This is a genomic window from Embleya sp. NPDC025285, assembly GCF_055558835.1.
In genome coordinates this window covers 111,827-216,622 of the sequence record NZ_JBVHLU010000003.1, presented here as the reverse complement: position 1 = coordinate 216,622, position 104,796 = coordinate 111,827, and the positions used below count along the sequence as shown (strand labels likewise).

General features: G+C 72.1%; 95 protein-coding genes and 4 pseudogenes (1 of these 99 running past the window's edge). 53 read left to right on the top strand and 46 right to left on the bottom strand.

From position 1 onward, the window contains the following. The 4 genes from ACZ4FV_RS03775 to ACZ4FV_RS03760 all read left to right on the top strand — a co-directional run. The coding region (locus ACZ4FV_RS03775) for an ATP-binding cassette domain-containing protein (protein WP_465321744.1) at positions 1–315 on the top strand (315 nt) is incomplete at its 5' end. Beyond that, entirely contained in the window at positions 312–1,547 is a 1,236-nt protein-coding gene (locus ACZ4FV_RS03770; RefSeq protein ID WP_465321743.1) for an ABC transporter permease, read from the top strand. The genes ACZ4FV_RS03775 and ACZ4FV_RS03770, both read left to right, overlap by 4 nt. Before the next feature lie 787 nt (positions 1,548–2,334). Next, a complete protein-coding gene (locus ACZ4FV_RS03765) occupies positions 2,335–3,384 on the top strand; it encodes a hypothetical protein (protein WP_402232367.1) in 1,050 nt (349 codons plus the stop codon). Positions 3,385–3,639: 255 nt separating this feature from the next. After that, entirely contained in the window at positions 3,640–4,689 is a 1,050-nt protein-coding gene (locus tag ACZ4FV_RS03760) for an SIS domain-containing protein (protein WP_402232365.1), read from the top strand. Between the two features lie 85 nt (positions 4,690–4,774). Here ACZ4FV_RS03760 and ACZ4FV_RS03755 read toward each other — a convergent pair whose 3' ends face one another. Next, positions 4,775–5,164 (bottom strand): winged helix-turn-helix transcriptional regulator, encoded by a 390-nt coding sequence (locus ACZ4FV_RS03755; RefSeq protein WP_395865893.1) that lies wholly within the window; start codon positions 5,162–5,164, stop codon positions 4,775–4,777. A 102-nt stretch (positions 5,165–5,266) separates the two neighbouring features. On the opposite strand from ACZ4FV_RS03755, the gene ACZ4FV_RS03750 reads away from it, so the two are divergent. Both ACZ4FV_RS03750 and ACZ4FV_RS03745 read left to right on the top strand, forming a co-directional pair. Continuing rightward, on the top strand, positions 5,267–5,905 hold the full coding sequence (locus ACZ4FV_RS03750) for an NAD(P)-dependent oxidoreductase (RefSeq protein WP_395865891.1): 639 nt from the start codon (positions 5,267–5,269) through the stop codon (positions 5,903–5,905). Then, positions 5,902–6,342: a nitroreductase family deazaflavin-dependent oxidoreductase gene (locus tag ACZ4FV_RS03745; protein ID WP_395865889.1), complete on the top strand. Its 441-nt coding sequence runs from the start codon at positions 5,902–5,904 to the stop codon at positions 6,340–6,342. The genes ACZ4FV_RS03750 and ACZ4FV_RS03745 overlap by 4 nt, the downstream gene beginning before the upstream one ends. A 46-nt stretch (positions 6,343–6,388) precedes the next feature. Here the strand turns inward: ACZ4FV_RS03745 and ACZ4FV_RS03740 are convergent, their stop codons facing one another. From ACZ4FV_RS03740 to ACZ4FV_RS03730, 3 genes are all read right to left on the bottom strand, one after another. Further along, positions 6,389–7,552, bottom strand: a complete 1,164-nt coding sequence (locus ACZ4FV_RS03740) for an ROK family transcriptional regulator (protein WP_395865887.1) — start codon at positions 7,550–7,552, stop codon at positions 6,389–6,391. A 108-nt stretch (positions 7,553–7,660) separates the two neighbouring features. Continuing rightward, on the bottom strand, positions 7,661–8,404 hold the full coding sequence (locus tag ACZ4FV_RS03735; protein ID WP_395865933.1) for a GntR family transcriptional regulator: 744 nt from the start codon (positions 8,402–8,404) through the stop codon (positions 7,661–7,663). Between the two features lie 526 nt (positions 8,405–8,930). Then, positions 8,931–9,425 carry a hypothetical protein gene (locus ACZ4FV_RS03730; protein WP_402232362.1) on the bottom strand — a complete coding sequence of 165 codons (495 nt, stop codon included), beginning with the start codon at positions 9,423–9,425 and terminating at the stop codon, positions 8,931–8,933. A 240-nt stretch (positions 9,426–9,665) separates the two neighbouring features. Between ACZ4FV_RS03730 and ACZ4FV_RS03725 the strand changes: the two are divergent. Next, positions 9,666–9,788 (top strand): annotated as a pseudogene (locus tag ACZ4FV_RS03725) (carbohydrate-binding protein); the annotation flags it as partial. Between the two features lie 215 nt (positions 9,789–10,003). Here the strand turns inward: ACZ4FV_RS03725 and ACZ4FV_RS03720 are convergent. Next, on the bottom strand, positions 10,004–10,903 hold the full coding sequence (locus tag ACZ4FV_RS03720) for a GNAT family N-acetyltransferase (RefSeq protein ID WP_465321741.1): 900 nt from the start codon (positions 10,901–10,903) through the stop codon (positions 10,004–10,006). A gap of 350 nt (positions 10,904–11,253) precedes the next feature. Here ACZ4FV_RS03720 and ACZ4FV_RS03715 point away from each other — a divergent pair, with 350 nt between their 5' ends. Then, a complete protein-coding gene (locus tag ACZ4FV_RS03715) occupies positions 11,254–15,978 on the top strand; it encodes a HEAT repeat domain-containing protein (RefSeq protein WP_465321739.1) in 4,725 nt (1,574 codons plus the stop codon). Here ACZ4FV_RS03715 and ACZ4FV_RS03710 read toward each other — a convergent pair. The 3 genes from ACZ4FV_RS03710 to ACZ4FV_RS03700 all read right to left on the bottom strand — a co-directional run bounded on the left by ACZ4FV_RS03710 (position 15,936) and on the right by ACZ4FV_RS03700 (position 18,713). Further along, the gene (locus tag ACZ4FV_RS03710) at positions 15,936–16,472 is read right to left on the bottom strand and encodes a hypothetical protein (protein ID WP_402232356.1); all 537 of its coding nucleotides are present in this window, start codon (positions 16,470–16,472) and stop codon (positions 15,936–15,938) included. The genes ACZ4FV_RS03715 and ACZ4FV_RS03710 overlap by 43 nt on opposite strands. Positions 16,473–16,537: 65 nt before the next feature. Further along, the gene (locus ACZ4FV_RS03705; RefSeq protein WP_402232354.1) at positions 16,538–17,110 is read right to left on the bottom strand and encodes a GNAT family N-acetyltransferase; all 573 of its coding nucleotides are present in this window, start codon (positions 17,108–17,110) and stop codon (positions 16,538–16,540) included. A gap of 136 nt (positions 17,111–17,246) precedes the next feature. Further along, complete coding sequence (locus tag ACZ4FV_RS03700) at positions 17,247–18,713, bottom strand: APC family permease (RefSeq protein ID WP_402232352.1); 1,467 nt, start codon at positions 18,711–18,713, stop codon at positions 17,247–17,249. Positions 18,714–18,994: 281 nt separating this feature from the next. On the opposite strand from ACZ4FV_RS03700, the gene ACZ4FV_RS03695 reads away from it, so the two are divergent. The 3 genes from ACZ4FV_RS03695 (at position 18,995) to ACZ4FV_RS03685 (ending at position 22,691) form a co-directional block, all read left to right on the top strand. Further along, positions 18,995–20,443 carry an aldehyde dehydrogenase family protein gene (locus ACZ4FV_RS03695; RefSeq protein WP_395865872.1) on the top strand — a complete coding sequence of 483 codons (1,449 nt, stop codon included), beginning with the start codon at positions 18,995–18,997 and terminating at the stop codon, positions 20,441–20,443. 194 nt (positions 20,444–20,637) lie between these two features. Beyond that, positions 20,638–22,035 (top strand): NAD(P)/FAD-dependent oxidoreductase, encoded by a 1,398-nt coding sequence (locus tag ACZ4FV_RS03690; RefSeq protein ID WP_465321738.1) that lies wholly within the window; start codon positions 20,638–20,640, stop codon positions 22,033–22,035. Between the two features lie 122 nt (positions 22,036–22,157). Continuing rightward, entirely contained in the window at positions 22,158–22,691 is a 534-nt protein-coding gene (locus ACZ4FV_RS03685) for an Lrp/AsnC family transcriptional regulator (protein WP_395865868.1), read from the top strand. A 134-nt stretch (positions 22,692–22,825) separates the two neighbouring features. On the opposite strand, the gene ACZ4FV_RS03680 is transcribed toward ACZ4FV_RS03685, so the two are convergent. The 8 genes from ACZ4FV_RS03680 to ACZ4FV_RS03645 all read right to left on the bottom strand — a co-directional run bounded on the left by ACZ4FV_RS03680 (position 22,826) and on the right by ACZ4FV_RS03645 (position 30,544). Then, on the bottom strand, positions 22,826–23,320 hold the full coding sequence (locus ACZ4FV_RS03680) for a P-loop NTPase family protein (RefSeq protein WP_402232349.1): 495 nt from the start codon (positions 23,318–23,320) through the stop codon (positions 22,826–22,828). Positions 23,321–23,507: 187 nt separating this feature from the next. After that, positions 23,508–23,639 (bottom strand): hypothetical protein, encoded by a 132-nt coding sequence (locus tag ACZ4FV_RS03675; RefSeq protein WP_402232347.1) that lies wholly within the window; start codon positions 23,637–23,639, stop codon positions 23,508–23,510. A 264-nt stretch (positions 23,640–23,903) separates the two neighbouring features. Then, positions 23,904–24,314 (bottom strand): PPOX class F420-dependent oxidoreductase, encoded by a 411-nt coding sequence (locus ACZ4FV_RS03670; RefSeq protein ID WP_395865862.1) that lies wholly within the window; start codon positions 24,312–24,314, stop codon positions 23,904–23,906. 64 nt (positions 24,315–24,378) lie between these two features. Further along, on the bottom strand, positions 24,379–25,284 hold the full coding sequence (locus ACZ4FV_RS03665; RefSeq protein WP_395865860.1) for an alcohol dehydrogenase catalytic domain-containing protein: 906 nt from the start codon (positions 25,282–25,284) through the stop codon (positions 24,379–24,381). A 71-nt stretch (positions 25,285–25,355) separates the two neighbouring features. After that, positions 25,356–26,744 carry an aspartate aminotransferase family protein gene (locus ACZ4FV_RS03660; protein WP_402232345.1) on the bottom strand — a complete coding sequence of 463 codons (1,389 nt, stop codon included), beginning with the start codon at positions 26,742–26,744 and terminating at the stop codon, positions 25,356–25,358. Beyond that, the gene (locus ACZ4FV_RS03655) at positions 26,737–28,173 is read right to left on the bottom strand and encodes a trehalose-6-phosphate synthase (RefSeq protein WP_465321737.1); all 1,437 of its coding nucleotides are present in this window, start codon (positions 28,171–28,173) and stop codon (positions 26,737–26,739) included. The genes ACZ4FV_RS03660 and ACZ4FV_RS03655 overlap by 8 nt, the downstream gene beginning before the upstream one ends. Then, positions 28,173–29,180, bottom strand: a complete 1,008-nt coding sequence (locus ACZ4FV_RS03650; RefSeq protein ID WP_402232341.1) for an SDR family oxidoreductase — start codon at positions 29,178–29,180, stop codon at positions 28,173–28,175. The genes ACZ4FV_RS03655 and ACZ4FV_RS03650 overlap by 1 nt, the downstream gene beginning before the upstream one ends. Next, positions 29,177–30,544, bottom strand: a complete 1,368-nt coding sequence (locus tag ACZ4FV_RS03645; RefSeq protein ID WP_465321736.1) for an MFS transporter — start codon at positions 30,542–30,544, stop codon at positions 29,177–29,179. Before ACZ4FV_RS03645 ends, ACZ4FV_RS03650 begins: the two co-directional genes overlap by 4 nt. Positions 30,545–30,677: 133 nt before the next feature. Here ACZ4FV_RS03645 and ACZ4FV_RS03640 point away from each other — a divergent pair, with 133 nt between their 5' ends. From ACZ4FV_RS03640 to ACZ4FV_RS03630, 3 genes are read left to right on the top strand one after another with little or no spacing between them, the layout of a single operon-like run. Continuing rightward, positions 30,678–31,601, top strand: a complete 924-nt coding sequence (locus ACZ4FV_RS03640; RefSeq protein WP_395865851.1) for a BadF/BadG/BcrA/BcrD ATPase family protein — start codon at positions 30,678–30,680, stop codon at positions 31,599–31,601. A 35-nt stretch (positions 31,602–31,636) separates the two neighbouring features. Next, a complete protein-coding gene (locus tag ACZ4FV_RS03635) occupies positions 31,637–32,812 on the top strand; it encodes a sugar phosphate isomerase/epimerase family protein (RefSeq protein WP_395865849.1) in 1,176 nt (391 codons plus the stop codon). Then, positions 32,809–33,984 (top strand): sugar phosphate nucleotidyltransferase, encoded by a 1,176-nt coding sequence (locus ACZ4FV_RS03630; RefSeq protein WP_402232336.1) that lies wholly within the window; start codon positions 32,809–32,811, stop codon positions 33,982–33,984. Before ACZ4FV_RS03635 ends, ACZ4FV_RS03630 begins: the two co-directional genes overlap by 4 nt. Here ACZ4FV_RS03630 and ACZ4FV_RS03625 read toward each other — a convergent pair. The 3 genes from ACZ4FV_RS03625 to ACZ4FV_RS03615 form a co-directional block, all read right to left on the bottom strand. Beyond that, positions 33,950–34,843 carry a carbohydrate kinase family protein gene (locus ACZ4FV_RS03625; protein ID WP_395865845.1) on the bottom strand — a complete coding sequence of 298 codons (894 nt, stop codon included), beginning with the start codon at positions 34,841–34,843 and terminating at the stop codon, positions 33,950–33,952. The genes ACZ4FV_RS03630 and ACZ4FV_RS03625 overlap by 35 nt on opposite strands. After that, a complete protein-coding gene (aroB, locus tag ACZ4FV_RS03620; protein ID WP_395865843.1) occupies positions 34,836–36,026 on the bottom strand; it encodes a 3-dehydroquinate synthase in 1,191 nt (396 codons plus the stop codon). Before aroB ends, ACZ4FV_RS03625 begins: the two co-directional genes overlap by 8 nt. Positions 36,027–36,213: 187 nt before the next feature. After that, positions 36,214–36,582, bottom strand: a complete 369-nt coding sequence (locus ACZ4FV_RS03615) for a winged helix-turn-helix transcriptional regulator (protein ID WP_395865841.1) — start codon at positions 36,580–36,582, stop codon at positions 36,214–36,216. Positions 36,583–36,735: 153 nt separating this feature from the next. Between ACZ4FV_RS03615 and ACZ4FV_RS03610 the strand changes: the two genes are divergently transcribed. Together ACZ4FV_RS03610 and ACZ4FV_RS03605 are read left to right on the top strand one after the other, a co-directional pair. Then, positions 36,736–37,158: a YjbQ family protein gene (locus ACZ4FV_RS03610; RefSeq protein WP_395865839.1), complete on the top strand. Its 423-nt coding sequence runs from the start codon at positions 36,736–36,738 to the stop codon at positions 37,156–37,158. Positions 37,159–37,533: 375 nt separating this feature from the next. Next, positions 37,534–38,919: a VWA domain-containing protein gene (locus tag ACZ4FV_RS03605; RefSeq protein ID WP_402232331.1), complete on the top strand. Its 1,386-nt coding sequence runs from the start codon at positions 37,534–37,536 to the stop codon at positions 38,917–38,919. Positions 38,920–38,998: 79 nt separating this feature from the next. Here the strand turns inward: ACZ4FV_RS03605 and ACZ4FV_RS03600 are convergent, their stop codons facing one another. From ACZ4FV_RS03600 to ACZ4FV_RS03585, 4 genes are all read right to left on the bottom strand, one after another. Next, on the bottom strand, positions 38,999–40,750 hold the full coding sequence (locus tag ACZ4FV_RS03600; RefSeq protein ID WP_402232329.1) for a caspase, EACC1-associated type: 1,752 nt from the start codon (positions 40,748–40,750) through the stop codon (positions 38,999–39,001). Then, a complete protein-coding gene (locus ACZ4FV_RS03595; protein WP_395865833.1) occupies positions 40,747–41,109 on the bottom strand; it encodes an effector-associated constant component EACC1 in 363 nt (120 codons plus the stop codon). The genes ACZ4FV_RS03600 and ACZ4FV_RS03595 overlap by 4 nt, the downstream gene beginning before the upstream one ends. Positions 41,110–41,454: 345 nt before the next feature. Then, entirely contained in the window at positions 41,455–42,357 is a 903-nt protein-coding gene (locus tag ACZ4FV_RS03590) for an NAD(P)-dependent oxidoreductase (protein ID WP_465321734.1), read from the bottom strand. Further along, complete coding sequence (locus tag ACZ4FV_RS03585) at positions 42,354–42,779, bottom strand: RidA family protein (protein ID WP_402232324.1); 426 nt, start codon at positions 42,777–42,779, stop codon at positions 42,354–42,356. Before ACZ4FV_RS03585 ends, ACZ4FV_RS03590 begins: the two co-directional genes overlap by 4 nt. A 108-nt stretch (positions 42,780–42,887) precedes the next feature. On the opposite strand from ACZ4FV_RS03585, the gene ACZ4FV_RS03580 reads away from it, so the two are divergent. Both ACZ4FV_RS03580 and ACZ4FV_RS03575 read left to right on the top strand, forming a co-directional pair. Continuing rightward, positions 42,888–43,787, top strand: coding sequence for a LysR family transcriptional regulator (locus tag ACZ4FV_RS03580; RefSeq protein ID WP_395865826.1), 900 nt, complete (start codon positions 42,888–42,890; stop codon positions 43,785–43,787). A gap of 104 nt (positions 43,788–43,891) precedes the next feature. Then, positions 43,892–46,210, top strand: a complete 2,319-nt coding sequence (locus tag ACZ4FV_RS03575) for a terpene synthase family protein (protein WP_465321732.1) — start codon at positions 43,892–43,894, stop codon at positions 46,208–46,210. 221 nt (positions 46,211–46,431) lie between these two features. On the opposite strand, the gene ACZ4FV_RS03570 is transcribed toward ACZ4FV_RS03575, so the two are convergent. Genes ACZ4FV_RS03570 through ACZ4FV_RS03555 form a run of 4 tightly spaced genes read right to left on the bottom strand, consistent with a single transcriptional unit; the run spans position 46,432 to position 50,468 of the window. After that, entirely contained in the window at positions 46,432–47,028 is a 597-nt protein-coding gene (locus ACZ4FV_RS03570; RefSeq protein ID WP_395865821.1) for a GTP-binding protein, read from the bottom strand. Beyond that, complete coding sequence (locus tag ACZ4FV_RS03565) at positions 47,009–47,443, bottom strand: DUF742 domain-containing protein (RefSeq protein WP_395865819.1); 435 nt, start codon at positions 47,441–47,443, stop codon at positions 47,009–47,011. The genes ACZ4FV_RS03570 and ACZ4FV_RS03565 overlap by 20 nt, the downstream gene beginning before the upstream one ends. Next, positions 47,440–47,895: a roadblock/LC7 domain-containing protein gene (locus ACZ4FV_RS03560; RefSeq protein ID WP_395865817.1), complete on the bottom strand. Its 456-nt coding sequence runs from the start codon at positions 47,893–47,895 to the stop codon at positions 47,440–47,442. Before ACZ4FV_RS03560 ends, ACZ4FV_RS03565 begins: the two co-directional genes overlap by 4 nt. Next, positions 47,892–50,468 (bottom strand): sensor histidine kinase, encoded by a 2,577-nt coding sequence (locus ACZ4FV_RS03555; protein ID WP_465321729.1) that lies wholly within the window; start codon positions 50,466–50,468, stop codon positions 47,892–47,894. Before ACZ4FV_RS03555 ends, ACZ4FV_RS03560 begins: the two co-directional genes overlap by 4 nt. Positions 50,469–50,677: 209 nt before the next feature. Between ACZ4FV_RS03555 and ACZ4FV_RS03550 the strand changes: the two genes are divergently transcribed. The 5 genes from ACZ4FV_RS03550 (at position 50,678) to ACZ4FV_RS03530 (ending at position 54,740) form a co-directional block, all read left to right on the top strand. After that, complete coding sequence (locus tag ACZ4FV_RS03550; protein WP_395865813.1) at positions 50,678–51,880, top strand: helix-turn-helix transcriptional regulator; 1,203 nt, start codon at positions 50,678–50,680, stop codon at positions 51,878–51,880. 80 nt (positions 51,881–51,960) lie between these two features. After that, the gene (locus ACZ4FV_RS03545) at positions 51,961–52,152 is read left to right on the top strand and encodes a hypothetical protein (protein ID WP_395865811.1); all 192 of its coding nucleotides are present in this window, start codon (positions 51,961–51,963) and stop codon (positions 52,150–52,152) included. Between the two features lie 135 nt (positions 52,153–52,287). Continuing rightward, on the top strand, positions 52,288–52,650 hold the full coding sequence (locus tag ACZ4FV_RS03540) for a DUF2203 domain-containing protein (RefSeq protein WP_395865809.1): 363 nt from the start codon (positions 52,288–52,290) through the stop codon (positions 52,648–52,650). Between the two features lie 144 nt (positions 52,651–52,794). Beyond that, on the top strand, positions 52,795–53,880 hold the full coding sequence (locus ACZ4FV_RS03535; RefSeq protein WP_395865808.1) for a WD40/YVTN/BNR-like repeat-containing protein: 1,086 nt from the start codon (positions 52,795–52,797) through the stop codon (positions 53,878–53,880). Between the two features lie 194 nt (positions 53,881–54,074). Continuing rightward, positions 54,075–54,740, top strand: coding sequence for an HAD family hydrolase (locus tag ACZ4FV_RS03530; protein ID WP_395865805.1), 666 nt, complete (start codon positions 54,075–54,077; stop codon positions 54,738–54,740). A gap of 76 nt (positions 54,741–54,816) precedes the next feature. Here ACZ4FV_RS03530 and ACZ4FV_RS03525 read toward each other — a convergent pair whose 3' ends face one another. From ACZ4FV_RS03525 to ACZ4FV_RS03515, 3 genes are all read right to left on the bottom strand, one after another. Beyond that, positions 54,817–55,809: an aldo/keto reductase gene (locus tag ACZ4FV_RS03525; protein ID WP_402232314.1), complete on the bottom strand. Its 993-nt coding sequence runs from the start codon at positions 55,807–55,809 to the stop codon at positions 54,817–54,819. 89 nt (positions 55,810–55,898) lie between these two features. Continuing rightward, the gene (locus ACZ4FV_RS03520) at positions 55,899–56,141 is read right to left on the bottom strand and encodes a hypothetical protein (protein WP_395865804.1); all 243 of its coding nucleotides are present in this window, start codon (positions 56,139–56,141) and stop codon (positions 55,899–55,901) included. Then, positions 56,138–56,413 (bottom strand): hypothetical protein, encoded by a 276-nt coding sequence (locus ACZ4FV_RS03515; RefSeq protein WP_395865802.1) that lies wholly within the window; start codon positions 56,411–56,413, stop codon positions 56,138–56,140. Before ACZ4FV_RS03515 ends, ACZ4FV_RS03520 begins: the two co-directional genes overlap by 4 nt. A gap of 319 nt (positions 56,414–56,732) precedes the next feature. Here ACZ4FV_RS03515 and ACZ4FV_RS03510 point away from each other — a divergent pair, with 319 nt between their 5' ends. The 7 genes from ACZ4FV_RS03510 (at position 56,733) to ACZ4FV_RS03480 (ending at position 65,501) form a co-directional block, all read left to right on the top strand. Further along, on the top strand, positions 56,733–58,214 hold the full coding sequence (locus ACZ4FV_RS03510; RefSeq protein WP_402232311.1) for an MFS transporter: 1,482 nt from the start codon (positions 56,733–56,735) through the stop codon (positions 58,212–58,214). Positions 58,215–58,282: 68 nt separating this feature from the next. Beyond that, on the top strand, positions 58,283–59,815 hold the full coding sequence (locus ACZ4FV_RS03505; RefSeq protein WP_465321725.1) for an FGGY family carbohydrate kinase: 1,533 nt from the start codon (positions 58,283–58,285) through the stop codon (positions 59,813–59,815). 246 nt (positions 59,816–60,061) lie between these two features. Beyond that, a complete protein-coding gene (locus tag ACZ4FV_RS03500; protein ID WP_402232309.1) occupies positions 60,062–61,801 on the top strand; it encodes a glycerol-3-phosphate dehydrogenase/oxidase in 1,740 nt (579 codons plus the stop codon). Further along, positions 61,798–63,339: an FAD-binding oxidoreductase gene (locus ACZ4FV_RS03495; RefSeq protein WP_395865793.1), complete on the top strand. Its 1,542-nt coding sequence runs from the start codon at positions 61,798–61,800 to the stop codon at positions 63,337–63,339. Before ACZ4FV_RS03500 ends, ACZ4FV_RS03495 begins: the two co-directional genes overlap by 4 nt. Positions 63,340–63,367: 28 nt before the next feature. Continuing rightward, on the top strand, positions 63,368–64,057 hold the full coding sequence (locus ACZ4FV_RS03490) for a glycerol-3-phosphate responsive antiterminator (RefSeq protein WP_395865791.1): 690 nt from the start codon (positions 63,368–63,370) through the stop codon (positions 64,055–64,057). After that, entirely contained in the window at positions 64,054–64,374 is a 321-nt protein-coding gene (locus tag ACZ4FV_RS03485; protein ID WP_395865789.1) for a putative quinol monooxygenase, read from the top strand. Before ACZ4FV_RS03490 ends, ACZ4FV_RS03485 begins: the two co-directional genes overlap by 4 nt. Continuing rightward, positions 64,371–65,501 carry a zinc-binding dehydrogenase gene (locus ACZ4FV_RS03480; RefSeq protein WP_465321723.1) on the top strand — a complete coding sequence of 377 codons (1,131 nt, stop codon included), beginning with the start codon at positions 64,371–64,373 and terminating at the stop codon, positions 65,499–65,501. The genes ACZ4FV_RS03485 and ACZ4FV_RS03480 overlap by 4 nt, the downstream gene beginning before the upstream one ends. A gap of 529 nt (positions 65,502–66,030) precedes the next feature. On the opposite strand, the pseudogene ACZ4FV_RS03475 reads toward ACZ4FV_RS03480, so the two are convergent. Further along, positions 66,031–66,162, bottom strand: a pseudogene (locus ACZ4FV_RS03475) (DivIVA domain-containing protein); the annotation flags it as partial. 209 nt (positions 66,163–66,371) lie between these two features. Continuing rightward, positions 66,372–66,563: a hypothetical protein gene (locus ACZ4FV_RS03470; protein WP_402232303.1), complete on the bottom strand. Its 192-nt coding sequence runs from the start codon at positions 66,561–66,563 to the stop codon at positions 66,372–66,374. 50 nt (positions 66,564–66,613) lie between these two features. Between ACZ4FV_RS03470 and ACZ4FV_RS03465 the strand changes: the two genes are divergently transcribed. Both ACZ4FV_RS03465 and ACZ4FV_RS03460 read left to right on the top strand, forming a co-directional pair. Then, positions 66,614–67,780 carry a Dyp-type peroxidase gene (locus ACZ4FV_RS03465; protein WP_465321722.1) on the top strand — a complete coding sequence of 389 codons (1,167 nt, stop codon included), beginning with the start codon at positions 66,614–66,616 and terminating at the stop codon, positions 67,778–67,780. Positions 67,781–67,883: 103 nt separating this feature from the next. After that, positions 67,884–68,684 carry a family 1 encapsulin nanocompartment shell protein gene (locus tag ACZ4FV_RS03460; protein ID WP_395865782.1) on the top strand — a complete coding sequence of 267 codons (801 nt, stop codon included), beginning with the start codon at positions 67,884–67,886 and terminating at the stop codon, positions 68,682–68,684. Between the two features lie 119 nt (positions 68,685–68,803). Here ACZ4FV_RS03460 and ACZ4FV_RS03455 read toward each other — a convergent pair whose 3' ends face one another. After that, complete coding sequence (locus ACZ4FV_RS03455) at positions 68,804–69,595, bottom strand: GNAT family N-acetyltransferase (protein WP_465321719.1); 792 nt, start codon at positions 69,593–69,595, stop codon at positions 68,804–68,806. 234 nt (positions 69,596–69,829) lie between these two features. Between ACZ4FV_RS03455 and ACZ4FV_RS03450 the strand changes: the two genes are divergently transcribed. The 4 genes from ACZ4FV_RS03450 (at position 69,830) to ACZ4FV_RS03435 (ending at position 73,112) form a co-directional block, all read left to right on the top strand. After that, the gene (locus ACZ4FV_RS03450) at positions 69,830–70,624 is read left to right on the top strand and encodes a tetratricopeptide repeat protein (RefSeq protein ID WP_395865778.1); all 795 of its coding nucleotides are present in this window, start codon (positions 69,830–69,832) and stop codon (positions 70,622–70,624) included. Further along, a complete protein-coding gene (locus ACZ4FV_RS03445) occupies positions 70,621–71,262 on the top strand; it encodes a hypothetical protein (protein ID WP_402232298.1) in 642 nt (213 codons plus the stop codon). Before ACZ4FV_RS03450 ends, ACZ4FV_RS03445 begins: the two co-directional genes overlap by 4 nt. A 511-nt stretch (positions 71,263–71,773) precedes the next feature. Next, positions 71,774–72,127: an ATP-binding protein gene (locus tag ACZ4FV_RS03440; protein WP_395865774.1), complete on the top strand. Its 354-nt coding sequence runs from the start codon at positions 71,774–71,776 to the stop codon at positions 72,125–72,127. A 235-nt stretch (positions 72,128–72,362) separates the two neighbouring features. Next, positions 72,363–73,112, top strand: coding sequence for a hypothetical protein (locus ACZ4FV_RS03435; RefSeq protein ID WP_465321718.1), 750 nt, complete (start codon positions 72,363–72,365; stop codon positions 73,110–73,112). A 262-nt stretch (positions 73,113–73,374) separates the two neighbouring features. On the opposite strand, the gene ACZ4FV_RS03430 is transcribed toward ACZ4FV_RS03435, so the two are convergent. Beyond that, entirely contained in the window at positions 73,375–74,211 is an 837-nt protein-coding gene (locus tag ACZ4FV_RS03430; protein WP_402232389.1) for an undecaprenyl-diphosphate phosphatase, read from the bottom strand. A gap of 290 nt (positions 74,212–74,501) precedes the next feature. Between ACZ4FV_RS03430 and ACZ4FV_RS03425 the strand changes: the two genes are divergently transcribed. The 4 genes from ACZ4FV_RS03425 to ACZ4FV_RS03410 all read left to right on the top strand — a co-directional run bounded on the left by ACZ4FV_RS03425 (position 74,502) and on the right by ACZ4FV_RS03410 (position 77,850). After that, a complete protein-coding gene (locus tag ACZ4FV_RS03425; RefSeq protein ID WP_465321717.1) occupies positions 74,502–75,260 on the top strand; it encodes an alpha/beta fold hydrolase in 759 nt (252 codons plus the stop codon). A 155-nt stretch (positions 75,261–75,415) separates the two neighbouring features. After that, complete coding sequence (locus tag ACZ4FV_RS03420) at positions 75,416–76,531, top strand: phosphotransferase (protein WP_465321716.1); 1,116 nt, start codon at positions 75,416–75,418, stop codon at positions 76,529–76,531. A 60-nt stretch (positions 76,532–76,591) separates the two neighbouring features. Then, positions 76,592–76,933 carry an STAS domain-containing protein gene (locus ACZ4FV_RS03415; RefSeq protein ID WP_395865766.1) on the top strand — a complete coding sequence of 114 codons (342 nt, stop codon included), beginning with the start codon at positions 76,592–76,594 and terminating at the stop codon, positions 76,931–76,933. Next, positions 76,930–77,850, top strand: a complete 921-nt coding sequence (locus ACZ4FV_RS03410; protein ID WP_395865765.1) for an anti-sigma factor RsbA family regulatory protein — start codon at positions 76,930–76,932, stop codon at positions 77,848–77,850. Before ACZ4FV_RS03415 ends, ACZ4FV_RS03410 begins: the two co-directional genes overlap by 4 nt. An 877-nt stretch (positions 77,851–78,727) precedes the next feature. Here ACZ4FV_RS03410 and ACZ4FV_RS03405 read toward each other — a convergent pair. After that, on the bottom strand, positions 78,728–79,093 hold the full coding sequence (locus ACZ4FV_RS03405; RefSeq protein WP_465321715.1) for a YrdB family protein: 366 nt from the start codon (positions 79,091–79,093) through the stop codon (positions 78,728–78,730). Between the two features lie 1,016 nt (positions 79,094–80,109). Between ACZ4FV_RS03405 and ACZ4FV_RS03400 the strand changes: the two genes are divergently transcribed. Further along, entirely contained in the window at positions 80,110–80,877 is a 768-nt protein-coding gene (locus tag ACZ4FV_RS03400) for an alpha/beta hydrolase (protein WP_465321714.1), read from the top strand. Between the two features lie 264 nt (positions 80,878–81,141). Here ACZ4FV_RS03400 and ACZ4FV_RS03395 read toward each other — a convergent pair whose 3' ends face one another. From ACZ4FV_RS03395 to ACZ4FV_RS03385, 3 genes are all read right to left on the bottom strand, one after another. Further along, complete coding sequence (locus tag ACZ4FV_RS03395) at positions 81,142–81,306, bottom strand: hypothetical protein (RefSeq protein WP_395865759.1); 165 nt, start codon at positions 81,304–81,306, stop codon at positions 81,142–81,144. Between the two features lie 54 nt (positions 81,307–81,360). Next, positions 81,361–81,816, bottom strand: a complete 456-nt coding sequence (locus ACZ4FV_RS03390) for a hypothetical protein (protein ID WP_465321712.1) — start codon at positions 81,814–81,816, stop codon at positions 81,361–81,363. A 784-nt stretch (positions 81,817–82,600) separates the two neighbouring features. Next, complete coding sequence (locus tag ACZ4FV_RS03385) at positions 82,601–83,128, bottom strand: hypothetical protein (protein ID WP_465321711.1); 528 nt, start codon at positions 83,126–83,128, stop codon at positions 82,601–82,603. Between the two features lie 257 nt (positions 83,129–83,385). Between ACZ4FV_RS03385 and ACZ4FV_RS03380 the strand changes: the two genes are divergently transcribed. The 4 genes from ACZ4FV_RS03380 to ACZ4FV_RS03365 all read left to right on the top strand — a co-directional run bounded on the left by ACZ4FV_RS03380 (position 83,386) and on the right by ACZ4FV_RS03365 (position 86,948). Beyond that, entirely contained in the window at positions 83,386–84,402 is a 1,017-nt protein-coding gene (locus ACZ4FV_RS03380; RefSeq protein ID WP_402232288.1) for a pyridoxal-phosphate dependent enzyme, read from the top strand. An 818-nt stretch (positions 84,403–85,220) separates the two neighbouring features. Further along, entirely contained in the window at positions 85,221–85,652 is a 432-nt protein-coding gene (locus ACZ4FV_RS03375; RefSeq protein WP_402232286.1) for a DUF3995 domain-containing protein, read from the top strand. Next, the gene (locus ACZ4FV_RS03370; protein ID WP_395865750.1) at positions 85,649–86,053 is read left to right on the top strand and encodes a VOC family protein; all 405 of its coding nucleotides are present in this window, start codon (positions 85,649–85,651) and stop codon (positions 86,051–86,053) included. The genes ACZ4FV_RS03375 and ACZ4FV_RS03370 overlap by 4 nt, the downstream gene beginning before the upstream one ends. A 622-nt stretch (positions 86,054–86,675) precedes the next feature. Beyond that, entirely contained in the window at positions 86,676–86,948 is a 273-nt protein-coding gene (locus tag ACZ4FV_RS03365; protein WP_465321710.1) for a hypothetical protein, read from the top strand. 163 nt (positions 86,949–87,111) lie between these two features. Here ACZ4FV_RS03365 and ACZ4FV_RS03360 read toward each other — a convergent pair whose 3' ends face one another. Further along, positions 87,112–87,879 (bottom strand): ZIP family metal transporter, encoded by a 768-nt coding sequence (locus ACZ4FV_RS03360; protein WP_395865927.1) that lies wholly within the window; start codon positions 87,877–87,879, stop codon positions 87,112–87,114. 652 nt (positions 87,880–88,531) lie between these two features. Between ACZ4FV_RS03360 and ACZ4FV_RS03355 the strand changes: the two genes are divergently transcribed. From ACZ4FV_RS03355 to ACZ4FV_RS03340, 4 genes are all read left to right on the top strand, one after another. Further along, on the top strand, positions 88,532–88,735 hold the full coding sequence (locus ACZ4FV_RS03355) for a hypothetical protein (RefSeq protein WP_395865746.1): 204 nt from the start codon (positions 88,532–88,534) through the stop codon (positions 88,733–88,735). A gap of 339 nt (positions 88,736–89,074) precedes the next feature. Beyond that, positions 89,075–91,018: a hypothetical protein gene (locus tag ACZ4FV_RS03350; protein WP_465321750.1), complete on the top strand. Its 1,944-nt coding sequence runs from the start codon at positions 89,075–89,077 to the stop codon at positions 91,016–91,018. A gap of 72 nt (positions 91,019–91,090) precedes the next feature. Then, positions 91,091–91,765: a cupin domain-containing protein gene (locus ACZ4FV_RS03345; protein WP_465321709.1), complete on the top strand. Its 675-nt coding sequence runs from the start codon at positions 91,091–91,093 to the stop codon at positions 91,763–91,765. Positions 91,766–91,876: 111 nt separating this feature from the next. Then, positions 91,877–92,383 carry a MarR family winged helix-turn-helix transcriptional regulator gene (locus ACZ4FV_RS03340; protein ID WP_395865742.1) on the top strand — a complete coding sequence of 169 codons (507 nt, stop codon included), beginning with the start codon at positions 91,877–91,879 and terminating at the stop codon, positions 92,381–92,383. A gap of 199 nt (positions 92,384–92,582) precedes the next feature. Here ACZ4FV_RS03340 and ACZ4FV_RS03335 read toward each other — a convergent pair. The 5 genes and pseudogenes from ACZ4FV_RS03335 to ACZ4FV_RS03315 all read right to left on the bottom strand — a co-directional run. Then, positions 92,583–92,645, bottom strand: a pseudogene (locus ACZ4FV_RS03335) (hypothetical protein); the annotation flags it as partial. Between the two features lie 277 nt (positions 92,646–92,922). Then, a complete protein-coding gene (locus ACZ4FV_RS03330) occupies positions 92,923–93,702 on the bottom strand; it encodes an alpha/beta fold hydrolase (RefSeq protein WP_402232281.1) in 780 nt (259 codons plus the stop codon). Between the two features lie 177 nt (positions 93,703–93,879). After that, on the bottom strand, positions 93,880–94,848 hold the full coding sequence (pip, locus tag ACZ4FV_RS03325; protein WP_465321708.1) for a prolyl aminopeptidase: 969 nt from the start codon (positions 94,846–94,848) through the stop codon (positions 93,880–93,882). Between the two features lie 148 nt (positions 94,849–94,996). Further along, positions 94,997–96,400 carry a wax ester/triacylglycerol synthase family O-acyltransferase gene (locus tag ACZ4FV_RS03320; protein WP_395865738.1) on the bottom strand — a complete coding sequence of 468 codons (1,404 nt, stop codon included), beginning with the start codon at positions 96,398–96,400 and terminating at the stop codon, positions 94,997–94,999. A 104-nt stretch (positions 96,401–96,504) separates the two neighbouring features. Then, complete coding sequence (locus tag ACZ4FV_RS03315) at positions 96,505–97,008, bottom strand: hypothetical protein (RefSeq protein ID WP_465321751.1); 504 nt, start codon at positions 97,006–97,008, stop codon at positions 96,505–96,507. A 34-nt stretch (positions 97,009–97,042) separates the two neighbouring features. Between ACZ4FV_RS03315 and ACZ4FV_RS03310 the strand changes: the two are divergent. The 3 genes and pseudogenes from ACZ4FV_RS03310 to ACZ4FV_RS03300 all read left to right on the top strand — a co-directional run. Next, positions 97,043–97,141 (top strand): annotated as a pseudogene (locus tag ACZ4FV_RS03310) (excalibur calcium-binding domain-containing protein); the annotation flags it as partial. A 192-nt stretch (positions 97,142–97,333) separates the two neighbouring features. Continuing rightward, positions 97,334–99,412, top strand: coding sequence for a restriction endonuclease (locus ACZ4FV_RS03305; protein WP_395865736.1), 2,079 nt, complete (start codon positions 97,334–97,336; stop codon positions 99,410–99,412). A 156-nt stretch (positions 99,413–99,568) separates the two neighbouring features. Beyond that, entirely contained in the window at positions 99,569–101,797 is a 2,229-nt protein-coding gene (locus ACZ4FV_RS03300) for a primosomal protein N' (RefSeq protein WP_395865734.1), read from the top strand. Between the two features lie 499 nt (positions 101,798–102,296). Here the strand turns inward: ACZ4FV_RS03300 and ACZ4FV_RS03295 are convergent, their stop codons facing one another. Together ACZ4FV_RS03295 and ACZ4FV_RS03290 are read right to left on the bottom strand one after the other, a co-directional pair. Continuing rightward, a complete protein-coding gene (locus tag ACZ4FV_RS03295; RefSeq protein ID WP_402232275.1) occupies positions 102,297–103,469 on the bottom strand; it encodes a hypothetical protein in 1,173 nt (390 codons plus the stop codon). Continuing rightward, on the bottom strand, positions 103,466–104,074 hold the full coding sequence (locus ACZ4FV_RS03290) for an RNA polymerase sigma factor (RefSeq protein ID WP_395865730.1): 609 nt from the start codon (positions 104,072–104,074) through the stop codon (positions 103,466–103,468). The genes ACZ4FV_RS03295 and ACZ4FV_RS03290 overlap by 4 nt, the downstream gene beginning before the upstream one ends. A 341-nt stretch (positions 104,075–104,415) precedes the next feature. Between ACZ4FV_RS03290 and def the strand changes: the two genes are divergently transcribed. Continuing rightward, on the top strand, positions 104,416–104,796 hold the 5' portion of the coding sequence (def, locus tag ACZ4FV_RS03285; protein ID WP_395865728.1) for a peptide deformylase. It continues 165 nt past the right edge of the window; 381 of the gene's 546 nt are visible here — the first part of the coding sequence; its start codon is at positions 104,416–104,418; its stop codon lies beyond the right edge, outside the window.

Genomic DNA, 104,796 nt, shown 5'->3' with positions numbered 1-104,796 from the left:
CTGGGCAGCCGACTCGACCACGTCCCCCGCGAATTGTCCGGCGGCGAACGCCAACGCGTCGCCATCGCCCGCGCACTGGTCGCCCGCCCCGCACTCGTCCTCGCCGACGAACCCACCGGCGCACTCGACTCACGCTCCGGGACGACGGTGATGCGGCTGCTGCACGAACTCCACGCGGACGGCACCACCATCGTGGTGATCACCCACGACCCCGGGATCGCCCGGTCGTTGCCGCGCCGGGTGGAGATCCTGGACGGCCGCATCCACGCCGACAGCGGTGTCCCCGGCGAACTGCCGGCGGGGGTGCCCGGATGACGCTGTCGGCTCACGACACCGCCCCCCGGCCGACGCCGGTGCCGTTGCCGGGGACGGCCCGGCTCGGGCCCGTCGACGTGGTGCGCGTCGGCCTGCTCGGCGTACGCGGCCGGCCGATGCGCGCGATCCTGTCCGGCCTGGGCATCGCCATCGGGATCGCCGCGATGGTCGCCGTCCTGGGCATCGGCACCGCCAGCCAGGCCCGACTCATGGACCAGATCCGAAGCCTGGGCACGAACATGCTCTCGGTCGGACCCGGCGACTCCATGTTCGGCGGCAAGGTGAAACTGCCCGAGGACGCGGTCGACATGGTGCGCCGGATCGGCCCGGTGACCTCCGCGAGCGCCACGGCCCAGTTGGACGCTCGCAGCGTCCGACGCACCGACCGGATCGACCCGCGCGAGACCAAGGGCATCACCGTCGCCGCGACCCGCGAGGACCTCCTCGGCACGATCGGCGGACGGGTCGGCAAGGGGCAGTGGTTCAACGCCGCCACCTCCCGCTACCCCACCGTCGTGCTGGGCTCGCGGGCGGCCGAGTTGCTCGGCGTCGACGGGCCCGACCGGCAGGTGTGGATCGGCCACCGATGGTTCACCGTCATCGGCATCCTGGACCCCATACCCCTGGCACCGGAGGTGGACCGCACCGCGCTGGTCGGCTGGCAGGCCGCCCGCGACCTCCTCGACTTCGACGGACACCCCACCCGCATCTACGAACGCTCCACCGAGGACGCCGTCAACGACGTACGCAACGTCCTCGCCGCAACCGTCAACCCGGCCGACCCCGCCGGAGTCAAGGTCAGCCGCCCCTCCGACGCGTTGGAGGCGCAGCTCGCCGCCAAGAACACCTTCACCGGGTTGTTCGTCGGCCTGGGAGCGGTCGCGCTCCTGGTGGGCGGGGTCGGGGTGGCCAACACGATGGTCATCTCCGTCCTCGAACGCCGCCAGGAGATCGGACTGCGCCGAGCCCTGGGTGCCGGACGCGGCCAGATCCGGCTGCAGTTCCTGACCGAGGCGGTGACGCTGTCCGGCCTGGGCGGCGTGGCGGGCGTACTGCTCGGGTTGATCGTCACGAGCGGGTACGCCCACGCACAGGGATGGCCGCTGGTACTGCCGTGGCCGGCCATCCTGGGCGGCGTCGCCGCATCGGTGGCGATCGGCGCACTCGCCGGCCTGTACCCGGCCGGCCGCGCGGCACGACTGCCACCCACCGAGGCACTGAGCTCGGGCTGAGGACGGGCTGAGGGCGGGACGCGAGCGTGGGGGCGCGGGGCGCGGGCTCCGAGCGTCACGTGCCGAAGGTGCGTTGCGGATGGGCCGGTTCGGGCCCGAGCCGGGTTGCACCGGATCGGGTCGGGACCGGCCCGATCCGATCCGGGCCGGTCCGGACCGCCCGGCGTCGGCTCGACTCTCGCCATTACGGAACCTGGGCAAAACCTGGGCACCAGCTGGGCAAGACTTGACCGCGTTCGCCGCTCGACGACCCGGAGTACGCGTCCAGCGCCCGACCACTCCACGCGATGTTCGAAGCCGCCCGACCCACGGATCTCACCATCCGCAATCAGGCGGATTCGTTACGTTACGGGCGTGGATCTCCTACGCCGCACGCCCGTTCCGCCGACCGACCGTCGAACCAACCGTGGAGCGAGCGGTTGTCGGCGCACCGGATCGCATCCGGCGCGCCACGCATCGGTGCAGGTCGGCAGGGGGTGGGGAGAGATTTCATACGACCAGATGATGACCTCGGCATGGTGAAGTCATCGATTCGGTTGACGATGGCCGGCGCCGGCAGTCGGTAATCTTTGGTGTGGAAAGCGGTTCACCACCTACCGCATCGCCCGGCCGACCGGAATCTGTCGCAACCGCGGAGCGTCCGCCCAGCGTCAACCCTCCGACCGGTGTGTGTCGTGTCCTCGTCCTGCGATGGCGCTGCTGAGGGCAGGGCGTGGTGAATGCCACAACGCCACCGGCCCGGGTCTGTGGCTGTCGGACTCGACGAGTCGTTGGGGGTTGGTCAGCAGTGTTGCGCGTTCTCGACGATCGCCGGGACGACGGCGACGACTGCGCCGGCGGGTCCACCTCGGCGGGGACGCTCACCCGAGCGCGGGTGCCCGACAGCGCCGAGTCGATGGTCCAGGACACCGTACGGAAGCCGGTCGGCGAAGGTTCGTCCGCCGCCCCGCGCGGGCGGCGCGACCGGTTGTGGTCCGCGCCCTTGCAACTGCTTCTCTTCCTGTGGCGGACCCTGTGCGGTGAGTGGCGGGGGATCGTCGCCGATCCGGTCCGGCAACTGTGGCGCACCCGCGGCAAGGGGCTCACGCTCGCGGTGGTGGCCAGCTCCGCGGTGATCTTCTTCCACGCGATCGGGCAGACCCCCACCGGCAAGACCGCGGTGCGCCTCCTCGGTGGTGTGAGTGCCGACCTGCCGCTGTGGCTGGCCCTGTTGCGGACGCCGGTCTCGCTGTTCGTGCCCGCGTTGAACCTGCCGGTCTGGGCGGGCATCACGCAGTTGTTCCTCGCCTTCGCGATCGCCCAGCTCTCGCTCGGGGCGGGCCGCACGCTGATGGTCGCCTACGTGACCACGCTCGCGGGCACGATGGGTGCCCGGATCATGATCGCGATCGGCCCGGACCACGCGATCGGGCTGCCCTCGTCGGCCGCGCACGTGCTGGACACCGGTCCGTCGGCGGCCGTGGTGGGCCTGTTCACGTACCTCTCGATCATCCACCGCGCGCCCATACTCTTCACCATCACCGGCGGGTCGATGGTCCTGGAGTCGATCATCCTGCCCAACCTGGCCGGCCGGGAACATCTGATCGCGGTGGGCGCGGCGATCGTCCTGGGTCTGCTCGCGGGGCGTACGCGCCCGCGTTGGTTGGCCTGGACGGACGGCCCTCGGGCGCGGATGGCCGCACTGAGCTCGGGCCCTCGGGCGCGGGCGCGGGTGTTGTGGGCGATGCCGGGCACGTGGGTTCGCGGGATGTTGCCTTCGGGGCGGTCGGGGCGGTCGGGGCGAAGGGCCGAGTCCGGCGCGGAAGTCGTTCCCGAGCGGACACGCGAGAACGCCTGATTCGGCCGGCTGGTCACCCCGCCCGTTCGACCCGTCGTGGTCGGTGCGGAGATCGGGGTTTCAAGGCATGGGCATGGCCTGCTCCGGCCCTCGGCGTTTTGTGGTTCGGGAGGAGAGTGGTCCAGACCAATATTGCGTCTCGTTCGGCGTGGTGGATACCTTCGGTCCACCGCGCCGTGCCCTGTTTCGGCGTGGGTCGAGGCACGTCGGGATCACCTCGTGCTCCGCTTCGTCGCAGCCGGAGGTACCGCCGTCATGACCGTTTCCCTCGTGCCCGGGTCGGTGATGGCCGGTGAGATCGCGGCCCAGCCCGAAGGGTTGGCTCGGATCCTGACCGAGGGGCTCGGGGCGATCCGCGCCGTCGCCGAGGAGATCCGGGCGCGCGATCCGAGGTTCGTGCTGTTCACCGGGCGAGGGACCTCCGACAACGCGGGGCTGTACGCGCGTTACCTCACCGAGGTGCTGCTCGGCCTGCCGGCGGGCCTGACCTCGATGTCCACCACGACCGCCTACCGTGCACGGCAACGTCTGGCCGGCTGCCTGGTGGTGACGGTGAGTCAGTCCGGCGGCTCCCCGGACCTGATCGCCTCCGCCCGGCAGGCCCGCGCGGACGGCGCGCTCACGCTCGCGGTGACCAACAACGCCGATTCGGTGCTCGCCCGCGAGTCCGACCTGCATCTGGACGTGCTCGCCGGCCCGGAACTCGCGCTGCCCGCGACCAAGACCTACACCGCCGAGCTGCTCACCCTGTTTCTGCTGGTGGACCACCTTCGCGGTGGCACCGGCGAGGCGGCGCGGACGCTGCCCGAGGCGGCCCGCGTGATCCTGGAGCGGCAGGGCGAGATCGAGGGACCTGCCGAGCGGTACCGGTTCGCGGACCGGCTCGTGGTCACCGCGCGCGGCTACGGGTACCCGACCGCGCGTGAGGCGGCGCTCAAGATCATGGAGACCAGCTACATCGGTGCGCAGGCGTTCTCCGGCGCGGACCTGATGCACGGCCCGCTCGCGATCGTCGACCGGGCCTGGCCGGTGCTCGCGGTGGCACCGGACGGCGCGGGCGGGACCGCGCTGCGGCCGGTGCTGGACCGGCTGCGCGAACGCGGCGCGGATCTGTACGTGATCGGGTCCGCCGAAGCGGTGGCCGAGTACGGTCGGGGCTTCGTGTTGCCGACCGGGGTCGCCGAGGAGGTGTCGCCGATCCTGGAGATCCTGCCGCTGCAACTGCTCGCGCGCGAGGTCGCGTTGGGACGCGGCTGCGACCCGGACGCGCCTCGGGCACTGGCGAAGGTCACCGAGACGCGGTAGTCGACCGGGGCGCGGGAGTTGACCGAGGCGCGGTAGTCGACCGAGGCACCTGCGGCGGCAACCGCCGAGCCCGCCGGTGGCGCCGTCAGGCCGTGCGGTCCAGGTCGGTGGCGGCCTCGCGGGCGTCCAGGAGTTCGTCCCAGTTCGCCGCCGCCCACTCGCACGCGGCGGCCATCGGGACCAGCATGCTGCGGCCCAGCGGAGTGAGGGCGTAGGTGACCCGGCGGACCGGGGCGTCGTGGGCGGTGCGGCTGATCAGCCCGTCGCGTTCGAGCGTGCGCAACGATTGGGTGAGCACCTTCGCGGTGACGCCGCGCATGGGCACGCGCAGTTCGGAGAAGCGTCGCGGACCGCCCTCCAGACAGCGGATGATCATCGCCGCCCATTTGTCGCCGAACCGGATCGGGGACAGGTTCGACGGGCAGACGGGGTCGAACATGTCCGCGGACAGGGGTTCCGTGGTCGCCTCGCTCATGGGCCCAGCGTAGTTGGTATCCGGGAGGTAACCAGGGTCCTGGGTAGCGTTCGCGGCGGTGGTCGAGACAAGGCATCGACCCGGACGAGCGGGGTGGCATCCATGAGCGACATCATCGTTTTCGGCGCGGGCGGTCGGACCGGACGGACGGCCGTCGCGGAGGCGTTGCGCCGGGGGCACCGGGTCACCGCCGTGGTGCGCGATCCGGCGAAGTACCCGGATTTGGCCGACTCGGACGTACGTGTGGTCGCGGGCGACGTGACCGACGCGGACGCGGTGGCCGAACTCGCGGCGGGCCACGACGCGGCGGTCGCGGCGGTGTACGACCCGGCGGCGCCGGTGGGTGACTTCTTCGGGCGGGCGGTGCGGGCGCTGCTGGACGGGCTGACCCGGGCGGGTGTGGGGCGATTGGTGTGGGTGGGCCTGGCCTCGGTGTTGCCGACCGAGTCCGGCGAGTTGCTGATGGATACGCCGGGATATCCGCAGGAGTACCGGGCGTTCTTCCTCGCGCACGCCGAGGGCAACGCGGCGCTGAGCGCGTCGCAGGCCGGGCCGGAGTGGGTCGTGCTGAGCCCGGCGGGCGACTTCGACCACCAGGGCGTGCGTACCGGTCACCATCGTGTCGCGCCCGCCGACGCGGAAAGCCGGGTGTCCTACCCGGACTTCGCGATCGCGCTGCTGGACGAGATCGACACGCCGAAGCTGCGCGGGGTGCACGTCGGGATCGAGGACGGGCGATGACCGGGTCGGTCGTGGACAGCCCCGATCCGTGGGTGGCGGAGCACATCCGGCGCTTCGTGGAGAGCGACGGGCAGGCCCGGGAAGGGATCGACGACCTCCTGTTGACCACGCGCGGGCGCCGGTCGGGGCTGCTGCGGCGGACCGCGTTGGTGTACGCGCGCGACGGTGATCGATGGATCGTGGCGGGTTCGAACCGGGGCGGCGAGCGGCATCCGGCGTGGTACCTGAACCTGGTCGCCGATCCGGCCGTGACGATCAGGATCGGGGCGACGGACGTGCCGGCCCACGCGCGCACCGCGACGGCAGCGGAGAAGCCGAGGTTGTGGGGGCTGATGGTGGCGGCGATGCCGTCGTACCAGGCGTATCAGAAGGGCACGACCAGGGACATCCCGGTGGTGATCATCGAGCGGGCGGCGACGATCGCAGGCATCGGATGAGAGTGAGGGTGAGGGTGCGGGTCTGCCGGGTTCCCTCGGGCCGGCCCTACGCTCTCGCGGAGCCGGTGTGTTCGACCGCGAACAGGCGGTGCTCCACTCGGTCGAGGGCCACCCGTACGGCGCCGAGCGCGACGCCGTCGGCGCCCAGGGCGGACAGTTCGACGCGTGGCATGCGCAGGCACAGCCGGCGCAGTTCGCTGGTCAGCGGCGGAACGGCGTCGGCGAGGCCCGCCGCCCAGCCGCCGATCACGACGATCTCCGGATCGAGCGCCAGCACGAGCGCGGTGACGTCGTGGATCAGGCGCTGGACGAACCGGTCCACCGCCTCGGTCGCGGTCGGGTCGCCTGCGGCCGCGTGCCGGAACACCTCGCCGACGGCCGCCTCGTCCAGCGGCGGCAGCGGTGTGCCGGTAGTGGACAGCAGGTTCTCCGGGGTGACCTGCCGGCCGAGCAGGTGCAGCGCGCCGATCTCGCCGGCGGCGCCGCCGAAGCCGCGGTGCAGGCGGCCGTTGATGAACGAGCCGGCGCCCGGGCTGAGGCCGGCCATCACGTAGACGATGTCGTCGGAGCCGACCGCGACGCCCTTCCAACGCTCGCCGATCGCGGCCAGGTTGGCGTCGTTCTCGACCTGGACCGGACAACTGAACGAGCGGCCGAGTCGGCCGGCGAGGTCCAGGCCGGTCCAGCCCGGCATCGCCGAGGACAGCGTGACCACACCCTCGGTGTCCACGATCCCGGGCGTGCCGATGCCCACGCCCCACAACGAACCGCGCGAGATCTGGGCCCGACGCAGGGTCTCGGTGATCAGGCCGCGGACTCGCTCCAGGCGATCCTCGGCCTCGCAGTCCTCCTCGACGGTGCGCGCGGCACGGCCGACGATCGTGCCCCCGAGGTCGGCGAGCACGACCCGGATGTGGTGCACGCCGACGTCGACGCCGAGCAGGTGGCCGGCCTCGGCGTGGAAGCGGAAGCGTCGGGCCGGCCGGCCGCGGGGGCGGCTGCCGTCCTCGCTCTCGGCGGTGGTGGTCTCCACGACCAGGCCCTCGGCGAGCAGTCCGTCCACGACACCCTCGACGGTGGGGCGGGACAGCCCGGTGGCCTCCATCAGCGCGGTCACCGTCAGCACCTCGCCACCGCGCAGCGCGCGCAGGGTCGCGGCGGAGTTGATCCGTCGGACCACGGAGGAGTCCCCGCCGGTCACCTGTGCCACAGCTCTTGTCCTCTCATCGCGCCGTCGCGCGGTGCGTTCGTCCGGGCGTCCGCGCCCGTCGTGCACGTCGTCGCTCAGGCGCGGATGGTACCCAGATTTCCCGTCGGATCAGGACGCGGGCCGCAACGCGGTCGGCCCGGCCTCGGCGAACGCGAGCCGGCAGGTGTCCGCACGATACGTGGCCACGGTGACCGCGGCGGTCCGGCCGAGCGCGGTGTACGTCGTCGTCACGACCAGCACGGCCGTACCCGGCGGACGCTCCAGGTAACGGGCTTCCTCGGCCTCGGCCACGCCCAGTTCGACCGCGCGGTGCCGGCCCTCCAGGCGGTGGCCGCGCAGTTGACGAAGCATCAGCGAGGCGCGCTCGAAGCCCGGGACGCGGGTGGACAGCGACGGGACGACGGCGCGCGAGACGTACAGGCACTCCAGGCCGACCACTTGGCGCATGGAGAACTGGCGACGGCGCAGTCGGTGCACCAGGGCCGAGGGACGGCCTTTGAGGGTGTCCGCGAACTCGTCGGTCACCGGCACGGTGGCGCAGTCGATCACCTCGCGGTCGCGCAGGTCCACGCCCGGCCAGCCCTCGCCGTCGGCGCTGAGCGAGACGTCCACGCGCGGGCCGGCGACGGTGGTGCCGGCGCCGCGCTTGCGGACCAGGCGGCCTTCGAGTTCGAGCTGCTCCAGCGCGTGCCGAAGGGTGGCGCGGGCGACGCCGAAACGGGCCGCGAGTTCGCGCTCGTTGGGCAGGATGTCGCCGGAGTTGAAGTCCTCGTCGATCGCCTTGAGCAAGGACGTGCGCAGTTGCCAATACTTGGGTTCACCGAAGACCGCTTCGTCCGGCAATGTCGCCATGCTGCTCACGGACGCCCCCTCGGCTGGCCGACGCCTGCGCGGCGCGGACTTATTGCATGCTCGGTTTAGTAAAGACGGTTGAATATAACCGCGTCGGACCACGAAAGGTCCAGACCAAGTCGGTCGAACTTCCCGGTGACCTGGCTCACACCGATCCGCTCGGTGCGGTGTCTCCTACGCTGACCTGCGCGAACGGTTCACCACCCGATCCGGGGCACACGTCGCGAGAAGAATCCGGTGCGACTCCGGAACTGTGCGGGGGAGTTCCGATGACGCGCTCGTTCCACGCCACCCGCGCATCCCGGGCCGCGTGGGACGTGCGGGCCGCGTGGTGGGCGGTCGGCGACCCGGTTCGGCAAGGCCGGGGAGGGAGCGGACTTTCGACGAGGGGCTCACGCTCGGAGCCTGCCCGACCGCGAAGACGACCCGACGAAAAGACGTCCCCATCCGCGAAACGCCCGGACGAACATCGAACGTCGGATCGGAGGGACAACCGATGTCGGCGCGGGCCGGGGAGCGTCGTCCGTCACGGCGTGTCGGTGCGGGGTGGGCCCGGTGGGGTCGCGAGGGGGTGGGGACAGGAGGGCGGGGTGGGGGTGGAGGCGATGCGCATGCGGCGCATCAGGTCGGCGATGAGGCGGGCGGGGTCGGTGTTGTGCCAGGTGGTGCCCGGGTGGGTGGCCTGGAGATGGGACAGGGCCCGGGTGCCCAGGCCGGTGTCACGGAAGGGCTCGCGCACGCGCACCTCGGTGATCACGCCCAGCGCGCACAGCGGGCAGACCCGGTAGGTGACGCAGCCGACGATCCGCCGCAGGTGCACCAGGAGCAGGCACGCGCCGCCGTCGTGCGCGGGATCGGCGGAGTGCACCAGATCCACCTCGCGGTAGGCGAGCAGTCGTCGGCGCAGGCGGCCCTTGCGGCGCCGGGTTCGGCGGTGGCGCCCGGTCGGTCGGGTGGTCGCGGACGCCTTCGCCGGCGTGGGCGGGCGGGGGCTCGGAGCGGGGATGTCGATTCCCGACATGGCGTCGATTGTTGACATGCCGGGACGCCTGCCCGCATTGCCCGGAGTGATACCCAACCGTCCGGGTGACGCGTCTGGTCCCGAGTGATGCCGCCGGGCGCCCGGAGTGATGCCGCCGGGTGCCGTCGGCGCGTCGCGGTCGACCGCGAGTGCACCTCGGAGTTCGGCGAAATTGGTCCAGTCCAATGTATTGACGGCCCGGAATTGACGGCCCGGAACCGGAGGGCACCCTCGGCGATCTACGTCGCGAACAACACCGTTTCGCACAAGGGACTTTCGTGGAAGACGAAGTGGTGGACGCAGGGCGAGGAGCCGGGTGCGACCGGCCAGTGGGGTGTGTGGCAGGACCTGGGCACGGGTTGACCGGAGCACCGGTGTCCGGAGTACCCGATCGTCGGCGCGGGTCGACCCGGCCGCCGAGATGCCGGCGCCGCCGGGCGTGACGACGCCGTGGTGGGCGCGAGACGGACCGGAGTCGCCGATGCGGCGAACTCCGGTCCGTCGGCGTATGCCGAGGTCGGTCCCCGCGGGGTGGCAGCGACGTGGCCATCGCGACGGTGGGTCGTGCCGACGCGGTCTCAGCCGGTCGGCAGGTCGAGCAGGTCGAGTCGGTACTCGGTGGACCGGTGGGTGGGGCGGTAGCCGAGGGCGTCGTTGATCCCGAGCATCGCGCGGTTCTCGGCGGCGGTGTCGGTGCACAGACCGGCCAGATCCGGGTGCCGGTCCCGGGCTCGGAGGATCGCCTCGGCCTTCATCCGGCGACCGAGACCGTGCCCGCGGTGCTCGGGCAACACGCCGGTGCTGTAGTGCTGCCCGTCGCCCTTGCCGTCGCCGGGGACGACCAACTCGGTGAAGCCGACGATCGACCCGTCGGCGGTGTCGATCGCGGCGATCGTGTGCAGCAGTTCGCCGCGGTCCGCGATGGCCCGCGCCGCCGCCCGAACCCGGTCCACGTCCCAGATCACCGTCCCGTAGTCGGTGTCGCCCATCGGCATGTCGTCCATCGCTCGGCGGGAGACGGCGAAGGTGTCGGCCCACGCGTCCGGGACGATGCCGTCCCAGGCGAGGAAGCGATAGCCGGGATGTGCTCGCTCGGCGACCTCGGTCACCGCCGCGAGGTCGACCTCGGCGAGCGGGAGCCGGGCGTAGATCAGCGTCAGTACCGCGCGGAAGCCGCGGGCCGCCAGGAAGCGATCGCCGGGGGAGTCGACCTCGGCCTGGGTCAGGAGCGATCGGCGCCCGTCCGCGCGAGCCGCCTCGACGGCCGCGGCCAGGAGCCGCCCGCCGGTGCCGCGGCGGCGCTCGGCCGGGTGGACGCGCAGGTCGAGTTCGGCCAGATGGTCCTGCCCGGGCCTGGTGAACAGCCGCAGGAAGGCCGAGCCGAGCGGGATCCCGTCGGCGTCGGAGGCCAGCCAGGCAAGTCGGCGACCGGCCGGGTTCTGCGCGGGGTCGGTCAGCGGGGTGAGGTGCGTGGACAACAAGACTCCAGCGAAGGGTGCGGGTCGGGGAGAGGACGCTCGAAACCGGTGGGGCCGATTCGGGGCATCCGGGCACTCGCGCGCATCCGCCGCACACCTCCTCGCTCGGCCGGGGCCCGACCGAATGGCGGGTGGTGAGGTGGCGAACGTAGCCGGCGCGGCGACCCGACGGCAAGGGCGACCCCGCGGACCTGCCGAGTCGGGGCGCCGATGGGCGGCGGGGCAGGGGCCGGCGGGCCGGCGGCGGGGTGGTGCGTCGTGCGCCCGGTACGGGCGGGCGTCCGTCGAACGCCGTCACCCCGGGCGAATACTCGTTCGTGCCGGATCGGCGGCCTGCCTAGGATCGACCGATGACGACTTCCGACCGGGCCGGCGTGAAGGACGCGGTGGGGGACGCCGCGAAGGACGCGGTGCCGGATGTCGTGACGGACGCCGTGCGTCGGGGCGACGTCGGCCGGCTCTCCGCCTACTTCGATGGGACGCCGTGCCCGGTCGCGGTGTTGCGGCGGTTGATCGGACACGCGGATCCGGTGCTGCGCCACCTCGGGGTGGTATTGCTCCGCGACCGCGCCGGGTGGCCCGATCCGGACTCCGTCGCGGAGGCGGCGCCCCTGCTGTCCGCGGCGTCGGCGGCCCTGTCGTCCGCGATGTCGGCCGGCTCGGCGTCGTTGGCGGGCTCGGCCGAGACGGCGGTGGTGCTGGCCGAGGCGTGCGCGCGACTGCGCGTCCCGGTGCCGCAACGGCGGTCGTCGGCGTGGCCGGCCAAGGTTCGGATCGCCTGGTTGCGCGCGGAGATCATCGCCCGACCCGAGGCGACCGTGCGGGCCGAACCGCCTGGTGAGGAGCTGTACCAGGCGGTGCGCGCGATCGACGCCGACGCGCCGGCCGACCTGGACGGCTACCTGCGCGGGTTGGTCGCGCGGCCCGATCCGGTGCTGCGCGCGGCCGCGCTGGGCGTGGTTCGGGAGGCGGTGTACGGCGCGCTGCTCGGGCCGGAGCAGGCACGCGGATGGCTGGTCGAACTGCTGGATCCGGCCGGCGGGGCGCGGGTGGTCGCGGGAGCGCTGGCCGAACTGGCCGAACCGTGGGCCGCCGGTAACGCACCCGCGAGCGTCGAGCCGGCATTGCGGCGGCTGGTGTCGGCCCACCCCGAGGCCGTCGAGACGGCGGCCCGGTTCGGCCTGTCCGGGTTGTTGCGCGAGATCGCGGCCGATCCGAGGTTGCCGGGGCACCGGCGGCGGCGCGCCCTGGAGTCGGTCGGGGAGTTTGCCGAACGCGGCGAGACGGCAGGGCTGTCGGCGCTCGCGGGCACGGACCCGTTGTTGTTCGCCGAGCCGTTCCTCGCGTGTCTGCGGGCGATGCATCGACGCGGGCACTTCGTTCGGGCCGACGACGTGCCGGCCGTGATCGAGATCGCGCTCGCCGACTACCGCGTGTCCACCGCGGACGTCGCGATCGTGCTGTTCACCGTGCGGCACGAGGCGTTGCGGGCTCTGACCGCGGTCGCGGACGACGACCCGCACGAGGCTCGGCGCGTCGAACTGCTGCACGCGTTGGCCGCCCAGGGCGCTCCCGACCTGCCGGTCGGCGAGGTGCTCACCGGGCGCCTCGCGGGCTCGGTCCGACCCGAGCCGATCCTGTCCGTCCTGCGCGAACTGCGTTACCAGGAGGCGGAGGACGCCGTCCTCGCCACCCTGCCGCGCGCGCCTCGGGCGGCGCTGCGCGCGTTGGAGGCGATCGGCGGCGCGCGTACGGTCGAGGCGCTGCGCGAGGCGCTGGGTGTCACCGATCCCGACGGTGTGGTCGCGCCGTACCTGCGCCCGGTGGCGGGCCTCGCACTGGAGGTGCTGTGGCACCTCACCGACGACCCGGCCGCGCGCCGGACGTTGCGCGCTCGGCTCAACCGTCGGGGGCTGCCCGAACGCGTCGCAGCGGATCTCGGCATTCCCGACCCGGACGAACTCGCGGTGCGGACCTCGGACCTGGACGTGCTCCGGCCCGGCGTGGCGTTGTGCCGACTCGCCGAGCACGGCGACGCGCGCACCATTCCCGTGCTCGCGGACCTGCTGCTGCGGGTGGTGAGCGACCTGGTCGCGAACCGCGGCGAGGAGGCCGCCGAACCGGTCGTGCCGGGCAAGGTGTACCAGGCGATCGGCGACCTGGGCGAACGCCTGTACCGGCGCCGCGTGTTGCGTCCGGTGTGCCTGCTCGACGCGTCCGCACCGGAGGCGGCGCGAAAGGCACTGGTCGTCGATCTCACGCTCGGCCTGCTGGAGCGCAGCGGCGTCACCGACGCCGAACTGGCCGTCCTGCTCGAACTCCTCGGCCGGGTACCGTCCGCACACGTCAAGGACCGTGTCCACCACCTGATCCGACACCGTGATCCGCACGTGCGCAAGCACGTCATCGCACTGCTCGCGCACGACGCCGACCTGGACGCCGCGCGGTCCCTGTCCGCGAGCCTGATCCCGCTCACCTCGGCCGCCGACCCGCAGACGGTGCGTCAGGCCCTGCTCGCCCTCGGCCACGCGCGGGCCCGATGGGCGGGTGAGGCGATCGCGGCATGCCTGGACCACCCCGTGATGAACATCAAGAAGACGGCGGCGCAGGCGCTGATCGACGCCGGTACGCCGGCCCAGGTCCCGGCGCTGCTGCGGTGGCTCGGCCGGCACGACAACCCGGGCCTGCGCGAGTCGCTGACGCGTGCGCTCCGGGTCATCCTGGGGCGGAAGGCGTACCCGGTGTGCGTGTTGTCGGCGGCGGAGCGGGCGACGGACGCGCGCGAACGCGGGCTGCTGCTCGACGCGTTGGCGTGGGAGCTGTCCGTGCCGGCCGTGGCGGCCCTGGTCCGGCGCGGATCCCCGGTCGCGGAGCCGCTGCTCACCCGCTTGGCGCGGGGCACGACATGGTTGAAGTGCGGCCGTCTGCGGTACCTGGCCGCGGAGTTCGCGGCGTACGACATCGCGCTGCCGGAGCCGACGGCCGGCGAGGACGCCGAGATGCGGGCCGACCTGATCACGCTCGCCCGCAAGGGTGGGCGGCCCGATCACGAGGACGCGCGCGCGGTGTTGCGGTTGGCGGCGCGCTCTGGGGACATCGGTGTCGGGCAACGGGCCGACCTGCGGGAGGCGTTGCCGCAGATGTTGGCGGTCGCGCGGGATCGGCCGGCGGATCGGGCCACCGTGTTGCGCCTCGCGCTGGATGTGTGCCCCGCGCCGTGGTCGGCCGCCGAACTCGGTGCGTTCGCGGACGCGTACGACGTGCTCGCCGCCGAACTCGGCGCTGTGGGCGGGGTGGAGGAGGTGCTCGAAGGCATCGCCGACACGTTGTCCGAGGTCGCGGCGTTCGCCCTGGCGGCCCGCGTTCGTGCGTTGCCTGCGCGATCCTTCGCGGGGCGGGCGCCGTTGGCGGTGTTGCGCTGTTGTGGGGCGGTACTCACCCGGCACGACGTGGATCGGGCATTGACTGGAGCGCGGCTGGGGCCGAATCCGTGGGAGGCGGAAGTCGAGGTGCTCAGGCTTGCGTTCATGCCGACGGCGGGGGCGGACGCGGCGGGGGCCGAGCCCGATCGGCGCGCCGGCGAGTCCGACTCGGCCGTGGGCTGTGCCGCTCCGCGCGATCGCCACGTGGCGGCCGTCGATACCGACGCGTCGGCCCACGTCGCGGCGTGGCGGACCGCCCTGGACGACGCGGTGCGCTCGCTCCCGGCCTTCACCGACTTCCGGGCGCGAGCCGGAGCCGATGCCGAGGGCGGCGGCGCCGCCGGCTGCGCGGACATCGACTCCCGAGCGCGCGTCGACGCGCTGATCGACGCCTTTCCGACCGCCGATCCCGCCTGCCGGGGGCCCCTGCTCGACTGGTTGACCGAGCTTCAGCCGATCGGCGCACCCGCGTGGGTCCTGGCCGAACGGGCCGCGCGGCCGGCCCGGGCCGCCGCGCCGCGGGTGCCGGATCCGACCGACCTGGACCAACCACGTTCGACCGCGCAGCGCGAACGCCTGCTGGCCCTGCTCACCGCCGCCGAACCCGCGCGCCGCACCGCCGCCGCGCGTACCCTGAGCGGCTGGGACGAGCCGGAGGTACGGCGGGCCACGCTCGACGCGTACCTGCGGGGCACGCCGGACCTGCCGCCGCAGCGCGGGCTCGCCCGGGCGCTGCTGGGCGTCACGGACTTCACCGACTACGACGAGGGTGGTCGGGAACGGGCCGCGAGGCTGTGTGCCCTGATGTCGGTGGAAGAGTCGGAGCGGATGACGCCGCACCTGGTCTCCTGGTGGGAGAACGGCGCACCGGCCACCAGGGCCCAGGTGTTCACCGCCACCCGGCGCATCCCCGCCGACACGCTCGCCGAGGTGTTGCGGACCCGACTCGAAGCCGGCCGCTGGGGCTGCCTGGACCTGCTTGCGAGTCGTTCGACGCGGCGCACCCCGGAACTCACCGAGACCGTGCGCCGGTTGCGGGTACAGGGACGCGCGGACCTCGCCGACCGCCTGAACCTGACGGACGGGTTCCTGCTCGGTGTCGATGCCGCGGCCCGAAGCGGCAGAGCCCTGGCCGAGTTGCGGACCCGCTCGGTACCCGCCGGCGCCGAGCGGCCCACCCGCGACGAACTGATCGGCACGGCCCGCGGCGACGGGCCCGAACAGGCCCGCCGGGCGCTGTCCCGACTCGCCGACGAGCACGGCGGGGACGACGAAGTACGGTCCCTCGTCGTCGAGTTGCTGAGCCATCCGGTCCCGAGGGTGCGGCTGCACGCGCATCGCGTCTCGCGCCGCCTGCTCGACCGCGCGGCATACCTGCGGCACACCGAGGGGTTGCTCGCCGATCCGCGTCGGGACATCGTGCGCATGGCGATCCGTACGCTGTCCCACGCCGGGTGGGAGCCCGCCGTTCCGGGCCTGGTCACCCTGTTCGGGGACGCCGACCCGGTGGTTCGCGAAGCCGCCGCCGAGGCACTGGCCCGGATCGGCGTGCCCGCGCTGCCCGCACTGCGCAAGGCCGCCGCACACGCCCGCCCGGACCGCCGCGCCCGCTACACCGAACTGCGCGACCGGATCGAGGCCGCCCCGAGGTGACCGTATCCGGCCCGATCCTCGGTACTGCCGTCGGGGAGCGAGTCGGCGAGGTAGGCGTCCAGGTCGGGGCCGTCGGGCGACTCCGGGATGAGCATGTGCCGCACCCACGCGTCGCGTTCGTGCAGGATCGGCGGCAACTCCCAGACACAGCCGATCAACGACCGCTCCACACGCACGAAGTTGGTGGGATCACGGTCCGGACAGCCGAGCACCGGCTGGCCCGCCGCGACACCGGCGAAGTGCAGGGTGTTGTCCCACACCCAGCTGTACACATTGAGATACGCGCCGTCGTCCGCGCCCCGATGCAGCACGACGAACGAGGCGGGCGGCGTGCCGTCCGGCGCGGGCAACAACTCGGGCAGGATCGCGTAGGCGGCGGCCTCGACGGCGGGATCGATCCCGTGCGGATCGCGCGTGACGTGGTAGCGCTTGATCCGCCGACCCGCCACCTCGATCGGCGAGTGCACGCGCAGGAGTTTCGCGGTGAAGGACATGGCCGGAGGGTAGACCCGGTCCCCTGACAACCCATGTCAGTGGAGGCCGGCGGGAATCCCGGTGATCACGGAACCGGGCGGTGCAGCCACAGGTCCAGGGTGAACGTACCGCCCCGGCGGCCGCGGACGATCGGCGGCGCGTCGCTGCGGACGAAGCCGGTGGCCCGGGCGACGCCGATACTGGCGACGTTGTCCGGCGCGATGCGCAGCCCCACGGCGGGCACGCCCACCACGTGGTAGGCGTAGTCGGTCATCAACCGGACCGCCTTCGCGGCCAACCCCCGCCCGCGATGGGCGGCCCCGATCGCGTAGGCCAACTCGGCCTGATCCGGGCGCTCGTCCAAGCCGAGGAACAACATGACGACGCCGCACGGTTCGTCGCCGTCGAGCGTCACCGCCAATTGCACGGCGCGGTGTTCGGCCCTGGCGACTCGGGCCTTGGTGAGGAACTCGCGGGCGGCGGCGGCGTCGAAGGGCGAGGCGAGCGGGGTCCAGCGGGCCGTCTCGACCTCGTCGAAGAGGTCGACCAGCAACGGGAGGTCGGCGTCGGTCCATTCGCGCAGCCGGATGCCGGGGCCGGTCAACGCGACGGCGGCGGGTAGTCGGTGGGCGGATCGAGGTCGCGGGTCGGTGGACATGGGTCGAGTGTGCCTCGTGGGCTCCGACGGGGGCCGGGAACCGGCCGGCGGCGGGGCGGGCTTCGATCCGGGCATCGACGACGAAACGGGGCCCCGCGCGCGGCGCGGGACCCCGGTCGTTCGTCGTGGGCTCGGGTCAGCGCCGGTGCGTCGATCCGGTGAGCGCCGCGTCGCGTGGGTCCTGGACCTTGGTGCGGTACAGCCACAACGCCACGCCGGTGACCAACACACCGCAGGCGATTCCCAGTTCCTTGAAGCCGCCGTAGCCGGTGATGGAGAAGCCGGTCGCGCCGACCACCAACACCACGGTCAGGAACGCGGCGAGCAGCCAGGCCAGCGGGACGAAGAAGCCCGGCAGTCGGATCGGCCGGGCCAGGTCCGGGCGGTCCTTGCGCAACATCGCGAAGCCGGAGATGGCCAGGATGTGGGTCAGGATGTAGCCCAGGTTGCCGGTCACGATGATCGCCAGCGGCGTCTTGAGCGCGATCAGGATGACCACGTTGACCGCGAGCGCGATCATCAGCGCCCGAGCCGGCACGCCGCGCTTGTCGAGCACGCCGACCTGCTTGATCGTGGTGCCCTCCTTGCCCATGTTGTAGAGCACGCGCGACCCGTCGGCCAGGCCGGTGATCATGATCAGCAGCAGCGACGCGATCAGGAAGACCACCATCAGGTCGGCCGCGCCGCCCACCAGGTCGTTGAACGCGCCGACGTAGAACGTGGTCGGGTCGAGTGCGATGGCGCCCTCGCCGACGTACCCGGCCAGCGCCAGCGGCAGCAGGATGAACACGCCGAGGGAGAACAGCACGCCCGCGCGCAGCGCCCGGGAGGTGTCCTTGACGGTGTCCTTGTACTCCGGCGCGAAGGTCGCGCAGACCTCGACGCCGAACGAGGTCCAGGCCATCACGTACAGCCACACCAGCGACTCGCGGATGCCCGCCGCGCCGTGCAGGTTCCAGTGCAGGTTGCTCGCGCTCCAGTCGCCACTGGCGAACGGCAGCACGATGAACACCGCGAGCGGCACCAGCAGCATGCCGCCGGTGACGTAGACGACCCACATCGCGACGTGCAGGCCGAACATGGCCGCGCCGAACAGCAGCACGATCACCGCGATACCGACCACGATCGGGAAGGTCAGCTCGGCGAAGCCCAGGTCCAGCGTCCAGTCCTGACCCTTGAACCACTGGGCCTGGACGAGGGAGCCGATGATGCCCGCGTACACGGACAGCGCGGTCGTCCAGGGGAACCAGTAGCCGATGCTGGCGAGCGGGCCGACGAACGGCGCGCGCTTCTTCCAACCCTCGGTGGCGTAGTGCGCGATGCCGCCGGACGACTCGGGGAACATCGCGGCGAGCTCGGTGTAGATCCAGTTGGCGATCGTGGCCAGGACCATCGACCCGGCCCACAGCGCGATCGCGCCCCACGCGCCGAGGCCGCCGATCGACGCGCCGAGCGAGGCGATCAGGGCGGCGGGCATGGTCAGTGACATCGCGAAGCCGTCGTACCAGCGCATCTTCTTGGCGAGCGCGGGCGGGTTCGCTGCGGAGTCGGCCGTACCGGGGCCGGTCGCGCCGGGGGCGGCCGGCTGAGTTGATGCGGACATCTGTATCCCCTTCGCGGGGTGGAGGCGGCCGGTGGGTGAGCCCGGGGGACGGCCGCTTGGGGGAGGGGGTCGCGGGCTCCGGTGGCGCCGCTGTCGGCGTCGTCGTCGGCCCTGCTGATGGCCCTGTTATAGATGCGAGTTTTCGACCACGTCAAGGGTTCGTCTTTGTTCATTCGACAAATGAGACCTGTGGAAGTTGCTCATTGGGATCTATTGACAGGTCAAAGTTGCTGATGAACTCTGAGTACACGTCGCCCGAGAGCAGAGAGGGATCCCCCCGCATGAGCAGCAACGGCTCCGCCCGCCATCAGTTCTTCATCAACGGCGCCTACGTGGACGGCTCCGGCGCCGAGGGCTACGACGTGATCAGCCCGGTCACCGGCGAGTACGTCGCCACCATCCCGGTCCCCACCGCCGCGGACCTGGACAAGGCCGTCGCCGCCGCCAACACCGCGCAGCGCGCGTGGGCCAAGGTCAACGTCTGGCAGCGCGCCGAGCTGTGTCACCGCATCGGCGACGAGATCACCAAGCGCGTCGACGAGCTGGCCCGCCTGCAGACCCTGGAGCAGGGCAAGCCGCTCGCCGAGTCGGTCGCCGACATCGAGGAGGCCGCGCAGCTCTTCCACCTGCACGCCGAGGACGCGGTCCGGCTGCACGGCGAGACGATGCCTTCCACCGACGGCACCAAGCGCATGTGGACCTTCTACGCGCCGGTCGGCACGTGGGGCATCATCACCCCCTGGAACTTCCCGCTGCTCATGCTCGCCGAGTTCGTCGCGCCGGGCCTGGCCACCGGCAACGCGCACGTGGTCAAGCCGCCGGCCAACACGCCACTGACCGTGCTCAAGGCGATGGAGGCGTTCGTCGCCGCCGGTGTCCCCGAGGGCCTGATCAACATCCTCCCGGGCGAGGGCGCCACCGGCGACGCGCTGGTGCGGCACGACGGCATCGACGCGATCGGCTTCATCGGCTCCTCCGCGACCGGCGCCAAGATCCAGGCCACCGCCGGCCTCAAGCGCTCGATCATGGAGTGCTCCGGCAACGGCCCGCTGGTCGTGCTGGCGGACGCCGACCTGGACGCCGCCGCCAAGGCCGCGGTGTACGGCGCGTACCTGTGCGCCGGGCAGGTCTGCTGCGCCACCGAGCGGGTGATCGTGGTGGACGAGGTGCACGACGCGTTCGTGGCCGCCGTACTGCGCGCCGCCGAGGACGTGGTGCTCGGTGACCCGTTCGACGCCGCGACCAACCTGGGCTCGCTCAACAACGAGGGCGTCGCCGCCAAGATGGACCGGCACATCGCCGACGCGCACGAGCGCGGCGCGAAGGTGCTGTTGGGCGGCAAGCGCCGTGAGGGCATGCCGACCGACCTGTACTACGAGTTCACCGTGGTGGACCAGGTGCCGGTGGACAGCCTGCTCTCGCGCGAGGAGTCGTTCGGCCCGGTCGTGCCGATCATCACCGCCGCCGACGAGGACGACGCGCTGCGGCTGGCCAACGACGACAAGCTCGGCCTCCAGGGCGCGGTGTTCACGAGCAGCATGCGCGCGGCGTACCGATTCGTCGAGGAGATGGCGGTCGGCCAGGTCGTGGTCAACGACAGCACGTGCTTCTGGGACGTGAACATGCCGTTCGGCGGAGCCGGCAACCGGGGTACGGGTTGGGGCCGGATCGGCGGCAAGCACACGCTGCTGGACATGTCCGACCTCCGCACGGGCGTCATCAACCTCTAGCCCTCGACCGCGCCGGCCGGGCTGGTTCGGCCTCGAACGCCGCCCGGGCTGTTGATGGCTCGGTTCGCGAAATCCAGCCCGGCCGGCGATTGAGGCCAAGTAGCCGGGCCGGCGTTCGAGGCCACATCAGCCCGGCCGGCGTTCGAGGCCAAGCAAGAACACGCATATCGGCCACAACCCGCAAGGGAAACCGCATGACCCCGACCCACCGCACCGCGCTGAGCCGCACCGCCCAGGAACCGTTCTGGCTGGATCGGCCCGAGCGGCCCGAGCCGCTGCCCCGCCAGGTCGGCGACACCCGGACCGACCTGGCCGTGGTCGGCGGCGGGTACACCGGTCTGTGGACCGCGCTGATCGCCAAGCAGCGCGACCCCGGCCGCGACGTACTCGTGCTCGAACAGGGCACGTGCGGCCACGCGGCCAGCGGGCGCAACGGTGGTTTCTGCTCGCCCAGCCTCACCCACGGCCTGGCCAACGGGCTCCAGCGCTGGCCGGACGAGATCGACACGCTGCAACGCCTGGGCGCGCAGAACCTGGACGCGTTCGAACGCGACCTGGACGCGCACGGCGTCGACTGCGGCTTCGCCCGCACCGGCAAGGTCGCGGTGGCCGCCACCCCATGGCAGGCGAAGGCGCTGCGCGAGTCCGTACCGATCGCCAACCGCCACGGCGAGAAGGCCGAATACCTCGAACACGACGCGCTGCGGGCGTACGTCGACTCACCGCTGTGGTCGGCGGGCGTCTGGCAACCCGACTACGCGCTCCTGGACCCCGCCCGCCTGGTGTGGGGACTGCGCCGGGCCTGCCTGGACGCCGGGGTGCGGATCGTCGAGCGCACCGAGGTCACCGCGATCGACACCAAGCCCACCGACCTGATCCGACTGACCACCCCGTACGGGATCGTCGGCGCACGCCGGGTCGCGCTGGCCACCAACATCTTCCCGCCGCTGCTGCGCCGGCTCGGCCTGAGCATGGTGCCGGTGTACGACTACGCGCTCACCACCGAGCCGCTGACGGACGAGCAGCTTGCCGCGATCGGCTGGGCCGGCGAGCACGGCGTCACCGACGCGGGCAACCAGTTCCACTACGTGCGCAAGACCGAGGACAACCGCATCCTGTGGGGCGGCTACGACGCCATCTACCACTTCGGCAGCAAGGTGGACGAGGCGCTGACCCAGCGCCCGGAGACGTTCGACGTGCTCGCCGAGCAGTTCGCCGCGACCTTCCCACCGCTGGCCGACGTCGGCTTCTCGCACGCGTGGGGCGGCGTGATCGACTCGACCACCCGGTTCTGCATGTTCGCCGGCACCGCCGCCGCCGGCCGGGTCGGCTACGCGCTCGGCTTCACCGGACTGGGCGTGGGCGCCACCCGCTTCGGCGCGGAGGTGGTGCTCGACCTGCTCGCGGGCACCCGGTCCGAGCGTACGGAGCTGGCCATGATCAAGCGCAAGCCGATCCCGTTCCCGCCCGAGCCCGCGCGTTGGATCGGCATCCAGGCCACCCGCTGGTCGATGGCCCGCGAGGACGCGCACGGCGGACGCAATATGTGGCTGCGCACGCTCGACCGGCTCGGCCTGGGCTTCGACTCGTGACCGACGCGAGCGGCGCCGGCGGGCCCGGTGTACCCGGGGGGAGGGAGGAACAGGGCAAGATGGCTGCCGAAGATCGAGAGGACATGCCGAACTCGGCGCCGCAGCACACTCGGAGCAGCCGCATGAACCCCACCGGCCCGTTGGACGACATCGACCGGCGCATCATCGCCATCCTCCAGGCCGATGGGCGGCGTGCCTACAAGCAGATCGCCGAGGACCTGGGCATCCCGGCGTCCTCGGTGCGCTATCGGGTGCAGCGTCTGGAGGAGAGCGGCACGCTCCAGATCGTCGGCATCGCCAACCCGCTCACGATCGGCTTCGATCGACTCGCGATGATCGGCATGCGGGTGCGCCCCGGCAGCGCCCGGGAGGTGTGCCGCGAACTGCGCGAACTGCCGGAGACCTCCTACGTGGTGATGGTCGCTGGGCAATACGACGTGATGGTCGAGGTGATCTGCCGCGACACCGACCACTTCACCGATTTGCTCAACCGCCGACTGCTGCTGATCGACGGGGTGCTCTCCACCGACTCCTTCTTCGTCCTCGAGGTACACAAGTTGGCGTACGGCTGGGGCGTCGGCGGCGTGGAGTCCTCACTGCTCGACTCGCCGGAGATATCCCCGGGTTCGGGCTTGGACCAGCGCGACAACCGCTGAGACCCGTCGCCGGCCACCACCCAGCGAGCGTCGCCCGGGACGGCCCGCTCGCCGAGGTGTTCGCGGCCGACGATCGAAGGCTCTTCCACCGGTCGGCGGGCCGGCCGTGAGCGTTCGCCTCGTCGTGGGCCGAGTCAGGGCGCCGCGGGGAGCGCCGCCAGCCAGCGGGTTGCGGCGCCGTGGGTGGTGAAGGTGTGTACCGACGTTCCGGAGCCGGTGTGTTCGGTGATCAGGCGGCGCAGTCGGGGGCGGACCGCGTGGCGGTAGGCCAGGACCGAGCGCAATACGCTCGGATTCGCGCCGTCGAGGTCGCCGGGTTCGGGGTGTCGGCGGCGGGCGAGCAGGTCGGTGATCGCGGCCGGCGCGCTGATGTCCAGGAACACGACGGTGTCCGCGGCGGTCAGGCGAAGGGCCAGCGTCGGGGCGTGGTTTCCGACCAGGATCCAATCGGGGTCCGCGATCAGCGTGCGCTGTGCGTCGGCGAACTCCTCGGCGGGCGTGGTCGATCGCTCCTCGCGGTGATACAGGGTGTCCAAGTGCGTGACGGGGAGCCCGAGTCGGGTGCCGAGCGCGTCGGCCCACCCGGTCCGGCCGGCTCCGCCGATTCCGACGACGACGATCTTGCGCATGATCTCGCAGCCTACGGAGGCGGCCGACGCCGCGTGGTGGGAATCCGGGGAGCCGACCCTATCGGGTCGCCCGATGCCATCCGAACGTGTCGTCGGTCGAGCGCCGGCCGGGCCGTGCACGGCCCGGCCGGCGTGGGTGTCATGGCCGATGAGGGTTGCCGGCCACGACACCAGGGGGCCGACCCGGTCAACCGGCGGCGGCCGGGACCCGCGAGTCGGGTCGCGGATCGGCAACGGGGCAGAGTACGCGTTCCGCCAACAGCCCGAAGACCAGACCGAACGTGGTCCGGGCGACGGTGTGGATGCCGAGCGAGGCCACCCGGACCTCGGTGCTCGCCCGGGGCGGGCGGTTGGCTCGAGGAGCAGGAACGAACAGGCCGACACGGGCGGGTGGTCGCGGTCACCCACCGATCCTCGCGTGCGCCGTCGCGCTGCGCGCGCCCGTGAGCGTGTTCCGGCACCTGGACGCCGGCACGCCGGCCCGGATCGACCTCACCTACAGCGGCACCCGCCGGGCACTGCGCGGATTCGGCCTGCTCGGCCCGTGACACCGGCCGGCCGGCTCCGGGCGGGCGAAGCGTGTTCAGCGCGCGGCGCTGCCGGTCAGCCGGGTCGGGGTGATCCGGATGACGACGCGGACCGACTCCGGCGGCAGCGCCAGGTATTCGTCGCCGGCGCCGGGCCCCTCGTACTTCTCGGCCAACGCGACCGCGACCCGACGCCCGACGTCCTCGGTGATCGTCGCGGTGCCGCGAATCTCCAGGTAGACGTCCGGGTCGGCGGGATCGTAGACGGTCACACTGGCCCGCGGTTCACGGCGCAGATTCCGCTCCTTGAGCCGCCCCGCCTCGGACGAGATCAACACGTCGTCCCCATCGCGCCCGACCCACACCACCGAGGTCTGCGGCCCGCCGTCGACATTCACCGTCGCCAGCACGGCCGGATACGCCGCGTCGAGAAGCGCACGCGCGGCATCGCCCAGAGTAATCGTCATGATCGCGATCCTAACCCGCCGACAAACCGACCGGATCGGCGAAGCGTGCTGCCGGGCGGGGAGCTCACGGGTGGATCAGGGTCTTGCCGAGGGGACGGCCGGTGAGCTGGGCGTGGAGGGTGGTGGGGAGTCGGGGGAGGGTGATCTCGTTGGTGATCAGGTGTTCCAGGGGGAGCTTCGGGAGGGTGCCGAGGGCGGCGGTGAAGTCGCAGGAGGTGGTGCCGTAGCTGCCGGCGATCGTGACCGGGCGGCCGGACCAAGTGGTGTGGACGGCGTGTTCGGAGCGGCGGACGTGGTCCAGGTCGACGGGCAGGCCCGGGAGTTCGTCGCCGGGGGCGGTGCCGCCGTAGAGCAGGGCCAGGCCGGTGGGGACGAGTACGCGCAGGGCCTCGGTCAGGATGTCCGGGCGGACGAAGCTGGTCGCGATCACCGCGGCGTCGAACGCCGCGGCCGGCAGCGCGGCCAACGGCCGGACGTCGAAGCCGCGGCTCCGCAGGAACTCGGCGCGGTCCGCGCTGCGGTTGACCAACGTGACCTCGGCCCCGCCGAGTTCGGCGAGCCGGGCGATGAGCAGACCGGCCGCCCCGGCGCCGAAAACGACGACGGCCCGGCCGGCCGGCGATCCGCCCAGGTGCCGGGTCAGTGCGCTCACGCAGTGCTCGGCGCACGCGAGTGGCTCGGCGAACACGGCCTGACGGGATGTGATTTCGCCGGGAACGCGGGGCAGGGCGGCGCACAGCCGATCGGCCGGGCCGGCGGCGTACATCTCGGTCGCGAAGCCGGTGGTGCGGGCGAGGCGCACGTTGGGGTCCAGGGTCACCCGCAGGCCGGTGGGAAGGTCGTCGGGCAGGGTGGATTCGGCGACGAAACCGACGAGTTCGTGGCCGAATTGGCTGGGTCCGTAGCGCTCGCGGGCCACCTCCTTGAGGTCCGAGCGGCACAGGCCCGCCAGCTCCACCCGAATTCGCACCGCGTGCTCCCCGTGCGGTGGGTCCGGACGGCCGAGTCGCAACGATGGGCCGTCCGGACCCAACTCGACCCTCATCGCGGCGAATCCGAACCGCCGATGGAGGTGGCCGGCGCGACCTCGGCCACCCGGTGCGGCAAACCGGGCGCGGCCGGGACCGGCGAGCCGGCCCGCGCCGTGCGGGCGCGCAACATCTCCAGCGCCTCGCCGAACCGGTCCGCGATCAGATGGGCGTCGGCCGGGGTCAGGATCAGCGGCGGGCGCAACTCGATCACGTTGCCCAGGCCGTGCTCGGACACGCGGGTGAGGATGCCCCGCGCGTGCAGGTGGCGCTGGAACGCCTGGGCCAACTCCGGCGCCTTCGCGCCGTCCGGGCGGACCAGTTCGACACCGAGCATCAGCCCCGGCCCACGCACGTCGCCGAGCACCGGATGCTCGCGCTGGAGACCGCGTAGCCGTCGGCTCAAGATCGCGCCCACCCGGCGGACGTTGGCCAGGAACCCGGGTCGGCGGACGATCTCCAAGGTCTTGACCGCGGCCGCGGCGGCCAGCGTGTGGCCGCCGTAGGTGAATCCGTGCAGCGAGCGATCCCAGTCGGCCATCCGCTCCTCGGTCAGGATCGCCGCGAGCGGCAGGCCACTGCCGGTCAGGCCCTTGGAGACGGTCATCATGTGCGGGGCGACACCGAAGTGGTCCGCCGCGAACATCTCCCCGGTACGGCCGAACGCGGTCTGGATCTCGTCGAAGACCAGGATGATCCCGTGCTCGTCGCACAGCGCCCGCAGCGCCTGGAAATACCCGGGCGGCGGCACGATGTTGCCGCCCATCCCGCTGATCGGCTCGATCAGTACACACGCGACGCTGCCGGAACTCGCGTAGGTGATGAAGTCCTCGATCCGCGCCACGCACAACATGCCGCAGGTGTCCGGAGTCTGCCGGTAGAAGCACCGGAAGCAATACGCGTCCGGCACGTGCACGGCTCCCGCGGCGTGCACCGGAAACGGCGCGCGCATCCGGCTGCTGCCGTTGTACGCGGTGGCCGCGATGGTCTGCCCGACGTGGCCCCGGAACGGCACGATCACATCGCGTCGGCCGGTGTGGTGTTGGGCGATCTTGATCGCACCCTCGTTCGCGGTCGATCCACCGCTGCTGCGCAGGTTCACCCGGGTCAGGTTGGCCGGCGCCAGCTCGACCAGGTCGCGCATCACCCGGTCGGTCGGCTCGGTGCGGAACGACGAGGCTGCGAAGACCAGTTCCTCGGTCTGTTCGCGTACGGCCGCCATCACCTCGGGATGGTTGTGCCCGAGCACCAGGTTGAACGTCCCGGATACGCAGTCCAGGTACTCGCGGCCGGTGGAGTCCCACGAACGTATGCCCTCGCCGCGCACCAACACGGCGTCGCCCAACTGGTACTGCGCGACCTGGGCGGCTCCGGCCGCCCGCACGTCGACCGACTCAGTCATCGCGGTGGTCCGCGTCGAGCCACTCCAACTGGGTGCGCACCCACGCCTCCAGCGTCCACGGCTCGGCCACCCGGCGTCGCCGCTCGGCCGCCGCCTTGCGTTCGGCGGCGGGCGCGGTCAACGCGGCGATCAACGCCTCGGCCTGCTCGACCAGGTCGAACGGATTGACCGTGCGGCAGACCGGGGCCAGGATCTCGGCCGCGCCGCACATCTCGGACAGGATCACGTCCGCGTCCCGCTCGTTGACCAGCGGCGCCTCGAAGGTGCTCAGGTTCTGGCCGTCCACCGTCGAGTTGAAGACCAGCACGTCGGCCCGGCGAAAACACCCGATGGTGTGCTCGACCTCGTTGTCGCAGTGCAACCGCACGGTGTCCGGACCCAGTTCGGCGTTCGCCTCGGCGATCGCGTACTCCACGCGGCGCACATATTCGGCGTTCGCCTCGACGTAGAGCCGATTGGGATTCATCCGGACCAGCAACCTGGACGAGCGCACCGAGGGCTCGGTGCGATGGGCAGCCACGAACGCCCGCACCGCGCGTTCGGCGTTCTTCATCGGGTCGGTCCGGCCGCTGTGCACGACCAGCGGCGCGTCGCCCGCCCACTGTGCGATGCCCGGAGGGAGGCGTGGGTGGTCCGCCTCCAGGGCCAGCGGGCTGTAGCCGAGCGGCATCGTGCGTACCCCCGTGCGTCGGCCGCGCCAGTGCACCACGCCCGCGTTCCGGTCCACGTCGGCGTCCGGGATCAGGTCCGCCACGCAGTCCAGGAAGTTGCGGCACCAGCGCTCGGCGAAGAAGCCGATGGTGGTCGCGGGCAGCATGCCCTCCAGAATGCCGACCCGCATCGCCTTGGGCAGGATCCGCCAGTAGTCGGGCGAGGGCCAGGGGATGTGCACGAACAGCAGGATCGGCGCGCTCGCCCGCACCGCGCGCAACCGGGCCGGTACGCCGACGAGTTGATAGTCGTGCACCAGGTACACCGGGTCCGCGACGTCGGCCGAGTCGGCGAGCAGCGCACCGGCGAAGTCCTCGGTGAACTCGGCGAACCGGTCCAGCGCGGTGTAGGTCTCGGGGCCGAACGTGGGCGTCGTCCACTTGTCCCAGCCGTAGTTGTTCGCGGCCCACATCAACTGCGCGGTGAGGAAGTTCTGCACCACCTCGAACGTCTCGCGATCGTGCCGGAGCAGCCGGACCCGGATGTCGCGCCCCGAACGAAGCCGAAGCTCCAGGCCGTTCGGGCTCTCCCGGGCCGCCTGATGATCGTCGTCGGTGTCCGCGCTGGCGATCCAGGTCACGTCGAGCACACCCGCCTGCTCGGCGACCACGTTTCCGGTACCACCCGGCGCGAGCCACGGCCGCAGCCGGCCGTGCTCGGGATCCGGGGCGAAGCTGACGGCGGCGCGCTTGCTGGCCAGGAACAGATGACGATCCATCAGGACTGGTCCCTTCCGAAGACGGCTGAAGCGTCGAAGGCGGCTGAAGCGTCGAAGGCGGCTGGGGTGTCGGGGGCGGGCGAGGCGGCGCGTGGGATCGACGGGTGGTGCGCCGTCGGCGCCGCGATCAGCGCGGCGTCGGCCGTGTACACGTCGACCGGTTCCAGGCCGCGCAGTTCGGGCAGGTGCGCGGCGCGCTCGCTGTGCAGACAGGCGTTGCGCGGACGGCACGCGTACGCGGTGTCCCCCTGCGGTACGGCGGTCACCAACTCGGGGTCGACGCCGTAGCCGAGCGCGATGTGCCTGGCCCACTGCACGCGGGAGAGCCGGCGTGGCCCGCCCAGGTGCACGACCCCGGTGTGCGGCGAGTCCAGCAGCGCGGTGGTCCACGCCGCGACGTCGTCGATCAGTACGGGTGTGTTCCAGTGCTCGTCCGGGACCGCGACCGGCGCGCCCACACCGAGGCGTTCGGCGCACGTGGTGAAGAAGTTGGGCCGCAGACCGGCCCGATCCCACCCGTACACCAGGCTGACCCGCAATACGAGCGCGTCGCCGCCGGCCAGGTAGGCGTCCTCGGCGGCCGACTTCGCCCGGCCGTAGGCGTTGGCGGGTGCGGTGGCGTCGGATTCGGTGCAGCTGTCCGCGTGCCCGGGAAACACGTTGTCGGTGGAGATCAGCACGGTCCGCGCGGTCCGGCCGGCCAGCGCGGCCACCACGTGCCGGGCTCCGGCCGCGTGCACGGCGGTCGCCCCCGCCGGGTCCGCCTCGCACCACGTGATGTCCGAGGGCCCGTGCGCGGCCACCACGGCGTCGGGGCGGACCGCGTCGACGACGGTGCGCACCTGGTGCGGATCGGCCACGTCCACCGGGAGCCAGCGCAGCCCCCGGGTCTCCGGGGTGTGCGGCCGGCGGCGTGAGCCGAGCACGACACCGTGGCCGAGTCGGGTCAACCGGGTGCCGACGTGGCCGGCTATGTACCCCGATCCGAACACCAGGACCCGGGTCATCGGGAAACCCCCTTCTCGTTCGGGTGGTTCGGGTGGTTCGGGTGATTCCGATGGTTCGTATGATTCGGCCGAGTCGGCTCACCCGGTCCGCCCGACGGGCGCGGGTCGCCCCGCTCGCCCCGGTCTCCCCGCTTGTCGCTCGGTGTGCCGGCTTCATGATTCGGCCGGTCCGGCTGGTTCGGCCGATCCGCGCCGGCCTCGTCCGTGTGATCCACCGGCAACAGTCGGAGCGACCCACTCCCCGCCACCACCATTACCCCGCACAGCGCGACGATGCCAAGGACGGTGCCCAGACCCAGCCGGCCGGCCAGCGTGCCGACCAGCGGTGGTGCGCTTAGGAACCCGGCATAGGACACCGTGGTGACCAGCGAGATCGCCTGCGGGCGCCGCTCCGGGCCGACCGCGCGCCCGGTCGCGGCGAGCAGCGTGGGGACGACCGGGGCGAGGCCGACACCCGCGAGCGCGAATCCGGCCAGCGTGGACGCGGTGGACCAAGCCGCCGCCGCGAGGGCGAGGCCGAGGCCGCCGAGTGCGCCGCCGACGAGCACCAGGGTGCGCTCGTCGACCCGCTCGCCGCGCCACTGGGCGAGCATCCGGCCGGCGGACAGGCCCGCCATGTACACGGCCGGGCCGCACGCGGCGACGAAGGAACCGGCGCCGAGGTCGTCCGCGAGGTGGATCGCGCCCCACTGTTCGACGGTGTTCTCCATCAGCAGCACGATGGCGCCGACCGTGCCGACCACGAGCAGGGCGGTCAACAGGCGGCCGTGCGCGCGCCCGGCACGGGTGGTGCCGGCCGGGTCGGGCTCCTGTTCCTGCCACCGGCGGCCGTCGATGGCCAGGACCGCGCTGAGCGCGACCAGGACGGCGATGGCCACCAGGATCGCGCGCGCGGACGCGCCCAGATGCAGCGCGAGGCCGACCGCCGGCGCGGCGAGCACCATGGCCAGCGGAGTGGCCGCCTGGACCTTGTTGAACAGCCGTTCGCCGGTGAGCGCCTCACGCGCGGCCGTGGTGGCGTTCAGTGCCACCTCGATCGCGCCGCTGGCCGCGCCGATCACCAGCAGTGCGGCCGAGAACGTCCACCAGGACCCGGCGCCGGCCACGGCGAGCGTGCCGAGCGCGAACGCGGCGGTCACCAGCGGCAGCGTGCGCGGCCCGAGTCGGCGCGCGACCGGCCCGGTGAGCAGCATCGCGGGCACCGCCGCGACCGGGACCGCGAACAGCGCCAGACCCAGCTGCCGGTCGTCCAGTGCCAGTTCGTCCTTGAGCGTCGGGATCAACGCGGCCCAACCGCCCCAGAACAGCCCCCAACTCGTCGCGGGAGCCACCAGGCCGAGCACACCGCCGCCGCCGTGCCGCATCGACGCTCCGTTCGTCGGGAGTGACCGAGAGTGTCGCCCACCGTACTGCTCAACCACTACCCTCGGCCGGCATCCCCTACCGGTAGCGTGACCTGCGGCGTTGGATTTCGACCGACTGCGGAGGCTTTCGACTGTGGCGGCTGTGGAGTACTGGGCGATCGACGCCGGTGGCACGCACACCACCGCCGTGGTGCTCGGCACGCGGTACACCCGGGAGTCGGTCAATCCCGCCTCGGCCGGCGCGGCGGCCGAGGCGACGCTCGTGCGACTGCTCTCCGAGATGGCGTCGGACCTGGGCTTGGGACCCTCGGTCGGGTGGTTCGCGAGTTCGACGATCACCATGGACACCCCGCCGCGGGAGATCGACCGGTTGGCCGTGATCGCGCGCGAACAGGGTTTCGTGGGACGGCTGGTGGTGTCGGGGGACGTGCCGCCGCTGTTGCTCGCGCCGCCGCTGTCCGGGCGGGGCGTCGTGGTGGTGGCGGGAACCGGCTCGGCCTGCGTGGCCGCCGCCGGGCCGGACGTGGGCCCGCCGGTCGTGATCGGCGGATGCGAGTACCTGGGCAGCGACGAGGGCAGTGCGTACGCGCTCGGTGTGGCCGGTCTGCGGGCCGCCGTACGGGGAGCGGACGGTCGAGGGCGGCCGACCACGCTGTTCGCGGCGCACGGCCCGCGCGAACTGGCCCGTCGGCTGGCCGCCGAGCCGTTTCCCAAGGCCGGGGTGGCCGCGCTCGCGCCCGAGGTGTGCGCGGCCTGGCAGGCGGGCGACGCGGTGGCCGGCGAGGTGGTCGGGGCCGCGCTTGACGAACTGCTGGACGGCGTACGCGCGGCCCGGGACGCGGCCGGACTGAGCGGGACGTGGCGGGCCGTGCTCAACGGCGGCGTCTTCCGGGGATGCCCGCCGTACGCCGCCGAGTTGGGTCGACGGATGGTCACCGAACTGGGCGCGGCCGAACCGCCGACCGTGATCGCCGATCCGGTCGACGCGGTGTACGCCGCGCTGGTCGCGAACGAGGGTTCGCCGCCGAAGAGTTGGGCACACACCCGCAATCTCTGATCTGCCGAAGCGCAGCCGAGCGAGGGGGACCGCCGATGACCGGGACGCCGAACGAGCGGACACCACGAACCGTCACGGGAACCGCCCGGGGAATCGACCCCGGAACCGCCCCTGGCGTCGCCCCACAGCGCCGGGGGCAGCCCGCGACGGAGCTCTCCGCCGGGCCGGCGACCGTGCGCGGGAGTGTCGCGGCGGCGGAGAGCGGGTCGGTCGCCGGACGGCGGGCGCCGGTCGCGGCGGCCGGTTCGGCCGGCGGGGCGCCGATCCGGCTCGGGTTGTGTCTGGCCGCGTTGGCGCCGGTGGGTTTGGCCGGGGCGCTGCGGGTGGCGCGGGACGCGGGGGTGGGCGTGGTGGATCTGCCCGCCGACAGCGGCTTCGCGCTGGTGGATCCCGGGCGGCGGGCCGATCCCGCGCTGCATCGTGAGGTGCGCGCGCGGTGTGCGGAGGTCGGGGTCGAGGTGGGTTGTGTGAGCAACAGCCGGGACACCCAGTTGTTGCTGGGGCCGCACGGGCCGCACACCGACCCGGTGTTCGTCGGGACGGCCGAGGCCAAGCGGGACTATGGCCTGCGCGCCGCGCTCGACACGGTGCGGCTCGCGGCCGGTGTGGGAGCGTCGCAGGTGCGGCTGATGCTGGGGGTGCCCGACCTGGCCCGCTGGTTGTCCTGGTCGGGCAGCGACGTGAGTTGGCAGGACAACGTCGACGCGTGGGCGCTCGCCGCGCGGCCGATCCTGGGCTTGGCGGGCGATCTGGGTGTGCGGGTCGTGGTGGAGCCGCACCCCAAGCAGGTCGCGTACGACCCGGCGAGTGCGAGAGCACTGCTCTCGGCGGTGAGCGGTGTGCACCTGTGCCTCGATCCGGCCAACGTGGCCGCGACCGGACACGATCCGGTGGCCGCCGTACGCGGCTGGGGCGACCGGCTCGCGGCCGTGCACGCGAAGGACCTGCAACGCTGGTCCGGCGCCGAAGAACCGCGCGGCGCCGGTTGGTCGCGCTACGGCCCGGGACCGGCGATCCGCTTCCGCACGCTCGGCGCCGGCGACCTGCCCTGGCCGGCCATCGTGGCCGCGCTGCTCGACGACGACTACCGGGGAGTGATCTACGTGGAACACGAGGACGCCCTACTGCCCACGGAACAGGGCATCACGACCTCGCTCGCGCGACTGCGCACCCTGGTACCCACGGGTGTCGCCACGGGGCGGACCTGGTGACGCTCGAGGGAGTACGCGGCGCGCTGCTCGCGGGCGGCCTGGGCGAGCGGATGGGACCGCTCACCGCCGACGTGTGCAAACCACTGGTGCCGTACGCCGCGTCCGGCCGGCTGGTCGACTTCAGCGTGGCCAACGCGGTCCGGTCCGGCCTGCCCGAACTGGTCCTGCTCTCCCAGCACCGGGAATCCGACCTGGTCCGGCATCTGGTCGCACACTGGGACGAACACCCGGGCACCCGGCTGCACTTCGGCCCACACGACGCGTTGGCGCGCAGCGGACCGGGCGCCGTACTGCCCGAGCGTCCGGCCGAACGCGGCACCGCCGACGCGCTGCTCGCCAACGCGGAGTACCTCTTCGCCCCGGGCGCGACCGATCTCCTGATCCAACACGCGGACCACGTCTACGTGTTCGACTACACGCCGATGGTCGCCGCACACCGGGCCTCGGGCGCCGACTGCACGATCGGCGTACAGCGGATCGAACGCCGCTACGTGCACCTGTTCGGCATGGTCGAGGCGGATGCCGAACTCCGGGTGCGAGCGCTGATCGAGAAGCCCGAACGGCCCACCTCGGACCTGGTGTTCACCGCGTTCTGCGTGTTTCGCATCGACGCGCTGCGCGCGGTGCTGGCGGACCTGGCCGCGCTCGGCGAGGACGGCTGGCAGCACGACATCAGCCGCGACGTACTGCCCGCGATGATCGCCGGCGGCCGGCGGGTGACGGCGTACCCGGTGCCGGACTACTGGGCCGACATCGGCACGGTCGACCGGTACCGCACCGAGCAGTTGCGACTGCTCGACCACCCGCATCCGATCGCCTCCCACGCGCTCCCGCGCACGTTGGCCGGTCTGCCGGACGGGTTTCCCAGGTACGTCGACGGGAGTCTGCTGGGAGCCGAGATGCCGGCGGGAGCGCGCGTCGAGCGCAGCGTCGTGCACGCCGGCTGCCGGATCGAGCCGGGCGCGACCGTACTGCGCTCGGTGCTGTTGCCGGGCGCCGTGGTCACCGCCGGGAGTACGGTCCGGGAAACGATCGTCACATCGACCGGGATCGTGACGCCGAACGGTGCCGCCCGTGCGACCGACGCCGGCCCGTTCCGGGTGGGCCCACTCCACACCGACTCGCCTCCCGACCCCGTCAGGAGAGCGCACGATCCAACGCCTCCGCCGTGATGAACGACGTGTGGGTCCCGGCCGTCCGCACCGCGTGCGCACCGGCGTGGGTGCCGGCGGCGGCGCAGCCGGCCCAGTCGCGGCCGGCGAGGTAGGCGTACAGGAACCCGGAGACGTAACTGTCCCCGGCCCCGTTGGTGTCCACCACCTCGTCGGCCCGCATCGCGAGCGCCGGTACGTGCCGCAGCGGCAGGTCGGGCAGGGCCAGGTAGCTGCCGCGACCACCCGCCATCGCGACCACGACCTTGGCCCGCCCCCGGGAGAGCACGTCGCGCGCGGCCTCCTCGACCCGGTCGCCGAGCCGGTGTGTGGAGGTGAACACCAGGTCGGCGCCATACGCGAAGTCGGCCCGGGAGGGGTCCTTCCCGTCCCAGCCGTGCAGGTCGGTCGAGGTGGATACGCCCGCCTCGATCGCCTCGGCCAGCGCGGGGCGGGACCAGCCGCCGATCGACACGTGCGCGTGCCGGGTGCGGGCGATCGCCGGGCGATACAGGTCGGGGTCGACGACCAGGTCCGCCGGCAGTCGGCCGTCGTGCAGGGACAGCCGTTCGCCGTCCGGGCCGACCAGGTTGACGCTGCGCGGGGTGCCGTGGGCGTCGGTGACGTGCGCGAAGGAAAGGCCCTGCTTCGCGTAGTGGTCCAGGACGAAGTCCGCCTCCGGGTCGGCGCCGAGTACGGCGGCGAAGTGTGTGCGCAGGCCCAGCGCCCGACAGCCGAGCGCCACTCCGTTGCCCGTGTGCGCGACGTACTGCCGGATCGGCGGAACCTTGAAGTCGTGTATCGGCAAAGGAAGTTCAGGCACCCGGACGATGATGTCCACGCCCACGCCGCCGACCACGAACACATCCAGTTCAGCCATCGCCGCCTCCGCGGGTGTGCGCGTAGCTGACCTCGGCGGCGGGGGAGACCAGGAGCGCGGCGTGGATCTCCTCGTCGCTCACGTCGTCGGTGATCACCGTCTCACCGAGCGCGGTGGGCAACACGAAGCGCAGCCGGCCGTCCCGGATCTTGCGGATCTGACCGAGCGCCTCGACGGTGCCGGCGGGATCCAACCGGGCGGGCAACGCGGCCAGTGTGGTGGGCAGTCGGACCCGATCGAGCAGGCCGGTCACCCGCGCGCACAGGGCCGGGTCGAGCAGCCCGCGCCGTTCGGCGATCCGGGCCGCGCAGGCCATGCCGAACGCGACCGCCTCGCCGTGCAGCACCGGCCCGTAGCCGGTCACGGTCTCCACCGCGTGTCCGATGGTGTGCCCGAAGTTCAGTGGCCGGCGCAGGTCCCGCTCGTACGGATCGCGGGCGATCAACCGGCACTTGAGCACGCTGGAGGCGTGCACGAGGGCGGCGGTGGGCACCGGCTCGGTGGCCAGGATGGCCTCGTGGCGGCGCTCGATCAGCTCGAACAGCTCGGGGGAGGCGATGATCCCGGTCTTGATCGCCTCGGCGAGTCCGGCGCGCAGCCCGCGACCGTCCTGGGTGCTCAGGTAGCCGACGTTCGAGATCACCGCCCTGGGCTGGTAGAAGGCCCCGATCAGGTTCTTCGCGGAGGGATGGTCGATGGCGACCTTGCCGCCGAGCGCGGCGTCCACGTGCGCGAGCAGCGTCGTGGGCACGTTGATGTACGGCAGGCCGCGCATGTACGCGCTGGCCACCCATCCGACCGTGTCCATCACCACACCGCCGCCGACCGCGAGCAGGATGTCGCGGCGCGCGAGCGAGGTGCCGGCCAACCAGTCCAGCAGCGTGCTCGCGGTGCGCAGGTTCTTGCTGCCCTCGCCGGCCGGGAACGACGTGCCGACCACGTCCAGTCCGGCGGCGCCCAGGAGTTCGGCCAGTCGGCGCGCGTGCAGCGCGAACACGGTGTCGTCGGTGATCAGCGCGACCCGCCGGCCGTCGATCTCGGCGCACAGCCGGGCGAGCGCGGTGTCCTCGTCGAGGCAGACATGCACCGGATACGTGTCGAGCCGCCGGGCGGAGGCCATGATCGGGTCGACCGGGCCGCGTGGCAGCGCGAGCTGTTCGGACACTCGGACGTATTCGGTCATATATTCACACCCCGGTGGCTCAACGAAGACGTCGCAGACAATCCGGATATTCGCTGCCGAAATAATTACGGCGAGTGCTACGAAAAGTCAACAACGCCTCACCCAGAGTGCGTCCGCGCGGTATAGCAGACCACACCGCGCTATTCCCGGGCATTCGCCAATACGGGAAACTTCGCCCGGAAACGGCCTACGCGGCGGGCCGGGCCGGGTCCGGCGTTCCGGTCCTCTCGGGCGCGGTCGCCGCGATCTGCTCGACGTTGACCTCCCCCCACACCCCCAGCGGCAACAGCGCCTCGTTGAGCGACCGGCCCAGCGGGGTCAGGGAATACACCACCTTCGGCGGGACCTCGCGAAACACCTCGCGGTGCACGATTCCGCGGGCCTCCATCTCGCGCAGCTGCTGGATCAGCATCTTCTCGCTGATCCCGGGGACGGCCCGGCGCAGCTCACCGAACCGCCGCTCTTCGACATGCAGCTCCCACAGGATCAACGCCTTCCACTTGCCGCCGATGACATCCATCGCGGCATCGAGCCCGCACTGATAGCGCCGAGCCATGCGCGTCTCCTCCCGACCGGGCCTCATCGATCCTTACCGACAGGTAGGTACCCCTCCATATTGTCGGTACGCATTCGGCCGAAAGCAAAGCAATCCTCGATCGGGCCGTGTCGAGAACACGGAACCGGGCGGCGCTTGGGCGAGCATGGCGGGATGAGCGAGGTGACCGTGTCGCGGGTTTTCGAGGTCAGTACCGGGCGGCGGGAGCGGGTGTACGACCTGAGCGCGATGTGCGCGGGATTTTTGCGGGAGGTGGCCGGTGGGCGGGACGGGTTGTTGAACGTGTTCGTGCCGCACGCGACGGCCGGGGTGGCGGTGTTGGAGACCGGGGCGGGCAGTGACGACGACCTGCTCGCGTTGTTGGCGGACCTGTTGCCGGCCGACGATCGGTGGCGGCATCGGCACGGCAGCCCCGGGCACGGGCGCGATCACGTGTTGCCCGCGCTGATTCCGCCGCACGCGACGCTGCCGGTGATCGGCGGTGAACTCGCGTTGGGGACGTGGCAGTCGGTCACGATGGTCGACACCAACCGGGACAACCCGGACCGGACGGTGCGGCTGACCTTCATGGGCTGAGCCGGTGTGGGCAGCTTGCCGAAGAAGCAACTGGCGGAAACCACGCGGCCCGTGCCGCGCGCGTGCGCCACGCGCTGTTCGGCCACGCTCTGTTGGGGCGCAAAGTCGTCGGTTCGGTGCGCCGGTTCGGGCCGCCGCGCTTGTCCGGCGACGACGTGTCGGCCGCGTGTGCTGCGATGGACGCGGCGTTCGTGCTGCTCACAGCGGTGGGAAGGGGCGACGGCGGTCGCGCGGGCCGACGTTCCTTCGGCTGTTCGGGGGCTGTCGGGGTGTCGTACGCGCGGGTCGCCCACAGGTCGGCCGAGCCCATGACTAGCCTTACGTAACCGTCCTGAGCATCGGGACGGCGTCCCTCACACAGGTAAGGATTCGCCGATGGGTTTGAGGAGTCTGCTGCGCAACGTCTTTCGTTCGCGGGCGTCCCGCGAGGCGGCGGAGACACCCGAGACGACGGACGTGACCGCGGCGCCGACCGACCTCCAGGACACGCCGACCGAGTCCCCGGTCGACGTGCCGGATCCGGTCGCCGAATCGGCGCCGAAGGCGCGCCCCGAGCCGGCCGTGAGACCGGAGCCGGTGATCGTCCCCGAGCCGATGGCCGTCCGCGACTCCGCGGTTTCGCCGGAGCCGGAGGCCGTCTCGGAGCCGGCGGTCGTTCCGGAGCCGGTGGTGGTCTCGGAGCCGGTGGTCGTTCCGGAGCCGGAGGCCATCCCGGAGCCGGTGGTCGTGTCGGAACCGGTGGTTATTCCGGAGTCCCGGGCGGAGTTCGACACATCCGGGTCCGCGCAGGCGTCGATCGCCGTGCCGGCGCAGTCGATCGCGACGCCCGTCGAGACCGAACCGACCAAGTCGGAAGCCGAGATCGAGAAGGAGATCGAGCGGGAGGCCGTCGTCACGCAGGCCGCCGAGGCCGAGGTCGAGTTCGAGGCGCCCGTGCCGGCACCGGCCGAGGACCCGGCCGATGTCGAGGTCGCGGCCGAGCCGTTCGTGGTCGCCGAGGCCGCGGCGGTGCCGACCACCATCGCCGTGGTGCCGCCCGCCCGCGCCGAGGAGGCCGCTCCCGTCCTCGGCGCTCGTGCGGAGGCCGCCGCGGCGGCCGTGGGCAAGTGCGGTCTCACCGGCCGCAACGTCGCGGTGTACCTCGTCCTGGACCGCTCGGGCTCGATGCGTTCCTACTACAAGGACGGCACGGTGCAGCACCTCGCCGACCAGACGCTCGCGCTGTCCGCGCAACTCGGCGAGGCCGTTGTGCCGCTGGTGTTCTTCTCCACCGACATCGACGGCGTCGCCGACCTCGATCCCACCAACCACGTGGGACGGATCGAGGAACTGCACGGCTCCTACGGGCACATGGGCCGGACCAACTACCACCGGGCGATCGCCGAGGTGGTCGAGCACTACCGCGCGTCCGGCAGCACCGACCCGGCGCTGGTGATCTTCCAGACCGACGGTGCGCCGACCAGCCGTCCCGCCGCGGCGAAGGCGCTGTGCGAGGCGGCCGGACTGCCGATCTTCTGGCAGTTCATCGGCTTCGGCGACCCCGAGGCCAAGGGCTTCGATTTCCTCCGCAAGCTGGACGAACTCTCGGTGCCGGAGCAGCGCGTGGTGGACAACGCGGGCTTCTTCCACGCCGGACAGGACCCGAGGCTGCTCGCGGACGCCGAGCTCTACGACCAACTCCTGCTGGAGTTCCCGGAATGGCTGAACGAGGCGGTCGCGGCGGGCGTCCTGGCGGCCGGCCCGGTGGACGCGTTGGTGTAGGCGCCGGTGCAGGCGCATTCGCGGGATCACGCCCGACGGTCGGCCATGGGGTCGACCGTCGGGCGTTTCCGCGGCCGGGTCAGGTTCCGGAGGGGAGTGGGAGCAGCAGGCTGATCACCGTGCGCGTGGCCTGTGCCAGGGCCGCGTCCAGGACGTGTACGGGGTCGAACAGTTGCCCTTCGGGATCGCTCGACGTGTAGGTCTCGTGCAGGATGTCGTACGACAGGCCGAGCAGCGCGTGTTCGGTGAGTTCGGGCAGGCTCGGGGCGCCCGACACGAACCTCGCCAGGTGCAGGGCCGGTGCGGTCGACGTCCGGGACAGCACCGAATGGGCCGGGCTCCCCTCCTCCGCAAGGTGGTTGCCCATCCGTAGATAGCCTGCCCCGGCCCCGGGCACGATGCCGTGTTCGAACGCGGAGTGCACGATCGCGACGCTCTTGCGCAGCAGTTCGATCTGTTGCGACGCGGCCTCCTCGTTCGCCGCGCCGACCCGGATCTGTGCCGTGCTTCCCTCCGAGACCACCTGCCAGGACCGGCCCGGACCGGTCGTCACGGTCACCGTGCCCTCGCGGCCGACCCGATCGATGGCCTCGGCGACGGCGCTCGCGGTCCGGCGCCCGGTGGCGGCGGCCACCAGGCCCCGGATCTGCCGGTCCTCGATCGGCACCGCCGAGGAACGCAACCACGCGCGCGCCACGTCCGTCTGCCGCACCAGGTCCCGGATCAGGGTGAGCGGGTCGACCGTGTCCTGTGCGATCAGCTCGCGACAGCGCGTCGCCATGGCGTCGGCCAGGAGTATCGCGGTGACGGTCCCGTCGTGGGCGTCCTCGGCGACGCGCTCCAGCAGCCGGACGGCCATCCGGGCACCCGGGTGCAGTCGAGTGTCCAGCCGGGCCAGGATCGACTCGGCGGCTCGCCCCGCCGACCCGCGCAGCCAGTCGTCGTTCGCCGCGTCCTTGCCCAAGGGGCCGTAGCGACGTGCGAGGGCCCTGGCGATGTGGGAGAACCCGATCGCGAGGTCGTCGACCTCCGCCGGCTGCGATCCGGTGGTCGTCGGGCCGGTGACCTGAGCCGACGGCCTCGGCCATGCCGCGTTGCGCAACACGCAGATCCGTGCCGCGGTGTTGCGGTTGCTCTGCTGTGGGAGTTCGCGACCTCGGGCGGCCAATCGGTGGTGCAGCGCGAGATACAGCGACTCCATGTCGATCAACTCGGCCGCATCCTCGACGCCCTCGTTGACGATGTTGATCAACTCGCCGGTGAACGCGGTGAATTCCTCGTCCGGTGGGGCCGCCGCCCGGCGGGTCTCGGCGGTCGCGGTGAGCACGCTGGTGCCGGCCACGGCCACCTGCCCGGCCCGATCCCGCCCGCTCATCGCGCCGACCATCGCCCGGCCGCTCCAACAGCAGTCCATGATCAGCACCTTGCGCGGCGCGCGGGTGCTCGGATCACGCAACACCCGGCGCACGTCGTCGAAGCGCAGCGCGGTGTACATGCGATCCGGGCGGGTGTTCGGCAGCGCCAGGTGGAACGAGTCGTCGAGATGGTCCACCAGGCCGTGCCCGGCGAAGTAGACGAGCAGCGTGTCCCGGGCCTCGGCCGCCGCGTGGGAGAGCGCGTCCAAGACCTCGCTCGCCGAGGCCGGTTGGCCGACCACCGTGCAATGGCCTGCGGGCAGGCCCCAGTGTCGCGGGTCGCACAACAGTCGGCTCAGCTCCTGGAGATTGCGAAGCACCGCGGGCAAGTGCTCCAGATGCGCGTACGCGTGCGTACCGATCAACACCGCGCGCGAGGCCGCCGGATCGGCCAGTTCCGCCGCCGGCACCGTCACGCAGGGTCCCCGGGCTCCTCCAACGCGCGTACGGCCCGGCCGATGTCCGCCTCCGTGGCGCCGGTCAGCACCACTTCGACCTCGCCGCGCCGGATCACGATGTCGGGGCCGCCCGGGCCCGACATCGGCGCGCGCGAGCGGCGCCAGCCGGCGATGGCCGTCATCAGGCCGCCGAGCGCGATGCCGTTGCTCAGCACGATGTTGACGACGTCGAGGGTGGTGCCCATGGCGCCCGTCGTGTCGTCCTCGGCGTAACTGGTCACGGTGCCGCCGCGGACGTCCGGATCCATCGCCAACCACCGTTGCAGTGCGGCGACTTCCGCACCTTCGTCGCCGACTACGCGTACCTGGACGAGCACGTGCCGCCACCCTTCGGGGACCGTCGGGGGCCCGCGTGCGGCGGGCCGACCTGATGCGGGGCCATGATGCCATGTGGCCTTGCGGGCGACGGGGGTGGAGCACGGTTGGCCTCATGCGCCGGCCGGGCTGGTTCGCCTCATGCGCCGGCGGGGCTCGGTTGGCCTCATGCGCCGGCCGGGCTGGGGTGGCCTCAAGCGCCGGCCAGGCTGAGTGGCCTCAAGCGCCGGCCAGGCTGGGTGGCCTCAAACGCCGGCCAGGCTGAGTGGCCTCAAGTGCCGGCCGGGCTGAGGGCCGCGAGCGCCGGCCGGGCTGAGAGCCGCAAGCGCCGGGTGGGATGGGTGGGATCAAGCTCGGCCGGGTCGGGTGGGATCAGACGTTGGTTGGGTTGGGGGTGGGCTCGGGTGTTGGTCGGGTTGAGTGCGGCCCAGGGCTGCGATGTCTGCGGTTGGGTCGGTGGTGAGGGTTGCTGTGGTGGTGACGTGTGCTGCCGCGCGGGCCACCGGGAGGGATGTGGTGGTTGCCTCGGTGGCCAGGAGGAGGTCCTTGGCCAGTGCGGCGATGGTGAAGTCGGCGTCCGTGTAGGCCGCTTGGTCAAGGCGGTCGCGTTTGCGGGCGACCAGGCCGCCGATCGCGCTGCGCGTGAGCACGTCCAGCACGTCCGTGCGGGACAGGCCCAGGTCGGCGCCGAGTCGGATCGCGTCGTGCAGTCCGGCCGCCGCGATGCCCAGGCCCAGGTTGGCGACCAGTTTGAGGGCGGTCGCGGCGCCGACCGGTCCGGCGTACCGCCGTTCGCCCGCGTGCGACCACGCGCGCAACACCGGCTCGGCCGCCGCGACGTCCTCGGGCCCGCCCCCGGTCAGCACGGTCAACGTGCCCGCGCGGACCGCCGGCACCGAGCCCAGGACGGGCGCCTCCACGTACCGCAACCCGGCCCCGCGAGCGGCCACCGCGAGCCGGCGCGACTCGTTCGGAGCCAGCGTGGTCGCGTTGATCACCAGCGTGCCGGGCGCGGCACCGGTGACGATGCCGGCCGGACCGAGCAACACCGCCTCGGCGGCCGGCCCGTCGAAGACGAACAGCACGACGGCGTCCGCGCCCCGCACCGCGTCGGCCGCGCTCGCGGCGGTCGCCGCGCCCGGTATCGTGCGCGGCGTGCGGTTCCACACCGTCACCTCGTGTCCGGCCGCCACCAGCGCCTGTGCGCCCGCCGCGCCCATCCGTCCCAGACCACACGCGGCGATTCTCATTCGGCGGCCTCGTCCGTCTCCGGGACCAGCGCGAACGCCTCGACCTCCAGGAGCAGCTCCGGCAGGAACAGCGCGCCGACCTGGACCGCCGAACTGGCCGGCGGACGGGTCATGTCGACGAACTCGTCGCGGGCCGCGCGGACCGCCGGCAGCTGCCCGATGTCGGTGACGAAGTAGGTCAGCTTGATCACGTCGTCGAAGGTCGCGCCCGCCGCCGCCAGGCAGCGGCGCAGGTTCTCGAACACCTGCCGGGCCTGCGCGCCCGGGTCGTCCCTGCCGACCAGATTGCCGTCCTCGTCGAAGGCGACCTGCCCGGAGACCGCGATCAGCCGGCCGGTGCCGGTGACCACGTTGGTGTAGCCGTTGCCCGGCCGCACGCCCTCGGGCGCCGCGATGTGAGTGAGTCGATCCGCAGTCGTCATGCGCTCATCCTCACCCGTGCGCCATCCATCCCGCCAGCGCATCTTTCGCAGGACTGCCATGCGTGCCACGCATGGCTCTCCGTCGCCGCGCCAGTAGAGTCACCGCGCATGGACCTGCTCGCCCTGCGTTCGTTTCTGGAAGTGTGCCGCCACGGCTCGATCAGCGCCGCCGCGCACACGCTCGGATACACCCAGTCCGCGCTGTCCCGTCAGGTGGCGGGCCTGGAGGCGCGCCTGGGCACCGTGCTGCTGGAGCGGCACGCCCGCGGAGTGCGCAGTACGCCCGCGGGCGACGTGCTGCGCGAACACGCGGCGGCGATCCTGGCCCGGGTCGAGCGGGCCGAGGAGGAGGTGCGGGCCGCCCGGGACCGGGTCGGTACCCGGGTCCGGGTGGGCGCGGTGCCCACCGCCGCGGTATCCCTGCTGCCCGACGCGCTCACCGCGTTCACGGCCGAACTGCCGGGCGTACGGGTCACCTTCGCCGAGGACTTCTCACCCGGACTGATCCCGCGGCTACTGGACGGCGAGTTCGACGTGGCCGTGGTCACCGACTACCCGCCGGGCCTGCCCGCGCACGCGGGGATTCGGCTCACCCACGTGCTCGACGACGAACTGCGCGCCGTACTGCCCGCAGGCCACCGCCTGGCCGGGCGTGAGGTGATCGACCTGGCCGAACTCGCGGACGAGACCTGGGTGGAGGACTACGAGGGTGCCGCGGCGGTGCTCACCGGGGCATGCGCCCGGGCCGGGTTCACGCCGCGGATCGACATCGAGTGCGGTGGGTGGTTGGGCAAACAGGCGTTCGTGGTGGCCGGGTTCGGGGTGATGCTCGCGCCCGGGCTGCTGACCCGGGCGATCCACCCCGAGTTGACCCTGCACCGGCTCGCCGATCCACCCCGACGCAGCGTGTACGCGGCCCGCCCGCAGCGTCCCGACCCGGCGAGCGCGGACGCGGTGGACCGCTTCGTCGCCGCGCTCGTCCACGTGGCCGCCCACCAAGATCGTTAAGCCTGTCCGGGCAGGTTTCACCAGATCGGGCGAGAACCGATTCGTCGCCCGCTCCCGGGCGTTCGCGCGACCTAGCGTGTGCCGTGGCGAAAGGGGCGCACCGTATGCCACAACCCTTCGAACTCCCGCAGTTCTACGTGCCGTACCCGGCGCGGCTCAACCCGCATCTGGCGGGCGCGCGCGAGCATTCCAAGGCCTGGGCCCGACGGATGCGGATGATCGAGGGCTCGGACATCTGGGACGAGCACGACTTCGACTCGCACGACTACGCACTGCTGTGCGCGTACACCCATCCCGACTGCACGGGCCCGCAACTCGACCTGGTCACCGACTGGTACGTGTGGGTCTTCTTCTTCGACGACCACTTCCTGGACATCTTCAAACGCACCCACGACACGGCCGGCGCCAAGGCGTACCTCGAACGCCTGCGCGCGTTCATGCCGGTCGATCCCACCACCCCGGTCCCGGCCCCGACCAATCAGGTCGAGGAGGGACTGGCCGACCTGTGGGCGCGCACCGTACCGAGCATGTCGCAGGACTGGCGGGAGCGGTTCGCCGAGAGCACCCAGGCGCTCCTGGAGGAGTCGCTGTGGGAACTGGCGAACATCAACGAGGGCCGGGTCGCCAACCCCGTCGAGTACATCGAGATGCGGCGCAAGGTCGGCGGCGCGCCCTGGTCGGCCAACCTGGTGGAGTACGCGGCGGGCGCCGAGGTGCCCGCGGTGATCGCGGCCTCGCGCCCGATGCGGGTGCTCAAGGACACCTTCGCCGACGGCGTGCACCTGCGCAACGACCTGTTCTCGTACCAGCGCGAGGTGGAGAACGAGGGCGAAAACGCCAACGCCGTCCTGGTCTTCGAGAAGTTCCTCGGCTGCACCACGCAGGAGGCCGCCGAGGCCGTCAACGAGTTGCTCACATCGCGGCTGCACCAGTTCGAGCACACCACCTTCACCGAACTCCCGCCGCTGTTCGTGGAACACGGCCTGGACCCGCAGTCCTGCATGGATGTGATGGCCTACGTCAAGGGCCTCCAGGACTGGCAGTCGGGCGGGCACGAGTGGCACATGCGCTCCAGCCGGTACATGAACGGCGCCGGAGCGAGCGGGGATTCGACCGGTGGCCTCGGGACACCCACGGTGGCCGGGGTGTTGGCCGGGCCTCAGGGGATGGGCACCTCGGCCGCGCGGATCCTGCCGGGACTGGTCGCCGGACTGAACAGCGGGCTGCGCGGATTCACACATGTGCCCTTCCAGTCGGTCGAGCCTTACGACATCCCGGACTTCTACCTGCCGTTCGCGCCGCGACTGAACCGACACCTGGACACCTCCCGGGAGAACGTGGTCGAGTGGGCCGCGCGGATGGGCATCACGGGGGAGGGCATCTGGGACGAGCGGGCCCTGCGCGGATTCGACCTGCCGCTGTGCGCGGCGGGCATCGCGCCGGACGTGTCGCTCGAGCAACTCGACGTGGCCTCGGCGTGGTTGACGTGGGGCACCTACGGCGACGACTACTACCCGATCGTGTTCGGCCGCTCGCTCGACCAGGTCGGCGCGAAGGCCTACACCGAGCGGCTCAAGACGCTGATGCCGGTGGACGGCGAGGCGGCGCCGGTGCCGACGGACGCGCTCGAGCGCGCGCTGGCCGACCTGTGGTCGCGCACCGCCGGGCCGATGCCGCCCGCCTCGCGGCTCAGGTTCCGGCGCACCATCGAGGAAATGATGGACAGTTGGCTGTGGGAGCTGGCCAACATGGCGCTGAACCGGATCCCGGATCCGGTCGACTACATCGAGATGCGCCGCCGCACGTTCGGCTCCGATCTGACCAAGAGCCTGTCCCGGCTCTCGCACGGCGAGGTGGTGCCGGACCAGGCGTACCGCTCGCGCGCGGTACAGGCGATGGAGAACTCGGCGGCCGATTTCGGCTGGATGATCAACGACGTGTTCTCCTACCGCAAGGAGATCGAGGTCGAGGGGGAGTTGCACAACCTGCTCCTGGTGGTGCGCAACTTCTTCGGCTGCGACTTCGACCAGGCGCTGGTGATCGTGAACGACCTGATGACCTCCCGGATGCGTGAGTTCGAGCGGGTCGTGGCCGTGGAACTCCCGGCGATGTACGAGGACCTGGAGCTGACCCCGGCGGCCCGGGAGGCACTGGACGCGTACGCGGTGGCGCTCGGCGACTGGAACGCGGCGATCCTGAAATGGCATCAGGACTGCCGGCGCTACGCGGATCCCGAGCCGCTGGTGCCGTTTCCGTGGCAGGTGGCCCGGAGCCCGGCAGGCTCGGCGGGCCCCGCAGGCCCGGCAGCGGCCCGCGTGCCGGTCGAGCCGTCGGCGGTTCCCCGGGTGCGGTACGGGCCGCGTGGGCTGGGCACCTCGGCCGCCCGCGTGGCCGGCATGCGAGCGGGCGTCGCGGTGCGGTGACGTGTACGCGAGTGCGGGCGGTCCGCAGGCCGCCCGCACTCATGCCGGACGGGCCGAAGAGCGGCCCGTCCGGCAGGCGAAGGCTTCCGGTCGCGGCCGGGCCGTGCGCGCGACCCGACGCGACGCGACCGAGAGACGTGTCGTGACAGGCGGGACGCGAGGTGCGCGAGCGGGCGCCCTGCCGCGCGTCGCGGCGGGTCCGCGAGCGGCCGGGTGTACGGCTAGGCGTGTGGCGCGACCAGCGCGAGCGACGAGCCCAGCAGATGGTCGACCAGTGCCAACAACACGTCCCGGCCCGAGGACCGCACCCGCACGTCGCACGGCAGGATCGGGACGTCCGGACCGAGGTCGAGCGCGTCGCGGACCTCCGCGACCGTGTACTCCACGGCCGCGTCGAAGCGGTTGATCGCGACCACGAACGGGATGCCGCGACGCTCGAAGAAGTCGATGCTGCCGAAGCCGGCGTCCAGGCGCCGGGTGTCGACCAGCACGATCGCGCCCAGCGCGCCGATCGCCAGGTCGTCCCAGAGCGACCAGAACCGCTCCTGGCCGGGCGCGCCGAACAGGTACAGGACCAGATCCTCGGACAGCGTGATGCGACCGAAGTCGAGCGCGACCGTGGTGCGCGACTTGGCCTCGACGCCCGCGAGATCGTCCACGCCCACGCCGACCTCGGTCATCACCTCCTCGGTGTGCAGCGGCGGCACCTCGCTGACCGTGCCGACCAGGGTGGTCTTGCCGACCCCGAACCCGCCCGCGATCAGGATCTTGACCGCCGCCGCGTCCTCGGGCAGCCGGTCAGAGCCGAAGGAGACCATCACGTACCTTCTTCAACAAAGCGGGATCGGGAGTGCGGGCCAGGGCCAGCGGGGCGCGTACGGTCACCAGGCCGTCGCGCAGCAGGTCGTCGACGAGCACCTTGGTGATGCTCACCGGGAGGTCGATCAGCGCGGCCACCTCGGCGACCGCCTGCGGCTCCCGACACAGTTCCAGGATGTGCTGATGCTCGGGCTGCCGGCCGCGACTGTCGCGAACCTTGCGACGCCCACCCGAGGACTGCTCCTCGGCGGCCGCGGCCCGGCCTGCCGGCTCGTCCGGCGCGACCGTGGTGACCAGCGTGATCAGAGTCAGGTCCGCGTCGCGCACGGCCTTGGTCCGGCCGCGCGTGAGCGTGTACGGGCGCACCAGCGGACCGGCGTCCTCGTCCCAGGGCTGCTCCCAGCGGGACGTCACGCCCGGCCACCCGCCGGATCGTCGGCCTCGGCGCGTGGTCGGGTGCCGAGGTACTCGCCGACCTTCTTCACCAACATGTTCATCTCGAACGCCACCACCCCTACATCCGCGCTCTGTTCGGACAGTACGGCCAGATGCGCGCCCTTCCCCGCGGCCGTCAGGAAGAGGAACGCGTCGTCCATCTCGACCAGCGTCTGGCGCACCGAACCGCCCGCGAAGCCCCGGCCGATGCTGCGGGCCAGGCTCTGCAGCCCGGCCGCCGCGGCGGCCAACTGCTCGGCGTCGTCGCGCGGGATGCTCTCGGACCGGCTCATCAGCAGTCCGTCCTCGGACAACACGATCGCGTGCCGGGTCTGATGCACGCGCTTGACCAGATCGGTCAACAACCAGTCCAGGCGACTGTCGGTGGCGGTGGTGGCCGTGCCGCCGGCGAGATCGTGCGTGTTCGTCATGACGGTTCCCCAGGGTGCGTGGTGCTTCCGGCGACGGGGTTCGGGCCCGGTACGGGCTCGGTCCCGGTTCCGGGTTCGGTCTCGATCGCGGACTCGTCGCCGGCCGCGTTCGGTTCGGACGCCTCGCGCGCGCGTTGGCTCGCGAATCGGAACGAGGACAAGGTAGCCGCAGCTTCGCGAGGTGAGGAGGGCTTCGACCCGGTTCGCGGGTCCGGCTCGCTCGCGATGCCCGATTCGCCGTGCAACGGCATCGGCAGATTGCGCTGCCGAACCCGGCGCGGCAGCGCGCGGCGGCCGTCGGCGGTGGTCTCCTCGGCGGCCGAGCCGGCCGCCGAGGATGCGGGAGTCGGCTCGGCCCCGGCCTCGGACGCGGGAACCGTCGGTACGCGCTCCAGCGAGCGGACCACCGGATCGGGGTGCTGCCGAGCGGGCGGGCGCGTCCGGGAGACGTCCTCGTCCTCGGACTCGTGCACCGATTCGGACGCCTCGCCCGCCTCGGCCGCCGGTTCGCCCGTGGGCTCGGCGTCCGCCGTCGCCGCGAGCGCGTGCTCGAACGGTCCAACACTTACCGGCTGATCGGCGGGCGTACCCGACTCCCGGGAGATCAACTCCTCGGGCAGGAACACGATCGCCAGCGTGCCGCCGTACGGCGAGGGCCGCAGCGTCACGTCGACCCCGAGCCGGTCGGCGAGTTGCGCGACCACGAACAGGCCCATCCGCACGTCCTCGGCGAGGGCGATCACGTCGAAACTGACCGGCACCGCCAACTGCCGGTTGGCCGCCGCGTACTCGTCCGCCGACATGCCCAGCCCGCGGTCCTCGATCTCGATCGCCAGACCCTTGGCGACCGACACCGCCCGCACGTGCACGGGCGTGTCCGGCGGCGAGAACATCGCCGCGTTCTCGACGAGTTCGGCCAGCAGGTGGATCACCCCGCCCACCGCCGGACCGGACAGTTGCAGATCACGGTCGGAGTAGACCTCGACCCGGTGATAGTCCTCCACCTCGCCCACCGCGCCGCGCACCACGTCGACGATCCGCACCGGGCGACTCCAGCGCCGGCCCGGCCGGTTGCCGGTGAGCACCACGAGGTTCTCCTCGTACCGGCGCAGGCGGGTGGCCAGATGGTCGATCGTGAACAGCTCGCGCAGCAGTTCCGGATCCTGGTGGCGGCGCTCCATCGCGTCCAGCTCACCGATCTGACGGTTCACCAGGGACTGGGTGCGCAGCGCGGTGTTGACGAACACCTTGGCGAAACCCTCGCGCTGTCGAGCCAGTTGTACCGCGCCGTCCAGCGCGGCCCGCTGCGCGGCGTTGAACGCCGAGGCCACCTGGCCGATCTCGTCCCCGCTCGCCGGCACGTCCGGCGCCTCGACCGCGAGGTCGACCCGCTCACCGCGCTGCAACCGCTCGATGACCACCGGCAGCCGATGTGAGCCAAGTTCGACCGTCGCGTCGCGCAGCCGGGACAACCGCCGGCGCACCGCGCGGGTCACCCGCCAACACAACAGGGCGCCGATCAGCACGAAGCCGAGGCCGATCGCGCTGAGCAGGTACACCTGGTTCCAAGTGTCCTCGGTGGCCTGGTCGCCCGCCTCGAACACCAGGTCCACCCGGGCGAAGTCGAAGGCCGTGTTCGGCAGCGCGAGTTGATCGAACGTCTCGCGCCACTTCGCCAGCTCGGCGGGCAGCGCGATGCCGGACGCGGCGCCGCGCTGGTCCCTGGGGGTGTCCACCGCGGCGATGATCGCGTCCTCCATCGCGGCCAACTCGCGCCAGGCCGGGCTCTGGGTGAGCGCCATGTACAGCGGACGCAGCCGGTCGGGCAGGAACGGCTCGATCTCGTCCTCGAGCGTATGCCGCCGCACCCCCACGTTCTGCACGAAACCGGCGAAGTCCGGCTGGCTCAACCGCCCGCCGGGCTGCGCGAACGAGACCGTCATGTCCTCCTGCGCCATCGCCTCGCCGGCGCGGAACTGGATCACCAGGAACTGGCCCTCGAAGGTGACATCGACATCCGACGTCTCGGCCAACGCCTGCACGATGGAGATCTGGTTGGCGACCTGCTTCGTGTAGTAGCCCAACCAGCGATCCCGGCCGGTCGCGCCGGTCGCGTCCACCTGACGTCGGACGTCGGGGAGTTCGGCCAACTCCGGGGCCACTCGACCGGCCCGGTACATCACATTGCCCGGCGTTTCCGCGGCGTCGCTGTTCGCGAACGCGACGAACGACCGTACCGCCTCGTCGGTCTTGGCCCGCTGCGCGCGCAGCGCCTCGGTCGCGGCCGGCGACGGCTTGGCCATCCACGCCGCGGTCAGCCGCCGTTCGAGTTGCAGGCCGACCATCGTGTTGTAGGCGGGCGTACCGGCCCGTTCGGCCACCGAGACCTGGTGGTCCAGGCCACTCGCGTGGTCGGCCAGTCGGTAGGTGGCGATGCCCCACAGGGCGACCATCGCGACCGAGGGCACCACGGTCAGCATGACCAGCAGGGTCCGGATCGACGGCGTACGACGCGACCGCGAGCGGCCCGCTCGGGTCCGGCCGGTCCCGGGGACGCGCATCAGTTTTCTCATCGACTCTCCCGCAAGGGCAACCCGGCCCGAAATGCGGTTGCCGCGACCCGGCCGAAGGTACCGGCGGGGCACCCGACAGAATCCACGCAGTCCGCGTGGGGAACTTCCCGCCCGTGCGGCACATACCGTGCACAAAGACGATCACGCGCCGCGCCGAGGCGACACGTGATCGGGCGCACACTCGGCGATACCCCAAGGAGCGGCCCGGCATGCACACCGCGACCGGCATCGGCCGGCGGATCGCGTACTGGCGGGTACGTCGAGGCTTGACCCAGGCCGAATTCGCGCGCCTGATGGGCCGATCCGTGCGCTGGGTCGAGGACGTGGAGGCGGGCCACCGGCAGGCGGATCCGCGCCTGTCGTTGCTCACCAGGGCCGCGCGGGTGCTGCACATCGGGATCGACCGACTGCTGCCCGAGGAACCGAACCGGGAACAGCACGAGCACGATCCGCTGGGCGCGGTGCGGGCCGCGCTGCGCCGGGTGGACATCGCGCCGGCCGCCGGCCCGGGATCCGTCCGGCGGATCGATCTCGCGATGCCGCGCCGAGAGTTGAGCTACGGGTGGACCGCGTACACGGCCGCGGACTACGGGTGCCTGGATCGGGTGGTGCCGCCGGTCCTGGCGGCGACGGTGCCGATCGCGGGGGCGGTCGGGTCCGACGCGTGCGCGCGGGCCGCCGTCCGGTCCGCCGCGCTGGGCCTGGCCTCCGCCGCCGCCCAGGTGTTCGGCGACGCCGACCTGGCCTGGCGCGCGGCCGATCGGGCGATCACCGCGGCCGGGCACAGCGGCGACGCGGTGGTCCTGGCGCGTGCGGCCCATCGGCTGACCGGTGCCATGGCCTGGCACGAAGGCGCGGGGGCCGCCGTCGAGTTCGCCCTCGGGGCGGAGGCGGACCTGGCTTCGGCGCTGGACCTGCGCGGCCGGGCGGGCCGAGCGGCGCTGCGTACCCTGCGGTTGGGCGCGGCACTGGCCACGGCCCGACTCGGCGATCGCCCCGCCACCCGCGATCTGCTGGAGGGGGCCGAGCGGGCCGACCCCGGCGCGATCCAGGTGCCGCTGTACCGGGTGACCGCACACGTACTGCTGGGCGAGTACGCGCGGGCCGTCGCCGGTCGGTTCTCCCCGGACGCGCTGGCCGTCCTGCCGCGCGGTCGTCAGGCCCGGCACCTGATCGACCTCGCCCGCGCGCTCGCCGCGCTCGGCCGGCGCGGTGAGGCGGTCGGCGCGCTCCTGGAGGCGGAGGCCGCCGCGGCCCAGGAGATCCGCTGTCGGCCGCCGAATCGCCGCTTCGTCCAGGAGATCCTGCGTCTGGACTCGCCGGCGGACGGCGACGAGTCCCGGCTGCGTGCGCTGGCCGCCCGATGCGCGGGAAATGGGTCGTGGGGCCCGGAACGGGCATGGATCATGTAGAACCCGGCGCCGCCGTCGGGTCGGGTAGGACCCGACAGCACCGTCAGGCCACGTACACCGCGCATTCCCAAGGAGCCGCCGTGATCACGATCCTCTTCTTCGCCGTCGGCTTGCTCGTGGTCGTGGCCCTGATCGCGGTCGCGGTCGGCAGGCGCGGGCCCACCATGAGTCACGACGGTCTGGACATCGAGCGGGACCTGACCGGTCGGGCCGAATCCGCCGGTGGCGTCCTCGGGGTGCACACCAACCACGGGACCTTCCCCGGGGTGTAGGGGCACGGCCGGGTAGTTCGGGTGACCCCTCGGCCGCTCGACGCGCGGTCTCCGCGCGGTGTGCCGGGGGTGCGTCCGATGGTGCGTCGTACAGCCGGGCGGTGGCACGTTCGCCCGACGTGGGAGGCTGTGCACATGGGTCTGTTCACGGTCGACGAGGCACACGCGGAGTTGGCCCGGCTGATGCCGGTGCTCGACGAGCTGATCACCGTACGAGCGGACGCGGCGGAGTTGACCGCGGCGCTGGAGCGCGGCGGGGCCCGGTCCGAACTCGGCGGACTGCCCGAACTCAAGGGCATGCAGGCCCGGCTCGACGAACTGATGACGCAGATCCAGCAGACCGGCGCGGAGCTCAAGGGCTTCGCGCCGCTCCTCGTGGACTTCCCGGCCGACCTGGACGGCGTACCGGTGTTGCTGTGCTGGCTGGAGGGCGATCGTCGGCTGGGCTGGTATCACCGTGCCGACCTGGGCTTCGCGGGGCGACGTCCGTTGCCGTAGGGCCGACATTCATTCGGATTACGACAGATCCCACCAGACCTCACCGGACCTCGCCGGATCCCATCGGATCGCGTCGAATCGGGCGAATGTCACTTCGGCCGCGTAGCGTTCCCCGTGGAACGGAACGCTGCCTGGAGGTCACCCATGACGAAGTCCGTCCTGCTCGCCATCGGCACCCGCAAGGGCCTGTGGATCGGTCGCTCGCGCGACGACGGGTCCTGGGCGTACACCGGGCCGCACCACCCGATGACCGGCGTCTACTCGGTCGCGATCGACACCCGGGGGGACACGCCCCGGGTGATGGCGGGCGTCGTCCACGAGCACTTCGGCCCGGTCGTGGTCACCAGCGACGACCTCGGCGCGACCTGGCGCGAACCGGACCTGGGCCGGGTCGGCTTCCCGGCGGACGCGGGCGCCTCGGTCGAGCGGATCTGGCAACTGGTGCCGGGCTCCCGTGCCGAACCCGACGTGCTCTACGCCGGCGTCGAGCCGTCCGCGCTGTTCCGCTCCCAGGACGGCGGCCGTTCCTTCGAACTCGTCCGCGCGCTGTGGGACCACCCGCACCGGCCGCACTGGGAGGCCGGCTTCGGCGGCCAGGCGATCCACACGGTGTTGCCGCACCCCACCGACCCGCGCCGGATCACCGTCGCGATGTCCACCGGCGGGGTGTACGTCACCGAGGACGGCGGCGCGAGTTGGAACCCGTCCAACACCGGCATCCATGTGACGTTCCTGCCCGACGAGTACCCCGAGTACGGGCAGTGTGTACACAAGGTGGCCCGGCACCCGGACCGCCCCGACCGGCTGTTCCTGCAAAACCACCACGGCGTCTACCGCAGCGACGACGCGGGAGCCAGGTGGGAGTCGATCGCCGACGGCCTGCCCGCCGACTTCGGCTTCACCATCGTGGTCCACCCGCACCGCCCGGACACCGTCTATGTGGTCCCGCTCATCGCCGACGCGATGCGCTTCCCGGTGGACGGCCTGTGCCGCGTCTACCGCAGCGACGACGCGGGCAAGTCCTGGACGGCCCTGGGCGACGGCCTCCCGGACGACTTCTGGACGGCCGTGATGCGCGACGCGATGTGCACCGACGACGCCGAGGACGCGAGCCTGTATTTCGGTTCCCGCAGCGGCGAGATCTACCGGGGCCGACACGGCGGCGACCGCTGGGAACGCATCGCCCAACACCTCCCCGACGTCCTGTCCCTGCGGGCGGCGGTGATCTGAGGCGGGAGGGCGCGCGGACCACGGAGCTCGCCCGCCGGCCACGGGCTCGGACGGGCCGCATGCGACGGGGGGACGGTCCCGTGGCGGCGGGGTTCACACACGTTCACGCGACCGCAACCCGGTGGTGGCACTGTGCTCACGTCGGGCTGAGAGGGTCGTGACGTCCTCGCCTCACGCCATCGAAACGAGTCAGCGTGTCCGTCGATCTGCCTGCCGCCGTGTTGTTCGACATGGACGGGACCCTTGTCGACACCGAGCAGTTGTGGTGGGAAGCGGTCGCGGACGTGGCCGGGCGGGTCGGCTACGTGCTCGGGGAGACGGACGCGGCGGACGTGGTCGGGCACGCGATCGGGCACACCGCGGTGTACCTGCACACGGTGGTGGCCGAGGCACCGTGTGTGCACGAGCTGACGGACGCGCTGGACGCGGCGTTCACGACCAGGGTCGCGGATCGCATCGAGCCGCTGCCGGGAGTCGTCGCGCTGCTCGACGCCTTGGCCGCCGCCGAGGTGCCGCTGGCGATCGTGTCGGCGTCGCCGCGCCGGGTCGTGGACCTGGTACGGGACGTGTTGGGGTCGGCCCGGTTCGCGGTGACCGTCGCGGCCGAGGACGTGGCGCGGACCAAGCCCGACCCCGCCCCTTATCTGGCCGCGGCGACCGCGCTCGGGGTCGAGCCGAGCGCGTGCGTCGCGGTCGAGGACACCATGGTCGGCGTCACCTCGGCGGAAGCCGCCGGGTGCGCCGTCCTCGCGGTGTCCTCGACCACTGCGATCACGCCCGCACCGGGCCGCCGAGTGGTCGCGTCCCTGGCCTCGATCGAGGCCGGGGACCTGCACGCGTCCTCGGCGGCGCGGGCGTAGGGCCGCTTCCCGGTCGCGGCCTTCGGAGTGCGGCCTTCCGAGCGCGGCCTTCGGATCGCGCCGGCGCCGGCTCGGTTCAGAGTTCGGCGCAGAGCCGGTCGATCTCGTCGATCTCGGCCGCGGTCAGGTCCGGTTGCCCGACGGCGGACAGGTTCTGCTCCAACTGCCGTACGCTGCTTGCCCCGACGATCACCGACACGACCCGCTCGTCGCGCAGGATCCAGGTCAGCGCGAGCTGGGCGAGGGTCTGGCCCCGACCCTGGGCAAGCTTGTTCAGCGCGCGCAGCAGGGTCAGCCGCTCCTCGGTGAGCGCGTCCTGCTTGAGGAAGTGGCCCACCGCCATCCGCGAATCCTCGGGCACACCGTCGAGGTAGCGATCGGTCAACAGGCCCTGGGCCAGCGGTGAATAGGCGATCAGCGCGGTACCGGTCTCGCCGACCGCGTCCAGCACGCCACGCTCCGGCTCGCGGTCCAGGATCGAGTACGCCGACTGGTTGAGCAGCACGGGAGTGCCGAGGTCGCGCAGGATCGCCACCGCTTGGCGGTGCTCCTGCGGGCCGTAGTTGGAGATGCCGGCGTACAGCGCGCGCCCGGACCGAACGGCCGTGTCCAGCGCGCCCATCGTCTCCTCGAGCGGCGTCTTCGGGTCGTAGCGGTGCGAGTAGAAGACGTCGACGTAGTCGAGGCTCATCCGGGCGAGCGACTGATCCAGACTCGCCAGCAGGTACTTGCGCGACCCACCGTCGCCGTACGGCCCCGGCCACATGTCCCAGCCGGCCTTGGAGGCGATGAACATCTCGTCGCGATAGGGCCGGAAGTCGGCCCGGTAGTGCACCCCGAAGTTCGCCTCCGCCGACCCGTACGGCGGCCCGTAGTTGTTCGCCAGGTCGAAGTGCGTCACGCCGAGGTCGAAGGCCCGGCGCAGTACCGCGCGTTGCACCTCCATGGGCTGGGTGTCCCCGAAGTTGTGCCACAACCCGAGCGACACCGCGGGCAACTCGACCCCACTACGCCCGGCCCGGCGATAACGCATCGATTCGTAACGGTCATCAGCAGCAGAGTGGATCATGCCGACCATCTTCGCCTGTGCGAGCCCCGTTCGGTGCGCGATTTTCACGCCGACATCCGTGGGCACGGTGCGCGTCGGGCGGGTGCCGGTCAGAGGCCACGCACGTGAAGCATGGTGACGACCAGGACGCCGGAGCTGACCTCGTACTCGGTGATCACCCCGGCCAGTACCGCAGTGCGCCGGTCCGGGTTGCCGCGAATCGCGTCACCGTACGTACGCGGCGAGTACGACATGGAGTCGACCGCGCGGTCGAATTCCCGACGCTTCGAGGAGGACAGGGCGTTATACCCGGCGAGCGCGTTGTCCGTGTACTGGACTCGGTATTTGCTCACATTTCGACGGGTGTGCCGTCGGGGTTGTAGAGGCCGCTGTGGTCGCCGGTCGCCACCTGGGTCGTGATGGCGTCGTCGTGGGCGCGCATCTCGGGGGTCTTGGCCCAAGCGGAGGCGACGGCCGGAAGGTTGTCGATGGCGGCGTGGTCGATGTCGTGGTCGAACGCGGCCCGATCGCTCTCGGGGAGGGCGGCGCGGATGTCCGCGAGGGTGCCGGGCAGCTCGACCACGCGGCCGTTGTGGTGGGTGCGGATGACGGGTCGGTCACTCATGCGTACCAGCGTGGCACGAGGCCGCCCGTGACCGACAGTCGGCGCACACCGGCGGCGTACCCGCCTGGCAATGCGCCCCGGCGCACATCGGGCGGCGCATGCGATCGGGTATGTGCCGTACGGCATCAGCAGTGCTCGACGGATCAGGGATCGCGTTCGTTCGCTTATGGACCCTTGACACCCCCAAATCTCGCTCATAAGGTCCAGATCATTCTTTGGCAGGAACAGACGAAGACCACCTGTCGGTGGCTTCGCTGTGCCCTCCTACGCGTTAGCGCTCGCGTGTCGCCGACTGGTCCTTTTTTCCGAGGACGGGTTCATGGCACAGCAGCAGAGCGTCAGAGGCGTCAAGGACGTCGTCGCGCTCATCGACCGACTGGGAAGAATCTCCGGTCGGGCCAAGGTCATCTGGTTCCTCGTGTTCGGGGGCCTCTTCCTCGACGCGTACTCCAACGCCGCGCTCGGCGCCGGGCTCGCCCCGATGACGAAGCAGATGGAGCTGAGCAGTACTCAGGTTTCCATCCTCACCGCCACCGCGCCGGCTCTCGCCATCTTGTTCAATCCGATCGGCGGGTGGTTGGCCACCCGGATCGGGCGGGTGCCCCCACTGCTGATGGCCAAGCTGTTCGCGCTGGCCGGAGCGGTGATCGCGGCCACCGCCGACGACTTCACCGTGGTGTGGATCGGCCGGGTCCTGGTCGGTGTCGCCTACGGGGTCGACTTCGCGGTGGCGATGGCGCTGCTCGCGGAGTACACGCCCAAGTCGCTGCGCGGCCGGCTCAACCTGTGGCAGGGCATCTGGTACATCGCCACCACCGGCAACCTGCTGCTCACCCTGATCTGCTTCAAGTTCGACGTCGGTGCGGACATCTGGCGCTGGTCGGTCGGCTCGGCCGGGGTGATCGCGCTGTCCCTGTTCCTCCTCCAGTGGGCCTTCCTCGTGGAGAGCCCCACCTGGCTGGCCACCAAGGGTCGCCTGGAGGACGCGGTGCGCAACCTGCGCCGGATCTACGGGATCGAGGCCGTCGCCGCGAAGCCTGCCGCCGCGGGAGCCGTGCACGACGACGCGGACGCGGACGAGGTGCCGCCGAACGTGGGCATGAAGCAGGCCGGGATCCTGTTCCGCGGCAAGTACCTGCCGCGCACGCTGCTCTCCTCGGCCATCTCGCTCGGCCAGTCCATGCAGTACTTCGCGGTCGGCTGGTACCTGCCGGTGATCAGCCTGGCGATCTTCGGCAACAGCTTCGAAAAGGCCACGATCGGCTCGATGGTGTTCAACGCCTTCGGCATCGTCGGCGGCATCCTGTCCGCGTGGTTCGCCCGCAAGCTCGGCCTGCGGGTCAGCTCGGCGATCGGCTTCGGCGGCGTGTTCGTGATGCTGGTCGGGATGGGCCTGACCTTCGACCGGGTGCCGACCTGGATCGCGTTCATCCTCCCGGCGATGTTCATCTTCTGTCACTCGGCCGGTCCCGGCGCCAACGGCAAGTCGATCGCCGCGCTGTCCTACCGCAGTGAGGTGCGCACGCTGGGCACCGGCGTCACCGGGATGATCGGCAGCTTCGGCAGCGTGGCGGGGCTGTACCTGTTCCCGCAGATCAAGGACGGCATCGGGCTGGACAAGACGTTCCTGGTCCTGGCGATCGTGCCGCTGCTGGGCCTGCTCACGTGCCTGGCGATCAAGTGGGACCCGACCCGGGCGATCTCGCCCGACGAGGACCCGGACGTGCCGACCCTGACCGGGCAGCCCGGGCATCCGGCGGACCCCGCGAATCCCGCGAATCCCGCGTTGGTCACCCGCTGACGGAGACCTCCCGCGAAAGACTCGCACGCGGAGATCGCAATCGGATATTTCGGACCGAAAGGGCTGTGATGACGAAGACGTTGCACGCTCCCGGACGGCGCCTCGGCATCCTGTCCGTGGACGAGGGCACCACGGGGACCCGGGCCGGAGTCGTGCTGGACTCCGGGACGGTGGGCCACGTGGCGTACCGGCAGATCGCGGTGCGGCATCCCGACGAACACTCGGTCGAACAGGACCCGGTGGAGATCTGGACCGCCACCCTGACCGCCTGCCGCGAGGCGCTGGCCTGGGGGCGGGCGAACGATGTCGAGATCGTCGCACTCGCGCTGTCCACCCAGCGGGCCACCGCGATGTTGTGGGATTCGCGCACCGGCCGGCCGCTGGTGCCGGCCTGTGTGTGGCAGGACCGGCGCTACGCCCGGGACCTGCTCGCCTACGAGGCCGCATGGGACGAGCCGCTGACCGCGCGGCTCGGCCGGCCGGTGGGCAGCAGGGCGCCGTTCCTGTGGGCCGCCCGGCAGATCGCCGAAGTGCCCGACGTGGCCGCCTCGTACGCGGCCGGGACGCTGTTGTTCGGCACCGTGGACACCTGGCTGGCCTGGAAGTTCACCGCCGGCGCGGCGCACGCCGTCTCGGCGAGCAACGCCGGTTCGGCCGGCGCCTACCTGCTTCGCGAACACGCCTGGGACCGCGAGTGGATCGAGCAACTGGGCTACCCGCTCGACCTGTTGCCCGACCTGTTCGCCGACGACGACCAGGGCTACGGTCGCACCGACCCCGAACTCCTGGGCGTTGAACTGCCGTTGGCCGCCGTCATGGGTGACCAGCACGCCGCGCTGATCGCGCTCGGCGGACTGGCGGCCGGGCAGGGCATGTGCGTGTACGGCACCGGCACGTTCGTGGACGCGGCCACCGGGGACACTCCCGCGTTGCCGATCCCCGGCGTGACCGGCGTGCTGGCTCAACCCGGCCGGCGGCAGGGCGAGAAGACGCACTTCAGCCTGGAGGCGTACTGCTCGACCACCGGGTCCGCGCTGCGCTGGTTGTGCGACGACCTCGGCTTCTTCGCCTCGCCCGCGGAGATCGGCGAACTCGCCGCCCAGGCACGGGAACAGGGTGGATCGAGTCGGCGCGAGTGGTTTGTGCCCGCGCTCGCCGGCATCCGCACCCCCGCGTGGCGGCCCGAGGCGCGGGCCGCGCTCAGCGGCCTGACCCTGGCCACCACGCGGGCCGACGTGGCCCGCGCCGTGCTGGACGGGATCGCGCACTCGGTGTGCGATCTGATCGACGGCGTCGCCGAGACCATGCGCGCGCCGTTCGGGCGACTGCGCGTGGGCGGCGGCGTGGCCGGCAGCGACACGCTGATGCGGCTCCAGGCGGACCTCGTCGGCCTGCCGCTGGAGCGCGCCGCGGACTCGGCGACCGCGAGCCTGCGCGGCACCGCCTATCTGGCCGGCGTCCGCGAGGGCCTGTGGTCCTCGCTCGAAGAGGTGGTCGAGGCGCAGCCGCGCGGCCGAATCTTCGAACCCACCACCACCCCCGAACAACGCGCGGAGCAACGGGCCGCGTGGCGGACCGTGCTCGCGCCGCACCTCGACTGAGGCGCGGGCCCGCGCCACCCACCGGGCCGGCCGTGCGACCACCCGCAGCGCGGTTCGGCCCGAGACCACCCGCCCGAGACCACCCGCCCGAGGCCACCCGAGACCCGGGCGGCCCGGCCCAGGCCGGCCACCCCCGGCCATCCACCCCAAGCCATCCACCCCCGGCCGGCCGCGAGGCCACCCGCACCACGTACCACCCGACGGTCCGGTCATCGAACCGTCGGACAGATTCCAGGAGTTGATGTTGTGATCACCTTGCCCGCCCGCAAGCCTCGGCGTGCGCCGGCGGCGGCCACGAGAGGGAAGCCGCTGCTTCTCGACCGCAGCCGGGCCAAGCGCCGACTGGCGGACCACGTGTTCGACGTGCTCGTGATCGGCGGCGGCGTCACCGGCGCCTACGCCGCCCTCGACGCGGCCTCGCGCGGTCTGGACGTGGCCCTGGTGGAGAAGGACGACTTCGCCTCGGGTACCTCCTCCAAGTCGTCCAAGATGGTGCACGGCGGCCTGCGCTACATCGAGCAGGGCAACGTCAACCTGGTCCGGCACTCGCTCCTGGAGCGGCACCGCTTTCGCAAGAACGCGCCGCACCTGGTGCACCGGCTGCCGTTCCTGTTCCCGATCCTGGAGAAGGAGGGCGTCTTCGACGCCCGACTGGCCAAGGGCTTCGAGGGTCTGCTGTGGACCTACGACCTGGTCGGCGGCTGGCGGATCGGCAAGCTGCACCAGCGGCTGACCGTCGACGAGGTGCTCGCACACGCCCCCACGCTGCGCGCGGACCACCTCCGGGGTGGCCTGATGTACTTCGACGGGCGCGCCGACGACGCGCGACTGGTCCTCACCATCGTGCGTACCGCCGCCGCGCTCGGCGCCACCGTGCTCAACGGCGCCAAGGTGGACCGGGTGCTGGACGAGCGCGGTCGCGCGGCGGGTGCCCGGATCGAGGTGGACGGCGAGCGGTTCGACGTGCGCGCCGCCGCGGTGGTCAACGCGACCGGCGTGTGGAGCGACGCGGTCGACGCGATGGCCGACCCCGGACACGACCCGCGGGTACGGCCCGCCAAGGGCGTACACATCGTGGTGCCGTGGAGCAAGGTCCGGATCGACTGCACGGTCACCGTGCCGATCCCGGGCCGGGCCCGGCGCGCCACCTGCACCCGGTGGGGCGACTCGGTCGTGCTGGGCACCACCGACGAGGACTACCAGGGTTCCGTCGACGACGTGCATTGCACCCGCCCGGAGATGGAGTTCCTGCTGGAGGGCGCGAACACCGCGTTCGAGGGCAAGCTCACCCCGGACGACGTGGTCGGCAGCATCGGCGGCCTGCGTCCGCTGGTGGGCAAGAAGGAGGGCGCCACCCTCGACATGAGCCGCGACCACCACATCGACGTCGGACGCGGCGGCATGGTCACCGTCACCGGCGGCAAGCTCACCACCAGCCGGCACATGGGCGAACTGGTGATCGACAAGGTGATGGAGGTACTCGGCCGCAAGGGCCGCAGCCGCACCGCCAACCTGCCGCTGATCGGCGGCGCCGGCTACGACGCCGAGGCGGTCGCCGCATCCGGCGGCCTGGCCGCGCACCTGGGCGAGCGCTACGGCACCGAGGCGCGCTTCGTCTCCGACCTGCTCGCCGAGGACGCCACGCTGGCCGAGCCGGTGGTCGCGGGCATGCCGTACATCCGGGCCGAGGTGGTCTACGCGGCCCGCTCGGAGATGGCCCGTTCGGTGGACGACGTGCTCTCCCGCCGTACCCGCTCGCGCCTGTTCGCGCGCGACGCCTCGGCCGCCGCCGCGCCCGAGGTCGGCCGCCTGCTCGGCGCCGAACTGGGCCTGTCCGCGGCGCAGATCGAGCGGCAGGTCGCGGACTACCTCGCGGCCGTCCGGCACGAGAAGGCGGTCCTGCTCGGCGAGTCCGAGGGACCGACGGCACCCGCAGCACCCGCAGCACCCGCAACGCTCGACGCACCCCAAGGAGCAGTGAAGTGATCAGCAGGCAGACCATCACCAACCCGTTCAACCGCGGCGACTACATCGTCGGCGCGCCCACACCGCCCAAATGGGCCCGCAACACCCCGGTCGGCGACGGCGACGCCTCGCTCCAGGGCGCCGTCGTCGAGGTCCCCGAGTCGGTGATCGAGGACCTGCGCGGCGTCGCCAAGGCCGTGTACACCGACCGCGCCGACGTGGTCGCCCGCACCCGCGACTGGTGGGCGGGCACCATGATCGGCGAGACCGACGGCCGCCCGGCCACCCCGGACGCGGTCGTGGTCGAGGTGGTCGACGCCGACCAGGTCGCCGCCGTCCTGCGGATCTGCAACGCGGCCGGCATCCCGGTCACCGCCTCCGCCGGCCGCAGCAACGTCACCGGCGCGGCCCTGCCCGTGCACGGCGGCGTCGTGCTCGACCTGTGCGCACTGAACCGGATCGTGTCGTTCGACGCCGAGTCGCTCGTCGTCGACGTGGAAGCCGGCATGTTCGGCGACCTGTTCGAAAAGGAACTCCAGGAGACCTACGGCGCCACCACCGGCCACTGGCCGTCCGCGTTCGCCGTCTCCACCGTCGGGGGCTGGATCGCCTGCCGCGGCGCCGGTCAACTCTCCACGCGCTACGGCAAGATCGAGGACATGGTCGTCGGCATCGACGTCGTGCACGCCGACGGCACCCGGGCCACCTACGGCGACTACCCGCGCGCCGCCACCGGCCCCGACCTGCGGCAGATCTTCATCGGCTCGGAGGGCACGCTCGGCGTGATCACCTCCGCCCGGATCCGGGTGCACCCGCTGCCCACCTACGCCAAGGCGCTCGCGTTCGGCTTCGAGACCTTCGCCGAGGGCCTGGACGCGTGCCGCAAGATCATGCAGCGCGGCGCCACCCCTGCCGTGCTGCGCCTGTACGACAAGCTGGAGAGCGGGGTGCACTTCGACCACCCCGAGACCAACCTGCTGCTGATCGCGGACGAGGGCGACCCGATCCTGGTCGACGCGATGCTGAAGGTCAGCGAGGAGGTCTGCCTCGCCTACGGTCCGGAACTGGACAGCGACGCGGTGTTCGAGCGCTGGCTCAAGGACCGGATGCTGGTCGGCAAGTCCTCCGACGGCTTCACCCCCGGCCCCGGCTTCGTCGCCGACACGCTGGAGATCGCCGGGTCGTGGACCGCGCTGGCCGAGGTGTACGACGAGGTGGTCGCGGCGATCCAGTCGGTGCCGGGCACGCTGGCCGCGTCCGCGCATCAGTCGCACGCGTACACCGACGGCGCGTGTGTGTACTTCTCGCTGCGCGGCGACGTGGACCGGCCCAGGCGGCGCGAGTGGTACCGCGCCGTGTGGGACGCGGCCAACGAGGTGCTGATCCGCCAAGGCGCGGCGCTGAGCCACCACCACGGCTGCGGCCTGCTGCGCGGTCCGTACCTGCCGGCCGCGCTCGGCGCCGGCTTCGACACGTTCGCCAAGGTCAAGGACACCCTGGACCCGGTCGGAATACTCAATCCTGGCAAACTGGGCCTTCCCGACCGCTTCGACGCGTGAGGCGGACCAGACCCGACGCAGGTAGGTCATGAACGCCAGTCAACGCCCCGCGAGCGGGCCCCGAATGTCCTCCGTGCTGTCCTCCGCCTTCGCCGAGGTCCCGGTCATCGCGTCGATCATCGGACCCCAGCGATTGCAAAACTTCCTCGGCGCGCCGGCGAAGGTGTGCATCCTCGCGTCCATCCCGGTCGGGCAGTTGCCGAACATCGTGCAGCTGCTCGGCAAGGCGGGCAAGACGGTGTTCGTCAACGTGGACAGTTGCCCGGGCCTGGCCCAGGACAAGGGCGCCCTGGAGTTCCTCAAGGCGATGGGCGCGCACGGCATGGTCAGCACCCGGCTCTCGCTGATGGAGAAGGGCCGCCCGCTCGGGCTGCTGACCATGCAGAAAGTGTTCGTGACCGACCGCTCCAACATGCGCCGCAGCACCGACGCGATCGCCCGCGGCGGACCCGATCTGGTCGAGATCATGCCGTCGGTGATCGTGGCCCGGATGACCCCCGAGGCCAAGCGCGCGATGTCGCCGTTCGTCGCCGCCGGCTTCGTGGAGACCGCCGAGGACGCGGCCGCCGCGCTCGCGCTCGGCGCGGTCGCGGTGGCCACGTCCGACCCCCGGTTGTGGGACCTGCGCCGCGACACGCTCGCGGCGCTCGGGTCCGCGACCCGCCCAAGCGCATCCCAGGCAAGTGCAATCCAGGCAAGTAGGAGAAACACATCGTGAGTTACGTCGTCGTCGCCCGCTACCGCACGAACCCCGACACGTACGAGCGGGTCCTGACGCTGCTCGACGAGATGACCCGGTGCTCGCTGACCGAGCCCGGTTGCCGCGGCTACCGCGTGCACCAAGGCGTCGAGGACCCGCGGACGATCGTGTTGTATGAGGAGTACGACGCCGAGGCCGACTTCACCGCGCACTGCGCCTCCGAGCACTTCCGCGACATCGTGCTCGGGCAGGTGGTGCCGCTGTTGGAGAGCCGGGACGTCGTCCGGCTCAACCCCCGGGCCGCCGCGGTGAGCGTCGACGAGGCCGCCCGGTGAGGACCAGGGCAGCCGTCCTGCGCGGGATATCGCGGGAACGTCCGTATCAGGCGAGCCGACCCGTCGTGATCGAGGAACTCGAACTCGGCGACCCGCGCGAGGGCGAGGTGCTGGTCCGGATCGCCGCGGCGAGCCTGTGCCACTCCGACCTGTCCGTGGTCAACGGCGACCGGGTCCGGCCGCTGCCGATGGCACTCGGGCACGAGGCGGTCGGCGTGGTCGAGGCGATCGGGCCCGGCGTGGACCGGGTCGCGACGGGCGAGCACGTCGCACTCGTGTTCGTGCCCAGCTGCGGCCACTGCAGGCGCTGCGACGAGGGCCGGCCGGCGCTGTGCTCGGCCGCCGCGACGGCGAACGGCTCGGGCGGGCTGCTGCACGGACCCGCGCTGCTGCGGGATGCCGCGGGCGAGGTGGTGCACCACCAGCTCGGGGTGTCCGCGTTCGCCGAATTCGCGGTGGTGGCCCAGGAGTCGGTGGTACCGATCCCGCGCGACGTGCCTTTCGAGGTGGCCTCGATGTTCGGCTGCGCGGTGCTCACCGGCGCGGGCGCGGTGATCAACACGGCGCAGGTACGTCCCGGCCAGTCGGTCGCGGTGTTCGGCCTCGGCGGGGTCGGGCTGTCCGCGGTGCTCGGCGCGCGGGCGGCCGGCGCGTACCCGATCGTCGCGGTCGACCCGGTGCCGGCCAAGCGCGAACTCGCGCTGCGCCTGGGCGCCTCGCACGCGTACGACCCGGCCGACGCGGTCACCGCGATCCGCGACCTCACCGACGGCGGCCCGGACGTCGCGATCGAGGCGGTCGGCAGCGCGGCCGTGGTCGCGGACTGCCTGGCTGCGGTGGACCGCGGCGGCCGGGTGGTCTCGGTCGGCCTGCCCGGGCCCGGCCGCAGACTGGACGCGGTGCCGGCCCTGGTTTTCGCGGGCGAGGGCAAATCGCTGCTCGGCTCCTACATGGGCGACGCGGTGCCGCGCCGCGACATCCCGCGGTACCTGGCCCTGTGGCGGGCCGGCCTGATGCCGGTCGAGCAGTTGCACACCGGGACGGTGGCGCTGACCGACCTCAACGAGGCGATGGAGGCGCTGGCGAGCGGCGAGGCGATCCGGCAGGTGATCCGGACGGGGGCGTAAGGGGTGGGGTGAGCGCCGGTGTCCCCGCCGGGCCCGGTGTCCGGTTTCGGGTGTGTCCTCGCTTGGTCCCACCACCCGGTCCGGTGTCATCTTCGGTGCGGTGTGCTCAGTCCGGTGTCGCGTCGTCGAGGCGGCGGCGGATCAGCAGGTCGGCGGCTCGATCGCGCCAGGCGTCCACCTGGGCGCGGTCGTAGCCGCGCCGGGCGATCTCGAAGCGGTCGGCGAGGACCTCCTCGGCGGCCAGGCGAACGCGGTTCCGGAGCGTCTCGCCGACGCGGTTCACCAGCGCGTCGACCTCGTCCCGGCCGTAACCGCGCCGGACCAGGTCGAAGCGTTCCCCGGCCGGGCGCAGCGTCACCGCCTTCACGTCGGCCTCGGCCCGCGCCTCGGCGAAGCGGTCGACCGGACCCGGCGTGCCGACCGCGTCCGCCGTCCCGGCCGGCCGGTCCGGGTTCGCCGTGCCGTTCGAACGCCACAGCCCGTCCGGTCCGCGCCCGCCGTCGAAGCCCCAGGCCCCCGCCCGCGCCGCCAACCTGGCCTCGATCTCGTCGAGCGCCGCGTCCACCTCGTCCTCGTCGTAGCCCTCGCGCAGCCGCACCGTGGTGAACTGTTGCTCGCGCACCTGAGTCGGCGTCAGCGGGACCGCGGCGGTGCCGTCCAGGCTGCTGCGCACCAGTGCCAGGAACGCGTCCACGTCGGCGATCGCGTACCCCTCACGCAGCCGCGTCCGAGTGAAGCTCCACTCCATCCGTGCCCCCAAGCACTCGCCGCCGCACCCGCTCGACCTCGTTCGCGAAGGCTACAACCGTGTCGCCGCCGCCACGCGGACGACGAAGGACAAGATCGAATCGGGCGCATCGCCGACCCGGGTCAGGTTTGCCGGCCGGGCGATCCGTCGATGTGCTGTGGGTGGCGGCGAGTGACGGCGAGGCCGGATCCGGCGCGCTCGGCGCGGGTCCGCGGCTGCCGATCCCGGCGGTGTTCGTCGAGCGTGCCGGGCCCGCCGGGCAGTCGTCGCGCCGCGGTTGTCGTCAGCGCCGACACCATCTGTACCAGCTGCATCACCCGCACCACTGTTACCGGCGTCACCATCGGGCGAGGAGCCACGCACCATGACCCAGCCTCGGGAGACCGCGCCGTCGACCCTGCCCCAGCCGCAACCGATCCTGGGCCTGCCGGCCAGGTCGGCGATGTTCATGGTCCTGACCGTCGACGCGGGCGCCGAGGCGGAGGACACCGTCCGCGACTTCCTGGCCGACCTGGCCGGGCTGCGCCGATCGGTCGGTTTCCGGATTCCGGACGGCGACCTCCAGTGTGTGGTCGGGATCGGCTCGCACGCGTGGGACCGGCTGTTCGAGGGGCCGCGCCCGGCGGAGTTGCACCCGTTCCGGGAGTTGGTGGGTGCCAAGCACCGGGCCGTGTCCACGCCGGGCGACCTGCTCCTGCACCTGCGAGCGCGGACGATGGACCTGTGCTTCGAACTGGCCACCGTGATCATGGACCGGTTGGCCGGCGCGGCGACGGTCGTCGACGAGGTGCACGGGTTCAAGTACTTCGACCAGCGGGACCTGATGGGCTTCGTGGACGGTACGGAAAACCCGGAGGGGCAGGACGCGTTCGCGGCGATCACGGTCACCGCCGAGGACGACCCGGACTTCGCCGGCGCCAGCTATGTGATCGTGCAGAAGTACCTGCACGACATGCGGGCGTGGAACGCGCTGCCCGTGGAGGCGCAGGAGAAGGTGATCGGCCGGACCAAGCTGTCCGACATCGAGCTGCCCGACGCGATCAAGCCGATCGACTCGCACGTCGCGCTGAACACGATCACCGACCCGGACGGCACCGAGCGCGACATCCTGCGCGACAACATGCCGTTCGGGACGGTGGGCAGCGGCGAGTTCGGCACCTACTTCATCGGCTACTCCAGCACGCCGAGCGTCACCGAGCAGATGTTGCGGAACATGTTCATCGGCAAGCCGGTGGGCACGTACGACCGGATCCTGGACTTCTCGACGGCGATCACGGGCGGGCTGTTCTTCGTGCCCACCGCGGATTTCCTGGCGGATCCGCCAGGGCCGCCGGCGCCGGCCGAACCGCGTGCGGCGTCCGCCGGGGCGGAGCAGGTCGATCCGGTGGTGCTGCCCGCGCCGACGCCGGATCCGTCCGGGGCCGTTCCCGCGTCGGTCGGTGCCGCGCCGGTCGGCGCCGCCGACGGTTCACTCGGGATCGGTGGCCTGGGCGTGGACGCGGAGGCCGGGGCCGGGATGGGTCCCGGCTAGCCGTTCCGTGCGTTCGTTCCATCCATTCGGTTCATGTCGTTTATTTCGTCCGTTTCGCCGCACCGAAGTCGCCGCACCGATCCGGAAGCAGGAGCCACACCTCATGAACAATCTCCACCGGGAGCTCGCCCCCATCTCCGACGCCGCGTGGGCGGACCTCGAGGACGAGGCCAGGCGTACGTTCAAGCGGCACGTCGCGGGTCGCCGGGTCGTGGACGTACAGGGGCCGGACGGCGGCGAGACGGCCGGTGTGGGTACCGGGCACCTGAGCGACCTCGCACCGCCGGCCGACGGAGTCCGGGCGCGCAGTCGGGACTTCCGCCCGCTGATCGAACTGCGGGTGCCGTTCACGGTGACGCGCGGTGCGGTGGACGCGGTCGAGCGCGGTGCCAAGGACGCGGACTGGCAGCCGGTCAAGGACGCCGCGCGCAAGATGGCGTTCACCGAGGACCGGCTGATCTTCGAGGGCTACCCGGCCGCGTCGATCGAGGGCATCCGGGCGGCGGCCACCAACGAACCGGTGACGTTGCCGATGGATGTGCGCGAATACCCCGACGCGGTCAGCCGCGCGCTCACCGAACTGCGGCTGGCGGGTGTCAACGGCCGGTATCAGCTCGTGTTGGGTCCTGAGGCGTACACGGCGGTCAACGAGGCGGCCGACCACGGCTACCCGATCCGCCAGCACCTGACCCGGATCCTGGGCGGCGAGCCGATCTGGGCGCCCGCGATCGACGGGGCGTTCGTCCTGTCCACCCGAGGCGGCGACTACGAGCTGCGGTTGGGCCAGGATCTGTCGATCGGCTACCTCTCGCACGACGATGACGACATCCGGCTGTACTTCCAGGAGACGCTGACCTTCCTGATGTACGCGGGTGAGGCGGCGATCGCGTTCGCTCGGCCGTAGGCGGGGGCTTCCGGCCGCCGTCGGCAGGCGATTCGGCTTCGCCGGCGGGGGAGCGGTGCGCGAGGGCGGGCATCCACTCGGCCGGCCGGACCGGTGTCGCGGACCGTTCCCCTCTCGGGTCAGGCCGGGACGAGGTCCAGTTGGATCTGGGATTCCGTGTCGGAGAAGCCGAGCGCGCGGTAGAGGTCGATGGCCAGGTAGGCGGGGTCGGCGACGATGACCAGGTGGTCGGCGGACCAGTGGGTTCGGGCGTGCCGGGCCGCGGTGTGGATCAAGGTGGTGGCCAGGCCCTGGTTGCGGTGGTCCGGGTGGGTGGTGACGGTTTGGTAGCGGGCCAGGCCCCCGCCGTCGGTGAACAGGCCCAGGCCGGCGCGGAGCCGGCCGTCCTCGAAGGCGCCGAACCAGGCCCCGTGGCCGCGGGCCTGGAGGTCGCGGAAGCCGGCCAGGCGGCGGGCGGCGAACTCGCGGTATTCGCCGGCGGCGTAACCGGGATTGCCGGCCTCGCTGAGCGCCAGGGCCTGGGCCCAGTCGTCGTCGGAGTCGGCCATGCGGAACGTCGCGGTGGTGTTGGGGCGCGCGGGAGGGCGCAGCGAGGTCGCGGTCAGGACCGTGCTGCGCTCGACGGACAGGTGCGCGGCGGCCAGCTCGGTCGGGTCGCCGGCGGCACCCGCCGTGCCGTCGACGCCGAGTGCGACGTGGGCGGCGTCCGGGAATTCGCGGCGGAAGGTGTCGATCCACCCGGCCGCCGTGCCCGGGGCCGGTGGCGCGGCCAGGAGGAGGTAATTGCCCCAGTGGAAGGTGGGATTGGCCGGGGTTCGGACGACCAGGTGGTCGTCCCGTTCCTCGACGTGGCTGCCCTGGAGGGTGAGCAGCATCAGGTCGGTGCGGTAGGCGAGCGAGGTCACGTTCATCGGGCCACCCCACCACACCGGGCCGTCCGCGGGACGGGTAATTTCCTCCCCCACACGTTCACCGAGACGCGGTGGGTGACCGTACATGGGGAGATCGCACCGCATCCGTTCCGAGCGGGCGGGCGGGCGCCACGAGCCGACGCCGACCGTCCGTGTGCCTTGCGCCAAGGATGGGGTTCGGTGCCGGATGTGGCAGGCTCGTGGGTCTACGCTCCGCGAATCGAAAGCAGGACCATGTCCGGCACCAACCACATCGCCCAGGCCGATCAAGCAGTGCGCGAGGGGCGGATGGACGCCGCCGTCAAGCTGTACCTGGAAGCCGCCGACGCCGGTGTACCCGAAGCCCGTCGCAAGGCCGGCGAGCTGATGTTCGCGGGCGGCGACGAAACCGCCGAGGCGATTCTGCGCGAGGCGCTGGCGGAGGGCGACGCCGAGGCGGTGGACGCGCTCAGCGAGTTGTTGGAGGTCACCGGCCGACCGGACGCCGCCGTCGACCTGCTGACCGAGCGGCACCGGCTGGGCGAGTCGCGGTGGGCACTGCCGATCGCCAACCTGCTGGCCGACGCGCTGGACGAGCCGGAGGCGGCCGAGCGCTGGTACGTCAGCGCGCTCGAAGCCGGCGACCCCGACGCGCCCAACGACTTCGCCGCCTTCCTCCAGGACTTCGACCGCGCCGCCGAGGCGGAGGCGTTGCTGCGCCCGGCGGCGGAGGGCGGCGACGAGTTCGCGATGGCCAACCTCGGCCGGCTGCTGCTCAACGGCGACGCGGTCGACGACGGCATCGCGTGGCTGACCCGCGCGGTCGAGGCCGGCCAGGAGGACGCGCTGGTCGACCTCGGCGACGCCGAGCTGGACGCGGGCCGGATCGAGGCCGCACGAGAGCACATCCGGCGCGCGCTCGACGCGGGCATCGAGGGTTCGCGCCTGCTGTACGCCCACCTGCTCGACCGCGAGGGCGCGGACACCGGCGAGGTCGAGGCGGCCTACCGCGCCGCGGTGGAGGCGGGCGACGTGGAGGTCGAGGAATGAGGCGCGCGGCGCTCGCGGTGACGGTGGCCGCGTTGATCGGGGTCGGCGCGTGCGGCCCCGGCGACGACAAGGATGCCAAGGCCGAGCCGTCCGCGACGCCGTCGACCACACACTCGGCCCGACCCGGCGAGATCCGCGACCAGAAGGCACACGTCTCCTACGTGTTGCCACAGGGCTGGTACGCCAAGCCGCCGGACACGGTGGTCGGCCTGTACTCCTCCGTCGCCTCCACGGTCGACCCCAAGACCGTGAACCCCACGGCCAAGCCGACGGCCGACCCGAACAACCCGCTGGGGACGTTCATGGTCGGTGTCGTGGACACCGAGGTGTTCGTGGCCAAGTCGCGCTCGATGCCGGAGATGGCCGAGACCGTGGGCCGGGCCCAGCTCGAACTGATCTACCCGGCCAAGGCCCAGGACACGGTCCGCTCCAGCGAGGCGGCACGACTCGACGGCCGCAACGCGTGGCTGATGGACATCGAGTGCACTCCCGAGGACAAGAACGTGCCACCGTTCCGGCTGCGGGTCACCGTGATCGACACCGGCACGGTACCGATCTACATGCTGTCCTCGGCACCGAGCAGCGCCGGCGAACGCTTCCGCGAGATCGAGTCGATCGAGCGCTCGGTGCGGTTCTGACGGAGGGCGGGGGCAGGGGTGGGCGACAGGTGACAGGCGACGGGCGACGGGACGCGAAAACGCGCGCCCCTGCGCGCCGTTCGGCTCGCGCATCGCGCGCCGTTCCGCGCCCGTTCACTCCCCTCGGCGCGCCCGACACGCCCCGGGAATTCGCCGCCGTACGCTCGTCGCCCGCTCCCGTCGCTCCGCCGATAGGGTGGGTGTGACCTGCGGATTCGGTGAACTTGCGGGCTCGGATGGCTGGTTGGGGTCATACGCGCGGGTTGTCCGGCGCGACTCGCGGGTTTCTTTGCCAAGCGATCCGCCCGGAAGGCGCTCGGATTCGGTAACTTCCAAGTGGTCCACCGATCTTGCCGCGGTTTCTACCAGATCGCGGGCGATCGGCGACCGATAATCGCAGTTCGGGCCCGTTTCCAGGGTGTATTCGATCACGGTGCTCTCAGGAGCCCGACCGACTGGAGGGGGAGACGTGGCCACCACCGTGTCCAGAACGCGCTCGACTGTACGGCTCGTGTCGAAACCGCAAACCGTCTCCGCCGCCCGCGCGCATGTGCGGCGCTTCTGCGAGCGGGTCGGGTTCGAGTCCGACGACCCGGTCCGCGTCACCTCCGAGCTGGCCTCGAACGCTGTCGAGCACGCCGGGGACTACGGCGACTACGAGGTGTCCGCGTCGTTGCACGGCCGAGTCCTGTGGGTGGAGGTACTCGACTGTCTGCCGTGTTCGCTGCCGTCCCCCGTCGAGGTACTGGAGGACGCCGAGGCCGGCCGCGGCCTGCTCGTGGTCGCGGCGCTCAGCCACCGCTTCAAGGTGGAGCTGCGCACCAGTGGACGCAAGGCGGTGTGTGCCGGGTTCGAGGGCGACTGAGCCCGCCCGATACGGTCGGTCCCGTCATCGGCGCGCGCAGGCGTACGGGCGGTCGGGCGGTCGGGGGACAGCGTGCGCACGACGCCCCTTCGCACACACGCCCGTGGACCGACGTGTCGTGACGGAGGAGGAGCGGGCTCGGATGGTGTTCGGCAGGCGCAGGGCGCGCACCGAGACGGAACCGGAGACGGGACCGACGGAAACTGCGCCGGAGGCTTCGCCGGCGACGGAATCGGTGGAAATACCGGAACCGGAGCCGGGGCAGGGGTTGGAGTCGGGGCCGGAGTCGAGGCCGGACTCCGCCGATTCCGGGTCGAACGCGTCCGGCACGCCGGTGCACGAGGCGGACGCCGCCCCGACCTCCGAGGATCCGACCGACTGGCAGCGCGTCACCGCGTTCAGGTACGGCTCGCTCGCCTCCGCGAAGTCCCGCTCCGCCACGCCCACACCCGGTTCGACCGTCGGCATCCGGATCCTCCGGGGCGGCGGTTCGGACGCCTTCTACACCCCCTGCGCGTTCGCCGGTGACGACCGCCGCTCGCTGTACCTGCCGGACGGCAGTCTGCTCTGCACGCTGGACGCCGCCGAGACGATCGACGACGTACGCCACGACCGGGTCCGGGCCCCCGACGGGGAACTCGTCGGCACCATCCGCCGGATCCCGCCCGCTCGTCGCCTGCTCAAGCACACGTGGCGGATCGACCAACCCGGCCACCCCGAGATCGTCGGCCGCAACCTCTTCGCCACGACCGATCCGCGCAGGCTGGCGGCGCACACGGCGGACACCGCGCTCAGCCTCACCTTCGACACCCTGCTCTCCGGCCCCGACGGCTCCATCGGCCCGGTCCGCCCACGCGTCCTCGCCTGGAAGGCCGCGGGCGACCTCGTCATGACAACGAACGGCCGCTACCAGCCGGTCCGCGTCCTGGCCCCCTGGATCGACCGCCGACTGGCCTTCACCTTCGCCATGCTCGGCGACGAGTGAGCAACGGGACGGGCGTGCGGGTGAGCGGGGCGGGCGGGTCACCGGGACGAGGGGGCGATTGCGCGACGCGGCGCTCCTCGTACGGTCGGTCGGATGACGCGAGACGCCCGGGCCTGTCGTGCGTAGTGGTTCGCGCGACGGGCCCGGGCGGCCGGGTTGGAGCAGGTGGGTCGGACCAGGTGGGTCGGACCAGGTGGGTTGGAACGGGTGGTCGGAGCGGGTGGGAGGCAGATGAGGCCGCTCCGGGCAGGAGTGGCGCGTGCTACTCCGAGGATCCTGCCGTCGGCTCCAATCCGCCGAAGGCGACCAGGCCCAGGACGACCAGGCCCAGCAGCACGCGGTAGGCGACGAAGACCGTGAAGCTGTGCGTGCTGATGTACTTCAGGAACCACGCGATCGCCGCGTAGCCGACCACGAACGCGACCACCGTGGCCAGGATCGTCGGCCCCCACGCCGGTGCCGGCCCCTCGCCGATCTTGAACAACTCCAGCCCACCGGAGGCCAGCACCGCCGGGATGGCCAGCAGGAACGAGTACCGCGCCGCGACCTCGCGCCGGTATCCCATCAGCAGACCCGCCGTGACCGTACCGCCCGAGCGCGAGACGCCGGGGATCAGCGCGAGCGACTGCGCGAAGCCGTAGATCAACGACTCCTTGCCGTTGAGCTTGTCCATCCCTCGGTTGTTCAACGCCATCCGGTCCGCGAACAGCAGGATCAGACCGAACACGATCAGCGTCGTGCCGATCAGCCGCAGGTCGCGGAACGTGGTCTCGATGGTGTCCTGGAACACCAGGCCCAGAACCCCGATCGGCAACGTGCCGACGATGATGTACCAGCCCATGCGCGCGTCGAGTTCGCCGCGCAGGGACGGGGTGTACAGCGATTTCACCCAGGTCCCGACGATGTTGCCGATGTCCTTGCGGAAGTAGATCAGGACGGCGGTCTCCGTCCCGATCTGGGTCACGGCGGTGAACGCCGAACCCGGGTCCTCCCAGCCGGCGAACGCCGACACGATGCGCAGGTGTGCGCTGGAGGAGATCGGCAGGAACTCGGTGAGCCCCTGGACCAAGCCGAGTACAACGGCCTCGAACCAACCGATCACCGGACGACTCCGAGGGACGTGAGAGGGATGCGGATCATGCCGGCAACGGTAGCGGCGGCCCACGGTGCGTCAGGTGGACGTCACATGGCCGAAATTGGACGGAACGGTAACGGCCGCGCCGCCGATACGCATCGGCGGGCGAATCGACCGAGGTGGCCTGGGGTGCGGGTGGTGGGCGGTCGGAGAGTCGGGGCAGTCGGGGTCGGCTGAGGGCGGGCGCGGGCGGTCGGGGGCGTCGTCCCGGATGGCTTCGGTCGGTGTGTGGGGGTGTTTGAGAGGGTGGGTCGATGCGATATCTCGACTTCGGCGGCCGGGGCCCCACGCTCGTCGCCCTGCACGGCTCGTTCGGTCGTGGCGCGATCTTCACCCGCATGGCCGTCGAACTCGCGGGCGCGGCCCGAGTCGTCGCACCGGACCAGCGTGGCCACGGCCGACACCCACACCCCGGCCCGTTCCGACACGAGGACTTCATCGCGGACGCGGCCGACTTCATCCGTGACCTCGACGCCGGCCCGGTCGTCCTGTTCGGCCACTCGCTCGGCGGCATCACCGCGTACCGGCTCGCCGCCCAGGACCCGAACCTGGTCCGCGCGCTGATCGTCGAGGACGTCGGTCCCGTGATGCGCCGGCCCGAGATCGAGCAGCCGATCCTGGACGTCCGCGGTTGGCCGCGCGCGGCGCCGACGCGCGCCGAGCTGTCCGAGGCGATCCGGGCACGGGGCGTACCCGACGCGGGCTACTTCATGCAGAGCGCGGAGCGGGACGGCGACGGCTACCGGCTGCTGTTCGACTGGGAGCAGATGATGGCCGTACAGGAGGGCGCCATCGGCGACTGGTGGTCCGACTGGCTGGGCTCGTCCGTCCCGGCCCTGGTGCTGCGCGGCGGCCACAGCACGCTGCTCCCGGCCGGCCTCGCGCGCGACATGGTCGCCCGGCGGCCGGGCGCGCGACTGGTCGAGTTCCCCGACGCGGGGCACTGGATCCACGACGACGAGCCGGTGGCGATGGCCCGGGCGGTGGCGGCGTTTTTGGCGGAGCAGAAGTAGGGGGCGTCGGGCCCCGCGAGGCGGGGGAGTGAGGACACGCCGCCGGGCGGGGGTGAAGACACGCCCCTGGGCCCGCCCGGTGTGGGCGCGTTGTTTCGGCGGTGCGGGTGGATATGTGGTTGCCCGGGGCGAGTGGGGTCGAAATCCTGATGGGCATGAGCGATGAGAGCGTGGGCGAGTCGGTCGGTACGACGGCGGCGGCCGAGGGGACGGGGGGAGTGGGTCGGGTGGGTCGGGTGGGTCGGGCCGGCGGCGGGAGTGGGGCCGGCAGCGGGAGTAGGGCAGGCCGGGAGACCGGGGTGTCGGAACCGGATCGGGTGGGCGCGGCGACCCCGAGCGTTCCTCTCCCTCCCGTAGCCGCCGGCGTCCGCATGTCGTGGGAGGCCGCGCCGGCCGCGCTGCGTGCCGCCGTCGAGGCCCGGCTCGGCGCACCGGTCACCCGCGCCGTCACCCAGCTCGGCGGATTCTCGCCGGGCGTCGCCGCCCGCATCGAACTCGCGGACGGGCGGCGGGCGTTCGTCAAGGCCGTCGGCACCGAGGCCAACCCGGACACGCCCGATCTGCACCGCACCGAGGCCCGCATCACCGCCGCGCTCCCGGCCGCCGCCCCCGTACCGAACCTGCTTGCCGTGATCGACCTCGACGACTGGGTGGCGCTGGTGTTCGAGGACATCGACGGCCACACGCCGGTCCAACCGTGGCGCCTCGAGGACCTCGCACGGGTCCTGACCGCCTACTCCGAGTTCACCGCCGGCATGGACCCGTCCCCGATCGAGGTGCCCACGATCGCGGAGGCGTTCGCCAAGACGTTCGGCGCCTGGCGGCGGGGCTTCGATCCCGAACCGTTCGGGCCGTGGACCCGCGCCAACGTCGACCGGCTCGCCGCCCGAGCGGCCGACTGGAAGAGCGCCGCCGAGGGCACCGCGCTCGTACACTGCGACCTGCGCGCGGACAACATCCTGCTCACCCCGGACCGGGTCGTGTTCGTCGACTGGCCGTGGGCGGTGATCGGCGCCGCGTGGTTCGACGTGGTCGTGATGGCACCGAGTGTGATCATGCACAACGGCGATCCGGCCATCGATCTGATCGAGGCGCACCTGGCGGCGCGGCGGGTGGATCCGGACCGAATCACCACCGTGCTGGCCGCCGCCGCGGGATTCTTCGCCGAGAGCAGTCTGCGCCCGGCTCCGCCCGGACTGCCGACACTGCGGCCGTTCCAGCGGGCACAGGCGCACGGCGCACTGACGTGGCTGCGGCGACGCATGGGGTGAGCGGTGTCGGACGGCTGATGTCGGGTAGTCGCCGAGGACGGTCGGACGGGAGGGGCGTGCATGAGCGTCGACTACGCGGATGGGGTGCTCCGAGTGGAGCGAACCTCACCACCGCTCGGCGTGCGCCTGTTCGGAGAGGTCGACCTCGACAACTGCGCGCACGTACGCTCGGCCCTGGTCACGCAGAGCGCGGGCGGTACCGGTGACCTCTACGTGGACGTGTCGTCGCTACGCTTCATCGACGTCGCCGGCATCCGTACGTTGGTCGAGACCGCCCTGCGGATTCAGCCGGGGAGGCGCCTGGTCCTGCATCGCGCCTCCGAGGAACTGTGCGTGCTCGTCCGGCTCGCCGGATGGGACCGGGTCCCCGGCCTGGTATTGGAGAAGGTGACGACCCGATGACGACGGCCACGATGTTCCGGCACGACGCCTTGCTCTACGCGGGCATCGACGAGTTCGTCGAGCGTACCGCCGGCTTCGTCCGGGCCGGGCTGGCCGACGACGAGGCGGTCGGCGTCGCGGTGATCGAACCGCGGGCCGGCGCGCTGCGCGACGAACTCGGCGCCGACGCCGACCGGGTGGCCTGGATCGACATGGAGCGGGTGGGTCGCAACCCGGCCCGGATCATCCCGGTCTGGCAGGACTGGGCCGAACACCACGGCGCACGCGTGTTCCGCGGCATCGGCGAGCCGATCTGGGCCGGACGCAGCGCCCAGGAGATCGTCGAGTGCCGACACCACGAGGCCCTGCTCAACCTCGCGTTCGACGGCGTGGCATGGCAACTGCTGTGTCCGTACGACATGTCCGCGCTGGATGCGGAAGTGATCGACGGGGTGGGGCACTCGCACCCGCGCGTGCTGACCGCCACGGCCGAGTGCGACGGGATGAACCCCGCCACCGAGGACTACGCCGCGACCCTGCTCGGCCCCGCCCTGCCGGACGCACCCGCGCACGCCGACCGATTGACGTTCCGCTCCGGCGAACTGGCCGGCGTCCGAGCGCTGGTCCGCCGCACCCTGGCCGACGCGCCGCGCGCCCACGTGAACCACGCGATCCTGGCCGTGAGCGAGATCGCGGGCAACAGCATCGTGCACGGCGGCGGCCACGGCACGCTCGCCGTCTGGATCGAGGACGCCTCCTTCGTCTGCGAAATCCACGACACCGGCCACATCACCGACCCCCTCGCCGGCCGCCACCGCCCCACCCCCGACCAAGACGGCGGCCGGGGCCTTTGGATGGCCAACCAGATCTGCGACTTGGTACAGATCCGCTCGACGGAGAGCGCGGGGACGACGGTACGGGTGCGCCTGGCACGGTAGGGGCGGGGTGGCCCTGGCCGGCCGAGGCGGGGCGGGCCGGGTGGGGGGTGGTGGGGTGGGCCGGGTGGGGGTGGGTGGGGCGGCTGTGAGGCCGGGGCGGGCTCCACGTCGACTTCTCGCCGGCTGACATCGCCGGGCACCCGACCGGTTCTGCGACTTGGTGCAATCCGCTCGACGGAGAGGGTGGGCGACGACGGTGCGGTTGCGACCGGCACGGTAGGAGCGGGCCGGTCCGGCCGGGGTGGTGGGGCGAGGGGCCGGCTCTGGCGATCCCGAGCTTCCTGCGCCGGGCGGCGTTCGTTGCTCGGGATCACGTCGACGTGGCGTCAATGCCGCAAGCCGGCCGCCCGGCTTGTTCGGACCGCTCCTCTTGGCGGGCGTACTCCTGCGATGTGCGAGCAGCAGTTCCTCCGTGACGAGTACCGCCGGAACGTCGCCGGCGGCTTGGACAACAGGACCGCCTTCCCGAGCCGCCCCGCAGACCGCCCGGTCGTACCTCGATGCCACGCCGGGGCCGATCACCTGGGTCAAACGTGATCCCTGGCCCGGCCGACGCGGTGGGGCCACCATCCCGGCTTCGTCGCACGAGAACGGAACCCGGTGGCCGGCATCGACCGCAGGGCCTGCCGCACGCCCGGTGGATCGTCACCGGGTCGGCGCCGATCGCCGCCGGGCCGCCGGCCTTCGGCGGGGTGGTCGGCCTTCGGTGGTGTGGTGGTCGCGCCAAGGCGAAGCTGCGGGCAACCGGCAACGTCTCCCTCGCCGAACGGCCCAAGAGCCCTCGTGGGGCGGGCCTGCTGGTGCGTGGCGTGATGGTGTCGGGTCCCCGGGCGGGGGCCCCGGGCGGGGTGAGGACGGTGAGGACGTGGGTCGAGAGTCAGGCGGACATTCCCGCACCGCGCTGCGTATGGGCCTTGCTGCGTTGGGCGGCAAGGCCGGTGAGGCGGGCGACGGCGACGCCGATCGCGCCCGGGAGAAGCCCGGCGGCGATGAACGCCACAATTCCGGTCCCCCACCACGCGATCTCGAACAGGATGCGCGCAAGGCCCGTCAACGCGTCCGCATTGTTGGCGGCCGCGAACCGCCCCCACAGAAACATCATCACCGAGGGCGCCGCCAACCCGACCAGAACCCGGACCGGCCAGCCGGCACCAAGGGTGAATCCCCAGTAGGCAGTGGCCCCCACGACAGCCAGTTCGGCCAAGAACAGCGCCACCATGGCGGTCCAGTAGAGCACGATCACGCGAGCCTCCCCGTCTAAAACGAGAGCACCGCTCTCGTCTGAGAGCATCATTCTGCGTCCACTGCTCCAAGTCAAGAGCACTGCTCTCGTTTGAGTTCACTGCTCTCGCCCAATGCCCGCATGAACGAATCGCCCATCACAACGCGCCGAGCCTCTGCGGCGCCGAGGTCTGTCGGCGCCGGGCACCCACCCGTCCGGTCCACCCCACCGGCCGCACCGGCCTTGGTTCTGCCTCGCTCGTCCTGGCGTCTCTGGCGCTTGGGCTCGCCCACTTCGAGGCGCGGTTCGGACAACGAGGCCCAGGCGGTGCGGCTCGCCTCGGCCTGCTTCGTTGCTCCGTTCGGCTTGCCGGGGCGGCCTTTGTCGATGTCGGCCCGACGGCCAACCCTGCTGCCCGGGGTGAAGGTGCGGATGGGTTGAGAGCGGTCGGTTCGCGGGGTGGGCGGTTGGCTTGTCGGTACAGCTTGGGTCCGGAGAGGTGCTCCGAAGCGAGATCAGTGCTCTCGTATGCGGCCGGCGCTCTCATTGAAGATCGGTTTTCGCTCGCGGCCGGACTGAGTTGGGCTGGACTTGCTGCTGAGCGTGCGTGCGGATTTCGCTTGGGTGGATTTGGGGTGCGACTGGTGACGTCGATTCGGTCGCGTGCTCCGAAAGGAGATCAGTGCTCTGAGTTGTGAGCGGTGATCGCGATGGCGAGCGGTGTTCGGGAGGCCTGGGGAGGGTGGTGATCGGTACGCGTGGCGGGGTGGGTGGGTGGGTGCGGGCTTGAGGTGAGAGAGCGGTGTTCTCGTTTGTGGGCGGTGGTCTTGATGTGGAGCGGTGGTCTTGGACAGCTGGGGGGCGTGGGTGCTCGCGGGGTGTTTGGTTGGAGGGTGTGGTGGCTTGGGGCCTTGGAAGGCTTGTGCCGATGGCGGAATCCGCCGGTGGCGGAATCCGATCCTGAGAGACCCATCAGTGTGCTGATCTTGAGGGAAGCCGCATGAGCGGCGGGTTGGGGCCGACGGGGAGGTTCTCAGGTGAGGGTGGTCTACGTACACGGCGCGTGCGTGGTGGATGGTGCGTGGTGGTGGCATCGCATGGTGGAGCCGCTTGCGGCGCATTGGCTGGATACGCAGGCGGTCGAACTGACCAGTGCCGGCAGGAATGTGGCCGGGCTGGGAGACCTGCACGACGACATCGCGGCGACGCGGGCTGTGCTCGAGGGGAGCGATGAGCCGACCATCGTGGTTGCCCACTCGTACGGCGGCATGGTCGTGTCGGAGGCTGCGGCCGGTCTGGGCTCGGTGCGGCACCTTGTGTACGTGACCTCGGTGATGCCCGAACCGGGCGAGACCCTGGCGCACTTCGCCGGGCCGGAGCCCGCGCCTTGGATGGAGGTCGGGAGCGACGGCACGATCTCCGCCCGGCCCGAGACCGCCGCCGAGGTCTTCCTTCAGGGATGCGACGACGAGGTGATCGTCGCCGAGGCGGTGCGTCGGCTCGTGCCGCAGTCGTTGGCCGCATTCGGCCAGAGTCCGAGCGTCGCCGCGTGGAAGGACGTGCCCTCCACGTACGTGGTCTGTACGGAGGATCGTGGTTCGTCGGCTGCCTGGCAGCGGGAGCGGGCTGCCCGGGCCGATCAGGTGATCGAGATCCCGACGGACCATCACCCGTTCTTGAGCCGCCCCGCGTTGTTCGCGGACTTGCTTGGCCAGACTGGTTCCCGCCGCCCGCCGCCCGCCGCCCGCCGCCCGCCGCCCGCCGCCCGCCGCCCGCCGCCCGCCGCGCACGGGGCTAGGCCATGATCGCCTGCAATAACAGGCCTTGGCGACACTCGTCACGCACGTGGTACTTGGCACATGGGCCGCCGGCTCCAGGCTGCCGCGAGCGATAGGGGTCAAGGACGGGCTTGGGGTGAACTGGCCGCGTTGGTGGTGGGATTGCGGTGCCGGCCGGCGCCTGTCCTTTGCCATCCCACTTGGTCGTAGACACGTCACCTGACCTGGGCGGACCTGGACCTGTGCGGAGTTGGACCATCCGCCGAGCCGAAGGCTGCGTGCGACACGCAATCAGACCGGTCGCACCTGGTTGTCGGGGGTCCAGGTGTGGTCTACGAGCGGGCCGAAGGCGGCGCGTGCGTGCGTGTCCTGCCTTTGCCAGGTCAGCCAGCGCTCGTAGGCCCCTGCGCCTTGGAGCCGGATGCCCCAGTGGTACGTGGGATCCAGGAAGAGCACGCCGCCGTAATCGAATTCGCTTCTTGGTATTGGCCCCGTGGCTGGTGTGGTGGGTCAGTCCAGTTCGGCCATGCCTTCGGCTACTCGTCGGATGGCTGCGACGTCGTCGGGGCGGCCGTTCTCCTCGTAGCGGTCCGCGAGTGCCTTCGCGGCTTCGATGAGGGTGTCGGGGTCGGCGAAATCCAGGTCCGAGCCGGTTGTCAGGGCCCGGACGGTGACCTCGAGGAGGTCCACGAGTTCGGACGCGGCCACGCCGCCGGCCACGCCCGATGTGTAGGCCGCGTAGCCGAGCATGCCGAATCGGGCCTGCGCGAGACCGTTTTCGGGCTCGTCGTCGCGTACTCGGCCCACCTCCGCCATGGCGCCGACCACGCAGCGGAAGGCCATGCCGTGGTTGCCGAAGGTGGTGAACGCCGAGGCGCAGTCGACGAAGGCGTCTGCGGTGGCGAAGGGATCGGGCGTCGGGAAGTCTTCGGTGAGCAGGTCGTACGCGGTGTGGGCGCTGACCATCGCGGGACGCTCTCTGCCCGCGTCGGCTCGTTCCCGGGCCTGCCGGGCGATCGCCCGGCCACCGCTCCTGGGGCCGAGTTCGTTCGATCGTCGACGGAAGAGGGGCACGGAGGTTCTCCGGTCTTGTGCGGCGTTGTGTCGGGACGGACGGACGGGTCAGATCGGATCGGATCGAGACGGGACGGGACGGGACGGGATGGGACGGGATGGGTCGGTCGGGTCGGCTCCCAGCGGAGCCCACGATCTTGGGACGCATCGACACCGCATCGCGTTCCGGAATTCGGTTGCTCGCAAGGCGTGCCCATGGAGTTGACCCCGGTCCCGTTCTCTGGCCCGGGACCGGCCCCGACTCTGGCCCCAACTCCGGGTCCGACCCCAGCTCCGGCTCTGGCTCCGAGCCCCGACTCCGGCTCTGGCGCCCGGCCAAGACTCCAACGTGGGCACCGGCCACGACCCCGGCATCTACCTGACCCCGGCTCGGGCTCCGACATCGGCCTCCGCTTCGGGCCCGACCCTGGCGCCGGCGACGACTCCGGCTCAGACCGTCGCCCCGACCCCGACCTCGACTGCAACCCCAGTCCCGGCCCGGGCCTCGACCCTGCTTCGCCCCGGTTCGGCTCCCGCCCCAACTCGGCTCCCGCCCCGGCTCGGGTGGGGGCTCCGGCGTCGATCTCGGTTGGGCGCGTGCCTTGGATGGCTTTGCGGGGGTTGTGTGGTTTGGTCCGTGCCGGGGTGGGTGGGGTGTGGCTCGCGGGGGTGGGGGCGGGGGCGGGGTGCGGGTGGGTTAGGGGGTGGGGGTGTCGGGGCCTTGGGCGCGGACGCGTTCGACGTTTTCGAGGGAGTCGCGGAGGTTGTTGAGCCAGGTGTCGGTGTTGCCTTGGACGAGGCGTACGCACCAGGCCAGGGCGTCGCTGCGGCTGCGGGCGACGCCGGCGGCGACGAGGGTGTCGAGGACCTGACGTTCGGGTTGGCGGAGGCGGGTCATGACCGGTACGGAGACCGTGGTGAAGAGGGCACGGGTGCCGCCGCATTCGACGCCCCAGGAGACCTTGCGGCCGAAGCGGCGCTCGGCTTCGCGGGCTATGGCGATGCGGTCGTCGCGGGTGCGTTCGCGGAATTCGGCGATTCGGCCGTCGAGGGCGGCGTCGCGTTCGTCCGTGGAGACGTCGTCGGCGAGTTCCGGTTCGGGGATGCGGCCGATGACGGTGATTTCCTCGCGGTCGACGGTCACATCGACGAGGGCGGTGAACAGTCCTTCGGGGAGGCGGCCGGTGAACCAACCTCGTACGGCTTCTTGCTTGGTTGTAATCATGTAATTCAACTTACGCCGATGTTGGCTGATGGCAAGGAGGTCCGCCCACAGCGGAAATTTGGCAGCGGGACGAGGATGTGGACGGCGGTGTGGGGACTTGGAATTCGGAGCGGGCAGGGACGGTCGGCAGCGTGCCGGGGGTGCCGAGGGATGTTGTCGTGGCACGATCGATGGCTATGGCCATGGCTATGGCTATGGCTACGGCCGCGGCTGGCTGCGGTGACGCCGTGGTGACGCCGTGGTGAGGGGTGATGGTGATGGGTTCGGAGGGTCGGATGGCTCGGCGGGTGCTGCTCGGGACTTGGCCGACGCCGCTCGAACCCGCGCCGAGGTTGGCGAAGGCGCTTGGGCTCGGTGCGGATGATTTGTGGGTCAAGCGGGACGACCTCACCGGTCTGGGTGGTGGCGGTAACAAGGTGCGGAAGCTCGAGTGGACGTGTGGTGCGGCGGTTGCCGCCGGGGCCACGACGTTGGTGACCACGGGGGCACCGCAGAGCAATCACGCGCGGTTGACGGCGGCGGCAGGTGCTCGGCTGGGGCTTGATGTCGTGCTCGTGTTGGCGGGTACGGGCGGGGCCTCGGCGTCCGGGAACATCGCGCTCGACGGGTTGTTCGGCGCCACGGTCGTATGGGCGGGCGACGTCGGGCGGGCGGAGCTCGATGCGGTCGCCGGGGAGGTGGCCGCGCGGTTGCGCGAGCGTGGGGGCGTTCCGATGGTGCTTCCGTTTGGTGGGTCGAGTGTGCTCGGTGCGCGAGGGTACGTGGAGTGCGGGCGGGAACTCATCGGTCAGGCGCCCGAGTTGGATGTCGTCGTGGTGGCGCTGGGTTCCGGCGGCACGATGGCGGGGCTGGTCGACGAGTTGGGTCCCGAACGTGTGCTCGGTGTGCACTGTGGTGCCGTCGACGATCCGGCCGGGACCGTACACGGGCTGCTCTCGACTCGGGACGAAGCACGTTGCGCGCGGGCTTCGTTGCGGGTGCGGCTGGATCAAGTCGGTGATGGGTACGCGACGTTGACTGAGGCGTCCATGGCGGCGCTGACTCTGGCGGCGCGTACGGAGGGCATCGTGCTCGACCCGATCTACACCGGGCGGGCGATGGCCGGGCTGATCGCGGCGGTCAAGGATGGCGAGGTCCGCCCCGGTTGGCGCACGATCTTCATGCATACGGGTGGCTTGCCCGGGTTCTTCGGTCACCCGACGACGCTCGGGAGGGCGATGTCCGGCCTGAAGGCGGGCGATGGGCGGGCGGGGTCGGCCGGATCGGCGGGCTGAGTGGGGCCGAGGCCGGGGTCGGGCCGAGTCGGGCCGGGCCGGTCGGACTCGGCGAGGACTGGGCCGGGGACTTCGGGGATCCGCGGGCTGATGCCTGGTCGGTGCGGCCGGCATTCGGTCGATGGGGAATCGGCGACGCAGGGTGGGATATGTCGACCCTGAAGGGCGTCCCGAGAGGGTGGGCCTCTTGTGTGGGGTCCGGTCGGGTTGATGCGGGCGCGGGATTGGACCGCGCTGCGTTCGGGTGGGTCGGAGTGTCGCGGTGGGCGTTGTCCTGACCGGCCGGCCGATGGGCGGTTGGCCGGGTGGACTGCCGACACGCCTGCTCTGCGGGGGCCGACGCAAAGTGGGCTGGGTCCAGTTCAGGGGACATGCCGATTGCGCGTGTCCTGCCGGGTCGATGCGGGTGCGGTTCGATCCGTTCGGGTGGGCCGAAGCGCTGAGGTGGGCGTTGTCCCGATACGTCGGCCGGCCGCCCCAACCGGCAGCCGACTGGGTGGACTGTCGACGTCGGCCCCGGGTGGGCCATACCGGCTCCGAAGGCTGTTCGAGGGGGCGCCGAGGTGGTGCTCCGCGCAGGTCGGCGGGTGGGTTCGGGTGGATGTGGTGAGGCCGGCTTCGCGTGGGGCTTCGCCGATATTCGTGGGCGTGGGGTGGTTCTCGGCGCGCGGCTCGGCGCCGGCTCGGCCCGATGCGGGCGTTCGTGTCCGCGCGCAGAGTTGGTGCATGGCGGACCGGTCGTGTCGCAGGGGTGGTGTCGGGTTCGTTGGCGACCCGGGGCGGGGGACGTGAGGGTGGGGGCAGGTAGCTTGGGGCGCATGACCATCGAGGGCATTGCCGTGCGGATGTCGGTCGGGACTTTGACCGCGATCGCGGGGTTGCATGTTGCGTGGGGGCTGGGGTCGTCGTGGCCGCTGCCCGATCGGGTGTCGCTGGCGGATGCGGTGGTCGGGCAGCCGGGTGTGCCCGGACCGGCGGCTTGCTTCGCTGCCGCGGGGGCGCTGGGTACGGCGGCGCTGTTGGTGGCCGGGCGGCCGAGGAGGAAGCCGGCGGTGGTTCGGCTCGGGGCGTTCGGGGTGGCCGGCGTACTGGGGTTGCGCGGTGTGGTCGGCCTGGTCGGACGGACCGATCTGCTGTCGCCGGGATCGTCGTCGGATCGCTTTCGCCGTCTCGATCGCATGGCGTACTCGCCGCTGTGCCTCGCTCTTGCGGTCGGCTCGGCGGTCTCGGCCGGCGGGAGTGGCCGATGAATCGGCTCGGGCTGGTCGCGGTGGTGGTGCGGGATTACGACGAGGCCATCGCGTTCTATACGCGTGCGCTCGGGTTCGACCTGCGCGAGGACAGTCCGATGGAGGACGGCAAGCGATGGGTCGTGGTCGCGCCACCCGGTACGGGGCCGAACGAGGCCGCGGTGCTGTTGGCGCGTGCGGTGGACGACGAGCAGCGGTCCAGGGTGGGGGATCAGACCGGCGGGCGGGTCGGGCTGTTCCTGTACACCGACGACTTCACCCGGGAACACGCTCGGATGCTTGCCGCCGGCGTGGTCTTCGAGGAGCCGCCGCGACGGGAGAAGTACGGCGTCGTCGCGGTCTTCCGGGACCTGTACGGCAACCGCTGGGACCTGATCGAGCGCACCGGTCCGACACGATGAACGACGCCCCGTGCGGTGCTGTGCGCTGACCGGACGGGTGGGTGGATGGATGGGCGGTCGCGGCGAGCCTGGCTCCGCGTACGTGGTTCGGTGGCCCGTACCGCCGCGTCGCCGGCACCGCCCGCAGCCAGGCGGAGACCGACCGCACGCGAGGACGGGCTCGGGGTGTAGCGGTCGCCGCCTTGTCAGAGGTGCGACGTTCGTGGCGGCCTCGGAGCGACTCGATTTCACCCCGATCCGGCTCCGGGCCGGACCCAGGCCGTTTCTCATCGATCATCCAACCGTTGGTCGATTGGAGCGATGTTGCCGGACCGGCGCTTTCGGCGGAGTGAGTGCCAGAGCGATCACCGGCGGGTGATCGACGCGTTCGCGTACCGGACCGGAGCCACGGGCGGAACTCCCGGAGTACATCGGTCGAGGAACGGAGCCCAAAGCAGGCCGCGGATGTGGGCGATCGACGACACCCGGAAACGCGCCTCCGCCGCCCTGCTCGCTCAAGCCGACGCCGAAGGCGCTCCGAGTCGACCGCGAAGATTCGTTTCGCGCTCGATGGCCGATTCAGGCTCCGGGATTTGTTCTCACGCTCGGCCGGGTCGGCGACGCGCCGGCCTTCCCACACGCGATGGCCGTGCCCTCGGTGGCCCGGCGCGCGATCGTGCTGCCCGACAGGGCGTGCTCGTCCCGCGCCCGATTCGCGCACCTGCGCAGACGCGGGATTCGCGCCGAGCTCCCGCAGCCCGCCGACCGGATCGCCGACCGCCGATGCCGGGACGGGAAGGTCGACCGGCCACCGGCCTTCGACAAGACCGCACTCATTCACCGAGTCGCCGTCCACCTCACCGCTGGACTGATGGGTCGCGGGCCGTGGGACGTTACCGCCGAGCTGCCGAGGTGACGACGGCAACGACGATGCCAACGACCACGACCACGACCACGACCACGGCAACGGCAACAGCTGCAACAACACCAGCGACGACTGCGCCGGGCCTGGTGGGCCCGGTTCGCCCCGAGCCGACACCGGCCGAGCGGGGCAAGGGCCGACCAACGCACTCAGGTGATCAGTGCTGCGCCAGCGCGATGACCAGCCACAGGAAGGCCACCCCCGCGATCGTGCAGAGCAGGGTCGAGCCCGATGGGTGGGGGCTGTGGGCCTCGGGGAGGATGTCGGCCGTGGCGAGGTAGAGCAGGAAGCCGGCGAAGAAGCCCAGGTAGAGGCCGAGGAGGTGTTCGGGGATCGTGAAGGCGAGGGTGATCGCCGCGCCGGCGACCGGGGCGACGGCGTCCGCGCCGAGCAGGGTCAGGGCTCGGCGGCGGTCGTTGCCGTACATGCGGGTGACGGTGTACGTGTTGAAGCCGTCCGCGAAGTCGTGGGCCACGACCGCGATGGCCACCGTGGTGCCGACGGTCGTACCGGCCTGGAAGGCCGCGCCGATCGCAAAGCCGTCCATCACGCTGTGCCCCACCAACGCGGCGGCGGCGGTCAGGCCGATGCCCTTGGCGGGCCCGTCCGGATTCGCGGTCGAGCCGTGGTGGTGGGCGTGCGGGGCGTACTCGCCCTCGTGGGCCCGGTGGATGGCCACCGAGCGCTCGATCACGTGTAGGACGAGGAAGCCGAGTACGAACATCAGCAACGCCTGGGGTACGCCGCCGATCCGATCGCCCGCCGCCGAAAGCGCCTCCGGCAGCAGGTCGAACGCGACCACGCCGAGCATCAGCCCGGCGGCCAGGCCCAGTACGAGGTGCCGGCGGTCGCCGATGCGTTGCGCCACCCAGCCGCCGAGCAGGGTCATCAGGAAGGCGCCGGCGGCGATCAGTACGGCGGTCATGGCCGCGCCTGCCCAGGCGCCCAACCAGGATTCGGAGGCTTCACCCGCGTCGGCGTCATCGGTCAATCGTCGTTGAGTGGAGGCCCGTACGCGTCCGTGATTGCGCCGTCCGAGTGGCACGCATAGGTCGTCCACGCCGCGCACACGCCTGCCGGAGTCAGGTAAGTCGGGTTGCGTCGAGCCGAGTTGACGGGGCCGGCTCGTTGCCCCGCCCCCGTCCCATCCGGCCGCCTACCCGGCTGCCTGTCCACCCGGCCGATCGCCCGCCCGTCCGTTCCCCACCCCGTCCGCCCCACCCGCACCCCGTCCGCCTCACCCTTCCGCCCGCCCGGCGGCGGCAGATTCACCTCTGGTGCGAAGCACCGCCGTCCGAGTACGCACCGTGTACCTGTAGTCCACACGCGGCGACAAACGGGCACCGGCAGTGAAAGAGAGGGGACCGCGGCCCCGAAATACACGCGCCAACGTGCGGACGGCCCCCGTATTCTGGTCACGGCCGCCCGAACGACCCCGCCCGGCAAGCAAGCCGATGGCCCGGTCCCAGGCGAGCCGTACTCCGTGCCACCCCGCCGCCGCGCGACTTCGGCGACCCCAATGAGCCGCGAGGCGTGTGGGCGACCCATGCCATGTACGCAACGGGGAGAACGGAACGATGAATGTGAATGTAGGCGACAAGGTCCAGGCCAAGTTGGAAATCGGCGGCTTCACCAGGCAGACCGTCCCGGCAGGCGCACCGGGAGTGGTCGTGCGTACCACGATGGGCCGTGCGGACGTGTGCTTCACACTGCGCGGTCTGGCCGGCGGCTTCCGTACGGTCGAGGTATCGGTCGAGCCGGGCAAGCTCGTCAAGGTCTGACCGACCGGCACTTGATAAAACAGCCGATCCGAACCGAATCCACGCGTTCCCCGTCACGACCTTCGCGGCGGGGAACGCGCACGCTCGCGTCCATGGGCACACCCCACCCGCCACAGCGCATCCCCACCCGCCACGGCTCATCGGCACCCCCACCCCCACCGCCATCCCCACGAGCCACCCCCGATTCCCGTTCCCCTCGTGCCGTCCACACTGCAAGATGTCGGTGGATATTCCTGCACAGCCCTCGCCGTAGGAGTTGGAGGAATAGTGAGCCGAACCGCGCACCGTCCTCGACGTCGGCTGCCGGCTGCGGCCGTCGTCGCCGTGGCCGCCCTGCTGATGTCGTTCCTGGTGTCACCCGTTGCGCAAGCACACCCGAACCCTCCCGCCGGTGAACCCGGTTGCGATCCGATCGATCCGGCCGCGTGTTTGCTGCCGTTCCCGAACAACTGGTTCACCCAGGCTGATCGGCGTGCCGACACCGGGCGTCGGGTCGCGTTCAAGGCGGAGATGATGCCGAAGGGCGCGACGCCCGACGCCTGGAACCGCAACGACGGCTTCTCGCCCGGCTCGACGCTGATCACCCGGATTCCCGGTGTCGACCTCGGCAAGAGCGGCGCGGCCCCGGTCACCGACGTCGGCGCGTCGCTCGCGCGCAACGCCCCGATCGTCATCCTCGACACCCAGACCGGTGAACGGTGGCCCTACTGGGCGGAACTGGACGCCAACGCCACCGATCCGGCCCGCCAGGCCCTGCTGGTACACCCGGCCAAGAACTTCGTCCCCGGCCATCGCTACGTCGTCGGCCTGCGCAATCTGCGCGGCGCCGACAACCGGATGATCCCCGCGCCCGACGCATTCGCCAGGATCGCCGGCCGTACTCTGCCGCGCCGCGATCCGCTGGCGGCGCGCCAGGCGCAGTTGCGTCCCGTGCTGGATCGCCTCGACCGAGCGGGTGTGGATCGTCGCGGACTGTACCTGGCCTGGGACTTCACCGTCGCCGGCGAACGCAACCTGACCGCCGGCATGCTGCGGATGCGGGACGACGCGTTCGGACGACTCGGTGATCGGGCACCGGAGTTCGCGGTGACCGGGGTGAAGAACCTGACCCGGGAACAGGATTCGCGGATCGCTCGCGAGGTGACCGGGACGGTCACGGTACCCAGCTATCTGAACCGCCCCGGCGGCCCCACCGGTTCCACGCTCAACCTCGGCCGGGACGGCCTGCCTCGCCAGTTGCCGGGCAACACCCAGCAGGCGCAGTTTCGTTGTGAGATTCCGCGCGGTGCGTTCGAGGCGCCGTCGCAGGCATCCCTGTACGGGCACGGTCTGCTCGGCAGCAACAACGAGGTGGGCGGCGGGAACGTCAAGGCGATGGCCGCCGAGCACGGCATCACGTTCTGCGCGACCAAGTGGATCGGCATGGCGGACGAGGATCTGCCCACGGTGGCCCGCGCCCTCGCCGACCTCGGCAGCTTCGGGGCGGTGCCCGACCGTACCCAACAGGGCTTTTTGAACGCGCTGTTCCTGGGCCGCGACATGATCCACGAGCGTGGCTTCACGGCGAACCCGGCCTTTCGTACCGACGACGGCCGGCCGCTGATCGACATCGCGAAGGGCCTGGTCTACGACGGCAACAGCCAGGGCGGCATCCTCGGCGGATCGCTGATCGCGGTGTCCCAGGACGCCAAGCGCGGGGTGCTGGGGGTGACCGGGATGAACTACAGCGTCCTGCTCAACCGCAGTTCGGACTTCGGGCCGTACGGGCAGATCCTGGACGCCACGCATCCGGACAAGCTGGACCAGCAGGTGGTGTTGTCGCTGTTCCAGATGTTGTGGGACCGAGGCGAGACGAACGGCTACGCGAGCGGCCTGGACCACAGTCCGCTGCCGCGTACGCCGCGTCATCAGGTGCTCATGCAGATCGCCTTCGGTGATCATCAGGTGTCCACGGTGACCGCCGAGATCGAGGCGCGGACGATCGGTGCGCGCATCCACGAGCCGGCCATCGCGCCGGGTCGCAACCCGGACCGGGATCCCTATTGGGGGATCCGGCCGCTGCCGCGCGAGCCGTACCGGGGGTCCGCGCTGGTGGTGTGGGACAGCGGGTCGCCCGCGCCGCCGGTGACCAACACGCCGCCCATCGGGCCGGAGTACGGGCGCGACCCGCACTCGGACCCGCGCAACTCGCCGGTGGCCCGGCGGCAGAAGGCGGAGTTCCTGGCCACGGGGCGGGTCGTGGACGTGTGCGGCGGCGCGCCGTGCACGGCGCCTGCGGGATAGCACTCACTCGTGTGAGGGTGTGGGTTCCGGCCGTGTCCGGCGCCGGAACCCACGCAAGCCGAGGGAGCGCACATGTCCGTCGCGTCCGAATGGGACCCCGAATCGGGCCCCGAATCCGACGACGTATCCGAATCGGTAGCCGACTCGGCTTCGAGGGCCGAAGCCGAAGCCGAAGCCAGGGCCAAAGCCGACGCCGACGCCGACGCCGACGCCGGGGCCGGAACGGAAGCCGCCAGGGTCGCCAAAGGCACCGAGCCCGCAAAGGGCACCGAGCCCGACGCCACCCCCCACCGAACCCCCTCCGTCCGTCCGCGACTCGATCCGCCGGATCTGGCCCGGGTCATGGATCTCACGCCGCATCCCGAGGGTGGTTGGTTCCGGGAAACGTGGCGCAGCGGTGTGAGTCTGACCCCGCCCGGCTACTCGGGGCCGCGCGAAACGGCGAGCGGTATCTACTTTCTGCTCTGCCCGGGGGAGGAATCGGCGTGGCATGTGGTCAGGTCGGCCGAGTTGTGGTTCTGGCATCGCGGCGGGCCGCTCGAACTGCGCCTGGGTGGGGACGGTGAGACGCCGGACGTCGAGCCGACCCGGATTCTGCTGGGCCCGGACGTGGCGGCGGGCGAGCAGCCGCAGGTGCTGATCCCGCCCGGGGTGTGGCAGGCGGCCCGGCCGGTGTCGGAGCGCGAGGTGCTGGTGTCGTGCGTGGTCTCGCCCGCGTTCTCGTTCGAGGACTTCCGGATGTTGTGAGCGGGGACTTCCGGATGCCGCGACCGAGAGCGGGTCGCCGATACTACGGTGGCCGCCGGGACCCGGTTCCGTCCTCCGGGCGGGGCCCGGCACGCTGCCAGGGAGTACGACGTGAGTGATGCACAGTCCGACTACGCCGATTCCGTGGTGGCGGCGTGGTCGGCGGTACTGCCGGACGTCGAGGCGTCCTCGGTCGGGTTCGTGGTGCGCCTGCATCAGGCGATGATCGCGATGGAGGAGTTCGACCGGCGCAGCATCGGTGCGCTGGATCTGACCGCGCCGGAGTACATGGTGCTGGCGGTGTTGGCGACCCGGCGGGATCGGCCGGGGTTGACCCTGCGTGAGCTGCAACCGTTGGTGATGTACTCGTCGGGCGGGATGACGCATTGCGTGGACCGGCTCGCGCGCAAGGAACTGGTCGAACGCCGGCCCAATCCCGACGACGGCCGCTCGGTCCTGGTCTGTCTCACCGAGCGCGGGCGCGTGTGCGCTCGGGCGGCGATGCGGGCGCGGATCGAAGCGCTCGACGGGCTGCTGAAGCCGATCGCGGGTGCGGATCGGGACGTGGTCGACAAGGCGCTGCGGATCCTCGCCTCGACGCTGGGCGCGCAGGGCTAGACAGGTACGGACGGGTGCCCGGGCGGGCCCGAGCGCTCGGCCGCTTGAAGCCCGAGGCCCGGGGCCCAAGGCCAAGGCTCGGCCGTGGTGGGCTGGTCGTCGCGGACCCGGGCGCGGAAGGTGGCGGCCTTGGCGCGGTTGCCGCCGCCGTGCGTGTCGCGCGCCGGCGGTGGCTGCCGTGCCGGGACGCGTCCACGTAGAGCCGGGTACAGGTCGGCGCCTCGCACTCCCTGACCCGGGCGGCATCCGAGCCGCCGAGCAGGGTGACCGCGGAGCGCGCGATCGTGGCCAGGACGGCGGCAAGTTAGCGATACGGCCTACCCGGCCCGGCGTCGGCGGACAGCGCGACCGCCACCGGCGCCGGCCGCGAAGCGGTTCGGTGTCGCGCGAGCCGGGGTACCGCCGGCGAATTGCCGATGGTGCGGCGGTGGCGGGCACGGTACGGCCGCGCGCCGAACGCGGCACCCACCGCCCCGGTCCCGCCCCGACCCACGCCCAAGCACCCACACCGCCTGCCGCGATCGGCTCAACCGGGCCTGTCAGACGGCGAGTTCCCCGACCGCCCGGGTGACCTCGGGCCAGATCGCCGAAAGCGGGTCGACCGGTTCGAAGTGGCCGATGCCGGGCAACTCCCGCAGGGGTAGGTCAGATGCCGCGGCGAAGGTGTGGCCCAGCGCGATCGGTACCTGTTCGTCGGCGTCGCCGTGCAGCAGGATCAGCCGACGGTCGCCCAGGCCGCCCGCGGCCAACCGCACCGGGTCCACCTGCGCGAGCGTCGCCTCGGAGCGGTCCGCGCCGAGGAACTCCGCCGCCGCGCCGTCGTCCAGGTCCAGGGCCAGGGCCGCGTCCAAGTCGAGGACGCCCGCCAACGAGACCGCGCCCGCGATCGGGGGAGCCGCGGGCAGCCATCCGACACCGCCCGCCGGTACCCGGTCGCGTAGCGCCGCCCAGACCGCCAGGTGCCCGCCCGCCGAGTGCCCCAGCAGGACCACGGGCTGCTCGGACTTCGTACACAGCAGGTCGAGTGCGGCCGCGACGTCCTCGAACGTCCCGGGCCGTCCGCCGCCCGGCTGCCCGGCGCGCCGGTATTCCACGCTCGCGACCGCGTAGCCCTCGGCCGCCAGCGCGACGCACATCGGGTACGTGTACTTGCGGTCGTACTCGGCCCGCCAATACCCACCGTGCACCACCACCACGAGCGCGCGCGGCTGGGCCGCGGGTTGCCATAGGTCGATGACGTGGTCCTCCGCCGGGCCGTACCGCAGCGTGCGGTCGGGCCCGGCGGCCGGGCGCGTGAGGATGTCACGAGAAGCGCTCATCCGCACATTCTCCCGGGCAGCACGCACGCCTCACGACCCGGCCGGGAGTGTGAGCCGGCAGGGCCCTACTCCGCCCGACCCGAACCCGGGCCCACCCCGCACCTGACCTCACCCCGATCCCGCGCGCCCCGGGCTCACGTCTCGGCTCACCTGGCAGCTCACACCGCAGCGCGCACGTCAGCCCACATCCCGACCCGCGAAGCGGTCCGTGGCCTCGATCAAGTGGTGCGTGATGCCCGGTTCGAAGGAGGCGTGGCCCGCGTCCGGGACGATCACCAGTTCGGCCTCGGGCCAGGCGCGATGCAGGTCGTACGCGGTGGCCGGAGGCGTGCACATGTCGTAGCGGCCCTGCACGATCACGCCCGGGATGTGCCGCAGTCGGTCGGCGTCGCGGATCAGTCGACCCTCCTCCAGGAAGCCGGCGTTGGCGATGTAGTGGCTCTCGATTCGGGCGAAGGCAAGAGCGAACTCCCTTTGCCGGTGCGCATCGACCAGATCCGGCCGGGGCAGCAGCGCGAGCAACGAGCCCTCCCACGCGCTCCACGCGAGGGCCGCCTCCTCGCGGACCTTGGGGTCCGGGTCGTTCAGTCGTCGGTGGAACGCGCCTACCAGGTCGCCGCGTTCGTCCTCCGGGATGGGCGCGAGGAACTCCTGCCAAGCCTCGGGGAACAACATCCCCGCACCACCCTGGTAGAACCACGCCAACTCCGCACGCCGCATCGTGAAGATGCCGCGCAGGACGAGCTCGGTGCACCGTTCCGGGTGGGTCTGCGCGTAGGCCAGCGCCAGCGTGCTGCCCCACGAGCCGCCGAAGACCAACCATCGCTCCACGCCGATGAGTTCGCGTAGCTTCTCGATGTCGGCGACCAGGTGCCAGGTGGTGTTCGTGCTCAGGTCCGTGTCGAACCTGCTCACATGTGGTGTGCTTCGGCCGCAACCGCGCTGATCGAAGAGCAGGACGTCGTAGCGCGTCGGATCGAACGACCGGACGTGGTCGGGCAGACAGCCGCCGCCGGGCCCGCCGTGCAGGAAGACGGCCGGCTTGGCGCCGGGTGTCCCGTGCCGGCGCCAAGAGATCGACTGGCCGTCTCCGACGTCCAACATGCCCTGGTCGTAGGGTTCGACGGCCGGATACATCGTGCGCATGGGGATCCCCCCGGCTCGGTGGTGTGGTCTTCGGGTGGACCACACGAACGGATATCGACGTGACCCAGCACATCACGAGGGCCGCCCGGCCGTTGCGGATCGGCGATCCTCGCCCCCGGACCGCGAGCGCCCACACCCCGTGGCGCGCTCAGCCCGTCCCGTCCGCCGCCGCCACCAACTCCTCGAAACCCGCCCGGATTCCGTCCGCGAGCACCTGGACGTCGGGGACCGCGTCGAAGTCCGCGTTGATGCCGAAGGTCACCCGGTCCAGGTAGGAGAAGATTCCGACGCTGATCCGCATCGTGCTGGCGATCGGCACGTAGGGGTACATCTCCGCGAGCGGTCGGCCCAGCATGTACAGCGGCACCCGCGGCCCCGGCACGTTCGTGGTGAGTGTCTGGAGGAAGCGCTGCGGGAAGCGCAGCGCGGTGCGCGAGCCCAGAGCGAGCAGGGTCGGTGCGGCGAAGTTGCCCAGACCGGTCAGCACGTCCGCGCCGGCCGCCTGTCGACTGCGCTTGAGGTCGTCCATCTGTGCCCGCACGGATGCCAGTCGGGCCACCGGATCGTCCTCGCCGACCGGCAGGTTCACCAGGATCGCGCTGAGTCGGTTGTTCAACGTGTTGCGCTCGCGCGGTGAGCGCACCGACACCGGGACCAGCGAACGGACCACCTGATCCGTCGTCAACTCCCCTCGTGCCGCCAGTAGATCGCGGAATCCTCGGGTGATCGCGGTGAGGATCACGTCGTTGACGGTGCCGCCGAACTCCTTGCGTACGCGCTTGATCTCGGCGATGTCGGAGGCGGCCCAGACCCACCGCCGATGCGGGCCGATCGAGCCGTTGAGCGAGCCCGCCGATGTCTCCAGGAGCCGATGGGCGGTACCGGGCAGGCTGCCGGCCAGGGCTCGCACGATGTCCGCCAATTCCGATCCGCTGCGCATCTCCCGGGCCAGTGCCGGCACCGCGGCGAGGTGTTTGACCGGGGCCGCGACGGCGTCCCGCAGACCGTCCGTGATCAGGTCGAACGTGCTCGGCGCGGGCTCGGGAAGCCATGGATCCGGGTCGACCGGCTCGGCCGGTTCGGGGTGTTCGCGCCAATCGAGCAGGATCTGGAGCAGGTCGGTGCCGGCCACGCCGTCGATCAGGCAGTGGTGCACCTTGGAGATGATCGCCCAGCGGCCCTCGGCCAGGCCCTCCACGAGCCAGACCTCCCACAGCGGCTTGCTCAGGTCCAGCCGCTGCGCGAACAGCCGACCGGCGAGGTTGCGCACCTGATCCGCGCCGCCCGGCGCGGGAACCGCGGTGTGCCGCACGTGGTAGAGGATCTGGAAGTGGTCGTCGTCCACCCACACCGGCCGCCCGAGGTGCAGGGGCAACGTGCGTACCCGCTGGCGGTAGCGCGGTACGTCCGGCAGCTTCGAGACGAACAGGCGGATCACGTCGCCGTAGGCCGGAGCCGGCCCCTCGAAGACCAGGACGCATCCGACGTGCATGGGCACGTTCTCGTCCTCGACGAAGTAGAACCCGGCATCCATCGCGCTCAATCGGTCCATCCAGGCACGTTAGGTCGCGCCCCGAGGCGGGGTCCAGATTTCTGCCGAAACGTCACGGGCCGTGCGCGATTCGGGGATCGCCGGAGCGGCCGGCCCGCAGGGGACTAGAGTCCGGACGGCACGTATCGAGGGGGGAACTCGCACATGCGCATATCGGGCGTTCGTCTGCCGAAAACCGCTTCCGTCCTGCTTCCGGGGACCGTCGCGTTGACCTTGACCCTGATGTTGACCCTGACCGGATGCGACGGGGACGGCGGCGGGAAGTCCGATCGGCCGAAGTCGTCGCCGAGCGGCACCGCGCCGGCGAGCACGCCGCCGGCCACGTCCGCGCTGCCGAGTTCGGCGTCGCCGAGCAGCAAGGCGCCCGGTACGACGTCGCCGAAGGCCACGGCACCGCTCAGCACTGCTCCGGCGCCGGTGCCCGGCGGCTCGAACGCAACCGGCTCGGGCGGCGGAGCGAGCGGAAGCGGTTCCAACGGGGGTTCCGCGTCGGGCGGTTCCACGGTCGGCGGCTCCTCCGGCACGGGTTCCTCCGGCACGGGCTCGACCGGAACCCGCTCGACCGGCGGCTCCGGTGCGAACGGCAGCACGAGCGACGGCAGCAGCACCGGCGGCGGCGGAGCGGTCTACTACAAGAACTGCACGGTGGTCCGGGCCGCGGGTGCCGCGCCGATCCGCCGCGGCGATCCCGGCTACGGCCCCCACCTGGACCGCGACGGGGACGGAGTCGCCTGCGAATGACCCGGCCGCCAGCGCCCGAGCGGCGTCCGGGCCGGCCTGCAGGCCCGCGTCCCGACAGCCGTCCCGACCGGCTCGACCCCACCGACCGCCTTCGCGTCGGTCGGTCCGACACGGCAGGATGTCTTCGAGCGCGGGGGGGCGAACGGGTGAGGGTGGAAGGGCGATAGCGTGGCGAGTCGGCGGAGCACCGGCGTGCTGGGGACCTGGGCCGAGTTGCAGCGGCAACAACAGCGGCAACGCGAGGCCGAGTTGCGCGCGCAACAGCAACAACTGCGGGCCGATGAACGCAATCGGCGCGAGGCGCAGAAGGCCGCCGCACGGGCCGACCGCGAGGCGCAGCGCGCGTATCAGCAGTCACGCGAAGCCGAAGTGGCCCGGCGGACCGCCGAGATCGAGGACCGGGTCGCCGAGTTGCAGGGAGTACTCCGGGCTCGCCTGAGCCAACCCGGCTTCCGCATCGACCGGCTGCGGGCCGCCGTGGAGATTCCACCGTTCCAGCCCGGTGAGCTCGCCCGACCGATCCCGATGCCCGACCCGGCGCGCTACCAGCCGGCCGCGCCGTCCGGCCTGGGCAGTTTCGCGCCGGGCGCGCAGTCGCGCTACGAGCAGGACCGCGCGCAGGCGCAGGCGCGGTACGAGTACGACCTGCGCGCCGCGCAGGCGGCCGAGTACCAGCGGCAGCAGCGATACAACGACTATCACCGGCAGTTCCAGGACTGGGCGAACGGGCAGCGCGCGCTCGCCGCGCAGCGCAACGAGCAGGTCGACGACCTGGTGCGGCGACTCGCGGCGCGTGATCCCGAGGCGATCGAGGACTACTTCGAGGGCGTGCTGCTGGCGTCGCCGGACTGGCCCGAGGGCTTCTCCGACCATGCGACGGTGGCCTTCGACGCCGCCGCGCGCCAACTGGTGGTCGACCACGAACTGCCCACCACCGATGTGGTGCCGGGCATCGCGCGGGTGCGCTATGTGAAGACCGACGACCAGGAGAAGGAGGTCGCGCGCACCGCGACCGACCGGCGCGCGATCCACCGCGACGTGCTCGCGCAGAGCGCGATCCGGATACTGGCCGAGCTGTTCTTCGCCGACCACGAGGGCATCCTCGATTCGGTGGTGCTCAACGGCTTCGTCCAGGCGGTCAATCCGGCCACCGGGCGACACGGGCGCACGTACCTGCTCACCGTGACCGCGCAGGCCCGGGAATTCCGGGAGGTGAGCCTGGATCGGGTGGACGCGCTCGCGTGCCTGGAGGCGATGCGCGGCACGTTGTCCGCGCGCCCGGACCGGCCCACCCCGGTACAGCCGAGCCGGCTCGCGGACAGCGTCGCGTCCGCGCCGGCGCCCGCCCCCACCCCCGTGCGGTCCGGCTCCGGCGACGACGAGCCGGACCTGTTCGTGATGGACCCGATCGAGTTCGAGAACCTGATCGCCGAGTTGTTCCAGCGCATGGGCATGCAGGTCGAGACCACCGCGCGCAGCGGCGACCAGGGGGTCGACGTGGTCGCGGTGGACCCGGACCCGATTCGCGGCGGCAAGATCGTGGTGCAGGTCAAGCGCTACCGCAACACCGTCCCGCCGACCGCCGTGCGCGACCTGGCCGGCACGGTGCAACACCACGGCGCGAACAAGGGCCTGCTGGTCACCACGTCCGGATTCGGGCCCGGCAGCCACGAGTTCATCCGGAACAAGCCACTGGGCCTGGTCACCGGACCGGAACTGGTGGGCCTGCTCGCGCAACACGGGCTGCGGGGCCGTCTGGGTCCCGGCGCGGGCGGTGGTCCGACCGCCGCGCCCGGCAGCCGGATCCTGGTCCAGCTCGCGTGGCAGCCGGGCAACGCACCGCCGCTGGACCCGTGCGCCTTCGTGTGTCAGCGCGGGCGGGTGCTCAGCGACGAGCACTTCGTCTTCTTCAACAACCCGGCCAGCCCCGACGGCGCGGTCCGGATCGGCGACGGCGTGGCCTTCCTGGTGGACCTGGCCCTGCTGCCCGCCCGGGCCGACCGGCTGGTGCTGGCCGCCGCCGTCGACGAGGAACAGGCCCCCGGCGGCGACCTGGCCGGCCTGCGCGGAGCCAGGCTGACCCGCCTGGACCAGGCCGACGGCCACCGCATCGGCGAGACCTCCGTACCCACCCGCCGCCCGGGGGAGACCGCCATGGTCCTGGGCGCGTTCGTGCGCACCGACGACACCTGGACCTTCTCCCCGACCACCAACGGCTTCCGCAACGGCCTGCTGGGCGTGGCCGAATCCCACGGCGTCGAGGTGGAGTAGGGCCGGACGCCCCGAGCCGACGACGAGGCAGGCGCCCGGCCCTCGCGGCCCGCGGCACGGGCGCGCGGCAGCGTCCCGCCGGCGATTCGCCCACCTGCTCGGCGCCGGCCCGGTACCTGCGCGGGTTCGTCGTACCCGTCTGTCAAGATTCCTGGTGTGGCGAGCAACGATCCGGAGGCGGGCGGCAACGAGGAGGACGAGCAGCTCACGCTCGGGGTCGAGCAGGCGCGGCGGGCGGTCCGGGCCGCGCGGGCGCGCAAACCCAAGCCCAAGGCGTCCGCCGAGCGCCTGCCGGTGGCGCGGGTCCTGGTGGACAAGGGCCTCGTACATCTGGACCGCCTGTTCGACTACTCGGTGCCGGCCAAGCTGGCCGAGGTGGCCCAGCCCGGAGTGCGGGTGCGGGTGCGGTTCGGGGCCAAGGTCGTGGACGGCCGGCGGCAGGGCGGCGGGCTGATCGACGGCGTGATCGTCGAGCGGGTCGAGCGCAGCACATACGGCGGGCCGCTGGCGCCGCTGGCCGGTGTCACCTCGCCCGAGATCGTGCTCGCGCCGCCGATGATCGAGCTGGCCCGCGCGGTCGCGGACCGGTACGCGGGCACCCTCGCCGACGTGGTCCAGATCGCGCTGCCCGCCCGGCACGCGCGCGCCGAGGCGGAGCCGTCCGGGGAGCCCCTGGTCCGCCCCGCCCCGCCGCCCCCCGGGCCGTGGACGCGCTACCCCTCGGGCGCCGCGCACCTGGCCGAGCTCGCGGCGGGCGCATCGCCGCGCACGGTGTGGACCGCGCTGCCCGGCCCGTACTGGCCCGACGAGATCGCCCGCGCGATGGCGGCGACCCTGGCCGGCGGCCGAGGCGCGCTCGCGGTGGTCCCGGACGCCAAGTCGGTGGACCGGGTGGACGCGGCGCTGACCGCGCTGCTGGGACCGGGCCGGCACGTCGCGCTCACCGCGGGCCTGGGGCCGCAGGAGCGCTACCGGCGCTGGCTGGCGGTCAACCGCGGGACGGTGCGCGCGGTGGTCGGCACCCGGGCGGCGATGTTCGCGCCGGTGGTGGAACTGGGCCTGGCCCTGGTCTGGAACGACGGCGACGACTCGCATGCCGACCTCAACGCGCCCTACCCGCACGTGCGCGAGGTGCTGGCGATGCGTGCCGCGCGCGAGCACGCGGCGTTCACCGTCGGCGGGCACGCCACCACGGTCGAGGCCGCGCAACTGGTGCGCTCCGGGTGGGCCCGGCCGCTGGACGCGGACCGGGCGGCGGTGCGCGCCGCGGCCCCGCTCGTGCGCACCGTCGGCAGCGATCTGGACCTGGCCCGGGACGAGGCCGCGCGGGCCGCGCGGCTGCCGAGTCTGGCGTGGGAGGTGGCGCGCAACGCGTTGCGGACCGGACCGGTCCTGGTCCAGGTCCCGCGCCGGGGCTACCTGGTCCGCACCTCGTGCCAACGGTGCCGCGAACCCGCGCGTTGTGCACACTGCTCGGGGCCGCTCGAACTGCCGTCCGGGGACGGCGTGTTGACCTGCGGCTGGTGTACCCGTCCGGCGCCGGCCTGGCACTGCCGGGTGTGCGGCGGCGATCGCATCCGGGCCGGGGTGATCGGCGCGCGCCGGACCGCCGAGGAGTTGGGCCGCGCGTTTCCCGCCGTGCCGGTGCGTACCTCGGGCCGGGACGCGATCCTGACCACCGTGCCGGACCTGCCCGCGTTGATCATCGCCACGCCCGGCGCCGAACCGGTCGCGCCGAGCGGCTACGCGGCGGCGTTGCTCCTGGACGGCTGGGCCCTGCTCACCCGGCCCGACCTGCGGGCCGGTGAGGAGGCGCTGCGCCGCTGGCTGGACGCGGCAAGCCTGGTCCGGCCGGCGGGGGAGGGCGGCACGCTGGTGGTGGTCGCCGAGTCCACGCTGCGCCCGGTGCAGGCGTTGGTGCGCTGGGACCCGCAGGGGTACGCGCTGGCCGAACTGGTCGAGCGCGCCGAGTTGAACCTGCCGCCGGTGTCGCGGATGGCGTCGGTCACCGGGCCGCCGGCCGGCATCGCCGACTTCCTGGCGGTGCTTCGGCTACCGGACGCGGTGGACGTGCTGGGCCCGGTCCCGGTCGCCCCGACCGCGCCGCGCACCCCGCCGCCGACGGCGCCCGCCAAGCCCGACCCGCGCGCCGCGCGCACCCGCGCCGAACTCACCCGCGCCCTGTTCGGCGACACCCCACCGCCCGACCGCCGCCCGACCGCGGCCCCCGCCCCGCCGCCCCGGCACGAACGGGTACTGCTGCGCATCGAACCGGGGCGAGGCGCGGAGCTGGCCCACGCCCTCAAGGCGGCCCAGACCCTGCGCCTGGCCCGAGCCGCCCCCGACCCGGTACACATCAGAATCGACCCACCCGACATCGGCTGAGAGCCGCCGCGATGCCGAGCGGTACGCGGCGGGCCGTATGCGCCGCGTCATGCACGCCGGGCCGGCGGCGAGACCGTCGGGCGCGCGGGTGGCGCACCAAGCGTTCGGGAATCCTTGCGCCCGCCGGGCGGGTGAGGTGCTCGTCGGGGCATGCGTGTGCGGCGGCTCGTGCCGGCCGGTCGCCCGCGCGACCGGCGGGTGGGGACTCGACCGGCGTGCCGCGTGCGGTGGGTGATGCGCAGCAGGCCCGCACGCGTGCCGGGCCGGGTGAGGCCACCGTCGCGGCGCGCGCCTGCGGCAGGTGGCGCGTGTCGGACGCCGCACACGCGGGGAATCGCGCCCCCGGGTCAGGTGCGCTGGGCCCGTCGTGCCGGGACACCGCCCGGCCTCGCCCGCCGGCCCGGCTTCCCCGCTCGGCCTCGCTCGCTCGGCCGTGAACCGCGCGGTCAACCGGCCGGGTCGCCCGGCCGGTTGACCGCCGTCCTTCCCCCGCCGACCCTCACCCCCAGCGGGTTCGGCTCCCGCAGGACTTCGTCATCGGTGCCTGTGCGCAGCGCAGGGATTCCGCGTCGGCCACGCGCTCGTGGAGCAGCGCGCCGGCCGCGTCGTAGGCCCGGATTCGGGCCGGCGCGGTGTCGTTGCCCGGCACGGTCGCGAGCCACACGCCGTTGCGTACCACCGCGCCCACCGTCTTCCCGTCGGGCAACTCGACCACGACCCGCGCCACCGCGCCGGTCGTACGGCCCCACCACGTCGTCGGGGTCGGCGCGACCATCGGGAGCGGCTCGGCCGCGGCCGGGTCCAGAGGGAGAGGTTGTGCCCCGGGCAGCAGCATGACCTGGGTCCGCCGCACCTCGAACGCCCCCGCGAGGATGCCGTCGGCGGCCGTCGGCGCCGGCAGTTCCGGCGGGGACTTCTCGCCGTGGCACACCACCAGGTCCGGCTTGTCGGCCTTGCCGAGCACGAACGGGCGCAGCCCGCCGGCCGCGTCGTGCTCCCACGCGGTGAAGTACGGCCGGAACGCCGCGTCCGGCTCGCGCACCTTCCACACCTGCCGGTCGGGCGCGGTGGCGGTGTCGGTCGGGCGCGGAGTCGAGGTGGGCGGCACGTTCCACCCGGTCGGGGTCCACGACACGGCCGTGGGGGGCGACTGCGGCGGCGGACCGTACGGGCCCGCCGCGTTTCCCGGCGTGTGCGCGGGCAGGTCACCGGCATCGGCACCCAAGGGAGTGCCGGGTGGCAGGGTGTGGCCGATACTCGGCGGGGCGGACCCGGGCGCGCGCGCTCCCGGCGGCGGCATCGTCGGACCGCCCGGGTCGAATCCGGTCGGCGGCGGAGGCGGAACGGCGGCTCGACGGCCGAGTTCCAGACACGAGTTCAGCGCGCGGGTCGCCACGTCCCACGGCACCGGATCGCCCGGCTTCGCCGCGTCCTGGGGCACCCCCCGGATCGGGTCCTGCCCGGCCACCGGGCCGGCCGGCGACAGATCCTGCGGGCCCTGCCACGGTTGCGCGGCCAGGATCCCGGCCGCGCACACCGCGAGCACCGCGCCCGCGGCGACGCCCGGCATCAGGGCCCGGCCCCGGGACGTTTCCCCGGTGTCGAGAATCGCGAGCAGTTCGCGCCTGCGTCGCTCGTGCCCCGGCAGTCGGTCCTGGCTGTACGGGCTCATCGTGCCTCCTCGATGCCTCGGTACGTGCCCGCGTGCACGCCCTCTTCGGCCAACAGGCCGCCCAATCGTTTCCGCGCCCGGTGCATCCGCGCCTTGACCGTGCCCAGCGCGACGCCGAGCGCGGTCGCGGCTGCCTGCTGGTCCAGGCCGCCCCAGACGCACAACTCCACGACGTCGCGCTCGTGCCGGGGCAGTCGTGCCACCGAGCGCCGCAGCGCCTGCGCCGCGTGTTCCTCGTCGATCCGCCGGGCGACCTCGTCCGCGTGGTCGGGGACGTCCGGCGGCAGCGGTACGCGCGCGGCCAGCGTGCGATAGCGCTTGAGCGCGCGCCGCCGGTTCGCGAGCGTGCGATTGGCCGTACCCAGCAGCCACGGCAGCGCGCTGTCCCGGTCGAAGCTCACTTCCATGCGGCGGCGCCAGGCGGTCAGGAACACCGCCGACGTCAGGTCCTCGGCCTCGCCACCGTCCCCGATCCGCCGCAGCACATGCCCATACACCGCCCCCGCGTGCCGGTCGAACACCACCGCGAACGCATCGCGATCCCCCGTCCGGACCCGAGACCACAACACGTGGTCCCCGTCCTCCTGCACCTGATCCGTCGTCACACCCCGAGAGTGTCCGCCCCACACACCGAGGTTGCCTCAGCTCCCGAGGCCCACTCCGGATCCCGCTCCGGATTCGCCCCGCCTGCCGCCACGAAATCCCACCCCGCATCCCGCTGCCGAACCCCGCCCACCCCCTCCCGACCCGCGCCCGCCGGGCCCCACCCCCGCGCCCCCGACCCATGCCGCGGTGTGTGCGCCGGCCGCGGCTCGGGCGCTCAGTAGACTTGCCGCTCTCCGGTTTCGATCGACCGGCGCCACCGCGCGGCCGCACCGCGCCGGAACGCCGCCGCGCGCCGGCGACGTTCGTCACCACGACCGACCACCGATGGGGGAGCACACCCGTGGCAGTCCAGCCGATTCGTCTGTTCGGCGACCCCGTCCTGCGGAGCAAGGCCGACCCGGTCACCGTGTTCGACAAGGAACTGCGGCGCCTGGTCGCCGACCTCACCGACACGATGCGCGACGCGCCCGGCACCGGCCTGGCCGCACCCCAGATCGGCGTCGCCCTGCGGGTGTTCACCTACCAGGTGGACGGCGAGGTGGGTCACCTGATCAACCCGGACCTGGACCTGTCCGACGACGAACAGGACGGCCCCGAGGGCTGCCTGTCGCTGCCGGGCCTGCGCTACGACACCAAGCGCGCGTACGGCGTGGTCGCCAAGGGCTTCAACATGCACGGCGACCCCGTCACCATCGAAGGCACCCAACTGCTGTCGCGGTGC

What these genes read in the sequence shown, in the direction of transcription:
- ACZ4FV_RS03770 (WP_465321743.1), top strand. Translation starts at nt 312, where the DNA reads ATGACGCTGTCGGCTCACGACACCGCCCCCCGGCCGACGCCGGTGCCG.
- ACZ4FV_RS03760 (WP_402232365.1), top strand. Translation starts at nt 3,640, where the DNA reads ATGACCGTTTCCCTCGTGCCCGGGTCGGTGATGGCCGGTGAGATCGCG.
- ACZ4FV_RS03755 (WP_395865893.1), bottom strand. Translation starts at nt 5,164, where the DNA reads ATGAGCGAGGCGACCACGGAACCCCTGTCCGCGGACATGTTCGACCCC.
- ACZ4FV_RS03750 (WP_395865891.1), top strand. Translation starts at nt 5,267, where the DNA reads ATGAGCGACATCATCGTTTTCGGCGCGGGCGGTCGGACCGGACGGACG.
- ACZ4FV_RS03745 (WP_395865889.1), top strand. Translation starts at nt 5,902, where the DNA reads ATGACCGGGTCGGTCGTGGACAGCCCCGATCCGTGGGTGGCGGAGCAC.
- ACZ4FV_RS03735 (WP_395865933.1), bottom strand. Translation starts at nt 8,404, where the DNA reads ATGGCGACATTGCCGGACGAAGCGGTCTTCGGTGAACCCAAGTATTGG.
- ACZ4FV_RS03730 (WP_402232362.1), bottom strand. Translation starts at nt 9,425, where the DNA reads ATGTCGGGAATCGACATCCCCGCTCCGAGCCCCCGCCCGCCCACGCCG.
- ACZ4FV_RS03715 (WP_465321739.1), top strand. Translation starts at nt 11,254, where the DNA reads ATGACGACTTCCGACCGGGCCGGCGTGAAGGACGCGGTGGGGGACGCC.
- ACZ4FV_RS03710 (WP_402232356.1), bottom strand. Translation starts at nt 16,472, where the DNA reads ATGTCCTTCACCGCGAAACTCCTGCGCGTGCACTCGCCGATCGAGGTG.
- ACZ4FV_RS03705 (WP_402232354.1), bottom strand. Translation starts at nt 17,110, where the DNA reads ATGTCCACCGACCCGCGACCTCGATCCGCCCACCGACTACCCGCCGCC.
- ACZ4FV_RS03700 (WP_402232352.1), bottom strand. Translation starts at nt 18,713, where the DNA reads ATGTCCGCATCAACTCAGCCGGCCGCCCCCGGCGCGACCGGCCCCGGT.
- ACZ4FV_RS03695 (WP_395865872.1), top strand. Translation starts at nt 18,995, where the DNA reads ATGAGCAGCAACGGCTCCGCCCGCCATCAGTTCTTCATCAACGGCGCC.
- ACZ4FV_RS03690 (WP_465321738.1), top strand. Translation starts at nt 20,638, where the DNA reads ATGACCCCGACCCACCGCACCGCGCTGAGCCGCACCGCCCAGGAACCG.
- ACZ4FV_RS03685 (WP_395865868.1), top strand. Translation starts at nt 22,158, where the DNA reads ATGAACCCCACCGGCCCGTTGGACGACATCGACCGGCGCATCATCGCC.
- ACZ4FV_RS03680 (WP_402232349.1), bottom strand. Translation starts at nt 23,320, where the DNA reads ATGCGCAAGATCGTCGTCGTCGGAATCGGCGGAGCCGGCCGGACCGGG.
- ACZ4FV_RS03670 (WP_395865862.1), bottom strand. Translation starts at nt 24,314, where the DNA reads ATGACGATTACTCTGGGCGATGCCGCGCGTGCGCTTCTCGACGCGGCG.
- ACZ4FV_RS03660 (WP_402232345.1), bottom strand. Translation starts at nt 26,744, where the DNA reads ATGACTGAGTCGGTCGACGTGCGGGCGGCCGGAGCCGCCCAGGTCGCG.
- ACZ4FV_RS03655 (WP_465321737.1), bottom strand. Translation starts at nt 28,173, where the DNA reads ATGGATCGTCATCTGTTCCTGGCCAGCAAGCGCGCCGCCGTCAGCTTC.
- ACZ4FV_RS03650 (WP_402232341.1), bottom strand. Translation starts at nt 29,180, where the DNA reads ATGACCCGGGTCCTGGTGTTCGGATCGGGGTACATAGCCGGCCACGTC.
- ACZ4FV_RS03645 (WP_465321736.1), bottom strand. Translation starts at nt 30,544, where the DNA reads ATGCGGCACGGCGGCGGCGGTGTGCTCGGCCTGGTGGCTCCCGCGACG.
- ACZ4FV_RS03635 (WP_395865849.1), top strand. Translation starts at nt 31,637, where the DNA reads ATGACCGGGACGCCGAACGAGCGGACACCACGAACCGTCACGGGAACC.
- ACZ4FV_RS03625 (WP_395865845.1), bottom strand. Translation starts at nt 34,843, where the DNA reads ATGGCTGAACTGGATGTGTTCGTGGTCGGCGGCGTGGGCGTGGACATC.
- aroB (WP_395865843.1), bottom strand. Translation starts at nt 36,026, where the DNA reads ATGACCGAATACGTCCGAGTGTCCGAACAGCTCGCGCTGCCACGCGGC.
- ACZ4FV_RS03615 (WP_395865841.1), bottom strand. Translation starts at nt 36,582, where the DNA reads ATGGCTCGGCGCTATCAGTGCGGGCTCGATGCCGCGATGGATGTCATC.
- ACZ4FV_RS03610 (WP_395865839.1), top strand. Translation starts at nt 36,736, where the DNA reads ATGAGCGAGGTGACCGTGTCGCGGGTTTTCGAGGTCAGTACCGGGCGG.
- ACZ4FV_RS03605 (WP_402232331.1), top strand. Translation starts at nt 37,534, where the DNA reads ATGGGTTTGAGGAGTCTGCTGCGCAACGTCTTTCGTTCGCGGGCGTCC.
- ACZ4FV_RS03590 (WP_465321734.1), bottom strand. Translation starts at nt 42,357, where the DNA reads ATGAGAATCGCCGCGTGTGGTCTGGGACGGATGGGCGCGGCGGGCGCA.
- ACZ4FV_RS03585 (WP_402232324.1), bottom strand. Translation starts at nt 42,779, where the DNA reads ATGACGACTGCGGATCGACTCACTCACATCGCGGCGCCCGAGGGCGTG.
- ACZ4FV_RS03580 (WP_395865826.1), top strand. Translation starts at nt 42,888, where the DNA reads ATGGACCTGCTCGCCCTGCGTTCGTTTCTGGAAGTGTGCCGCCACGGC.
- ACZ4FV_RS03575 (WP_465321732.1), top strand. Translation starts at nt 43,892, where the DNA reads ATGCCACAACCCTTCGAACTCCCGCAGTTCTACGTGCCGTACCCGGCG.
- ACZ4FV_RS03570 (WP_395865821.1), bottom strand. Translation starts at nt 47,028, where the DNA reads ATGGTCTCCTTCGGCTCTGACCGGCTGCCCGAGGACGCGGCGGCGGTC.
- ACZ4FV_RS03560 (WP_395865817.1), bottom strand. Translation starts at nt 47,895, where the DNA reads ATGACGAACACGCACGATCTCGCCGGCGGCACGGCCACCACCGCCACC.
- ACZ4FV_RS03555 (WP_465321729.1), bottom strand. Translation starts at nt 50,468, where the DNA reads ATGAGAAAACTGATGCGCGTCCCCGGGACCGGCCGGACCCGAGCGGGC.
- ACZ4FV_RS03550 (WP_395865813.1), top strand. Translation starts at nt 50,678, where the DNA reads ATGCACACCGCGACCGGCATCGGCCGGCGGATCGCGTACTGGCGGGTA.
- ACZ4FV_RS03540 (WP_395865809.1), top strand. Translation starts at nt 52,288, where the DNA reads ATGGGTCTGTTCACGGTCGACGAGGCACACGCGGAGTTGGCCCGGCTG.
- ACZ4FV_RS03535 (WP_395865808.1), top strand. Translation starts at nt 52,795, where the DNA reads ATGACGAAGTCCGTCCTGCTCGCCATCGGCACCCGCAAGGGCCTGTGG.
- ACZ4FV_RS03525 (WP_402232314.1), bottom strand. Translation starts at nt 55,809, where the DNA reads ATGATCCACTCTGCTGCTGATGACCGTTACGAATCGATGCGTTATCGC.
- ACZ4FV_RS03515 (WP_395865802.1), bottom strand. Translation starts at nt 56,413, where the DNA reads ATGAGTGACCGACCCGTCATCCGCACCCACCACAACGGCCGCGTGGTC.
- ACZ4FV_RS03510 (WP_402232311.1), top strand. Translation starts at nt 56,733, where the DNA reads ATGGCACAGCAGCAGAGCGTCAGAGGCGTCAAGGACGTCGTCGCGCTC.
- ACZ4FV_RS03505 (WP_465321725.1), top strand. Translation starts at nt 58,283, where the DNA reads ATGACGAAGACGTTGCACGCTCCCGGACGGCGCCTCGGCATCCTGTCC.
- ACZ4FV_RS03490 (WP_395865791.1), top strand. Translation starts at nt 63,368, where the DNA reads ATGAACGCCAGTCAACGCCCCGCGAGCGGGCCCCGAATGTCCTCCGTG.
- ACZ4FV_RS03470 (WP_402232303.1), bottom strand. Translation starts at nt 66,563, where the DNA reads ATGCAGCTGGTACAGATGGTGTCGGCGCTGACGACAACCGCGGCGCGA.
- ACZ4FV_RS03465 (WP_465321722.1), top strand. Translation starts at nt 66,614, where the DNA reads ATGACCCAGCCTCGGGAGACCGCGCCGTCGACCCTGCCCCAGCCGCAA.
- ACZ4FV_RS03460 (WP_395865782.1), top strand. Translation starts at nt 67,884, where the DNA reads ATGAACAATCTCCACCGGGAGCTCGCCCCCATCTCCGACGCCGCGTGG.
- ACZ4FV_RS03455 (WP_465321719.1), bottom strand. Translation starts at nt 69,595, where the DNA reads ATGAACGTGACCTCGCTCGCCTACCGCACCGACCTGATGCTGCTCACC.
- ACZ4FV_RS03450 (WP_395865778.1), top strand. Translation starts at nt 69,830, where the DNA reads ATGTCCGGCACCAACCACATCGCCCAGGCCGATCAAGCAGTGCGCGAG.
- ACZ4FV_RS03445 (WP_402232298.1), top strand. Translation starts at nt 70,621, where the DNA reads ATGAGGCGCGCGGCGCTCGCGGTGACGGTGGCCGCGTTGATCGGGGTC.
- ACZ4FV_RS03425 (WP_465321717.1), top strand. Translation starts at nt 74,502, where the DNA reads ATGCGATATCTCGACTTCGGCGGCCGGGGCCCCACGCTCGTCGCCCTG.
- ACZ4FV_RS03420 (WP_465321716.1), top strand. Translation starts at nt 75,416, where the DNA reads ATGAGCGATGAGAGCGTGGGCGAGTCGGTCGGTACGACGGCGGCGGCC.
- ACZ4FV_RS03415 (WP_395865766.1), top strand. Translation starts at nt 76,592, where the DNA reads ATGAGCGTCGACTACGCGGATGGGGTGCTCCGAGTGGAGCGAACCTCA.
- ACZ4FV_RS03410 (WP_395865765.1), top strand. Translation starts at nt 76,930, where the DNA reads ATGACGACGGCCACGATGTTCCGGCACGACGCCTTGCTCTACGCGGGC.
- ACZ4FV_RS03390 (WP_465321712.1), bottom strand. Translation starts at nt 81,816, where the DNA reads ATGGTCAGCGCCCACACCGCGTACGACCTGCTCACCGAAGACTTCCCG.
- ACZ4FV_RS03385 (WP_465321711.1), bottom strand. Translation starts at nt 83,128, where the DNA reads ATGATTACAACCAAGCAAGAAGCCGTACGAGGTTGGTTCACCGGCCGC.
- ACZ4FV_RS03380 (WP_402232288.1), top strand. Translation starts at nt 83,386, where the DNA reads ATGGGTTCGGAGGGTCGGATGGCTCGGCGGGTGCTGCTCGGGACTTGG.
- ACZ4FV_RS03375 (WP_402232286.1), top strand. Translation starts at nt 85,221, where the DNA reads ATGACCATCGAGGGCATTGCCGTGCGGATGTCGGTCGGGACTTTGACC.
- ACZ4FV_RS03370 (WP_395865750.1), top strand. Translation starts at nt 85,649, where the DNA reads ATGAATCGGCTCGGGCTGGTCGCGGTGGTGGTGCGGGATTACGACGAG.
- ACZ4FV_RS03365 (WP_465321710.1), top strand. Translation starts at nt 86,676, where the DNA reads ATGGCCGTGCCCTCGGTGGCCCGGCGCGCGATCGTGCTGCCCGACAGG.
- ACZ4FV_RS03360 (WP_395865927.1), bottom strand. Translation starts at nt 87,879, where the DNA reads ATGACCGCCGTACTGATCGCCGCCGGCGCCTTCCTGATGACCCTGCTC.
- ACZ4FV_RS03355 (WP_395865746.1), top strand. Translation starts at nt 88,532, where the DNA reads ATGAATGTGAATGTAGGCGACAAGGTCCAGGCCAAGTTGGAAATCGGC.
- ACZ4FV_RS03350 (WP_465321750.1), top strand. Translation starts at nt 89,075, where the DNA reads ATGTCGTTCCTGGTGTCACCCGTTGCGCAAGCACACCCGAACCCTCCC.
- ACZ4FV_RS03345 (WP_465321709.1), top strand. Translation starts at nt 91,091, where the DNA reads ATGTCCGTCGCGTCCGAATGGGACCCCGAATCGGGCCCCGAATCCGAC.
- ACZ4FV_RS03330 (WP_402232281.1), bottom strand. Translation starts at nt 93,702, where the DNA reads ATGAGCGCTTCTCGTGACATCCTCACGCGCCCGGCCGCCGGGCCCGAC.
- pip (WP_465321708.1), bottom strand. Translation starts at nt 94,848, where the DNA reads ATGCGCACGATGTATCCGGCCGTCGAACCCTACGACCAGGGCATGTTG.
- ACZ4FV_RS03320 (WP_395865738.1), bottom strand. Translation starts at nt 96,400, where the DNA reads ATGGACCGATTGAGCGCGATGGATGCCGGGTTCTACTTCGTCGAGGAC.
- ACZ4FV_RS03295 (WP_402232275.1), bottom strand. Translation starts at nt 103,469, where the DNA reads ATGAGCCCGTACAGCCAGGACCGACTGCCGGGGCACGAGCGACGCAGG.